Genomic DNA, 111,898 nt, shown 5'->3' with positions numbered 1-111,898 from the left:
GCGCGGTGCTCGACGCCTCACCGGAGGTCTGCGGCATCGCATGGTCGTGGCCGTGCCCCTGCGGCATCCACGTCATGTAGTCGCCGATCGCCTCCTCGGGCTGGCCCCAGAGCATGAGCCAGCCCTTCATCCGGCCCACCTGCTCCAGCTGGGTGCTGCCGATGTCGAACGCGAGCTGCACCACGGCCGGGTCCGCGCTGTGGTCGCGCGCCCAGTTGGCCATCGTCACGGCTTGCAGGTGATGCACCGACATGTCCTGCGCGAAGCCGACCTCCACCGAGCCCGCGGCGGGCGGCGGCGTTGGCTGCTCGTCGGTGGCCCTGGTGAGCACCATGCCGAGCGTGGCGCCCACCAGCAGCACCGCGAGCGCGGCGGCTCCGAAGATCACGTACCGGGACCAGGCGGGCCGCTGGTCGCTGACCTCCTCCTCGGTGCCCTCCTGGTCCGGTTCCGCGGGCTCGGCCGAGGCCATCGATCAGCCTCCGGACTGCCCGGGCTGCTGGCCGCCGCTGCCCATGTTCTCCTCGGCGGCGCCCTCCGAACCCTGGTAGTCCATCGGCTTGGCGTCGGGGCCGGGCTTGTTCGGGTTGAACGGCGGCGGGTTGTCCGGGTCGAACCGGCCGGGGCCGAGCGCGTCGCAGCTCGCGCCCACCTCGGGGTAGGTGTTGGGGTTGCGCTTCAGCGCGGCGATGAACTGGTCGATGCGCTCGTCCTCGACACTGTCGACCTTGAGCTGGTGGCCCCACGACTGCAGCGAGACCGCGGAGTCGAGGCCGGGGTAGGGCGACATCATCATGAACGGCTTGCCTTCGGCCCTCAGCTTCAGCGTCTCGAGGTCCTCGCCCTTGACCCGGTCCGGGTTGTAGGCGATCCAGACGGCGCCGTGCTCGAGTGAGTGCACCATGTTCTCGCTGCGGACGCCCTGCGGGTAGACGACGCCGTTGCACGCCGCCCAGAACCCGTCGTGGGGGCCGCCGAACGGCGGGGACTGGTCGTAGGCCACCCGCTCGGTGGGCAGCACGTGCGCGCCACCCTCGTAGCCCTTGGTGACGACGCCCTCGATGTCCTTGGAGGGGTCCGGGTTCTGCTGGGACGGCGTGAACGCCGCCGCGGACTCCTCGCGCTCGCGCTGCGCCCGGTTGTCGCTGGAGGCGACGTAGTAGTAGCCGAACACACCTGCCGCGAGCAGGACGATGGCGACGACCGCGATGATCGTGCCCCACGGGGTGTGCTTCTGCGCGACCACCGATCCGCGGGCCGCCTTGACGGCACTCTTCTTCGGGGTGCCCTTTTTCCTCGTGCCGCTGGCCATGGCTCCTGCGTCTCGTCCGGGTGACCCTGTCGACCGCCCAGTGTAGGGAGGTGGCTGTAAGCGGCGCGTAGTACCTCCAGTCGCCGTCGATGGTCACGACCCGGCCACATACACTCGCCTGGTGACTCCCGCCGCTCTTGCCGACCTCGTTCGCTCGTCCGCCGTCGCGGTGCTCTCGGCGCGTGGCCTCGACCACAGCGTCCTGCCCGAGAAGGTGACGGTCGAGCGACCCCGCAACCCGGAGCACGGAGACTACGCCACCAACGTGGCGCTGCAGGTGGCGAAGAAGGTGGGCCTCGCCCCGCGCGAGCTGGCGCAGGCCCTCGCGGACGAGATCGCGGGCGCCGAGGGGGTGGCGGGCACGGAGGTCGCCGGGCCCGGCTTCATCAACCTGCGGCTCGCCGCGGACGCCCAGGGCGAGGTGGTGCGGCAGGTGCTGCGCGCGGGCGAGGCCTACGGTCGCGGCGACTCGCTGACCGGCCGCAGGATCAACCTGGAGTTCGTCTCGGCGAACCCCACGGGCCCCATCCATCTCGGCGGCACCCGGTGGGCCGCGGTCGGCGACGCGCTGGGCAGGGTGCTGTCCTCCCAGGGCGCCGAGGTCACCCGCGAGTACTACATCAATGACGCCGGGGCGCAGATCGACCGCTTCGCCGAGTCGCTGATCGCCGCCGCCGAGGGCAAGCCGACGCCGGAGAACGGCTACGCGGGCGCCTATGTCAAGGACATCGCCGCCGAGGTGCTGCGCCGCGAGCCGAGCGCGCTGTCGCTGCCGGAACAGCAGCGGCACGCGACGTTCCGCGGCATCGGAGTCGAGCTGATGCTGGCCGAGATCAAGCAGAGCATGCACGAGTTCGGCACCGACTTCGACGTGTACTTCTCGGAGAAGTCGCTGCACGACTCGGGCGCCGTCACCGACGTCGTCACCTCGCTGAAGGAGTCGGGCAGCCTCTACCCCGCCGACGACGCGTGGTGGCTGCGCTCCACCGAGCACGGTGACGACAAGGACCGCGTCGTGGTCAAGAGCGACGGCGCCGCCGCCTACATCGCGGGCGACCTCGCCTACCTGCGCGACAAGATCAGCCGCGGCTTCGACCTGTGCATCTACATGCTGGGCGCCGACCACCACGGCTACATCGCCAGGCTCAAGGCCGCCGCGGCGGCGATGGGACACAGCCCGGACGTGGTCGAGGTGCTGATCGGCCAGATGGTGAACCTGGTCAGCGGCGGCAAGCCGGTGAAGATGAGCAAGCGGGCGGGCACCGTGGTGACGATCGAGGACCTCGTCGAGGCCGTCGGCGTCGACGCGGCCCGGTACGAGCTCTGCCGGTACTCGGTCGACTCGATCATCGACATCGATCTCGACCTGCTGCGCAAGCACACCAACGAGAACCCGGTGTACTACGTGCAGTACGCCCACGCCCGGCTCGCCTCGCTGCAGCGCAACGCGGCCGAGCTGGGCCTGCGGACGCAGGACGACGCGGATCTCGGCCTGCTCACGCACCCCCGCGAGGGGGACCTGATCCGCACGATCGGGGAGTTCCCGACCGTGCTGAGGAGGGCGGCCGAGCTGCGCGAACCGCACCGCGTCGCCCGTTACCTCGAGTCGCTCGCGTCGGCGTACCACAAGTTCTACGACGTGGCGCGAGTGCTTCCGCAGGGTGACGAGGAGGCGACCCCGCTCACCTACGCTCGCCTGGCGCTGTGCGAGGCCGCCCGCCAGGTGTTCGCCAACGGACTGTCCCTGCTCGGGGTCTCCGCCCCGGACCGGATGTAGGAAGTCTTCAACGATGTGCGCTCACCCCGCGGGGCCCCGGCACGCCGAGGTCTACCCGCACGCCGATCAGGCCGGTTTCCCTCCGTCCACGTCGGACGAACTCGACCGCCTCTACCCGAAGGTCTGGCCACGCAACACCTACCGCGCCCCGGACGGCGTCGTGCGCATCGCGGGCGTGGACGTCCGGGAGCTGGCCGAGACCTACGGCACGCCGCTGTTCGTGGTGGACGAGGCCGACTTCAAGTCGCGCTGCGCCGAGTACGCCGAGGCGTTCGACGATCCGGCGCTCGTGCACTACGCGTCGAAGGCGTTCCTGAGCACCGAGATCGCCCGCTGGGTCGCGGCGCAGGGGCTGAGCCTCGACGTGTGCAGCGGCGGCGAGCTGCTGATCGCCCAGCGCGCCGGCTTCCCCGCCGAGCGGATCACCTTCCACGGCAACAACAAGTCGCTGGAGGAGCTGGAGGCCGCCGTCGAGGCCGGTGTGGGCACGGTGGTGCTCGACTCGTTCTACGAGATCGCCCGGCTCGCCGACGTGGCCGCCCGGCACGGCGTGGTGCAGCAGGTGCTCGTGCGCGTCACCGTCGGTGTCGAGGCGCACACCCACGAGTTCATCGCCACCGCGCACGAGGACCAGAAGTTCGGCTTCTCCCTGGCCTCCGGCGACGCGGCCGAGGCCGTGCGCAGGGTGCTCAACTCCTCGTCGCTGCGCCTGGTGGGCCTGCACAGCCACATCGGCTCGCAGATCTTCGACGCCGACGGCTTCGAGGTCGCCGCCCGCAGGGTCATCGGGCTGATCGCCGAGCTGCACAAGGAGCACGGCTCCGAGCTGCTCGAGCAACTGTCCATCGTGGACCTCGGTGGCGGGTTCGGCATCGCCTACACCGACCGGGACAACCCGCCGCCGCCCGCGCAGATGGTCACGCAGATCCGCGACATCGTGCGCAAGGAATGCGAGTTCGCCGACCTTCCGGTGCCGCGGATCGCCGGGGAGCCGGGCAGGGCCATCGCGGGTCCCGGCACGGTCACCCTGTACGAGGTGGGCACCATCAAGGACGTCGCGCTCGGCGACGACGCCACCCGGCGCTACGTCAGCGTCGACGGCGGCATGAGCGACAACATCCGCACCGCTCTCTACGACGCGGCCTACGACGTGCGCCTGGTGTCGCGGGCCAGCGACGACGGCCAGCCCCGTCCGGTGAGCGCCGTGCTGTCCCGCGTGGTGGGAAAGCACTGTGAGTCCGGCGACATCGTCGTCCGGGACAGCTGGCTGCCCGACACCCTGGCACCCGGCGACCTGCTCGCGGTCGCGGCGACCGGCGCGTACTGCTACTCGATGGCCAGCAACTACAACCGGCAGCCGAAGCCCGCCGTGGTCGCCGTGCGCAACGGCAACCACCGGCTGCTGCTGCGCAGGGAGACGAACGAGGACATGCTGCGCTTGGAGGTGTCGTGAGCGACAATCCCAGCCCCGTGCGGGTCGCGCTGCTCGGCTGCGGCACGGTCGGCGGCGAGGCCACGCGCATGCTGCTCGGCGAGGCCGACGAGCTGGCGGCCCGGATCGGCGCCCCCGTCGAGCTGGCCGGCATCGCGGTGCGCCGCCCCGACAAGCACCCCGAGCTCCCGCAGCACCTGCTCACCGCCGACGCCGGATCGCTCGTCGAGTCCGATGTGGACGTGGTGGTGGAGCTGATCGGCGGCATCGAACCCGTGCGCGGCTGGCTGCTCACCGCACTGCGCAAGGGAAAGTCGGTCGTCACCGGCAACAAGGCGCTGCTCTCGGAGTACGCCGCCGAGCTGGCGGAGGCGGCCAACACCTCCGGTGCCGACCTCTACTACGAGGCCGCCGTGGCCGGTGCGATCCCGCTACTGCGCCCGTTGCGCGAGTCGCTGGCGGGCGACCGCATCACACGCGTGATGGGAATCGTCAACGGCACGACCAACTTCATTCTGTCCGCAATGGACTCCACGGGTGCCGGTTATGCGGAGACGCTCGACGAGGCCACGCGGCTCGGCTACGCGGAGGCCGACCCGACCGCCGACGTCGACGGCTACGACGCCGCGTCCAAGGCCGCCATCCTCGCGTCGCTGGCCTTTCACAGCAGGGTCACCGCCGCCGACGTGCACCGGGAGGGCATCGCGGGCATCAGTGCCTCCGACATCCAGGCCGCCAAGCTGCTCAACCGCACGGTGAAGCTGCTGGCGATCTGCGAGCGGGTGACCGCCGACGACGGCACCGAGTCGGTGTCGGCGCGCGTGCACCCGGTGATGATCCCGCGCAGCCACCAGCTCGCCGGGGTGCACGGGGCGTTCAACGCCGTCTACGTCGAGGCCGACGCGGCGGGCGAGCTGATGTTCTACGGCCAGGGCGCGGGCGGCGCGCCCACCGCGAGCGCGGTGCTCGGCGACCTGGTGGCGGCGGCCCGCAACCGCGTCGCGGGCGGGCGGGGGCCGCGCGAGTCGGCGCACGCCGCGCTGCCGGTGCGCCCGATGGGGCAGACGCCGACGCGCTACCACATCAGCCTCGACGTCGCCGACCGTCCCGGCGTGCTCGCGCAGGTGGCGCAGGTGTTCGCCGAGCACGGCGTGAGCATCGCGGCGGTCCGCCAGCGCGACCGGCACTCGACGGCGAGCCTCGTCATCGTGACCCACCTGGCCGCCGACGCCGCGCTGCAGTCCACCGTGGACGAGATCGGCAAGCTCGACGTCGTCCGCGAGGTCGTGAGCGTCATGCGCGTGGAGGGCGAGGACACGTGAGCGGCACCCAGCCGGGCTGGCCCGGCATCATCCACGCCTACTCGGCGCGCATTCCCATCCCGCCGGGCGCCGAGGTGGTGACCCTCGGCGAGGGCAACACGCCGTTGCTGCGGGCGCCGCACCTGTCCGAGCTCACCGGCAGCACCGTGTACCTCAAGGTCGAGGGCGCGAACCCGACCGGCTCCTTCAAGGACAGGGGGATGGCCGTCGCCATCACCCACGCGCTGGCCAGCGGGCTGCGGGCGGTGATCTGCGCGTCCACCGGCAACACGTCGGCCTCGGCGTCGGCCTACGCCGCCCGCGCGGGCCTGACCAGCGCCGTGCTGGTGCCGCAGGGCAAGATCGCGCTCGGCAAGATGGCCCAGGCCGTGCTGCACGGTGCCCGCATCCTCCAGGTCGACGGCAACTTCGACGACTGCCTCGAACTGGCGCGCAAGACCGCGGCCGACTACCCGGTGACGCTGGTCAACTCGGTCAACCCGGTGCGGCTCGTCGGCCAGCGCAGCGCCGCCTGGGAGATCTGCGACGTGCTGGGCGAGGCGCCTGACATCCACTGCCTTCCGGTGGGCAACGCGGGCAACATCACCGCCTACTGGGCGGGCTACACCGAGTACGCTGCCGACGGTGTGGTGAAGAACACTCCCCGCATGTTCGGCTTCCAGGCCGCGGGGGCCGCTCCGCTCGTGCACGGCGAGCCGGTGAAGACGCCGGAGACCATCGCGACCGCGATCCGCATCGGCAGCCCCGCGTCCTGGCAGACGGCGGTCGAGGCCCGCAACGCCAGTGGCGGCCTTTTCGACGCCGTCACCGACGAGCAGATCCTGCACGCCTACCGGCTGCTCGCCCGCAAGGAGGGCGTGTTCGTCGAGCCCGCCTCCGCCACCAGCGTGGCCGGGTTGCTGCTCACCGCCGCCGACGGGCGCATCCCGCAGGGCTCCACGGTCGTGTGCACCGTGACCGGACACGGGCTGAAGGACCCGGCCACGGCGCTGGAGGGCAACGTCGAGGTGGAGCCCCTCGCGGTGGACCCGAGGGCGGTGGCCGCGGCCCTGGAGCTGTCGTGACGAACACGCGGACGGCACCGGCATCGCGTGAGCGCGCCAAGAAGAGAGTGCTGTCATGAGGCTCCGGATCACCGTGCCCGCGTCCACGGCGAACCTCGGGCCCGGCTTCGACGCCTTCGGCATGGCGCTCGGTCTGCACGACGTGGTCGAGGCGCACCTCGTCGACACGGGGCTCAAGGTCGAGGTGGTCGACGCGGGCGCGGGCGACATGGCCGACGTGCCCACCGACGAGACCCACCTCGTGGTGCGCGCGCTGCGCCGCACCTGCGAGCACCTCGGGACGGAGCTGCCCGGGCTGCACCTGCGCTGTCACAACGCCATCCCGCACGCGCGGGGGCTCGGCTCCTCCGCTGCGGCCGTCGTCGCCGGGATCTCGGCGGGTTACGCCTTCGCGGGCAAGGCCGTCGACGACGCCGCTCTGCAACTGGCCGCCGGCTTCGAGGGACACGCCGACAACGCCGCGGCGAGCCTCTACGGCGGGTTCGTCATCGCCTGGCGGGCAGGCGAGCGGTTCCACGCGGAGCGGCTGCGCCCGCACGAGGCGATCCGGCCCGTCGTCGCGGTGCCGGAGGCGCGGTCGTCGACCGGCGAGACGCGTGGCCTGCTGCCCGCTCAGGTGCCGCACGCCGACGCCGCGTTCACGGCGGGCAGGGCCGCGCTCGCGGTGCACGCGCTCACCGCGCGTCCCGACCTGTTGCTCGCGGCCACCGACGACCGGCTGCACCAGGGTTACCGCGCGCCCGCCTACCCGGCGAGCCTGCGGCTGGTGCAGGCGCTGCGCGAGCACGGCGTGGCGGCGGCGATCTCCGGTGCGGGGCCCACGGTGCTGGCACTGACGACGACGGGAATACTTCCGGGGGACGTCGCTGTTGAAGGGTTCGACGTCTTCGAACTGCCCGTCGCCCACAGCGGCGTGCAGGTAGCGGCCGGGTAACGACTTCGCGTCGGGAGGACAGTGAGGCACGCCACGCAGGGGGTGGTTGTTGCACCGCGGTCCTGCTCGGTCTACCCTCGGGGGCGTTCGGTCACCGTGCATTTCCGCACCCGGTGATGGTCCCGGGAGCTTCTCCCGGTCGCATCTTCCGTTCATTCGAGGCGGGTTCCCGGTAGCCACGGTGGTCGACCCCATCCCGTGTCGGCGGCTCCGCCGCTGCGACTCGCATGTCTCAGCCGGATCGCCTACGGGAACCCAGAACGCCGTCTCGCAATTCGGACGCGGGCGGCGGTCCGCTGGTCCACCGTGGAGGCGTGGACCGGTCAGGAAGGACATGTGTGAGCAACACCGATCTTTTGAGCGGCGACGTGAACGCCCAGGCGGATTCGCCGGGCACAGGGGAGCAGGCGCCGCAGACCAACGGTGCGGGCTCGGCGCCGAAGCGGCGCCCGGGTGGCCTGTCCGGCATGGTCATCGCCGACCTGCGCGCACTGGCCACAGAGCTGGGTGTCTCGGACACCACGGGCATGCGCAAGGGCGACCTGATCGCCGCCATTCGTGAGCGGCAGGGCAAGAACAAGCGGGCCAAGGCGGCCGAGGACGGCAGCACGCTGCCCCTCGAGGGGCTGACCGACGCCAAGGCCGCGCAGAAGGCCCCCGCCGAGCAGGCGGACAAGCCCGAGAAGCCCGGCAGGGCCGAGAAGGCCGAGCAGACGCAGAAGGCCGCCGAGGCGAAGGCACCCGCCAAGCAGGACGGCGAGTCGCGCGGCGACCGTGCCGACCGTGCCGACGACGACCGCCAGTCCGAGGACGGCGGCGGTCGCGGCAGGCGCAGGCGTGGCTCCGGCCGGGCGGCGGGCAGCCCCGACGCCGGTTCCCAGCAGCGCGGTGACGACGAGGGTGGCCAGCGTGGCGACTCGTCCACCGAGCAGCGCGGGGACTCCGAGCAGCGCAAGCAGCAGAACGGCAACAACAGCCAGCGTGGCCAGCAGGGCGACCGCGGCCAGCAGGGCGGCGGCTCCGGCCAGGACGACGACGAGCGGGGAGGCCGCAGGGGCCGCCGGTTCCGCGACCGCCGCAGGCGTGGCGGCCGTGGCGAGGGCGGTGGCGGCGGCGCCGACACCGAGATCCGCGAGGACGACGTCCTGCTGCCGGTGGCCGGCATTCTCGACGTGCTGGACAACTACGCCTTCGTCCGCACCTCCGGCTACCTGCCGGGGCAGAACGACGTCTACGTGTCGCTGTCGCTGGTGCGCAAGCACGGCCTGCGCCGCGGTGACGCGATCACCGGCGTCGTGCGCCAGCCCCGGGAAGGCGAGCAGCAGCGGCAGAAGTTCAACCCGCTCGTGCGGGTCGACTCGGTCAACGGTCTCGAGCCCGAGGTCGCCAAGAAGCGGCCGGAGTTCCACAAGCTGACGCCGCTGTACCCGAACGAGCGGCTCCGCCTCGAGACCACCCCGAACAAGCTGACCACCCGCGTGATCGACCTGGTCATGCCGGTCGGCAAGGGACAGCGTGCCCTGATCGTCTCGCCGCCGAAGGCGGGCAAGACGACGATCATGCAGGACATCGCCAACGCGATCACCACGAACAACCCCGAGTGCCACCTGATGGTCGTGCTCGTGGACGAGCGGCCCGAAGAGGTCACCGACATGCAGCGGTCGGTGCAGGGCGAGGTCATCGCCTCGACCTTCGACCGCCCGCCGTCGGACCACACCTCGGTGGCCGAGCTGTCGATCGAGCGGGCCAAGCGGCTCGTCGAGATGGGGCACGACGTCGTGGTGCTGCTCGACTCGATCACCCGCCTCGGCCGCGCGTACAACCTCGCGGCACCGGCGTCCGGCCGGATTCTCTCCGGTGGCGTCGACTCGACGGCGCTGTTCCCGCCGAAGCGGTTCCTCGGCGCGGCGCGCAACATCGAGGACGGCGGCTCGCTGACCATCTTCGCCACGGCGATGGTGGAGACGGGCTCCACGGGCGACACGGTGATCTTCGAGGAGTTCAAGGGCACCGGCAACGCCGAGCTCAAGCTCGACCGCAAGATCGCCGAGCGGCGCGTCTTCCCCGCGGTGGACGTCAACCCGTCCGGTACCCGCAAGGAGGAGCTGCTGCTCTCGCCGGACGAGCTGGCCGTGACGCACAAGCTGCACCGCGTGCTGCACGCGCTCGACTCGCAGCAGGCGATCGACCTGCTGCTGGACCGGCTGCGGAAGACGAAGACCAACATCGAGTTCCTGATGCAGGTCTCCAAGACCGCACCGGGCAGTGACGACGACTGACGACCGACGGCGACGCGTGTCCCCGGTGGCCGGAATAGCCGGCCACCGGGGCACGTTGCAGGAGGAGCTGCCTCATCTGGCAGAATCGACCCGCTGACGTCCGGTACCGGTTCACCCCCGGCGTGGGGACCCGGCGCCACCTGAGAGAGGACACCATGAAGAGCGGTATTCACCCGGAGTACGTGGTCACCACCGTGACCTGCGGCTGCGGCAACACCTTCACCACCCGCAGCACCAAGAGCTCGGGCAACATGCACGTGGAGATGTGCTCCAACTGCCACCCGTTCTACACCGGCAAGCAGAAGATTCTGGACACCGGTGGCCGGGTCGCCCGCTTCGAGGCCCGCTACGGCAGGCGCCCGAAGAAGGCCGGCGACAAGTAGCTTCACCGACGGCGCCCGCATCTGCCTTCCGGCAGGGCGGGCGCCGTTTTCGTGTTCACCCGGCTGGAGTCGGAAGGCTGGAGAAAGGGAAGGCGCCGTGGAGTCGAGTTCGCTGCAGGGCCTGCGCGAGGAGTACGCGGAACTGGAGGAGCAGCTCGCCGATCCGGCCGTGCACGCCGACCAGGCGCGTGCCCGCAAGCTGGGCCGCCGGTACGCGGAGCTGGCCCCCGTGGTCAAGACGCTCACCGAGCTGGAGGGGGCCCGCTCGGACCTGGCCGCGGCGAGGGAGCTGGCCACCGAGGATCCCGGCTTCGCGGCCGAGGCCGACGAGATCGCCGCACGGCTGCCCGCGCTGGAGGCCAGGCTCACCGAGCTGCTGCTGCCGCGCGACCCCTACGACGGCTCCGACGTCGTCATGGAGATCAAGTCCGGTGAGGGCGGCGAGGAGTCCGCGCTGTTCGCGGGCGACCTGCTGCGCATGTACCTGCGCTACGCCGAGCGGCACGGCTGGAGGGCCGAGGTGCTCGACGCGACCGACTCCGACCTCGGCGGCTACAAGGACGTCACGGTCTCCATCAAGAGCAAGGCGGGCAGTGCTCCGGCGGACGGGGTGTGGGCGCGGCTGAAGTTCGAGGGCGGCGTGCACCGCGTGCAGCGCGTTCCGGCGACCGAGTCGCAGGGGCGCATCCACACCTCCGCGGCGGGCGTGCTGATCTACCCGGAGCCCGAGGAGGTCGAGGTGGAGCTCGACGCGGGCGACCTGCGCATCGACGTGTTCCGTTCGTCGGGCCCCGGCGGGCAGAGCGTCAACACCACCGACTCGGCCGTGCGGGTGACGCACCTGCCCACCGGGATCGTCGTGTCGTGCCAGAACGAGAAGTCGCAGATCCAGAACCGGGCGCGCGCGATCCAGGTGCTCCAGGCGCGGTTGCAGGCCATGGCCGAGGAGGAGGCGGCAGCCAAGGCCGCCGACGCCCGCCGCTCCCAGGTGCGCACCGTCGACCGCTCCGAGCGGGTGCGCACCTACAACTTCCCGGAGAACCGCATCTCCGACCACCGGGTCAACTACAAGGCCTACAACCTGGACCAGGTGCTCGATGGGGACCTCGACGGCGTGCTCGACGCGCTCACCAGCGCCGACCGCGAGGAGCGGCTCGCCAAGGCCCAGTCCTGACCCGCGCGTGTTGGCCGCCGGTGTCGCCGTGTTGGCCGCGTCCGCGACTCGCCGTGTGCCAGGCTTGAGGCCGTGAAGAGACAGCCCCTGCGCCTGGCGATCCTGGAGGCGACCCGCATCCTCGAACAGGCGGGCGTGGCATCGCCGCGCGCCGATGCGGAGCTGATCGCCGCGCACGTGCTGGGTGTGGAGCGCGGGCGCCTCCCGCTCGTGCCGCTGGTCGATCCTCCCGTCGTGGAGGCCATCGGGCAGCTGGTGACGCAGCGCGCCAAGCGGGTGCCGTTGCAGCACCTCACCGGGTGGGCCGCACTCGGCGACATCACCGTCGCCGTCGGGCCCGGTGTGTTCGTGCCCCGGCCCGAGACCGAGCTGCTGCTGGAGTGGGGCCTGAAGGTCCTCAAGGGCCGGGAGTATCCCGTGGTGGTGGACCTGTGCACCGGCTCAGGGGCGCTCGCACTGGCCGTGGCGCACGCCAGGCCCGACGCCGTGGTGTACGCGGTGGACAACGACTCGAACGCGCTGGCCTGGGCGCGGCACAACGCCGACACGCGCGCCGAGGCCGGGGACACCCCGATCCGGCTCTACTCCGGCGACGTCACCGATCACACCGTCTTCGCGGAGCTGGACGGGCTCGTCGACCTCGTGCTGTGCAACCCGCCGTACGTGCCCGAGGGCACCCCGGTGCCGCCAGAGGTGGCCGGCTACGACCCGCCCCAGGCGGTGTTCGCGCAGGGCGGCGGGCTCGACGTCATCCGGCACGTCGTGGCCGCCGCGGCCCGGTTGCTGCGGCCCGGCGGCGGGGTCGCCATCGAGCACGACGACAGCCATGGCCGCGCGGTGCCGCCGTTGCTGCAGGCTCGCCGGGTGCTCACCGACGTCGCCGACCACCCCGACCTTGCCGGCCGCCCCCGCTTCGTCACCGCCCGCCGCGCCTGAAGCTCCCCAATGCGGCATTGGTAGCACTCAACTTCCCCAATGCGGCATTGGTTGCGCTCAACGCTACGAATGCCACATTGGGGAGCTCGGGGGAGAGGCACCGTAGCCGAACCGGCGAGGGGAAGCAGGGCTAAGCTGTGCGCCCATGAGCGCGGTGTACGACTGCAGCAAACCGGATTCCAGGGCCGACGGGCTCAGGGCGGCGGCGTCGGCGGTGCGGTCGAGCAGGCTGGTCGTCCTGCCCACCGACACCGTGTACGGCATCGGCGGGGACGCGTTCGACGCGGGCGCCGTGCGGTCGCTGCTGGAGGCCAAGCGCCGCGGCCCGGACATGCCGGTGGGCGTGCTCGTCGGTTCGTGGTCCACCCTGGACGGCCTCGTGCTCGGCGTGCCGCAGCAGGCCCGCACCCTCATCGAGGCGTTCTGGCCCGGCGACCTGTCGATCGTGCTTCCGCACGCGCCGAGCCTCAACTGGGACCTCGGCAGCACGCGCGGCACCGTGATGTTGCGCATGCCGCTGCATCCGGTGGCGCTGGAACTGCTGCGCGAGGTCGGTCCGATGGCCGTGTCGAGCGCCAACGTCTCCGGGCAGCCGCCCGCCGCGACCGCGCAGGAGGCGCAGGAGCAGCTCGGCGAGTCGGTGGCGGTCTATCTCGACGGCGGCCCGAGCGGCGACCCGGTGCCCTCGACGATCGTCGACCTCACCGGCGAGCACCCGGTGCTGCTGCGCGAGGGCGCGGTCAGCGCGGCCGCGGTGTCGGAGGTGCTCGGGGCCGAGGTCGGCCCGCGACAGTGACGTGGCGCACTCGCGGTAGCGTTGCCCGCTGTGACCCCGCAGTGCCTCGCCTCCAGGGGATGACCCGTTCGTGACGCCTACCGCGACAGCCGGTCTCCCGATCCGTGAGTACATCCTCGTCGGCCTCGTCTCCGCGGCGCTGACGTTCCTGCTGACCGCTCTGGTGCGGCGGTTCGCGATCAGGGTCGGCGCCGTCGCCGTGCCCCGCAAGCGCGACGTGCACGTCATCCCGATCCCGCGCATGGGCGGGCTGGCGATGTACTTCGGCGTGGCGGGCGGCATGGCGATGGCGCACCAGCTGCCGGTGCTGCGCCGCGCGTTCGAGTACTCCTACGACCCGGTGGCCGTCCTCGTCGGCGGCGCCGTGATCGTGCTCATCGGTGCGCTGGACGACCGGTTCGAGATCGACGCGTGGACCAAGCTCGCCGGGCAGGTGATGTGCGCGGGCATCCTCGTCCTCTTCGGACTGCAGTGGGTGTCGTTCTGGGTGCCGTGGGGCGGCGACTCCGACGCGCTCGGCCAGGTGCTGATCTTCGACAGCAACCAGGGCGGGCTGCTGGTCGTGCTGCTCGTCGTGGTCATGGTCAACGCGATGAACTTCGTCGACGGGCTCGACGGGCTCGCCGCCGGCCTCGGGCTCATCGCCGCGGCCGCCACGGCGGCGTTCTCGCTGGGGCTGCTGTCCTCCTCGGGAGGGGACGTCGGCGCCTACCCGCCCGCGCTCATCGCCGCGACGCTCGCCGGCGCGTGCCTCGGCTTCCTGCCGCACAACTTCCAGCCCGCGAAGATCTTCATGGGCGACTCGGGCTCGATGATGATCGGGCTGATGCTCGCCGCCGCGAGCACGTCGGCCTCGGGCCGCATCCAGTACACCCTGTTCGACGCCACCGACGTCGTGGCGCTGCTGTCGCCGCTGTTCGTCGTGGCGGCCGTGCTCTTCCTGCCGTTGCTCGACCTCGTGATGGCCGTGGTGCGGCGCACGCGGCGTGGCGAGAGCCCGTTCGCCGCCGACAAGATGCACCTGCACCACCGGCTGCTGGAGATCGGGCACTCGCAGCGGCGCGCGGTGCTGCTGATCTATCTGTGGGCGGGGCTGCTGGCCTTCGGCGCCGTCGCGGTGACCCTGTTCGACACCGCCGCTGTGTTCTGGATCACGTGTGCCGGGCTGCTGGTCGCGGCGCTGGTGTCCATTGTCCCTAGACTGAGGTCGCGCAACCAGCAAGGAGCCTCATGAGCAGCAGTGACCCCGACAGCACCGGCGACACCGGCAGCGCCGGCACGGCCGCCGAGCCCCCGAACCCGCACGCCGAGCAGGTGCTCAAGCTCGCCCGTGCGATGTGGAGGACGGCGCTGGTGCCCTCGCTCGCCGTGGTGGTGATCGGCGCGGTCGCCGGCGCGCTGTGGGTGGGCTCGGCGGGCCTGTTCGGCGCGCTCGTCGGTGGCGCGGTGGCGTTCGCGTCGTCGCTGGCGACCCTGTTCATGATGCGCTGGTCGGCCGGTATGCACCCGATGGCCGTGATGGCCGTGGCGCTGGGCGGCTACGTCTTCAAGATGCTGGTGATCTTCGGCGTGATGACCCTGCTGCGTGGCGTCGACGCGCTGCACACCTACGCGCTCGCGCTGACGATGATGGGTGTGATCCTGGTCTGGGCGGGCGCCGAGATGGTCGCGTTCAAGCGGACCAAGATCCCGACGATCATCCCCAACTAGGTGATTCGTGCCCGGCTGTCGCGTTATGGAGTACGGGCGTACGGCAGCCCTCGGGCGGCTGGTATCGTCCGCGCCGTGGAGGCGGTTCGCCCGGCTCCCCGGCGTGATGCGTTCCCTGCACGGGCCGGGTGCCCGGTCGAGTCCTACAGGACGTGGTAGCCGCCTCCGAGTACTCGATCTGTATCAGGTACGTTAAGTCCTGATCGTGACGATTCCCCCGGCGGAGTGAACGCCGGCCGGGAGAACCGGAAGGAGCCCAGTTGGGCGCGCTGGTGCTAGCCGAAGGCGAGTTCGTCGCCCCCGGTGCGAAGGACTTCGACCTGGGTCCCATCTTCGGCGAAGGAACTTTCGTTACCAAGCCGATGGTGCTCGCCGTCCTTGCGGCGATCATCGTCGCCGCGTTCTTCGTGCTCGGCTCGCGCAACCTCAAGATGGTGCCGAGCAAGTTCCAGTTCGCCGTCGAGTCGGTCTACGACTTCGGGCGCAACAACATCGCGCGAGAGCAGATCGGATCGAAGGACTTCCGCCCGTTCGTCCCTCTCGTTCTCGCGTTGTTCAGCTTCATCCTCGTGAACAACCTGTTCGGGATCATCCCGATCCTGCAGTTCCCGACGATGTCGCACATCGGGTTCCCGCTCGCGCTGTCGGTGCTCGTGGTGTACCCGGTCTACCACTACGTCGGCTTCAAACGACACGGCTTCGTCGGGTACCTGAAGAACCAGACCGTGCCGTCGAGTGCGCCTGGATTCATCCTGCCGCTGCTGACGCCGATCGAGTTCCTGCAGAAGTTCCTGATTAACCCGATCACGCTGGCGCTGCGGGTCTTCGCCGCCATGTTCGCGGGCCACCTGCTGCTGCTGGTGTTCACGCTCGGCGGCGAGTACCTGCTCCTGGAGGCCAGCGCGGCGCTCAAGCCGGTGTCGATCGTCAGCTTCCTCTTCGCGATCGCCCTGACGTTCCTGGAGGCCCTCATCCAGGTGCTGCAGGCCTACATCTTCGCGCTGTTGTCAGCGAACTACATCGGCATGGCGCTCGCGTCCGACCACTGAGTAGCCACCGAGAAAGAGCCCCCGATCCGCGCCAGTTGCGGACCGAGTTGAAAGGGAAGTGCAAGTGAGCAACATCGTTCTCGCGCAGGCCGCGGAGGCCGCGACCAACATCAACCCGGGTCTTGCCGCGATCGGCTACGGTCTCGGCGCCGTCGGCCCCGGTATCGGTGTCGGTCTGATCTGGGCCGCCGTCATCAACGGCACCGCGCGCCAGCCGGAGGCGCAGGGCAAGCTGATGGGTATCGCCTGGACCACCTTCGCCCTGGTCGAGGTGCTCGCCCTGTTCGGCATCGTCATCTACTTCATCGCGTCCGGCGGCTGATCCTCACTGTCTGTCGCTCACGGCATTAGGGAGAAGCTGTGCTGAACACCGAGCTGGTTCTGGCGGCCGAAGGCGCGCCGAACCCGGTCGTGCCGCATATCTCCGAGATCATCCTCGGGCTGGTCGCGTTCCTGCTTCTGCTGTGGGCACTGCGCAAGTTCGCGGTGCCCCGCTTCGAGAAGCTCTACGAGGAGCGCACCGCGAAGATCGAGGGCGGCATCGCCAAGGCCGAGAAGGCCCAGGCCGAGGCCGAGCAGGCGCTGGAGCAGTACAAGGCGCAGCTCGCCGAGGCCAGGACCGAGGCCGCCAAGATCCGGGACGACGCGCGGCTCGAGGCCGAGCAGATCAAGGAAGAGCTGCGGGCCGACGCCCAGGAGGAGGCGCGGCGCATCGTCGCGCAGGGCGAGGCGCAGCTGCAGGCCCAGCGTGCCCAGATCGTCGCCGAGCTGCGGGCCGAGCTCGGCCGGAACTCGGTCGAGCTGGCCAGCCGGATCGTCGGCGAGGCGCTGGAGGACGAGGCCAGGCGCCGGGGCACGGTCGACCGGTTCCTCGCCGAGCTCGACGCCGGCGGCAACGGCGCGGCCGGATCCAGGAACTAGGAGTAGGCGTACATGACGCTGCATGCTGCGAGCCGCGAGGCTCTGGGCTTCGCCGAGAGCCGCCTCGACGAGGTCCTCGGCGACGCGGGGTCCGACCCGTCCGCCGTCGGGGAAGAGCTGCTCTCCGTGGTCGACCTGCTCGCCAGGGAGGTCGGGTTGCGACGGGCCGTCGCGGACGGCTCGTCGGACCCCGAGGCCCGCAAGCGGCTGGTCAGGAGCCTGCTGCAGGGCAAGGTGTCCGAGCCGGCGCTGCGTGTGCTCGATGCCGTCGTCGGCAACCGCTGGTCGAGCCCGCGTGAGCTCGTCGACGGCGTCGAGTCCCTCGGCAGGAACGCGCTGCTGACCGCGGCCGAGAACTCCGGCAAACTGGACACCGTCGAGGACGAGCTGTTCCGGATCGCACGTATCGTGGACAGGGAACCCGAGCTCGACCGTGCGCTGGCCGACCAGGTCACCTCTGCCGAGGCGAAGCGGAACCTCATGCGCACCCTGATCACCGACAGGGTCGACCCGGTGACGAAGGTGCTCGCCGAGCAGGTCGTCGGCAGGCCGCGTGGCCGCGGGGCCGCGCACAAGATCGACGAGCTGGTGAAGCTGGCCGCCGCGCGGCGCGAACGGTCGGTGGCCTACGTGACCAGCGCGACCGAGCTCACGGCCGAGCAGCGGGACCAGCTCGCGGAGCGGCTCCGGCGCATCTACGGGCGGCCGGTGGCGCTGCACGTGGAGCTGGACCGCAGCATCGGCGCCGGGCTCGTGGTGCGCGTCGGCGACGAGGTCATCGACGGCAGCGCTGCCGGGCGACTCGAGTCGCTCCGCAGGCAGCTGGCCGGCTGAGACAACACAAACTTTGGCAAGAACGAAGTGAGAGCGGGAACGACATGGCGGAGCTGACGATCTCCTCGGATGAGATCCGCAGTGCGATCGAGAACTACGTCTCGAGTTACTCCCCGGATGTGAGCCGGGAAGAGGTCGGCGTCGTCGTCGACACCGGTGACGGTGTCGCCCACGTCGAGGGCCTGCCGTCGACCATGGCCAACGAGCTGCTCGAATTCCCCGGCGGGGTGCTGGGCGTCGCGCAGAACCTGGAGCCGCGCCAGATCGGTGTCGTCATCCTGGGTGACTTCGACACGATCGAGGAGGGCCAGGAGGTCAAGCGCACCGGGCGGATCCTGTCGATCCCGGTCGGCGACAACTTCCTCGGCCGCGTCATCGACCCGCTCGGCCAGCCGATCGACGGCCTCGGCGACATCGAGTCGACCGAGCGCCGCGCGCTGGAGCTGCAGGCCGCGTCCGTGGTGGAGCGCCAGCCGGTGTCCGAGCCGCTGCAGACCGGCATCACCGCGATCGACGCGATGACGCCGATCGGCCGTGGCCAGCGGCAGCTGATCATCGGCGACCGCAAGACCGGCAAGACCGCCGTCTGCGTCGACACGATCATCAACCAGAAGGCCAACTGGGAGAGCGGCGACCCGTCGAAGCAGGTGCGCTGCATCTACGTCGCCGTCGGCCAGAAGGGCTCGACGATCGCGTCGGTGCGCAAGTCGCTCGAGGACGCCGGTGCGATGGACTACACCACCATCGTCGCGGCTCCCGCCTCCGACGCCGCGGGCTTCAAGTGGCTGGCGCCGTACTCCGGCTCCGCGCTCGGTCAGCACTGGATGTACCAGGGCAAGCACGTCCTGATCGTCTTCGACGACCTGACCAAGCAGGCCGAGGCCTACCGCGCGATCTCGCTGCTGCTGCGCCGCCCGCCGGGCCGCGAGGCGTTCCCCGGCGACGTCTTCTACTTGCACTCCCGCCTGCTGGAGCGCTGCGCGAAGCTCTCCGACGAGAAGGGCGGCGGCTCGCTGACCGGCCTGCCGATCATCGAGACCAAGGCCAACGACATCTCGGCCTACATCCCGACCAACGTCATCTCGATCACCGACGGCCAGTGCTTCTTCCAGTCGGACCTGTTCAACTCCGGCCAGCGCCCCGCGGTCGACGTGACCACCTCGGTGTCCCGCGTCGGTGGTGACGCGCAGATCAAGGCCATGAAGACGGTCTCGGGCTCGCTGCGTATCGACCTGTCGCAGTACGAGGAGCTGAAGGCGTTCGCCGCCTTCGCCTCCGACCTCGACGCCGCCTCGAAGGCCCAGCTGGACCGCGGTGCCCGCCTGTACGAGCTGCTCAAGCAGCCGCAGTACTCGCCGGTGCCGGTCGAGCAGCAGGTCGTCACGGTGTTCCTCGGCACCAACGGTCACTTCGACGACGTGCCGATCGAGGACACCGCGCGGTTCAACGCCGAGTTCCTGCAGAACCTGCGGCACAAGCACGAGGACGTCTTCGCCGAGATCCGCGAGAAGGGCAAGTGGACCGACGAGCTCGCCGAGCGCGTCGTCTCCGCGGTCACGGAGTTCAAGAAGGGCTTCACGACCTCCGAGGGCCACACCCTGGTGGAGGCGGAGGCCGAGGCCATGGACGCCGACAAGGTCGGGCAGGAGTCGGTGAAGGTGCACCGTCCGGCCCCGAAGAAGTAGCGAGCGAAGGCCATGGCTGCACAGCTTCGTGAGCTCCGGTCGAAGATCCGGGCAACCAAATCCATCGGCAAGATCACCAAGGCGATGGAGCTCATCGCCACGTCGCGCATCAGCAAGGCGCAGGCGCGCGTGGAGGCCTCCCGGCCGTACGCCTCGGAGATCACGAACGTGCTCTCCGCGCTGGCCGGGGCGGCAGCCAACCTCGACCACCCGCTGCTGGTGGAACGGGAGACCGTGCGGCGCGTCGCGGTGCTCGTCGTCACCAGTGACAAGGGCCTCGTCGGCGGCTACAACGCCAACGTGCTGCGTGCCACCGAGGAGCTCCTCTCGCTGTTGCGTGAGCAGGGCAAGGACCCGCAGCTCTACGTCATCGGCACGAAGGGCGTGAACTACTACCGCTTCCGTGGCCGCGAGGTCGCGGACAGCTGGACCGGTTTCTCGCAGCAGCCGCGGTACGAGAACGCGGCCGAGGTCGGCGACGCGCTGGTCACGGCGTTCCTGGCCGGGGCCGACGACGTGGGCGGCCAGCCCGGCCCCGACGGCATCCTGGGCGTCGACGAGCTGCACATCGTCTACACCGAGTTCCGCTCGATGCTCACGCAGACGCCGGTCGCCCGGCGGATGGCGCCGCTTGAGGTCGAGTACTCGGAGGAGACACCGGAGACGATCCCGCCCGCGTACGACTTCGAGCCCAGCGCCGAGACGCTGCTCGCGGCGCTGCTGCCGAAGTACATCAACACGAGGATCTTCGCGGCGTTGCTGGAGTCGGCGGCCTCCGAGCTGGCCGCGCAGCGCAACGCGATGAAGTCGGCCTCGGACAACGCGAGTGAGCTGGTGGAGACCTACACCCGGCTGGCGAACCAGGCCCGCCAGGCCCAGATCACCCAGGAGATCAGCGAAATCGTCGGTGGAGCTGATGCGCTCGCCGCTGTAGGAAGTGATGACTGAGCTATGACTAGCACTGAAGCTGCGATCAAGGGGCGCATCGTCTCCGTGACCGGCCCGGTCGTCGACGTGGAGTTCCCGCGCGGCCACATCCCGGCGCTGAACAACGCGCTCAAGGTCGAGATCGAGTTCGAGGAACTGCGCAAGACCGTGACGCTGGAGGTCGCCCAGCACCTCGGCGACAACATGGTGCGCACGATTTCCCTCCAGCCGCAGGACGGCCTCGTCCGTGGCGCCGAGGTGACCGACACCGGCGGCCCGATCTCGGTGCCGGTCGGCGACAAGGTCAAGGGCCACGTCTACAACGCGCTCGGCGAGTGCCTCGACCAGCCCGGCTACGGCGAGGACCTCGAGCACTGGGGCATCCACCGCAACCCGCCGGCGTTCGACCAGCTCGAGGGCAAGACCGAGATGCTGGAGACCGGCCTGAAGGTCATCGACCTGCTCACCCCGTACGTGCAGGGTGGCAAGATCGGCCTGTTCGGCGGTGCCGGTGTGGGCAAGACGGTGCTCATCAAGGAGATGATCACCCGTGTGGCCCGGAACTTCGGTGGTACCTCGGTGTTCGCCGGCGTCGGCGAGCGCACCCGTGAGGGCACCGACCTCTTCCTGGAGATGAGCGAGGACGGCGTCATCAACGACACCGCGCTCGTGTTCGGCCAGATGGACGAGCCGCCGGGCACCCGTATGCGGGTCGCCCTGTCCGCGCTGACCATGGCGGAGTACTTCCGCGATGTGCAGAACCAGGACGTGCTGCTGTTCATCGACAACATCTTCCGGTTCACCCAGGCCGGTTCCGAGGTGTCGACCCTGCTGGGCCGCATGCCGTCGGCCGTGGGTTACCAGCCGACGCTGGCCGACGAGATGGGTGTGCTGCAGGAGCGGATCACCTCGACCAAGGGCCGTTCGATCACCTCGATGCAGGCGATCTACGTGCCCGCGGACGACTACACCGACCCCGCCCCCGCGACGACGTTCGCGCACCTGGACGCCACCACCGAGCTGTCCCGGTCGGTGTTCCAGAAGGGCATCTTCCCGGCCGTGGACCCGCTGGCCTCCAGCTCCACGATCCTCGACCCGGCGATCGTCGGTGAGGACCACTACCGGGTCGCCTCCGAGGTCATCCGGATCCTGCAGAAGTACAAGGAGCTGCAGGACATCATCGCGATCCTCGGTATGGACGAGCTGTCGGAGGAGGACAAGCTGACGGTGCAGCGGGCCCGCCGCATCGAGCGCTTCCTCTCGCAGAACATGCTGGTCGCCGAGGTCTTCACCGGTCAGCCGGGCTCCACCGTGCCGATGGCCGAGACCGTGGAGGCCTTCGACAAGATCTCGCAGGGCGAGTTCGACCACTACCCGGAGCAGGCGTTCCTGGGCATCGGCGGGCTGGACGACCTCGAGAAGAAGTACAGGGAAATCACCGGCAAGTGATGCCCGCGTGAACGACGGGACTGGCGTCCACTATGGATCTGGTCCCGTCGTTCGCATAGTCACAGCCGGCAGCGGCGGCGTTCCTATTACACTGAGGGGAACGCCCGATCCGAAGGAGACCTACGTGGCTGAGATGTCCGTCGAGCTGGTGGCCGTCGAGCGTCGTCTGTGGTCGGGCAAGGCCACGTTCGTCGTCGCGCAGACCACCGAGGGTGAGATCGGCGTGATGCCCGGGCACGAACCGGTGCTCGGTCAGCTGGTTGAGGGCGGCATCGTGAAGGTCACCACTACGGACGGTGACACGCTGACCGCTGCGGTGCACGGCGGCTTCCTCTCGATCACGCACGACTCGGTGAGCGTGCTCGCCGAGTCGGCCGACCTCAGCGAGGAGATCGACGTCGACGCCGCCAGGCAGGCGCTCAGCGCCGAGGACGAGGCCGAGCGAGCGAGAGCCGCCGCGCGGCTCCGGGCGGCGGGCCAGTCGGTCTAGCGCGGACGACGAGCGGGAGCCGGCCATGGAGATCGCACTGCTGGTCCTAGCCCTCCTGCTCGTGCTGTTCGGCGTCGCCGTCTGGTACGCCCTGCGCTGGGTCCGGATGCGCCGTTTCGGTGGGGTGAGCGTGGCGCTGCGCTGGCAGCCGGACCGGGAACGCTCCGGCTGGCACCTCGGGATCGGCCGCTACCGCGGCGAGGAGTTCGTCTGGTACCGGGTGTGGAGCCTGCGCACGGGCCCGGATCGGGTGTTCCGCCGGGAGACCCTGCAGATCGCCGACCGGCGTGATCCCATCGGCACCGAGTCGTACGCCGTGCCGGCCGGCGCGACCGTGCTGCGCTGCGAGTCGCGAGACCAGGAGCCCATCGAGATCGCCATGGGCCCCGGCGCCCTCACCGGCTTCCTGTCGTGGCTCGAGTCCGCCCCGCCGGGCCGCCGTATCCCCCGCGCGAGCTGACCGCGAGTCCTGCACTCAGGCCTGCGAGTCCTGCACTCAGGCCCGCGAGTTCTGCACTCGGACCCGTCCTCGCTAGCCGCGGCCCCCGCCGGGCTGCCAGAGGACGTCGCCGTCCGGGTTGGCGAGCCTCGCCAGGATGAACAGCAGGTCCGACAGGCGGTTCAGGTATTTCACGGCCAGCTCGTTGGTGCGCTCGCCGTCCGCCTCGACCAGCGCCCAGCCGGAGCGTTCCGCCCTCCTGGCCACCGTGCGGGCCTGGTGCAGCAGCGCCGCACCCGCGGTGCCCCCGGGCAGGATGAACGACGTCAGCTTGCCCAGCCGCCCGTTGAACTCGTCACACCAGCCCTCCAGCCGCTCGATGTAGGGCTCGGTGATGCGCAGCGGCGGATACTCCGGGTCCGGCACGACGGGCGCGCACAGGTCGGCTCCGACGTCGAACAGGTCGTTCTGTACGGCGCGCAGGACATCGGCCAGCTCGTCGGTCAGCCCGCCGAGCGCGATCGCGACGCCCACGACGGAGTTGGTCTCGTCGACGTCGGCGTAGGCTCCCAGCCGAGGGTCTGTTTTGGGCACTCGCGAGCCGTCGCCGAGCGCGGTCGTTCCGGTGTCGCCGACTCTCGTGTAGACGCGGTTGATCCGAACGGGCATGCCCGCAGTCTACGGCGGTTTTCCTTGTCCGAACGGGCCTTATCGTTCGTGATCTCCCAGACGTTTCACCGTACCGGCGGGTTGTGACACGTTTCGGCCGAGCACGCCCCTGCCGTCGCCTCCGATGTCACGCCGGGCATTATGGGCGACCATGAGCGAGCACTTTGATGTGCATGGCGGTGCGCGCCTTGTCGGTGAGGTCGAGGTCGTCGGCGCCAAGAACAGCGTGCTCAAGCTGATGGCTGCGGCGCTGCTGGCCGAGGGCACCACGACCATCACGAACTGCCCGCAGATCCTGGACGTCCCGCTGATGGCCGACGTGCTGCGCAGCGTCGGCTGCGAGGTCGTCCTCGACGGTGACACCGCCCACATCACGACGCCGTCCGAGCTGTCGCATCGCGCGGACTCACCCGCGATGGGCAAGCTGCGTGCGTCGGTGTGCGTGCTCGGCCCGCTGGTCGGCAGGCTCAAGAAGGCCGTCGTCGCGCTGCCTGGCGGCGACGCGATCGGTTCGCGCCCGCTGGACATGCACCAGAACGGCCTGCGCAAGCTCGGCGCCACCAGCTCCATCGAGCACGGCTGCGTCGTCGCCGAGGCCGTCGGCCTGCACGGCGCGCAGATCTGGCTCGACTTCCCCAGCGTGGGCGCCACCGAGAACATCCTCATGGCCGCCGTGCTCGCCGAGGGCACCACCGTGATCGACAACGCCGCGCGCGAGCCGGAGATCGTCGACATCTGCACGATGCTCACCGAGATGGGCGCCAAGATCGAGGGCGCGGGCACCTCGACGCTGACCGTCGAGGGCGTCGACACGCTCCACCCCACCGAGCACCGGGTGATCGGCGACCGCATCGTGGGCGCCACCTGGGCCTTCGCCGCCGCGATGACGCGCGGCGACCTCACCGTCACCGGAGTGAACCCGCATCACCTGGAGCTGGTGCTGGAGAAGCTGCGGCTGGCGGGCGCGGACATCACGACGTTCGACGGCAAGGGCTTCCGCGTCGTGCAGCCGGAGCGGCCCCTCTCGGTCGACTTCGTCACCCTGCCCTACCCGGGTTTCGCCACCGACCTGCAACCGTTCGCGGTGGCCCTGTCGTCGGTGTCCGACGGCACGTCGATGATCACCGAGAACGTCTACGAGGCCCGGTTCCGCTTCATCGAGGAGATGGTGCGCCTCGGTGCCGACGCCCGCACCGACGGCCATCACGCCGTGGTGCGGGGTGTCGACAAGCTGTCCAGCGCGCCGGTGTGGGCCTCCGACATCAGGGCCGGGGCCGGGCTCGTGCTCGCCGGCCTGTGCGCCGACGGGGTCACCGAGGTCTGGGACGTGTTCCACATCGACCGTGGTTACCCGCACTTCGTGGAGAACCTGAACCGCCTCGGCGCCAGGATCGACCGGGTCGCCACCGAGCCCGACCGCTGCTGACCTGCCCGGACAGCGCCGGCGGTGCCGAGCCGGGTCTGCTTCAGCCCTCCGCGGCGAGTGCCACGCCGAAGCCGATGAGTGTCGTGCCGGTGGCGACGTCGAGCGAGCGGCGTACCCGCCTGCGTGTGAGCCAGCCGCGCACCCGGTTGACGAACACCAGCAGCACCAGCAGCCACACCGCGCCCAGCACGGCCACCGTGTAGGCCAGCAGGAGCGCGTCGAGGGTGGTGCCGTGCACCGGAGCCAGGAACTGCGGGAGCACCGACAGGTAGAGCGCCAGGACCTTGGGGTTGGTCACGTTCGAGAGGAAGCCCTCCCGCCAGCGCCGGAAGCCACTGGAGCGGGCGCCGGCCGCGTCGAGTGAGGCGTAGTCGCCGCGCCAGGCGGAGCGGATGGCCTGGACACCCAGGTAGCAGAGGTAGGCGACGCCGAGCCAGCGGATCGTCTGGAAGACCGGCTGCGACTGCACGATCACCGCGCCGAGGCCGAGCGCGACCGCGGTGCCCTGCAGGAAGTTGCCCACGGCGATGCCGCTGGCGGCCAGCAGGCCACCCCGGAAACCGCCCGCGAACGCGTTCTTGAGCGTCACCACCGTGTCCGGGCCGGGCGCGAGCACGACCAGCACCACGAGGATGAGGTAGCTGCCATACAGACTCCACGTCACGTGTCCTCACACTATCGGTGGGCCCCTGGCAACGCTCGCACTTTTGCGTCACAGTGTTCTCCACACCAAGTTACCGACGAGTACTCTGTGTAGGTCGTCCACGAGGAGGTGCACCGTGCCCTACCCCACGGATCGCGAGCGGGACCGGCCCTGGGTGATGCGCACCTACGCGGGGCACTCGTCGGCCGCCGCGTCGAACGAGCTGTACCGGCGCAACCTCGCGAAGGGGCAGACGGGCCTGTCGGTGGCCTTCGACCTGCCGACGCAGACCGGCTACGACGCCGACCACACGCTGTCCAGGGGCGAGGTCGGCAAGGTGGGCGTGCCGATCGCGCACATCGGCGACATGCGCAGGCTCTTCGACGGCATCCCGCTGGCCGAGGCCAACACGTCGATGACCATCAATGCGCCCGCGATGTGGCTGCTCGCCCTCTACGTGAGCGTCGCGGAGGAGCAGTCCGGCCCCGAGGTGCTCGGCAAGCTCACGGGCACCACGCAGAACGACGTCATCAAGGAGTACCTGTCCCGGGGCACCTACATCTTCCCTCCGGGGCCGAGCCTGCGCCTGACCACCGACGTCATCACGTGGACGGTGCGCAACGTCCCGAAGTGGAACCCGATCAACATCTGCAGCTACCACCTGCAGGAGGCGGGGGCCACGCCGACGCAGGAGGTCGCCTACGCGCTCAGCACCGCCATCGCCGTGCTCGACGCGGTGCGTGACTCCGGGCAGATCAGCGCCGACGAGATGGCCACCGTCGTGGGACGCATCTCCTTCTTCGTCAACGCGGGCGTGCGCTTCGTCGAGGAGATGTGCAAGATGCGCGCGTTCGCCGCGCTGTGGGACGAGCTGACGCGCGAACGCTACGGCGTCGCCGACCCCAAGGCACGCAGGCTGCGCTACGGCGTGCAGGTCAACTCCCTCGGGCTCACCGAGGCGCAGCCGGAGAACAACGTGCAGCGCATCGTGCTGGAGATGCTGGCCGTGTCGCTGTCGCGATCCGCCCGTGCGCGCGCGATCCAGCTGCCCGCATGGAACGAGGCGCTCGGCCTGCCGAGGCCGTGGGACCAGCAGTGGGCGCTGCGCATGCAGCAGGTGCTGGCGTTCGAGACCGACCTGCTGGAGTACGAGGACATCTTCGACGGCTCCCGTGTCGTCGAGTCCAAAGTGGAAGAGATCATGGCCGGCGCGCGCGCGGAGATCGCGCGGGTGCAGGACATGGGTGGTGCGGTGGCCGCGGTCGAGAGCGGTTACCTCAAGTCGCAACTGGTGTCCTCGCTCGTGGACTACCGCGGCAAGATCGAGTCCGGTGAACGCGTGCTGGTCGGGGTCAACCGGTTCGAGACCACGGAACCGAGCCCCCTGCAGGCCGAGGGCGCCAAGGCCATCGAGACGGCCGATCCCGTCGCCGAGAAGCAGGCCGTCGCGGCGCTGGAGCGCTGGCGCGAGAGCCGCGACAACGACGCCGTCGCCCGCACCCTGGATGCGCTGAAGGCCACGGCGCGGACCACGGAGAACCTGTTCGAGGCCACGCTCGCGTGCGCGCGGGCCGGCGTGACCACCGGCGAGTGGGCGGGTGCCCTGCGGGAGGTCTTCGGCGAGTACCGGGCGCCGACCGGCGTGTCGGCGGCCGGCTCGTCCGGTGAGGGCGCGGCCGAACTGGCCCGCGTGCGCGAGCGCGTCCAGGCGACCGCCGGTGAGCTCGGCGAGCGGCTGCGCATCCTGGTGGGCAAGCCGGGCCTCGACGGCCATTCCAACGGCGCCGAGCAGGTCGCCGTGCGGGCCCGCGACGCCGGGTTCGAGGTCATCTACCAGGGCATCCGGCTCACGCCCGACCAGATCGTCGCTGCGGCGGTGCAGGAGGGCGTGCACGTGGTGGGCCTTTCGGTGCTGTCCGGTTCGCACCTGGAGGTCGTGCCCGAGGTCGTCGACGGGCTGCGCGCCGCCGGTGCGGCCGACATCCCGGTGATCGTCGGCGGCATCATTCCCGCCGACGACGCCCGGCTGCTGCTCGAACGCGGCATCACCAGGGTGTTCACTCCCAAGGACTACGAGCTCACCGGCATCATGGACGAGATCGTGACGGTGATCCGCGAGCAGCACGGCCTCCCCGCGTCCTGACCCGGGCACCACACTTCACCCGGCCGGGTGGGTGGTCTCGGTCCGGTTACAGAGGTGCTCGAAGCAGGTACAACCTTTGACCAGGCCAGGGGGTGCGCCTACTTTCAGTGACTATGCCCCTGTGCGGGTGATGCCGAGGCGAGTTCGCTCGCGCGGGGATTGACAACGAGGTCAATCGAAGAGGGGTGCGGTCATGGCGCACGACCAATGGACGCGGCGAGACTTCTTCCGGCGCTCGGCGGCCTTCGGCGCGGTCGCCCTCGGCGGTCCTACACTGCTCTCCGCCTGCCAGAGCACCGGTGACGGGGGAGACGCCCTCCAGCAGGCGCGCGACTCGGGTTCCATCCGGATCGGCATCGCCAACGAGCAGCCCTACGGGTTCGCCGACTCCAGCGGCAACGTCACCGGCGAGGCACCTGAGGTGGCCAAGGCCGTGTTCAAGGCCCTCGGCGTCAACGAGGTCGAGAACCAGGTCGTCACGTTCAACCAGCTGATCCCCGCGCTGAACGCCCGCAAGTACGACATGGTGACGGCGGGCATGTTCATCACTCCCGAGCGCTGCGGCCAGGCGGCGTTCTCCATTCCGGACTACACGGCGCTCGCCGCGCTGCTCGTGCCGAGGGGCAACCCCCAGGGGGTGCGCAACTTCGAGGACCTCGCGGCCAAGAACGTCCAGGTCGCCGTGCTCTCCGGCGCGGTGGAGAAGGGCTACGCCACCGCGGCCGGCGTCGACGAGGGCAACATCCGGACACTGGACACCCAGGACAGCATGCTGCGCTCGGTGGCCGACGGCCGCGTCTACTGTGCCGCGCTGACCGACATCTCGCTGAAGTGGCTCGTGAAGCAGAACCCGAACGTCCCGGTGGAGGTGACCGAGAGCTTCCAGCCGGTCGAGAACGGCCAGCCGGTGATCTCGGCGGGCGGGTTCGTCTTCCGCAAGGACGACGACCCGCTGCGGGAGGCGTTCAACCAGGAGCTGCGCAGGCTGCACGAGAGCGGCGAGTGGCTGCGGATCGTCGAGCCGTTCGGGTTCGGCGAGGCCAACCTGCCGGGGCCGGACGTCACCACCGAGAAACTCTGCAGTGCCTGATCGCTGAGGCGGTGGCGCCGTGTTCGACCAGATCGGACTCATCTTCTCGACGCTGGTGCGGGGCCTGCCCGTCACGATCGCGGCCACTCTCGGCGGGATCGCCCTGACCGTGGTGCTGTCGTTCGTGGCGGGCCTGGCACTGCTCGCGCCCTCCCGGACCGTCCGGTTCCTCAGCCGCGTCTACGTCGAGGGCTTCCGCGGCACCTCCGAGATGGTCCAGCTGTTCTGGATCTACTTCGTGCTGCCGGTGCTGGTCGGTTTCGAGCTGGTGCCGCTGTTCGCCGGCATCCTCGTGCTCGGGCTGAACCACGGCGCCTACGGAGCCGAGATCGTGCGCGGGGCGGTGCAGTCGGTGCCGAAGGCCCAGTACGAGGGCGCGATCGCGCTGAGCCTGAGCCCCGCGCAGCGGATGCTGCGGGTGATCCTGCCGCAGGCCGTCGTGGAGATGCTGCCCTCGTTCAACAACCTGTTCATCCAACTGCTCAAGAGCACGGCGCTGCTGTACTTCATCTCGGCAGAGGAGCTCACCGAGCGGGGCCAGCTGCTGGCCCCGTCGCTGCCGATCGCCCAGCTCGTGCCGATCTACGTCATCGAGCTGCTGTTCTACCTGCTGCTGGCCGTCCTCATCACCGTCGGCATGCGCGCGCTGGAGCGGGTGGGCGCGCGCAGGCTCGGCCGCAGGGCGCCGCGGCGCAGGAGCACCCCACCGGTCACGGCGGGAGGTGTGTGATGAACTGGGACTGGGACTACGCGATCGACTCGCTGCCCCTGCTGTTCCAGGGCATCGTCGTCACCGTCGAGCTGACCGTGCTCGGCGCGCTGCTGGCCTACGCGCTGGGCCTGGTGCTGGCCCTCGTCAGGCAGGTCCGGGTTCCGGTGCTCAGCCAGCTGGTGTACCTGTTCGTCGAGTTCATCCGCAGCACACCGCTGCTGATCCAGGTCTTCGCCTTCTACTACCTGCTGCAGCCCGCGCTCGGCCTGCGGCTCTCGCCGTTCGTCACCGGCTTCGTCATGCTCGGCATCCACTACGCCACCTACACGTCCGAGGTGTACCGCGCGGGCATCGACGCGGTCCCGAAAGGACAGTGGGAGGCGGCCAGGGCGCTGAGCCTTCCGCGCGGCCGGGTGTGGACCGGGGTCATCCTCCCGCAGGCGGTGCCGCGGGTGCTGCCGTCGCTGGGCAACTACACGATCTCGATGTTCAAGGAGACCCCGCTGCTGCTCGCCATCGGTGTGCTCGACGTCCTCAACCGCGCGCAGGAGGCCGCGTCGGAGACCTTCCGCTACGTCGAGCCGGTGACGCTGGCGGGCGTCTTCTTCCTGCTCGTGAGCTACCCCGCCTCGATCCTCGTGAGAAAGCTGGAACGCCGTGCCGGAACTGTGTAGGCGGGGTTTGCGCGCGCTGGTTTCGTTCGGGTAACGGACAGCACTGGCACGGCCGTCCCGCTTTGACCTGAGCGGGTGAGCCGCCTACGTTCGGTAGCCTGCGGGAGATCGTCCCTCGATTCGTCCGACACTGGAGTACCGTCTTGGATTCTCACCAGCCGCTCTCCGACGCGCAGGCGGGCACCGCCACCGCCGACCGCGAGATGATCCGTTTCGACAAGGTGGTCAAGCGGTTCGGCGACAACGTCGTGCTGAACGAGCTCGACTTCACCGTGAGCCCGGGCGAGTTCGTCACCCTGATCGGTCCCAGTGGTTCCGGCAAGACGACGATCCTGCGCCTGCTGATGACGCTGGAGAAGGTCGACGGCGGGACCATCCAGGTCGACGGCGAGTACCTCAGCCACATGGAGCGCGGCGGCAAGCTCGTCCCCGCCGACGAGAAGCACCTGCGCAAGGTTCGCAGGCACATCGGCATGGTGTTCCAGCAGTTCAACCTCTTCCCGAACATGAAGGTGCTGCAGAACATCACCGAGGCGCCCATGCGCGTGCTCGGCAAGTCGCGGGCCGAGGCCGAGGAGCGCGGGCGCGAGCTGCTGGAGATGGTCGGGCTTTCCGAGAAGGTCGACGCCCACCCCTCGCAGCTGTCCGGTGGCCAGCAGCAGCGCGTGGCGATCGCGCGGGCGCTGGCCATGGAGCCCGACGTCCTGCTGCTCGACGAGGTCACCTCGGCGCTCGACCCGGAGCTGGTCGCGGGCGTGCTGGCCGTGCTCAAGGACATCGCCACCAGCACCGAGATCACGTTCCTCTGCGTCACCCACGAGATGCAGTTCGCGAAGGACGTGTCCGACCGGGTGATCATGTTCGACCACGGCCAGGTGGTCGAGGAGGCCGTGCCGGAGAAGCTGTTCACCTCGCCCGAGCACGAGCGCACCAGGGAGTTCCTGCATGCGGTGATCGACCGCGAGGTCTGAGTTCGCGGGGGTTTCCCGGTGCCTGGGGCTCGGCTACCGTCGGGTCATGGGTGAGTACGAGCACCTGCTGAGCAAGCGGGACGGCGACACGGTCACCATCACGATGAACCGGGCGAGCCGCCGGAACTCGCTGTCCGAGGAGCACCTGCGGGAGCTGGTGGCGGCCTTCGAGGAGGCAGCCGCCACCGACGCCACCGGAATCGTGCTCGCGGGCGCGGGCCCGGTGTTCTCGGCGGGGCACGACTTCGGCGACGTCGCGGCACGCGACCTCGTGAGCGCGCGCGACCTGCTGCGGCTGTGCACCGAGCTGATGAACACGATTCACGCGGCGCCGCAGGTGGTCGTCGCCAGGGTGCACGGGCTCGCGACCGCCGCGGGCTGCCAGCTGGTCGCCTCGTGCGATCTCGCCGTGGCCGCCGAGTCGGCCGGGTTCGCCCTGCCCGGCGGGAAGGGCGGTTGGTTCTGCCACACGCCGGCCGTGCCCGTGGCCCGGTCCATCGGGCGCAAGCGGCTCATGGAGCTGGCGCTGACCGGGGACACCATCGACGCGGCGACCGCGCTCGACTGGGGACTGGTCAACCGCGTGGTGCCGGACGACGAGCTCGACGACGCGGTCGCGGAGCTGCTGGCCAGGGCCACCCGGGGCAGCCGTGCGTCCAAGGCCCTCGGCAAGCAGACGCTGTACGCCCAGCTCGACCGCCCCGAGCAGGATGCCTACGCGATCGCCCTGGAGGTGATGGCCTCGGCCTCCCAGCTGCCGGGTGCGCGCGAGGGCATGGCGGCGTTTCTGGAGAAGCGCAAGCCGGTCTGGCCCGACTGAGGCACCTCCTGCCCGTTCAGCCGGCCTGGCCGCGCTCCCAGAGCAGCAACTGGGCGTAGGCGGCGATGGACTGAGCGTCAGTGATCTCGCCGGTGGCCACCATTTTCTCGAACCGGGCGCGTTCGAACCAGCCGGTGCGCATGTCCTGCTCCTCGTGTTCCCGGTCCGGGGAGCCTTCCGTGAGGTCCGTGGCGAGGAAGATGCGCCCGCGCTGGCTGGACATGCCGGGCGCGACGTCGAGCAGTCCGATCTCGACCAGCCTGCCCGCGGAAAGGCCGGTCTCCTCGCGCAGCTCGCGGGCGGCCAGGTCGAGCGGATCCGCCTCGGCCCGCTCGGGGGCCGTGCCCTGGGGAAACTCCCACCTGCGCAGCCCGAGCGGGTAGCGGTACTGCTCCACCAGGTGCAGCCGGCCGTCCGCCAAAGGGATGACAAGCGCGTAGTCCGGCTTGTCCACCACTCCGTAGACGCCCGCCGAGCCGTCGGTGCGCCTGATCCGGTCTTCCCGCACCGTCATCCAGCTGTTCGAGTACACCTGCCGAGTGCCCACCGTCTCCATAGGGCGATTGTGCCCTGGCGGGTGTACAGGTACACACGGGGCGTGTTCGGCGTCGTCATTCGGTAACGAAAAGCCGCAACACAACCCCTGATTGGGTATGGTCTCGAAGATCTACTGTCCGTCTGAACGGAGTGTTCTGTGTCCGAGCAGAAGAGGAACCGCCTTACCCGTCGAGCGATGCTGCGTTATTCGGCAGCCGGGCTGGCTGCCGTCGGAGGTGGCTCATTTCTCGGAGCGTGTCAGACGACCGATCCGAACACGGGCCAGCCGGAGGGCGGTGGCGGCGGCCTGCAGCAGCGGGCCGATTCGGGACAGCCGATCCGGCTCGCGATCGCCAACGAGCCGCCGTACACCAAGCTCGAGGCCGACGGGACGCTGACGGGTGCCGCGCCCGACATCGCCAAGGCCGTGCTGAAGCGGATGGGCATCGAGAACGTCGAGCCCGCGCAGGCGGGTTACGACTCGATGATCCCCGGCCTGCAGGCCAACAGGTGGGACATCGTGACCGCAGGCCTGTTCATGAACAAGGACCGTTGCGCCCAGGTGCAGTACACGACGCCGGACCTGGTGTCCACCGAGTCCTACGCGGTGCCGCCGGGCAACCCGCAGGGGCTGCGCACAGTGGACGACCTCAAGAACAAGGACCTCACTGTCGCCGTGCTGGCCGGCGGATACGAGGGCAGGACGGCGAAGGCACTCGGTGTGCCCGAGGACAAGCTCCCGACCTACCAGCAGGCTCCCGACGCGCTGCAGGCCATGCAGGACGGTCGTGTCTACGGCATCCTGCTGCCGACCCTGACCCTGGAGTCGCTCAAGGAGCAGCAGGGCGCCAACTTCGAGATCACGCCGCCCATCGAGCAGTTCCCGCTCACCGGCTCCGGGCACGCGTTCCGCAAGAGCGACAAGACCTTCTTCGAGAAGTACAACACGGAGATGAAGGCCTTCAAGGAGACGAAGGAGTTCGAGCAGATCATGAGCAAGTGGGGCTTCGACGCCGAAGCCTCGCGCAAGGCCACGACCGAAGAGCTCTGCAAGACCGAGAGCTGATCTGACGAAACGGGTCGTGGGTGTCGATTCGCGACACTCACGACCCGTTTCGGCATCGGTCACTCAGTAGGCGGCGAGCCTGCCCTCCAGCCTGCGCAGCAGCAGCGCCGTCGGATAGCTGGCCGCGAGGAACACCAGGCCGGCCATGGTGAACGGTTCGAGGTAACGGAAGGTGTCCCCGCCGATGTCTCGCGCGGTGTGCAGCAGCTCCGGCACCGTGATGAACGCCAGGAACGGCGTCTCCTTGAACATCGCGATCGCGTAGTTGCCGAGCGCGGGCAGCACGTTGCGGACCGCCTGCGGCAGCACCACCCGCTGCCACGTGGTTCGCGGCGGCAGTTGCAACGCGACACTGGCCTCCCACTGTCCCTTCGGGACCGCGTCGATGCCCGACCGGTACACGTCGGCCATGTAGCAGGCGTAGTGCACGCCGAGGCCGAGCACGCCGACGAACATCGGCGACAGCGTGAGCCCCATCCCGGGCAGCGCGTAGAACAGGAAGAACAGCTGAATCAGCAGTGGTGTGCTGCGGACGAACTCGATGAAGGCCGTCGTCGCCTGCGCCAGCACCGGGATCCGCACGAACCTGATCATCGCGAAGACCAGGCCGAGCACGGCGGCGACCGCGGTGCCCAGAACGGTGGCCACCAGGGTGTACTTCAGGAAGTGCTCCAGCAGATCCGGCAGGATCTCGACCGCGAAGCTCCAGCTCCAGTTCACGGAGTCACCTCCTGCGGCACGGGCTTACGGGTGCGGAACATGCTGCGCACACCTTCGTGCTGGCCGAGCCGCTTCTTGGCCGCGGCCTCGGCCAGGTTCATCAGGAAGGTCACGGCGTAGGCGATCACGAAGTAGACCACCATCAGCAGCAGGTACATCGCGGTCGAGTTGCCGCCCGCGAACCGGAAGGCCTCGCCCATCTGCATGACGTCGATGATCGTGATCGCGAACAGCAGCGGCGTGCTCTTGAACAGCTGGATGAACAGGTTGTTCATCGCGGGGATCATCAGCGGGATCGCCTGCGGCCAGACGACACGGGTCATCCGTTGCCACGACGACAGATTCAGCGCGGTCGCCGCTTCCCACTGCGGCCTGGGTACCGCGTTGATCGCACCACGCACGACCTCCGCACCGTAGGCGCCGTAGTTCAGGCCGAACGCCAGCACGCCCGCGAAGATGGCGTTCAGCTGGAAACCGACCATGGGCAGTGCGAAGTAGAACCAGAGCAGCTGGATGGGCAGCGAGGTGCCGCGGAAGAACTCGATGACGACCCGCGCGACGCCGCGCACGGGCATCCGGCGCGAGCGGGCCATCAGGCCCAGGATCACGGCAAGCACGACCATGAGGATCGTGGCGAGCACCGTGACCAGCATGGTGTTGCCGAGTCCTCGTAGGAGGTTCGGAATCCAGTCGATCAGGCCAGGGGGTCCGTCCATAGCGCTCATCCCCTCCAGACTCGTGGTGAACGGGGTTGTCCGCGGCGTTGGCTGAACACGCTCGGCTCCCTCTCGTCGACGGTCGGCCGGTCACCACTCGCCGCGACGTGCGGTGATCGGCTTCGGATTCGCACCGACACTAACGGGCTACGATCATCGGCGCTGGGCACCCGTGCCGATGAGAAGGGAATGTTACGTGCGGACCCTCCGCCCCGACGGGCCTCGCGTGCCCTAATCTCTGCCGGGTGCGTCTCGTCATCGCCCGCTGCCAGGTCAACTACGCCGGCAGGCTCACCGCTCACCTTCCGATGGCCACCCGGCTGCTGCTCGTCAAGTCGGACGGGTCCGTGTCCGTCCACTCCGACGACCGCGCCTACAAGCCGCTGAACTGGATGAGCCCGCCGTGCTGGCTGATCGAGGACGGCAACCTCTGGATCGTGGAGAACAAGGCGGGCGAGAAGCTGGTCATCACCATCGACAACGTGGTCGACGAGATCGAGCACGACCTCGGCGCCGAGCCCGGCCTCGTCAAGGACGGCGTGGAGGCCCACCTGCAGGAACTGCTGGCCGAGCACATCACGACGCTCGGCGACGGCTACTCGCTCGTGCGCAGGGAGTACCCCACCGCGATCGGCCCGGTGGACATCCTCGCGCGCGACTCCGAGGGCATCGCGGTGGCCGTCGAGATCAAACGCCGCGGCGAGATCGACGGGGTCGAACAGCTCACCCGGTATCTGGAGTTGTTGAATCGTGATCCGCTGCTGGCGCCGGTGCAGGGCGTCTTCGCGGCGCAGCAGATAAAGCCCCAGGCCAGGACGCTGGCGGAGGACCGCGGCATCCGCTGCGTCACCCTCGACTACGACGCCCTGCGGGGTATCGAGCCGGACGAGTTCCGCCTGTTCTGACCGGTTCGGGCCGCCCGCGGCCCGTCTGCCAGTCACCAACACACCGGGAATCCCGGTGCGCCATTCACGCGAGGGAAATCGTGCGGTAATGTGCGCGCGCAGGTTGAACCCTGGTGTTTGTTGTTGACTGCTGTTGAATCCGGAGGTGGGTCGGTGGACGTCCTAGCCCAGGCGGACCTACGGCTCGATGCGAACGCGATCGACTACGTGTTGCTCGCGTTCTACTTCGCCCTGGTTCTCGGGATCGGGTATCTGGCGCGCAGGCAGGTGTCGAGCAGTCTCGACTTCTTCCTGTCCGGGCGCTCGCTGCCCGCGTGGGTCACCGGACTCGCGTTCATCGCCGCGAACCTCGGCGCCATCGAGGTCATGGGCATGTCGGCCAACGGTGCCCAGTACGGCATGCCGACCGCCCACTACTTCTGGATCGGCGCGGTGCCCGCGATGCTGTTCCTCGGCATCGTGATGATGCCGTTCTACTACGGCTCGAAGGTGCGCAGCGTTCCCGAGTTCATGCTGCGCCGCTTCGGCAAACCCGCCCATCTGGTCAACGGCATCAGCTTCGCGCTGGCCCAGATCCTCATCGCGGGCGCGAACCTCTTCCTGCTCGCCAGCGTGGTCAACCTGCTGCTCGGCTGGCCGATCTGGGTGTCGGTGATCCTCGCCGCGGTGATCGTGCTCTCCTACACCGCGCTCGGCGGCCTCTCGGCCGCGATCTACAACGAGGTGCTGCAGTTCTTCGTCATCGTCGCCGCGCTGCTGCCGCTGACGATCGTCGGCCTCTACAAGGTCGGTGGCTGGGAGGGCCTCGTCGAGCGCGTGTCGGGCGGACCCGGTGGTGCCGAGCAGCTCGACTCCTGGCCAGGCAACCAGCTGACCGGCTTCGGCAGCAACTTCCTGTCCGTGCTCGGTCTGGTCTTCGGTCTCGGCTTCGTGCTGTCGTTCGGGTACTGGACCACGAACTTCGTCGAGGTGCAGCGCGCGATGGCGTCGAAGAGCATGTCGGCGGCGCGGCGCACCCCGATCATCGGCGCCTTCCCGAAGATGCTGATGCCCTTCATCGTCATCATTCCCGGCATGATCGCCGGTGTCACCGTCACCGAGCTGGCCGGCGAGAACAAGGCCGCGCTGCTGCAGGGGGAGCGCGCGCCGAGCGGGGCCACGTTCAACGACGCGCTGCTGCTGCTCATGCGCGACCTGCTGCCCAACGGCATGCTCGGCATCGCCATCGCCGGTCTGCTCGCCTCGTTCATGGCCGGTATGGCGGCGAACCTGAGCTCGTTCAACACCGTGTTCACCTACGACATCTGGCAGGCCTACATCAAGAAGGGCCGCCCGGACGACTACTACCTGCGCACCGGCCGCGTGGTCACCGCGGCGGCCACCATCCTCGCGATCGGCACGGCGTTCATCGCCTCCACCTACGCGAACCTGATGGACTACCTGCAGCAGCTGTTCTCGTTCTTCAACGCGCCGCTGTTCGCGACGTTCATCCTCGGTATGTTCTGGAAGCGGATGACGCCGACCGCGGGCTGGGTCGGCCTGGTCACCGGTACCGGCGCGGCAGTCGCGGTGTTCCTGCTCGCCGAGACCGGCGTCTGGGACCTGCCAGGGCAGGGCGCGTCGTTCGTGGGCGCCGGTGCGGCGTTCGTCGTCGACATCGTGGTGAGCGTCGCCGTCACCTACGCCAGCAGGCCGAAGCCCGCCGCGCAGCTGGTCGGGCTGGTCTACTCGCTCACTCCGAAGGAGACACTGCGGCACTCGACCACCGGCGAGGACGCGGGCTGGTACCGCAACCCGGGCCTGCTCGCCGGGATCGTCCTGGCCATCACCATCGTGCTGAACATCATCTTCTAAGGGAGCGTGAGACACGTGGCTGACGAATCCCGTACGCACCGCGCCGGAGTGTTCGACGTCCGGCTCGTCATCGCCCTGCTCATGGGCGTGTACGGCCTGGTGATCACCATCATGGGCCTCGGCTTCACCACGGACGAGGAGATCGCCCAGTCTGCGGGCGTCAACATCAATCTCTGGGCGGGCGTCGGCATGCTCGTGTTCGCGGCGCTGTTCGTGGTGTGGACAAGGCTGCGGCCCATCCGCGTGCCGGAGGAGCCGCAGGGCGAGGAGTAGAACACCGGATCGTGCCGCGCCCGGCTCGCCGGGCCGATACCGTGCTGTCCGTGATCAGTCGAGTTCCGCGCGGGCCTGCGCTGCTGGTGTGCGCCGTCCTGCTCGGCCTTGCGGCGGGGTGCTCCGGCGAGGACCTCGCCAAGGCCAACTACCAGCGCACGACCGTGTCGGCCGAACCGGGCACCGCCTCGGGTGACGTGCCCACCGGCCCGATCGACGACCCCGCGGTCGGGCTGGCCGCGTTGCGCACCGTCGACCCGTGCGCGGTGCTGAGCCAGGACACCCTCGCTGGTCTCGGCACCCGCACGGGCGAGCCCTACCAGAGCGAGTGGGGCCAGTGCCGGGTCGACGTGCAGGACGCCGGGGGCAAGGTGATCGGACTGGGGCTGGACCTCGGCGAGGCGTTCGTCATCGACGACCGCGCGTCGGGCGCCGTCGAGGGCCTTCCGCTGATCGAGGAGCAGGCCGACGACACGACGTGCCTGCTCACGGCGGTGACGTCGCGCGATCCCGGGCTCGGCATCGGGCTGCAGGTGAACTACGAGGGCGGCGGCAACCCGTGCGGACCCGGCTACACCGCGTTGCAACGGGTGCTGCAGCTGCTGCACGACAACCCGCCGCAGTACGAGCAGCCGCCCGGCTCGCTGCTCGCCGTCGATCCCTGTGGCACCGCGGGGCGGCGGGCGCTCGACGACGTCCTCGGCGCGGGAGCGGCCGGGCAGCCGCAGGGCCTGCACCAGTGCCAGTACTCGGTCGACGGGCGCGGGCCCACCGTCACCGTGCGGTTCCGGTCCGGTTACCCGCCGACGCCGGACGACGGCGCGCCCGCCGACCTCGGTCGGGGAGTCACGGCCATCCAGGAGCAGAGCACGGTCGACGGCCCCGTCTGCGAGGCGGGCTGGCAGCACCTCGCCACCGGCGAGGAGGGTGCGAGCGAGCTGGTGGCCGTCGAGTTCTACGGCAACGAGGGCGACGGCACCAAGCAGCAGGCCTGCGAGCGCGCCGTGACCGTGGCCAGGAGCGTGGTGCCGAACCTGCCGCGGCCGTAGGCCCTGGTTCCGGGTCCGCATTCCAGCGCGCCACTTGGCGAGAACCCCGTCCCGGAAGTTAGGTTGGTCAACGTCAGCACACGGCCGTCGCTGGAGGTACGCGTGAAGAAGATCATCAATGATCCGGCGACGGTGGTCGCCGACTCGCTGCGGGGACTCGCGGCGGCCCATTCGGACCTGTTGCGGGTGGAGTACGACCCGGCGCACGTGGTGCGCGCCGACGCCCCGGTGCGCGGCTCGGTCTCCGTCATCTCGGGCGGCGGATCCGGCCACGAGCCGCTGCACGGCGGCTTCGTCGGCCCCGGCATGCTGCACGCCGCGGTACCGGGCGCGGTGTTCACCTCGCCGACGCCGGACGCGGTGCAGGCCGCCATCTCGGCCACGACGAGCGAGGCGGGCGCGCTGCTCATCGTGAAGAACTACACGGGCGACGTGCTCAACTTCGAGACGGCGGCGGAGCTCGCCTCCGCCGACGGCCTCGACGTGCGCAGCGTGGTCATCGACGACGACGTGGCGGTGGCCGACTCGACGTTCACCGCAGGCAGGCGCGGCGTCGGCGGCACGGTGCTGCTGGAGAAGATCGCCGGTGCGGCGGCCGAGCGCGGCGACCGGCTCGACGACGTGGAGGCCGTGGCCCGCAAGGTCATCGGGCAGGTGCGCTCGATCGGTGTCGCGCTGACCGCGCCCACCGTGCCACACGTCGGCGAGCCGAGCTTCGAGCTGGCCGACGACGAGATCGAGTTCGGCATCGGCATCCACGGCGAGCCGGGGCGGGAGCGGATCAAGGCCGAGCCCGCCGAGGCGCTCGTCGAGCGGATGATCGAGGCCGTTGTGGACGATCTGCCCTTCGCCAGCGGGGACAACGTGCTGCTGTTCACCAACTCGATGGGCGGCACGCCGCTGATCGAGCTGTACCTGGCGCACGGCATCGCGGAGCGGCTGCTGGAGCGCCAGGGCATCACGGTGACCCGCAGGCTCGTCGGGCCGTACATCACGAGCCTGGAGATGCAGGGGATCAGCGTGACGTTGCTGCGGCTCGACGACGAGCTCACCGATCTGTGGGACTCGCCGGTGAACACGCCCGCGCTGCGGTGGGGTGCCTGATGGGCTGCGGTGCCGCCGAGATGGCGGCCCTGCTGCGGGCCGGCGCCGCCACGATCGAGCGCCACCGGGTCGAGCTGATCGACCTGGACCGGCCGATCGGGGACGCCGACCACGGCGAGAACATGAACCGGGGCTTCGCCGCCGTGGTGTCCACGTTGGACACCGCGGTGCCGGAGACACCCGGCGGCGTGCTGAAGATCGCCGCGACCACGCTGATCTCCAAGGTCGGAGGCGCCGCGGGCCCGCTGTACGGCACGGCTTTCCTGCGGGCGGCCACCACGCTCGGTGACGCGGCCGAGCTGGACCCGCCCGCGGTGCTGGCCGCGTTGCGTGCCGCCAGGGACGGGGTGGTCGCCAGGGGCAAGGCGGAGGTCGGCGACGCCACGATGATCGACGCACTGAGCCCCGCCGTCGACGCCGCCGAGATGGCGGAGGCCAACGGCATCGCCGCGATGCTGGCCGCGGCCGCCGATGCCGCGGACAAGGGCGCCGAGTCGACGACCCCGCTGGTGGCGCGCAAAGGCAGGGCCTCCTACCTGGGCGAGCGCAGCGTCGGGCATCTCGACCCCGGCGCCCGGTCGACGGCACTGTTGCTGCGGGCGTTCGCGGAGGCGGTCGGATGAGGGTCGGCCTCGTCGTCGTCTCGCACAGCGCCAAGCTCGCCGAGGGCGTGGCCGAGCTGGCCGCGCAGATGGCACCGGACGTGGGTGTGCACGCGGCGGGCGGGCTGCCCGACGGCGGCATCGGCACCGACTTCGACGCGGTGCTGGCCGCCACGCAGGCGGCCGACACCGGGGCGGGTGTCGTGCTGCTCTACGACCTGGGCAGCGCGCAGATGACCGCGGAGCTGGCCGTGGAGTCGCTGACCGATCCGGGTTCGGCCGTGGTGGTCGACGCGCCGCTGGTCGAGGGCGCCGTGGCCGCGGCGGTCGCCGCGCAGGGCGGCAGCGACCGGGCGGCCGTCGCGCAGGCGGCGGCCTCGGCCGGCGCCGGGGACGGGGCCCGGCAGGAGGAGCCCGCCGCCGAGCAGCGGCAGGCCGACCGGATCGAGCTGACGCTGGCCAACGAGGTGGGCCTGCATGCGCGGCCCGCGGCGCTGCTCGTGCGCAGTATCGCGGGACTGGACGCCGACGTGCGCATCCGGCGCGGCGACGACGAGGCGGACGCGCACAGCGTGCTGGCCCTGATGTCGCTGAGCGCCCGCAAGGGCGACCGGCTCGAGATCACCGCCACCGGGTCGCAGGCCGGCGAGGCGCTGCGCCGGATCGAGGATCTCGCGGAGCGCAACTTCGACGAGTGACAAGGCGAGGAGGAGACGTTCCAGCGGTCCGGGTTCGTTCGAGCGCTCCCGGCCGGCCCTCCGGTGTGGCACCATCAGGGGTCACTACTGGCCGGTAACCAATGGAGGTCGCCGTGGCACGTGAGTTCTCGACCGTGGGAGTCGTCGGTCTCGGCACCATGGGTTCCGGCATCGCGGAGGTACTGGCGCGCAGCGGCGTGTCCGTCGTGGCCGTGGAGCTGGACGAGGTGGCCTCCGCGCGCGGCCGCGCCCACCTGGAGCATTCCACCGACCGGGCGCTGGCCAGGGGCAAGCTCGACGAGCCGGGCCGGCGACAGCTGCTCGAACGCATCCACCACACCACGGCCCTTGCCGACCTCTCTGGCGCCGACCTGGTGATCGAGGCGATCCCGGAAAGCCTTGACCTCAAGGCCGAGGTGTTCGCCCAGCTGGACAAGATCACCGGTCCGGACACCGTCCTGGCGTCCAACACCTCGTCGCTGTCGGTCACCGAGATCGGCGTGCACACCTCCCGCCCCGGCAAGGTCGTCGGGATGCACTTCTTCAACCCGGCGCCCGTGCTCAAGCTCATCGAGGTCGTGCGCACGGTGGTCACCGAGCCGGACGTGGTCGACGACGTCGTGGCTTTCGTGCGGCGGCTCGGCAAGACGCCGGTCGTGATCGGCGACCGCGCCGGGTTCATCGCCAACGCGCTGCTGTTCGGCTACCTCAACCACGCCGTGGAGATGTACGAGCAGCGCTACGCCTCCCGCGAGGACCTCGACGCGGCCATGCGGCTCGGCTGCGGGTACCCGATGGGCCCGCTCGCCCTGCTGGACCTGATCGGGCTCGACACCGCCTACGAGATCCTCGACACGATGTACCACCAGTCGCGCAACCGGCTGCACGCCCCGGCGCCGCTGCTCAAGCAGATGATCACGGCGGGCCTGCTGGGCCGCAAGACCGGGCGCGGCTTCTACACCTACGACGCGCCGGACTCGCCCACGGTGGTGGCGGACGCGGCCACGCCCGCATCGTCCACGATGGACGGCGCGCGCCCGGTGGGCACCGTCGGCGTGATCGGCACCGGCACGATGGCCACCGGCATCGCCGAGGTGTTCGCCAGGAAGGGCTACGCCGTGGTGCTGCGGGCCCGCACGGCCGACAGGGCGAAGGCGGCGCTGGAGCGGGTCCGCGGCTCGCTCGGCAGGTCCGTCGCCAAGGGCCGGATGTCCGAACAGGACGCCGATGCGGCGCTGGACCGGATCACGCCCGCGGTGGAGTTCGCGGGCCTCGCGGAGGCGGACCTGGTGATCGAGGCCGTCGCCGAGGACCTGGCGGTCAAGCAGGAGGTCTTCCGCGCGCTCGACGCGGTGCTTCGGCCGGGTGCGGTGCTGGCCACCACCACGTCGTCGTTGCCGGTAATCGAGTGCGCCGCCGCCACGTCGCGGCAGGCCGACGTCGTCGGGATGCACTTCTTCAACCCGGCGCCGGTGATGAAGCTCGTGGAGGTGGTGAGCACGATCGCGACGGCGCCCGAGGCCGCGGCCACCGTGCACGCCGTCTGCGAGGCGGTCGGCAAGCATCCCGTGCACTGCGGCGACCGCGCCGGGTTCATCGTCAACGCGCTGCTGTTTCCCTACCTCAACGACGCGGTCAAGATGCTGGAGGCGCACTACGCCGTCGCCGACGACATCGACACCGCCATGAAGGTCGGCTGCGGGCTGCCGATGGGGCCCTTCGAGTTGCTCGACGTGGTGGGGCTCGACGTGTCGCTGGCGATCCAGCGGACGCTCTTCAACGAGTTCCGCGAGGCGGGATTCGCCCCCGCACCGCTGCTGGAGCACCTGGTGACCGCCGGCCGGCTCGGCCGCAAGACCGGCAAGGGCTTCCGCGACTACACGTAGCGGACGGGGGAGCGCTCAGCCGCAGCCGCACGCTCCGCCGCAGCAGCCGCCGCCTCCACCCGCGGGGGCAGGGACGCTCGCCGAGCCGGTGAGGGCGACGGTGGTGAGCAGCTTGACGGTGTCGGCGTGGCCCTCGGGACAGGTCGCGGGCGCACCCGAGTCGCTCATCGGCCGGTTGAGCTCGAACGTCTGGGTGCATTCCCGGCAGCGGTATGCGTAGGTCGGCATGAACACGATTATCGCCGTGGCGGCGCGGAGTGGGAAGCTTGCCCGATGGACCTTCCGGTGATCGCGGACGATGTGCCCCACCTGAGCAGGGTTGTGCCGTCGATGCTGCACGCGCTGGGCGCGGAGGGCTTCGCGGCCGACCTCGACCTGCCGCGGGTCTCCCGCGCGTGCGTGCTGCTCGTGGACGGTCTCGGCTGGGAGCTGCTCGGCGAGTACGCCGCCGACGCACCCACGCTGAGCGCGCTGTGGCGCACCCCGCTGAGAGCCGGCTACCCCGCGACCACCGCGGCCGGACTGGCCGCGCTCGGCACCGGCCTCGCCTCGGGCGAGCACGGCATGGCCGGCTACACGTTCGAGGTGCCGGGCACGGGGGTGCTCAACGCGCTGCGCTGGTGCAGCCATCCCGACGGTGCCGACCTCAGCGAGTCGCTGGCCGCCGAGGACGTGCAGCCGCTGCCGACCACGTTCGCCGGTGCGGCCGAGGCCGGGCTGACGACCAGTGTGGTGTCGTCGGCGAAGTTCGCGGGCACCTCGCTCACCCGCGCCGTGCTGCGCGGCGGCACGTTCGTCGGCGTGCACGCGCTGGGCGATCTCGTCTCGGCCACGCACACGGCGCTCGAGCAGCCCGGCAGCTTCTGCTACGCCTATCACTCCGAACTGGACCTGCTCGGTCACCTCTACGGGCCCGGCTCGGCGGCATGGCGCATGCAGCTGCGGCAGGTGGACCGGCTGGTCGAGTCCATTGTCGACGGCCTGCCCGAGGACTCACTGCTCGCGGTGGTCGCCGACCACGGCATGGTCGCCGTCGACGACACGGTGGCCGATGTGGACACCACCCCGGCACTGCGGGAGGGCGTCCGCGCGCTCGGCGGCGAGGTGCGGGCCCGGCACGTCTACACCGAGGACGGCGCGACCGCCGACGTGCTCGCCGCCTGGCACGAGACGCTGGGCCCGCGAGCCTGGGTGGCCGAGCGGGACCACGCCATCGAACTGGGCTGGTTCGGCGAGCGGGTGTCCGACCGGGTGCGGCCGCGCCTCGGCGACGTGGTGGTGGCCGCGCGGGCGCATTCCGGTGTGGTGCGCAGCGAGGCCGAGCCCATGGAGTCGAGGCTCGTCGGCCAGCACGGCTCGTTCACCCCGGCCGAGCAGCTGGTGCCGCTCGCGCTGGCCTACGGCTGAGCCGTGCCGTCGGAGTCCCACCAGGCGCCTGCTTCGCCGGTTGGCCGGTTACCGTGGGGTCATGCCGCGCCGCAACCGCCATCGCCGCGACTCGCCACGGTTCGCCGCGTCGACCGGGTGGGCGCGGGCGGAGTCCGGCGACGACGGCGACTGGCTCGTCCGCACGGTGCCCGGCGCGCAGGCCACCAAGGTGTACCGCTGTCCCGGCTGCGACCACGAGATCCAGCCCGGCGTCCCGCACCTCGTCGCGTGGCCCGCCGACGACACCGGCTCCGTCGCCGACCGCAGGCACTGGCATCGCGCCTGCTGGCAGGCCAGGCTTCACCGGCGCCCGACCCGCCGCCGGTAGTAGACCGCGGGCGCGCCCTGGTAGTCGGCCTCCTTGTCGACGGCGAAGCCCAGCTTCTCCGCCACCCGCCGGGCGGGGGCGTTGCCGACGTTGGTGATGACCACCACCGGCAGGCCGGGCAGCGTCCGCTCGGCCCAGTCGACCACCGTGCCTGCCATCTCGGCCGCGTAGCCCTTGCCCCAGGCCGAGGGCCGAAACCGGTAGAAGAGGTTGAGCACCCGCTCGCCGTCCAGTTCGCGTTCCTGGACCCCGCCGATCCCGATCACCGCACCCGTCGCCTGCTCCACCACCGTGAGGTAGCCGAACCCGTGGTCGGCCCAGTGCCGCAGCCACGCCTCGAACAACTGCCGCACCTCCTCGGGCCCTGCGAGGTAGGAGTCGTGCAGGTGCGTCCGCGGATCGGTCTGGATCTCGAGCACGGCGGGCAGGTCGTCGGCGCGCAGCGGGCGCAGCAGTAGCCGGTCGGTGCGCAGGTCCTCCAGCAGAGCGGTCACGGCCTGAACCTAGCCGCCCGTCAGGGGAGAATGCGGGCATGGCTGAACTTCCGCTGGTACTGCTGCACGCCTACCCCGTCGACGCGCGCATGTGGAACGGCGTGCGCGAGCCGCTCGCCGCGCGGACCCGGCTCATCACGCCGGACCAGCGCGGCCTCGGCCGGAGCCCGCTGCCGGAGACCGGCAGGGAGCCCAGCCTGGACGACGCGGCACGTGACGTGCTGGCGCTGCTGGACAAGCTGGAACTCGACCGGGTCATCCTCGGCGGCTGCTCCATGGGCGGCTACGTGACGCTCGCCGTGCTGCGCGCGGCCCCGGAGCGGGTCGGCGGGCTCGTGTTGATCGACACGAAGGCCACGGCCGACACCGAGGAGGCCAGGGGCAGGCGGCTCGCCGTCGCCGAGCGCGCCGAGTCCGAGGGCATCACCGGCTGGCTCGCCGACACCATGCTGCCCACCCTGTTGTCCGAGGCCACCCGGTCCGGCAAGCCCGAGGTGGTGGAGACGGCACGGCAGCTGATCGAGTCGCAGAGCCCGGAGGGCGTCGCCTGGGCCCAGCGGGCCATGGCCGCCCGCCCGGACTCCCGGGACGCGCTGCGCGGCGCCGACGTGCCCACCCTCGTCCTCGTGGGGGAGCAGGACCCGGTCACGCCGCCCGACGCGGCACGCGAACTGGCCGACACGGCCCCGGACGCCAAGCTCGTGGTGCTTCCCGGCGCGGGGCACCTCACCCCGCTGGAGGACCCACAGGGCGTGACGGCGGCCCTGCTCGACTGGCTCCCGTAGCAAGCTCCCCAATGCGGCATTGGTAGCGCTCAACGCAACCAATGCCGCATTGGTGGCGCTCAACGCCACGAATGTGGCATTGGGGAGCTTGGAAGGTGACGGACGTAACGCCGGTGTGGGGGCGGTAGGGCGCTGAGCTGCGGCGATGCGGCTCCCCGGTCGGTGGCTGGGCGGGTGCTCGCCTGGGGCCAGGGGCGCGCGGGCCGGCTGCGGTTGCCCGGCGGCAGGCGGCAGGCGGGCCAGGGACGGCGGAGGTTTCGGCGAGGGCGACGGCAGTGCACGCAAGGGCGCTGACCTGCGGATTCGCCGGGATCGGCCGTCCGAGGGGGAGCGGCCGGCCGGTGGTGCCGCCCGCGGCGGCGGTCCGGGAGCGCGAGCGTGGGGACACGCCTCGCCCGTGACGCGGGCGTGATCTTCCACAGCCGGTGCGCAGGCCCCGAACGGGCTGCGGCTACGATCCCCCTAGCCAACGTGGGTCCCCCGCCCGTGGCGACAGCAAGCAACACGGGGTTTCGAGTGCAGGAGGCAGGAGTGACGGCCGTAGCCCCCCAGCCGATCGCGACGCGTCCCTACCCGGCGCACGAGACGGCGAAGGGTTCGTACCTGCTGCGGTTGTTCCGCACGACGGACCACAAGCAGATCGGGATCATGTACCTGGTCACGTCGTTCGTCTTCTTCATGGTCGGCGGCGCGATGGCGATGCTGATCCGCACGGAGCTGGCCCGTCCAGGGCAGCAGTTCCTGTCGCAGGAGCAGTACAACCAGCTGTTCACCATGCACGGCACGATCATGCTGCTGCTGTACGCGACGCCGATCCTGTTCGGGTTCGCCAACTTCATCCTGCCGCTGCAGATCGGCTCGCCCGACGTGGCGTTCCCGCGGCTCAACGCGTTCTCGTACTGGCTGTACCTGTTCGGCGGGCTGATCGTGATCTCCGGCTTCCTCACGCCGGGTGGTGCGGCCGACTTCGGCTGGTTCGCCTACACGCCGCTCTCGGACGCGATCCACTCCCCGGGCGCGGGCGCCGACCTGTGGATCTCTGGCCTCGTGGTCTCCGGTCTCGGCACCATTCTCGGCGCGGTCAACATGATCACCACCGTGGTCTGCCTGCGCGCGCCCGGCATGACGATGTACCGGATGCCGATCTTCACCTGGAACATCCTCATCACGAGCGTGCTCGTGCTGCTGGCCTTCCCGATCCTCACCGCGGCGCTGCTGGGTCTCATGGCCGACCGGCACCTCGGCGCCCACGTGTTCGACCCCGCCAACGGCGGCGTGATCCTGTGGCAGCACCTGTTCTGGTTCTTCGGCCACCCCGAGGTCTACATCGTCGCGCTGCCGTTCTTCGGCATCGTGTCGGAGATCTTCCCGGTGTTCAGCCGCAAGCCGATCTTCGGCTACAAGGGACTGGTCTGGGCGACGCTGGCCATCGCCGCGCTGTCGGTGGCCGTGTGGGCGCACCACATGTACGCCACCGGCGCCGTGCTGCTGCCGTTCTTCGCGTTCATGACCTTCCTCATCGCGGTGCCCACCGGCGTGAAGTTCTTCAACTGGATCGGCACGATGTGGAAGGGGCAGCTGAGCTTCGAGACGCCGATGCTGTTCTCCATCGGCTTCATCGTCACCTTCCTCTTCGGCGGTCTCACCGGCATCCTGCTGGCCGCGCCCGCCATCGACTTCCACGTGTCGGACAGTTACTTCGTGGTGGCGCACTTCCACTACGTGCTCTACGGCACCATCGTCTTCGCCACGTTCGCCGGGATCTACTTCTGGTTCCCCAAGATCACCGGCCGGATGATGGACGAGCCGCTGGGCAAGCTGCACTTCTGGACGACCTTCCTCGGCTTCCACGCCACCTTCCTGGTGCAGCACTGGCTCGGCGCGGAGGGCATGCCCCGCCGCTACGCCGACTACCTCATCAGCGACGGCTTCACCACGCTCAACACGGTGTCCACGATCGGTGCCTACGTGCTCGGCGCCTCGACGCTGCCGTTCATCTGGAACGTTTTCAAGAGCTACCGCTACGGCGAGGTCGTGACCGTGGACGACCCGTGGGGCTACGGCAACTCCCTGGAGTGGGCCACCACCTGCCCGCCGCCGCGGCACAACTTCACCGAACTGCCCCGCATCCGGTCGGAGCGGCCCGCGTTCGAGCTGCACTACCCGCACATGATTGAGCGGCTGCGCGGCGAGGGACACATCACCTTCACCGGCAAGGCGCTGGCGCACCCCGACGCGAAGCCCGCCCCGTCCGAGGTACTGACCGAGGCGGCCATCCCCGGCAGGCACGACAAGGACAACGCGAGCGAGCAGTGAGCCGCGGCTCTGCCGCCCGCGCACAGGAGACACAGTGAGCGACACACCGGCGACTCCAGTCCTGATCACCACCACGGGGCCGGACAAGCCCGGTGTGTCCTCTGTGCTCTTCGCCGCACTCACGCGCCACGGCGTGGAGGTCCTCGACGTCGAGCAGGTCGTGATCCGGGGACGGCTGGTCCTCGGGGTGCTCGTCGGTGTCGACAGCGACCCCGAAGCGCTGCAGGAGGCCGTCGAGCAGGCGATGGCGACGGTGTCGATGCACGTGGAGGTGCGCATCGGCTCGGCCATCGGCGCCGAGCCGTTCGCGCCGGCCAAACGTGGCTCGACACACGTGATGGTGCTGCTCGGCCGCCCGGTGACGGCGCGCGCGTTCAGCGAGGTCGCCAGCAGGCTCGCCGCCGTCGGCGCCAACATCGACACGATCCGCAGCATCGCCGACTACCCGGTGACCGGCCTGGAGATCTACGTCTCCGCCGCCGACGACACCGAGGAGGCCGACGGGCAGCTGCGTTCGATGCTGGCCGACGTCGGCTCGCGGGGCGGCCTGGACGTCTCGATCGAGCGGTCGGGCCTGTCGCGCAAGGCCAAGCGGCTCGTGGTGTTCGACGTGGACTCGACCCTCATCCAGGGTGAGGTCATCGAGATGCTCGCCGCTTACGTCGGCGTCGAGCCGCAGGTCCGCGAGATCACCGAGGCCGCCATGCGCGGCGAGCTGAACTTCACCGAGTCGCTCGAACGGCGCGTCGCGCTGCTGGAGGGCCTGCCGGAGTCGGTGCTCGACGAGGTCGCCGACGCCATCGAGCTGACGCCGGGTGCGCGCACCACCATCCGCACCCTGAAGCGGCTCGGCTTCCGGTGCGGCGTCGTGTCGGGCGGGTTCACCCGCATCATCGAGCGGCTGGTCAAGGATCTCGGGCTCGACTTCGCCGCCGCCAACGAGCTGGAGATCGTGGACGGCAGGCTCACCGGCCGGGTGCTCGGCGAGATCGTCGACCGGCCCGGCAAGGCGACCGCGCTGCGCCGCTTCGCCGCCGACTACGGCATTCCGATCGGCCAGTGCGTCGCCGTCGGCGACGGCGCCAACGACATCGACATGCTCTCGGCCGCGGGGATGGGCATCGCGTTCAACGCCAAGCCCGCCCTGCGCGAGGTGGCCGACGCGGCACTGTCCTACCCGTACCTGGATGCGGTGCTGTTCATGCTCGGCGTCACCCGCGCCGAGGTGGAGGCGGCCGACGCCGCCGACGGCCTTCCGCTCGTCCGGCCGTGAGCGCTCCGGTGCTGGCGCCGCTCGCCGCGCGCTACGCCACGTGGCTCGGCCTGCCCGCCGAGCAGACCTCGGTACCGGAGGCCGACCCCGGCCAGGTGCGGGCGATGCCGGTGGTGCTGCGCATGGAGCGCGGCGAGCCGCCGGCGCGCACGGCGTTGCTGGAAGCCGCCGCGACCGCGGCGCTGGCGGTGTGCCTCGACGAACGCGCCCAGGAGGGCGGCGACTGGCACGACGCCGTCTCGGCCTGGGTGGCCGGGCACATCCGCAAGGTCGCGCGCAGGGCGCGGGGTGCCCACTGGCGGGCCGTGCAGGATCTGCCCGGGGTCACGATCGACGTGGCCGGCGCCGAGGCACGGGCGCTGCTGCCCGGCAGGGTCGCCGAGCTGCCCAAGGAGGTGGCGCGGCTGCAGATCTCCGGCAGCGACCTGCCCGCCGACGAACCCGGCCCCGCGCAGGAGGGACTGCCGCTGCTGCTGCTCAACCCCGACGTCACGATGACGGTCGGCAAGGCCGCCGCGCAGGTGGGGCACGGCACGATGCTGCTGGCGGCACTGCTGGACACCGAGGAGCTGGCGGCGTGGCAGCGGCTCGGCTACCGCTGCGCCGTGCGCACCGCGACCCCGCGGCAGTGGGCGGCGCTGTATCCCGCGGATCCGGCGCAGGCCTGGCGGGAACGGCGCGTGGTCGCGGTTCGCGACGCCGGGTTCACCGAGATCGCCCCGGGCACGGTCACCGTCCTCGCCCAGTGGCCTTGTGCCGGGCCCGGCCGCTGAGCGAGCGGCTCAGGACGGGGAGCTGCCCGCCTTCCAGACGACGTAGGCCTCGTCGGCGTCGGTGGTCATCGCCTCGACGAACTTCTCGTGGTCGAAGCCGGGCAGGGTCTGCAGCCGCTCGATCAGCGCGTTGGCGGCCGGGTCGCCGCTGGGCACCGCCGTGCCGGTTCCGTCGGCCGCGGCGAGCATCAGGAACACGTCCTCCCGGAACGGGCCCTCGGGGATCACTCTCACCACCACGGCGGACAGTTCCGCCCAGGTGACCGATTCCTCGGTGCCGTCGGCCAGTTGCCGACGGACACCGACGTCGTCGACGCTGACCGAACGAGATCGCGCGCTCGATGAGTCGGGGGACAAACGACCTCTCCCTTGGTGTCGGGTTCCGTTCACCGTAGCCCCTTGCCGCGCACCGGCCTCAGGCCGGGGCGGCGGCGTCGAGTCTGCGCAAGGCCTCTCGCGCTACGGTGCGGTCGAAGGTGGGCCACAGGGGCGGCAGCGATGCCCGCAGGAAGCCGCCGTAGCGTGCGGTGGCCAGCCGGGAGTCCAGCACCGCCACCACACCGCGATCGCTGACCGACCGGTGCAGCCGCCCCGCGCCCTGCGCCAGCAACAGCGCGGCGTGCGTGGCCGCGACGGTGAGAAAACCGTTGCCGCCACGGGCTTCCACCGCCCGCTGCCGGGCCGACGACACCGGATCGTCCGGCCGCGGGAACGGCAACCGGTCGACCACCACGAGCTGCAGCGACGGCCCCGGCACGTCCACCCCCTGCCACAGGGACAACGTGCCGAACAGGCACGTGCGCGTGTCGTCGGCGAACTTGCCCACCAGCAGGGAGGTGGAGTCCTCGCCCTGGCACAGGATCGGGTGGGACACGCGCTCCCGCAGCTCCTCGGTGGCCTGCTTGGCCGCGCGCATGGACGAGAACAACCCGAGTGTGCGACCCCCGGCCGCGTCGATGAGCTCCGCCAGCTCGTCCAGCATGGCCTCGCCGAGCCCGTCCCTGCCGGGCGGGGGCAGGTGCTTGGCGACGTAGAGGATGCCGTGACGGGCGTAGTCGAACGGCGAGCCGACGTCGAGCCCGCTCCACCGTGGCCCTTCGTCGGAATCCGACGGCGGCGGCTTCTCGGTGGCCGTGCCCTCCGCCTTGACCGTCGGCTTCGGAGCAGGCGGCAGACCCCACTGCCTGGCCAGCGTGTCGAAGGTGCCGCCGAGCGCCAGCGTCGCCGACGTGAGCACCGTGGTGCTGCGGGCGAACACGCGCTCCCGCAGCAGGCCGCCGACACCCAGCGGGGCGACGTGCAGGGCGGGCGGCCTCGGGTTCGCCGAGTACTTGTCGCCGGAGAGCCACACCACGTCCGGCCGGTTCGCCTGGTCGGAGTCGAAGGCGTCGAGCAGCCGCACCGCCGTGTCGTGCACCTCCTCCAGCGCCGAGCGCGCGAGCTTGCGGGCCGTGGCCTCCTCGACGTCCTCCTTGCGTTCGGAGCCGAGCGCGGTCAGGCACGCGTGTGCGGCGTCGCGGACCACGGTGACCGACCCGGCCAGCGGCTGCGGCAGCGCGTCGATGCGGCCGGGGGCCATGTCGTCGAGCACCAGCGCGAGCCCGTCGCCCGCCTCCAGCAGCCGGTCGGCGATGCCGGCGTCGATGAGCTTGCCGCTGCGCCGCGTCGCCGCCGAGATCATCGCCGGGGTCAGCTCGGCCGTCGCCGCCGACGTCACCCGGTCGACCAGCTCGTGCGCCTCGTCGATCACCACCACGTCGTGCTCGGGCAGCACCTGGTACTCCTGCAGCGCGTCGATGGCGAGCAGCGCGTGGTTGGTGACCACGACATCGGCCCTGCCCGCCTCGCCACGGGCCTGCTCGGCGAAGCAGTCCGTCCCGATCGGGCAGCGCGCGACACCCAGGCATTCCCTGGCCGTCACCGAGACCTGCCGCCACGCCTGCTCGGACACCCCGGGCACGAGCTCGTCGCGGTCGCCGGTCTCGGTGTCGGAGGCCCACTCGTGCAGCCGCTTGACCTCCCTGCCGATGCGGGAGACGGCGAAGGCGTCGAACAACCCGGTGTTCTCGGGTTCCTCCGGCGCGCCGGTGTCGAGGCGGTGCAGGCACAGGTAGTTGCGCCTGCCCTTGAGGATCGCGAAGGTGGGCTCCCGGCCCAGCGGCTTCTTCAGCGCCTTGGCCAGCCGGGGCAGGTCGCGGTCGACGAGCTGACGCTGCAGCGCGATCGTGGCCGTCGACACGACGACGGTGGCCTCGCGCTCCACCGCATGGCGGATGGCGGGCACCAGGTAGGCCAGCGACTTGCCGGTGCCGGTGCCCGCCTGCACGGCCAGGTGCTCGCCCGTGCGGATGGCCTTGCCGACGGCCTCCGCCATGCGCACCTGGCCCTCGCGCTCGGTGCCGCCCACGGCCTCGACGGCATGCGTGAGCAGCTCGCGGACGCCGGGCAGGGCAGAAGAGTCGGCGGAGTCGGCCACGGACCGAGACGTTACCCGCCCCCACCGTCAGGATCGGCCGCGGTCGGCCCCATCCGGTCGTCTGGTGATCACGAAAGCTCCATCCATGCCTCACCGGCCGGTCAGGAACCGGACATAACGTCAGCCCGATGAGACGCATCCGGTCCCGGTCGCTGGCCTGCCTGCTGGCGGCGACCGCCCTCACCGCCACCGGCCCCGCCCTGCCCCAGCTCGCCGCCGCCGACCCGGGCGACGTCGTCGTCGCCGAGTCGTTCGACGGCACGACGCTGCCGGAGGGCTTCTCGCCCGTCGCGGGCCAGTGGGAGGTCAGCGGCGGCAGGCTCGTGAACACGCAGCCCGGCAGTCTTTCCCGCATCACGTTCGGCACCCACCTGCGGGACTTTCGCGCCGAGGCAACGGTTAGGTTCGAGACCGTGAACAACGCGAGCCGGTGGGCGGGCATCATGCTCGACATCGACCCGTCCGGCGCCGTGCCGTGGAGCCAGGCCATCATGCGGTCGCAGTCCAGTGCGAGCAACGGCATCGAGTTCGCCACCCGCACCCGGGCCAACACCTGGAACGTCACCGACACCGCCTCCGCCCCGTACGACGCGGGCACGGGCCGCGACGTGCGGATGAGCGTCGAGGTGCACGGCACGAAGGCCACGTGGAGCTTCGACGGGCAGACCGTGCTGGCCACCACGCAGCTGCCTCGCAGCGCCGACGGCGTGCTCGGCTTCATCGCCGACGGCGCCAGGATCAGCGTCGACGACGTGCGGGTCACCGAGCTGGAGCCCCTGCCGGTGACCCAGCCGGACGGCGCGCTGCCGCTCACCGTGGCCCACCGCGGCTACTCGTCGGCCGCACCCGAGAACACGCTAGCGGCCGTCGAGGCGGGCATCCGCGCCCGCTCCGAGTACGTCGAGATCGACGCGCACACCACCGCCGACGGCGTTGCCGTGGTCATGCACGACTCCACCGTCGACCGCACCACCGACGGCACCGGGGCGGTGTCCTCGCTCACCGCCGACTACGTCACCGGGCTCGATGCGGGCTCGTGGTTCTCGCCCGCCTTCGCCGGCCAGCGCGTGCCGACGCTGGGCCAGGTGCTCGACCTCGTCAAGGACAGCGGCTCGACGCTGCTGCTGGAGGTCAAGGGCCCCGAGACGCGGGCCGAGACCCAGGGCATCGTCGAGGAGGTGCTGACGCGCGGCATGACCGAGCAGGTGCTGCTGCAGAGCTTCGACGAGCAGGTGCTGCGCGACGCCCGCGACCTGGCGCCGCGGCTTCCGCTCGGCCTGCTGCGCTCGTCGCTGGACGCCGACCCGCTCGCCACCGCCCGAGACTTCGGCGTCGTGGCCTACAACCCGTCGGTCACCGCGCTGCTGACCCGGCCCGGCACGGTGGGCACGCTCAACGACGCCGGCATCGCCGTGATGCCCTACACCATCGACGACGCCGCCCGCTGGGAGCAGCTGAGCGAGCTGGGCGTCGACGCGGTCATCACCAACCGCGCCGGTGAGCACTACGGCTGGCGGCAGCGCGCCGAGCAGGATCCGGCGGCGGCGCCGACCGTGGCCATCACCGCCCCCGCCGACGGCGCGACCGTGCGCCGCCACACCCCGGTGACCGTGGCCGTGCAGGCCGCCGAGGCCGACACGGTGACGCTGACCCTCGACGGCGCGCCCATCGAGGCGGGCACGCCGATCGACCCGCGCACGCTGGCGGCGGGCAGGCACACGCTCACGGCCGTGGCCGAGGGCCCCGGTGGGGTCGCCGAGGCCGGCTCGGCCTTCGACGTGGTCGTGGACCCGACCGGGGTGCGCGTGCTGGTGGCCGAGGCCGCGGTTCCGGCCCAGCACACCGCCACGATCCTGCGGCATCTCGACGCGGGCCGCTGGACGCTCGTCGCGCACGCCGTCCGCGCGGCGCCGTTCACGCCCGAGCAGGAGCGCCTGCTGCTCGGCGACATCCGCATCCTCGCCGGAGCCTGAGCCGGTACCTGCCTGACCCACACGTGCGGGTGACATCCGCTCGTGCGGGTCAGGCAGGCCCGCGCCGCCGCCGATGTCGATGAGGCGAGTTTGTCCGCGACGACGGCACGGGAGCGGTGATGTCGAAGATCAGCAAGACGGTGGCGGTGGCGATGCTCGCGGCGGGGGCGGTGGTGCTGCCCGCGTCGGCACAGGCCGCGCAGGCGCCCACCTCGACGGCGTCGGCGTCGCTGGGCGAGGCCGACATCGTCGTCGGCGGCACACCGGCGCAGGCGGCACCGATCGCGCCGTGCGACGTCGTCGCCGGGCCGCCCGCCAACAGCTCCGGCGGCACCCGGGTCGGCTCCACCACGGAGTACGGCAGGGGCGAGACCTCGTGCACGAGGTCGGGGGACGGCACGTCCAGCGCCAAGGTCGCGGGCCAGCGGTTCGAGACGAAGGTCCTGCGCCAGTTCGGCGGCCCCACCATCCGCGTGCGCACCTACAGTGCCGAATGCCGCACCACGGCCAAGGGCAGCAGCGGCTACGTCGAACTGGGTGGCGTGTCGGGCTTCACCGTGCCCGCCGACATCAAGCCCAACCACACGCTGACCATCCCCGGCGCGAAGCCGGGGGACCCGCCGATGGCGCGGATCGTGCTCAACGAGCTCGTCGTGCCGTCGCTGCCGGACGGCAGCCTCACCACGCACACGCTGCGCATCGTGCTCTTCCCCGAGGGCGGGCCCGGCAGCGGTGACATCGTGCTGGGCACCGCTAGCTGCGATCCCTTCGGGGGCTGAGCTGCTTGAGCTCGTCGCGGTCGGGCAGTGCCTCCCACTCGCCCGGCACCGTCAGGGCGAACGCCCGGCAGGCGGCGGCGGTGCGCACGCGGCGCTCCGGCGGCGCCCCGGCGAGGAAGTCGGCGAGAAACCCGGCGATGAACGCGTCGTCGGCGCCGTCGGAGTCCACCGCGCGCACCGGGTAGGTCGGCACGTCGTAGCGCACGCCGCCCAGTTCGGCGATCGCGCCGCGCGGCCCCAGCTTCACCACCACCTGCTCGGGGCCCAGCGCGGCCAGGTTCTCGGCCAGTTCCCCCGCAGGGCCGGTGAATCCGAGCAGCCGCGCCTCGTCGTCACCCGCGAACACGATGTCGGCCCTGGTGATCAGCTCGCGCAGCACGTCGCGGGCGTCCTCCGGCGGCCACAGCGCCTGCTGGTAGGCGACGTCGAACGACACGGGCACGCCCTCGTCGCGGGCCACGTCCACGGCGGCGAACACGGCCTTCGCCGCCGTGTCGGACAGCGCAGGCGTGATCCCGGTCAGGTGCAGCACACCCGCGTCGGCGATGCGGTCCTCCGGCAGGTCCTCCGGGCAGAGCCTGCTGCCCGCGCTGCCGTGCCGGTAGTAGGCCGAGCGCGTCGAGTCGGTGGTGCGGAAGTCCTTGAGCACCAGGCCCGTGGAGGCCTCCTGGTCGGTCATCGCCGCCGAGGTGTCCACGCCCTCGTCGCGCAGCCGCGACAGCACCAGGGCGCCGGGCTCGTCGGCGCCGACCCGGCCAGCCCACGCGGCGGCCACGCCGAGCCGGGCCACGCCGATGGCGACCCCGGCCTCCGGCCCCGCGATGCTCACCTCCACCGACGTCGCGTGCCGCAGCTTGCCCGAGACCGTGCTGAACGCCGCGAGGCCCTCACCGAAGGTCAGCAGACCCGCTTCGCTCACGAAGCGACCCGCGGGGCGCCGCTGACCTCGACCCCGGCACCGGCCAGCTCGGCGAGTGCCGCGTCCACAGTGGACTTCGAGACGCCCGCGGTGAGGTCTGCCAGCACGCGCACCGAGAGCCCGGACCTCGCGGCGTCGAGCGCCGTGGCCCGCACGCAGTGGTCGGTGGCGATGCCGACGACGTCCACGCCGGTCACGTTGCGCGAGCGCAGCCAGCCGGCGAGCGTATCGCCGTCGTCGGTCTGCCCCTCGAAGCCGGAGTAGCCGTCGCTGTACTGGCCTTTGGAGAACACGGCCGTGATCGGCGTGATGTCCAGTTGCGGGTGGAACCCGGCGCCCGCCGTGCCCGCGACGCAGTGCGGGGGCCACGACCGCACGAAGTCGGGGTTGTCGCTGAAATGCGCGCCAGGGTCGATGTGGTAGTCGCGCGTGGCCACGACGTGCGCGTAGCCGTCCCGCCTGGCGTGCCGCGAGATCGCCTCGGCGACCGCGGCGCCGCCCGCGACGGCGAGGGCGCCGCCCTCGCAGAAGTCGTTCTGCACATCCACCACGATCAGCGCGGTAGTCATGGTTCCTCCTGGCTGCAACGGTTCCTAGAAGAACGTCGTGGGAATCGCCGGATCGCCACCGGAGAGCTTGAGACCCTCCCACGGCAGGCTCACCAGCGCCCTGCGCAGTCGTTGCCTTCCGTCTTCGAGGGTGGGCAGTTGCGGCACCTGTTGTCCAGCGCGCATCAGCGGGATGTGCAGCTCCCGGTCGTGCTCGCCGCGCTCCGGCGGCTTCGCCGTCGGGTAGACGACCTCCTCCAGCGCCGTGCCGGTGGGCTTGTGCCGCCGCAGCGCGGACTTGCGGCCGCCTCGCGACGCCTTGTGCTCGCTGCGCTTGGCGACGGGCCTGCCGTCCACTTCCACCAGCTTGTACACCATGCCAGCGGTGGGCGCCCCGGAACCGGTGACCACCGACGTGCCGACCCCGTAGGCGTCCACCGGCTCGGCGCGCAACGCGGCGATGGCGTGCTCGTCGAGGTCACCGGACACGACGATGCGCGTGTCCGTGGCGCCGAGGGCGTCGAGCTGCTCGCGGGCCTTGCGGGCGAGCACGCCGACGTCACCGGAGTCGATGCGGATGGCGCCCAGTTCCGGTCCCGCGACGCGCACGGCCGTGTCGATGCCCGCCGTGATGTCGTAGGTGTCCACCAGCAGGGTGGTGTCCGCGCCCATCTTCTGCACCTGCGCGCGAAACGCCGCCTCCTCGGTGTCGTGCAGCAGCATGAACGCGTGCGCCACCGTGCCGCGCGTCGGGATGTCGTAGCGCCGGCCCGCCTCCAGGTTCGACGTGGTGGCGAACCCGGCGAGGTAGGCGGCGCGCGCGGCGGAGACGGCGGCCATCTCGTGGGTGCGCCTGCCGCCCATCTCGATGATCGGCCTTCCGTGGGCGGCGCTGGACATCCTGGCCGCGGCGGAGGCGACGGCGCTGTCGTGGTTCAGGATGGACAGCACGACGGTCTCCAGCACCACCGCCTCGGCGAACGTGCCGCGCACGGTGAGGATCGGCGAGCCGGGGAAGTACAGCTCGCCCTCCGGGTAGCCGTCGACGTCGCCGGAGAACCGGTAGGCGGCCAGCCAGTCGAGCGTGTCGTCGTCGACGACGGCGGTGGCCTTGAGCTGGCTCAGTTCGGCGTCGGTGAACCGGAAGTCGGAGATCGCGTCGAGGACCCGGCCGGTGCCTGCGACCACGCCGTAGCGGCGTCCCGCGGGAAGCCTGCGTGCGAACACCTCGAACACGCACTCCCGCCTGCCCGTGCCGTCGGCAAGGGCGCTGCCCAGCATCGTCAGCTCGTAGTGGTCGGTGAGCAGCGCGGTGCTGCCCGCCGGGTTCGCGGCCTCGTCCGTGGGTGCCATGGCTGGAGCCTATTGCGGCGCGTGATGCGGCGATCCGGCCGGTGGCGGGAGCAGGCCGTCACGGTCACCCACATGGCGAGACCTGGTGCCGCACCACCCGTGGCGAACGTGACACCATGGAGTCATGAGCACGCCCGTCGAGGCCGAACAGACCCTCGGTGCCGATCAGGGCGCCGGGGACAAGCCGTGGCAGACCATTGTCTGGAACGACCCGGTGAACCTCATGTCCTACGTGACGTACGTGTTCCAGAAGCTCTTCGGGTACAGCAGAGACCATGCGACCAAACTGATGCTCGACGTCCACCACAAGGGCAAGGCCGCCGTCACCTCCGGCACCAAGGAGAAGGTGGAGGGCGACGTCGCGAAGCTCCACGCGGCCGGCCTGTGGGCCACGATGGAACAGTCGTGAAGAGCTGGCGCCGCAAGGGCGGCAGGGTGCTCGGCGGGTTCGAGCAGCAGGAGGCCGCTGTCCTGCGAGGACTCGTGAGCCAGGTGGAGGACATGCTGCGGGCCCGTTCGGAGGAGAGCCCGCAGGACGAGCTGGAGGAGCTGACCGGGATCCGCACGGGCCCGAGCGAGGGGCCCGACGATCCCGTGCTGTCGCGGCTGCTGCCCGACTTCCATCGCCTTGATCCCGACCATCCCACCACCGAGGACCTGGACTCGGCCGCGGCGCTGCGTTCGCTGCACGAGCCCGAGGTCCTGGAGGCCAAGGTCGGCGTCGCGGCGGTGGTGCTGCAGACGTTGCCGCCCGAGGGCGGCGACATCAAGCTCAGCTACGAGCAGGCCGACGCCTGGCTCGCGGCGCTCAACGACGTGCGGCTCGCGCTCGGCACCGCGCTCGACGTGCAGGAGGACATGCCCGACGAGCTGCCGGAAGAGGACCCGAGGGCCCCGCATCTCGGCGTCTACCACTGGCTGACCTGGGTGCAGGAGAGCCTCGTGCAGGCGCTCACCGAATGAGCGGACTCACCGACGTGCCGGGCGTGCTCGTCGGGCACCATCAGCGGCTCTCCGGCGGCTGGGCGACCGGCACGACCGTCGTGCTCGTGCCGGACGAGGCCGTGGCCGCCGTCGACCAGCGAGGCGGCGCGCCCGGCACGCGCGAGACGAACCTGCTGGAGCCGGAGAATCTCGTCCAGCGGGTCAACGCCATCTGCCTCTCCGGCGGCAGCGCCTACGGGCTGGCCGCCGCCGACGGCGTCATGCGCTGGCTCGGCGAGCGCGGCCTCGGCTTCCCCGTGGGGCGCGAGCCGCACCAGGTCGTGCCGATCGTGCCCGGCGCCGTGGTGTTCGACCTGCCGCGCGGCGACTGGGGCAACCGGCCGGACGCCTCCTTCGGGTACGCGGCCTGCGAGGCGGCCTCGCCGGGCACGGTGGCCGAGGGCACGGTCGGCGCGGGTGCCGGTGCGCAGGTCGGCTCGCTCAAGGGCGGTGTCGGCACGGCGAGCGAGGAGGTCGAGGGCTTCGTCCTCGGCGCGCTCGCGGTGGTCAACGCCTCCGGTGAGGCGGTGCGGCTGGAGACGGGCGAGCCCTTCGCCGCCGACCACGAGGTCGACGGTGAGTTCGGAGTCGCGCGCTGGCCGGGCAGGCGCGCGGATCTCCCGGTGGCGGGAACGGGCCTGAACACCACGATCGGGGTGGTGGCGGTGAACGCCGCGCTGTCGAAGGCGGAGTGCAGGCGGCTCGCCGTCGCCGGCCAGGACGGGGTGGCGCGGGCCGTGCGTCCCGCGCACACGATGTTCGACGGCGACACCGTCTTCGCGCTGGCCACCGGCGACCGCGAACTTCCGCTGTCGGAGGGCCGGATCGGCGAGGCGAGCCGGATGGCGACGCTGGACGCACTGTGCTCGGCGGCGGCGCGGGTGTTCACGAGGGCGATGGTGCGAGGGCTGCTGGCGGCGACCTCGGTGCCCGGCCTGCGCGCCTACCGGGACGTGTGGCCCGAGGCGTTCACCACGTCGTCGTACGACGGTTGATCCCTGGTGCGCGGGTGCTGTACCCGCGGCCGGGCACCCGAACCCGGCCGGGTGAGGGCAGTGGGGTGTCTCACGGTGTGAACACCGCTTGTCCAGCCCGTAAGATGTTCACCGTGCTTCGGATCCGCCGTGACCTCGTCGACGCGATCGTCGCCCATGCCCGCCGGGACCACCCGGACGAGGCGTGCGGCGTCATCGCCGGTCCCGATGACGGGAGTGACCGCCCCGAGCGGTTCGTCCCGATGGTCAACGCGGCCCGCTCGCCGACGTTCTACGAGTTCGACTCCGGCGACCTGCTCAAGCTGTACCGCGAGATGGACGCCAACGACGAGACACCCGTCGTGATCTACCACTCGCACACCGCGACCGAGGCCTACCCCTCGCGGACCGACATCAAGCTCGCCCAGGAACCCTTCGCGCACTACGTCCTGGTCTCCACCAGGGACCCCGAGCAGCACGAGTTTCGTTCGTACCGCATCGTGGACGGCGTGGTGACCGAGGAGCCGGTCGAGGTCGTCGAGTCGTACATGTTCGCCAACACCGGAAGCGACGACGTCCCCGACGCCTGAGTCACACCCGGCTCACGCGGGGAATAGTGCCGCGGGCCCAGACGTCTGTCCTGTCAGAACCACTTGCGGAGGTAAACCCATGGCCGTGACCGTCTCCATCCCGACGATCCTGCGTACGCACACCGGCGGCGAGAAGTCCGTCGAGGCGTCCGGCAAGACGGTGGCGGAGGTGATCGACGACATCGAGTCCCGCCACAGCGGCCTCAAGGCTCGCCTGGTCAAGGACGAGAAGCTGCACCGTTTCGTCAACGTCTACGTCAACGACGAGGACGTGCGGTTCGCGGGCGGGCTCGACGCCGAGGTCTCCGACGGCGACACGGTCACCATCCTGCCTGCCGTCGCGGGTGGCGCACGCTAGCCATGGCTCGCTACGAGTCCCTGCTCGACGCGCTCGGCGGCACGCCGCTGGTCGGGCTGCCCCGGCTGTCGCCGTCGGAGGACGTGCGGCTCTGGGCCAAGCTCGAGGACCGCAACCCGACGGGCTCGATCAAGGACCGGCCCGCGCTGGCCATGATCGAGGCCGCCGAGCGTGACGGCAGGCTGCGCCGGGGCTCCACCATCCTGGAGCCGACCTCCGGCAACACCGGCATCTCGCTCGCGATGGCCGCCAAGCTCAAGGGCTACGGCCTGGTGTGCGTGATGCCGGAGAACACCTCGGCCGAGCGCAAGCAACTGTTGCAGGCCTACGGCGCGCGCATCGTCTACTCGCCCGCCGCGGGCGGCTCGAACGAGGCGGTGCGCCGGGCCAAGGAGCTGGCCAAGACCAACCCGGACTGGGTGATGCTCTACCAGTACGGCAACCCGGCCAACGCCGACTCCCACTACTACGGCACCGGGCCGGAACTGTTGAAGGACCTGCCGACGCTCACCCACTTCGTCGGCGGGCTCGGCACCACCGGCACGCTCGTCGGCGTCGGCCGCTACCTGCACGAGCACAAGCCGGACGTGCAGATCATCGCGGCCGAGCCACGCTACGGCGAGCTGGTGTACGGCCTGCGCAACCTGGACGAGGGCTTCGTGCCCGAGCTGTACGACCCCGACGTGCTCAGCGGCCGTTACTCGGTGGGCGCCTACGACGCGCTGCGCCGCACCCGCGAACTGCTGGAGCACGAGGGCATCTTCGCGGGCATCTCCACCGGCGCGGTGCTGCACGCGGCGCTCGGGGTCGCCGAGAAGGCGATGGCCAGGGGCTCGTCCGCCGACATCGCGTTCGTCGTCGCGGACGCGGGCTGGAAGTACCTGTCCACCGGTGCCTACAGCGGCTCCCTCGACGAGGCCGCCGAACGGCTCGACGGCCAGCTCTGGGCCTGACACCTGCCCCGCGCCGTGAGCAGGGGCGGAATTTCAGGGTTCTCACCGAGGTGAGCCTGCCGGTCGCGGACGTAGCCTGAGAACGTGAGCACGCAGCCCCAGCCCGTGCCGGCGGGCGGCCGGCAGGCCACTCCGGCCAAACGCATCCTGCCACCGCGGCCGATCGCGGCGGGTGTCGTCGCACTGGCCTTCACGGTGCTGCTCTACCTGGTGGAGCTACTCGACGTCATCCTGCCCGCGCAGCTGGATCTCGGCGGCATCCACGCGCGCACGCTGTCCGGGCTGGACGGCATCGCGTGGGCGCCGGTTCTGCACGACGGCTGGTCGCACCTGTTCGCCAACACCGTGCCGGTGCTGGTGTTCGCCTTCCTCGCCATGGCGGGCGGCATCGGGCAGTGGGTGGCGGTGACGGCCACCATCTGGCTCGTCGGCGGGCTCGGCGTGTGGCTCACCGCCCCGCCGCAGGTCGTCACGGTCGGCGCGTCGGGACTCGCCTTCGGCTGGCTGGCCTTCCTGCTGGTGCGGGGCATCTTCAGCCGAAGTTTCGGGCAGCTCGTCGTGGCCGCCGTGCTGCTGTTCGTCTGGGGCGGGATGCTGTGGGGCGTGCTGCCGGGCAACCCGGGCATCTCGTGGCAGGGACACCTGTTCGGTGCGCTCGGTGGCGTGCTCGCGGCCTGGATCGTCGCCAGGTCGGACCGCGCGCGGGCGCGCAAGGCGAGCGGTCCCCCGCCCGGTAATCTCGGGGCGTGACTCGCAGCGTTCCGGCCGACGCCCCGATCGGGATCTTCGACTCCGGCGTCGGCGGGCTGACGGTCGCCCGCGCCATCGTCGACCAGCTTCCCGGCGAGGAACTGCACTACGTCGGCGACACCCGCAACGCCCCCTACGGCCCGCTGCCCATCGCCCGCGTGCGCGAACTGGCGCTCGACGCGCTGGACCGGCTGGTGGCCGACGGGGTCAAGGCGCTCGTCATCGCCTGCAACACCGCGTCGTCGGCATGCCTGCGCGACGCACGCGAGCGCTACGACATCCCGGTGGTGGAGGTGGTGCTGCCCGCGGTGCGCAGGGCCGCCGCCGCGACGCACACGGGACGCATCGGCCTGATCGGCACGGAGGGCACGGTCCGCTCCCGCGCCTACGACGACGCGTTCGCTGCCGCCGCCGACATCCGGCTCACCTCGGTGGCCTGCCCCCGGTTCGTCGACTTCGTCGAGCGTGGCGTCACCTCGGGGCGGCAGGTGCTCGGCCTCGCCCAGGGCTACCTGGAGCCGCTGGCCCGCAGCGACGTGGACACGCTGATCCTCGGCTGCACGCACTACCCGCTGCTCACCGGCGTGCTCCAGATCGTGATGGGGCCGGAGGTGACCCTGGTGTCCAGCGCGGAGGAGTGCGCGAAGGAGGTCGTGCGCGTGCTCACCGAGCGCGACCTGCTCGCCGGGCGGCGGGAGCAGCCCGCGCACCGGTTCGTCAGCACCGGCTCCCCGGAGCGCTTCGCGCGGCTCGCGCAGCGGTTCCTGGGTTTCGCACCCGGAGTGCCGGCGCACACGTAGCCCGGGCGAATCCGGGGCGCTCATGGCAGGGTGGCGACCGTGCGACTGACGATCCTCGGTTGTTCCGGCAGCATTCCCGGACCGGGCGCGGCGGCGTCCGGTTACCTTGTCGAAGCCGACGGCTTCCTGCTCGGCATCGACCTCGGCAACGGTACGTTCGCGCAGCTGCAGGCCCTGTGCGACCCGTTCCGGCTCGGCGCGCTCGTGCTGTCCCACCTGCATCCCGACCACTGTGCCGACTTCAGCGCGCTCACCGTGCTGCGCCGCTACCACCCGGACCCGCCTTACGACCCGCGACAGCGGCGGCTCGGCGTGTACGCGCCCGAGGAGGCGGCCGCGCGGCTCGCCAACGCCTACGCACCGCACGAGGCCGAGCGGCTGGCCACCGACCTCACCGACGTCTACGACTTCCACCCGCTGTCGGCAAGGCCGGTGCGCGTCGGCCCGTTCGACATCGGCGCCGTGCCCGTCGACCACCCGACCGAGGCCTTCGGCGTGCGCGTGAGCAACAGTGGCCGCACACTCGCCTACACCGGCGACACGGGGCCGTGCGCGGCGCTGGACGAGCTGGCCGGGGGAGCGGACGTGCTGCTGGCGGAGGCGTCGTGGACCGACGCGCCGGACCGCCCCGGAGGCGTGCACCTATCCGGCAGGCAGGCCGGAGAGCTGGCCGCCCGCGCGGGCGTCGGCAGGCTGCTGCTCACCCACGTCGCGCCGTGGTCCGACCCGGCGAAGATCCTCGCCGAGGCCAGGGCCGCCTTCTCCGGCCCCGTGGACCTCGTCGAGCAGGGGGCCGGCTACGACGTGTGAGGCGCCGCGTCCCAGGCGCAGCACCAGCCACGCCAGCAGACCGATCGGGATGATGAGCCAGCACGAGAGCAGCCGGTAGGCCAGCACCGCCGCGGCCGCGGGAGACTCGGCGGCCCCCGCCGACACGAACCCGGTGAGCAGGGCGACCTCGATGACGCCGATCCCGCCGGGCGTGAGCGGAATCTGGCGGGCGAGTTGCACACCGACATAGATCGTGGCGAGCTCGACAGCGCCGAGACCGATGTCGAAGGCCGCGGCGGCGGCGAGCAGGCACAGCATGTCGGTGAGCCAGTTGCCCGTCGCGGCGGCCAGCGCGGGCAGCCAGTGCCGGGCCGGCACCGCGCGCGACGTGGCGACGGCCTCGGTGAGGGGCCGCAGCGCGAAGCCCAGCCACGGCATCCGGGCCGGTCCGCGGGGGCCACGCCGGGCGTTCGAGACGCGCGCCGGGTGGTGGGCCGCGGCCAGTGCGTAGGCGACCCAGCCGACGGCGGCCGCGACGGCGAGCACCCCGAGGCCCGTCAGCGCGGGGTGGGTGTCCCAGGACCGGGCCAGGCTCAGCGCCCCACCGGTGAGCAGGCCGCTGAGATAGAGCAGGACCAGCCCGGCGGCGGAGAGCAGCCCGGAGAGCACCATGACGGCGGTGGCGGCGGCGCGGTCGGCGCCACCGGCCCGGAACTCGCGGAAGGCGTAGGCCGCCGAGACGGCCGAGCCCGCGGGCAGGCTGATGGAGAGGGCGGAGCGGCTGTAGGACAGGGCGAGCACGCGGCGCCGGGTCATGGTGACGCCGAACGCGACCAGCAGCCTGCGCTGCTGGCGGGCGAAGAGCGCCAGGGAGACGAACTCGGCCGCCGCGGCGGCGAGCAGCCAGCCGGTGTCGGCGTTGCGGAGCGCGTCGAGCACCTGGCCTGCGGCGGGAACGCGGTCCCGCAGCGTCCACGCCATGACCGCCAGCACGGCCAGCGCACCCAGCAGCTGGGCCAGCCGGCGGCGCGGCCGGGTGCTGGCGGTCATGACGCCACCCCCTTTTTCAACCTGAGATGAATTATGCTCCGCCCGGCCAGAATGTCAACAGACGTTGAAATAGGTCACCTCGGGAGCCCGCGTGGCCGTTCACTAGGCTCTGGCCCGTGGTGCGAAAAGACGGCAGGAACGACGACCAGCTCCGCGAGGTGCGCATCACCCGCGGTTTCCAGCAGTGGCCAGCGGGTTCCGTGCTCATCGAGTTCGGCGACACGAGGGTGCTCTGCGCCGCCAGCGTCACCGAGGGGGTGCCCCGCTGGCGGGCCGGATCCGGGCTCGGCTGGGTGACCGCCGAGTACGCGATGCTGCCCTCGGCCACGCACACGCGCGGCGACCGCGAGTCGATCAAGGGCCGCGTCGGAGGGCGCACGCACGAGATCAGCAGGCTCATCGGCCGCTCGCTGCGCTCCTGCATCGACCTGGCCGCGCTCGGCGAGAACACGATCATGATCGACTGTGACGTCATCCAGGCCGACGGCGGCACGCGCACGGCCGCGATCACCGGCGCCTACGTGGCACTCGCCGATGCCATCACCTGGCTCGGCGCGGCGGGCAAGCTGGCCGACCCGAAACCGCTGTCGGCGGCGGTGTCGGCGGTCAGCGTCGGCGTGGTGGACGGCCGCGTGCGCCTCGACCTGCCCTACGCGGAGGACTCCCGCGCCGAGGTCGACATGAACGTGGTCGCCACCGACGTTGGCACCCTCATCGAGGTGCAGGGCACGGGCGAGGGCGCCACCTTCACCCGGTCCACCCTGGACAAGATGCTCGACCTGGCGCTCGCGGGCTGCGCCGAGCTGGCCCGCAAGCAGGCCGAGGCCCTCGCCCAGCCCTATCCCGGTGAGCTGCCCGAGCCCGCACCCGACAAGAAGTCGAAGGGCGCCAGGTGACCACGCGCGTCCTGCTCGCCACCCGCAACGCCAAGAAGCTCGAGGAGCTGCGGCGGATCGTGCTCAAGCGCGGGCTCGGCTCGATCGAGGTGCTCGGGCTGTCCGATGTGGAGGAGTTCCCGGAGGCTCCGGAGACCGGGGCGACGTTCGAGGAGAACGCGCTCGCCAAGGCACATGACGCGGCCAGGGCCACCGGGCTGCCCGCCGTCGCCGACGACTCGGGGCTGGCGGTGGCCGCCCTGAACGGCATGCCGGGCGTGCTGTCGGCGCGCTGGGCCGGTGCCCACGGCGACGACACGGCCAACCTGCATCTCCTGCTCGGGCAATTGAAGGACGTGCCCGACGAGCGGCGCGGCGCGGCCTTCGTGTGCGCGGCGGCACTCGTGGTGCCCGGTGTCCGCGAGATCGTGGTGCGCGGCGAATGGCGGGGCACGCTCGTCCGCGAGCCGAGAGGGACCAACGGCTTCGGTTATGATCCGATCTTCGTGCCCGAGGGAGAGACCCGGACCTCGGCCGAGCTGGCGCCATCCGAAAAGGACTCCGTGTCGCACAGGGGCCGCGCCCTGCGTGCGCTGCTGCCGCACCTGCGTGAGCTGGCGGAGGCTCAGTCCACGTAGCGGACCGTGACGCCGGGACCGAGCCGGTCGAGGCCGGGGTAGCGGTCGCCGCGGGAGATGCGCAGGTCCAGGTGCAGGTCAGCGAGCGGGCTGAGGTCCGGATCGCCCGCGACGCGGGACAGGAACAGCTTGCGCAGCCTCGGCAGCCGGGCGAGCGGGCGCAGGTCGGTGATCCGGCTGTGGCGCAGCAGCAGATCCTCGACCGGCCACTCCGCGAGCAGCGAGAGGTCGGGGTCGGAGAAGAAGCCCAGGTTCGCGTCCGCCACGTTCGGGAACGTGCTCAGCGCCGCCGTCAGGCCCTGCTCGTCCGCAGGGTGCTGGAGGGAGACGCGGGTGACGTCCGGCAGCGAGGTGGTGTTCGCGAGCGCCCGCCCGCTGTAGTCGTAGAGCGCGATCCGGCCCAGGTCGGGCAGGTCGGCGAGCGCGTTCAGCTCGGGTAGCTGCGCGGTCCTTTCGAGGGTCACGAACCGCAGTGTTCGCAGGGCCCGGAGAAAGCCGACATCGCGCCACGGCGACAGCGGCCGCAGGCGCAGGGTCTGCAGCCCGCCCAGCTCCCGCAGTGCGTCGAGGCCGGTGAACCGTTCGGCCCCGTTGAGCCCGACGTGCGACAGCGTGGCGTGGCGTGCCAGCGGCGCGACGTCGACCTGCGTCGCGGCGCACGACGCGTCGAGGAAGACCAGGTGCGGCGTGCCGTCGAGAGTCCGGAGATCCTCGATCTGCTCGTCGTAGAGGAGCAGCGCCGACCGTTGGAGGTGCCTCAGCCGCGAGGTGTGGCGCGCGCAACGCCGGGACCGGACGTAGACCGTTCCACTGATCAGCGGTGCATCGGCGAGCACCGCGTCGGCGTAGCGTTCCGGGTCGAAGTACTGCCACCCCTCGATCACCTCGGCCTGCACCTCCGTGCGCCGGTCGCGGGCATAGCGGGCCAGCAACGGCAGCGCCTCGGCCGCACCGGTGAGCGCGGCGGTGCGCGCGCACGCGGCGGCTCGCGCCTGCGACAGGTCGCGCACGTCCTCGGGCAGGTAGCGCAGGATGCGGTGGCCCACCCCGGCGAGTGAGGCCGTCTCGCGCAGGCTTCTCGGCGGCACGAGATGCCGGGCGATCACCGCGTCGATCCGGGCATGGACCTCCGGGTCGAGGTCGCGCACGGTCTCCAGGCACGCCGCCGCCACGAGCCGGAGCCTGCGTGCGTGCCTGCGTTCCTCGTCGGCCCGGTCGAGCAGGCCCGTCAGCAGCTCACCGGCCTGCCGTGCCGTCGCGTGCCCGCACGCCATGACGACCGTGTCCCACCACGTGTCGAGGTGAGCGTGGGCCACCAGCGTGCCGACGTGGTGCTGCTGAACGGCTTCGTCGGCGGCCAGGTACTCCTGGAAGGTGCGGTGCACGAAGTCGACCCTGCCCGGCACCGGCTCCCTCAGCACGCCGCTGCGTTCCAGCAGGTGGTCGAGCACGGTGTCCGGCTCGGCGTCCACGGTGGGCATCGCGGGCAGCTTGCGCTCCACGTGGCCGAGGGCGTCGTCCCTGGTGAGCTCGATCCGGTTGGCGAGCGTGAGCCGCCAGGCGAGGTCGCGCAGCAGGACCCGTTTCTCGGGGTCGGCGAGTGGTCCTGTGATGCCCCGTTCGGCGTCGCGCAGGTGCAGCAACATGGTGAGCGCCCTGGCGTAGAGGTCCATCCGGTTGCGCGGCAGTTCGGAATGGTGGGCGAGGTTCAGCGCGCTGAGCAGCGCGCACAACAGCGGGCTCGCCGCGAGTTCGCGCAGGTGCGGCCGTTCCAGCTGGCCGCGCAGCCGCCGCTCGGCGGCGTCCGTGCCGGTGGCACCGCCCGCGGCCGCCGCCTCGTGCCAGCGCGCCACGAACGCCAGCACCCCGCTCGGACTCAGGGGTTCCAGCGTGGCGGTGGTGAACCGCTCCTCGGCGAGCCAGCCGTGATCGGCCGCCGCGGTGCGGGCGGTGACCACCACCCGCGTCTCCGGGAACGCGGTGACCAGCTCCCGCAGCCAGGCCTTGACGTCTCTGCGGCGTGCGGCGGGCACCTCGTCGACACCGTCCACGAGCACCAGCGCCCGGCCGCTCGTGAGGACCCGGTGCGCCCAGCCGCGCGGCATCGCTCCGGCGAGTGGCTTCGCCGCGTGTGCCACGAAGTCCTCGGGGCCGGGCAGTGGTCCCTCGGCGAGGCCGCGCAGCCGGATGGGGAAGGGAACACTTCCGTTCCATCCGGCCAGCGCCCCGGAGAAACCGCGGCGAGCGGCGGTGACGGCCAGCCAGTTCAGCAGGGTCGTCTTGCCCGAGCCGGCATCGCCGCGCAGCAGGATCCGGTCGGCGCCGCCCAGCGCGCTCTCCACGGGCACGCCCTCGGCCCGGCCCTGCTCGGCCAGCTGCTCGAACCATTCGTCCTGGCGGGGCCGGGAGCCGGTCCCCGCCCCGGTGGAGACGCTCAGGCTCAGGTAGGTGACCGTCAGCGCGAGCCGCGGTTGCTCGTCGGCCGGCAGGCCCACCAGCTTCAGCCGGTCCAGTGTCGCCGCCAGCAGCCGCAGGTACTCGGCGCGGAACTCGGCGTCGTGATCGGTGCCTTCGGGGGCGTAGAGACTCGTCGTGGGCACGCGGGACAGCAGCTCGTCCAGCTGCTCGGTCTGACGGCTGAGCCTGCCGAGCGCCTCGGCCAGCGCCCGCGGCGCGAAGGACGGCAGGTGTCGCACCACCTGCACGAGGTGGCGGCAAGCCAGGTCGAGTGCCAGCTCGAACAGGGGCCAGGACGCTTCGGCCAGGGCAGCGGAGGCGGGGCGCAGGGGGAACTGCTCGCGCAGCCGCCGGGCGAGCACCTCCGGGTCGGCGTCGGCGGCGAGCAGGGCCTCGTCCGACAGGTCGGCATCGGCGAGCGTGTCGACGACGGCCAGCACCGCGGCGGTCGCCTCGTTGTCCGGCAACGCCGCGAACCGCTCGGCGATCACGGGCTCCAGTTGCTCGGTGACCTGGTGGCCGATGCGCTCCACCAGGTTGTCGAGTTTCCGCCGCTGCAGCGGGCTGCCCAGCTCCGCCTCGGCGAGCTCGCCGAGGGTCGCCGAGCGGTTGAACCGGTCGCGTCGCCGCTGCAACCACGACCGCGCCGCGTGCGAGGCCACCGCCCCGCCCAGCCTCAGCGCGGCGGCCTCCACCCCAGTGATCGATGCCTCCCGGTGTCAGGCGACGTCGAGGTCCTTGAGCAGCTTCGCCACGTGCCCGGTGGCGCGGACGTTGTACATCGCCTTGGCGATCCTGCCGTCCGGATCGACGACGAACGTCGAGCGGATGACACCCTGCACGATGCGGCCGTAGTTCTTCTTCTCGCCGAAGGCACCCCAGGCGGTGAGCACGGACTTGTCCGGGTCGGCGAGCAGCGGGAAGGTCAGCTGCTCCTGCTCGGCGAACGTGGCCAGCTTCTCCGGCTTGTCGGGCGAGATGCCGAGCACCTGGTAGCCGGCGTCGTTCAGCTCGGCGAGGTTGTCCCTGAAGTCACAGGCCTGCTTGGTGCAGCCCGGTGTGCCCGCGGCCGGGTAGAAGTACACGACGACCGAGCGGCCTCGGAAGTCGGAAAGGGACACCTTGTTGCCCTCGCTGTCGGCGAGGGTGAAGTCGGGTGCGGGGTCTCCGGGCGCAAGCCGCTGCTGTTCGCTCATGGCCGCCAAGCCTAGACGAGGACGGTGACACCCCGTGGGTCGTCATGCCGGAGCGCGGCGGGCCCGCCGGACCGTGCGGCGCAGTCCCGCGAGGTGTGGAGACAGCCCGCTCGCGTCTACACGGAGCCGCTGTAGACGGCGCTCGTCGGTGCCGTGTTGTCCGGCCGGACGATGAGCCGAAGCGGGGTGCCGTCCGCGGGCACCGCGAACGCGAAGGTCAGCCGCGCCATCCCGCCAGGCGGCACGTCGCGGTCGGCGTCGACGATGCCGTTGTAGCCCTGGGTCGCGTCGACGACCTGGGTGGCCTGCCGCTCGTCGATCGTCGCGCGGACGGAGAAGCTGGAGAGCCGGTACGGCTGCTGGGTCTCGTTGTAGATGGCGATGCCGAACGCGGCCGCGCGCTCGGCCCTGGGGTAGGCGGCGTCGCTGGGCTGGAACGTCTTCGGCGTGGAGACCGCCACGACGAGGCCGGAAGGGAACCGGTGATCCGAGCCGAACCTCACGACGGCCGTTGCCGTGGCCGCGGGCCTGGCGGAGGTCGCAACCCCGGACCTGGCGGACTCCTCCGGCGTCGTGGACGCGGGTGCCTCACCCGCGGCCGTCGGGCCACACGCCGTGAGCGCCAGGAGCGCACACGCGGCCAGGACGGCCTTCGGCTTTCGCACCGCCACCGCTCCTCACTAGTCCGATCGCAGTGGGTAATTGCTCCATTCGAGGGCGGCACAGCTCCGCCTCGATCCACTCTGGCGACGCTCGTCGTACGCTGCCACCGTCGCGGCGGTGTTGAGTCGGACCTGGTGTACGGCCGTGTCCTGCCCGTGATCGTTGGCGTACCGCGAGTGACAGCCGTCACGGCGGTGTCTCCGCGGGGCGGCGGGTGTCAGACCGCGTAGGCGAACAGCAGGATGAAGACCGCCAGCGAGGCCAGCCAGGCGAGAATCAGCCAGCCCCAGTCCCGCCACGGGTCGACGACGCGGTTGTCCTCACCGGGCACGTAGACGCCACGCATCTCGAACCAGTCGGCCCAGGCACCGGGCCAGCGGAGGGGATTGCGTCCCGCCATACCCGCTTCCTCCCGCCTGTGCTTGCGTGCAGTGGGGTCCACGCTACTCCCTGTATTACCAGGCCCCCAGGAGAGTCAAGTCGTCATATCAATCGGACATTCATTGTTCACGCGGTGCGCATGTGGATCTAGTCTCTCAAGTCTCATTTCTCGGCAACGACGGGAGGCGGAAGGAATGCGAGCGTCAATTCTTTGGCGGTCCGCGATCTTCCTGAGCGCTACGGCACTGGTGGTCACGGCATGCGGTGGGGGCGACGACGGTGGCGGCGGGGGTGACGGCGGCGGTGACGGAGACGGCGTGCTCAACCTGGGCTACGTGCTGCCGGAGACCGGCCAGCTTGCCTTCCTGGGGCCACCGCAGATCCAGTCTGCGAAGTTCGCCATCAAGACCATCAACGACGCGGGCGGTGTCCTGGGGCAGCAGATCCCCGACATCGTCGGCTCCGACGAGGGTGGTCAGGAGGCACAGGCCATCCAGGCGGCCGACCGGGTGCTCTCCGCGGGCGTGGACGCCATCATCGGCGCCGCGGCCTCCGGCATGTCGCTGGCCTTCATCGACAGTGTGACCGGTGCGGGTGTCGTGCAGTGCTCCGGCTCGAACACGGCCCCGACGTTCACCGACTACGACGACGGCGGGTTCTACTTCCGGACGGCACCGAGCGACGCCCTGCAGGGGCCGGTGCTCGCCAAGGTCGTCAGGGAGGACAACCACAACCGCGTCGCCATCGTCGCGCGTGCCGACGACTACGGCCGTGGGCTCATGGAGGCGACGAAGAAGGCGCTCGAGGCCGACGGCGCGACCGTGGTCCTCGACCAGACCTACGACCCCGAGGCGACCAACTTCGACCAGGTCGCCCAGCAGGTCAAGAACTCGAGGCCGGATGCGGCCGTCGTGATCGCCTTCGAAGAGGGCACCCAGATCATGCAGTCCATGATCGAGGCCGGTGCCGGCCCGCAGCAGATCGGCGTCTACGGCGCCGACGGCCTGCGCAGTGAGGAACTGGCGTCACTCGTGTCGCCGAACAACCCGGCCGTGATCGCGGGGATGAAGGGCACCGCGCCCGCGTCGGCCGACAACCCCGACTACGTCAAGCGGCTCAAGGAGTTCGCGCCGGACCTGCAGGAACTGCAGTTCGCGCCGCAGGTCTACGACTGCGTGGTCTCCATCGCGCTGGCCGCGGAGAAGGCCAAGTCGGACGACCCGGCGACGTTCGCCCCGGAGATCAACGGCATCACCAAGGACGGCGAGAAGTGCACGTCGTTCGCCGACTGCAAGAAGCTGCTCGACCAGGGCACCGACATCGACTACGACGGCGTGAGCGGTCCGCTCGACTTCGTCGAGGCCGGTGAGCCGGGCCAGGCCACGATCGAGGTCTACGGCTACAACCAGCAGGGCAAGCTGGAGACCCTGCGCACCGAGCAGAGCACGGGCGCGCCGTAACGGCGGCACCCACACCGACAGCGGAGGGGCGCCCGGCGCCCCTCCGCTGTTCCGCTCCGAAGGCGCGCACGCTCAGCGGGCGCGGGCCAGGGTGCCCAGGTACAGCTCGATGACCTTCTCGTCGTGCAGCAGGTCCCTGCCCGTGCCCGTGTAGGCGTTCTTGCCCTGGTCGAGCACGTAGCCGCGGTCGCAGATCTGCAGGCAGCGGCGGGCGTTCTGCTCCACCATCAGAATCGCGACGCCGGTGCCGTTGATCTGCTTGACCCGCTCGAACACCTGGTCCTGGTAGATCGGCGACAGCCCTGCGGAGGGCTCGTCCAGCAGCAGCACCTCGGGCTGCATCATCAGGGCCCTGCCCATGGCGAGCATCTGCCGCTCACCGCCGGACATCGAGCTCGCCTTCTGGCTCCTGCGCTGGGCCAGCAGCGGGAACAGCTCCTCGACCGCCGTGACGCGTTCGGCGAACGCCTTGGGGCGCAGGTAGGTCCCCATCCGCAGGTTCTCCTCCACCGTGAGCGTGGGGAAGACGTTCTGCCGCTGCGGGACGTAGCCGATGCCTCTCGAGACGAGGTCGTGTGCGGGGCGGTTGGTGACGTCCTCGCCGCGCAGCCGCACCGAACCGCTGCGTACGTGCAGCAACCCGAAGACCGCCTTGACGAGGGTGGACTTGCCCGCGCCGTTGGGGCCGATCACACCCACCAGCTCGCCGGGGCCGAGCACGAGTCCGGCACCACAAAGGATGTCCACTCCGGACACATAGCCCGCGAAGATGTCGTCGGCGACGAGGATCGGCTCCCCGGGCTCATTCGGCTGGTTCATCGTCGCCCCTCGCTTCGGGATCGTCGTGCTGCTTGCCGAGGTAGGCGTCGATCACGGCGGGGTTCTTCGCGACGGACGACGGTGGCCCCTCGGCCACGATCCGGCCCTCCGCCAGGCACACCACCCAGTCGCTGATGCCCATCACGACGTCCATGTCGTGCTCGACGAAGCAGACCGTCATGCCCTCGTCGCGCAGGTCCGTGATGTGCCCGAGCAGTGACTGGGTCAGCGCCGGGTTGACCCCGGCCATCGGCTCGTCGAGCATGATCATCGTCGGGCGCACCATCAGTGCGCGGGCCATCTCCAGGAGCTTGCGCTGACCGCCGGAGAGCGTGCCCGCGTATTCGTCGCGCATGTGCGCGAGCCGGAACCGCTCCAGCAGTTCGTCGGCCCTGCCGGTGATCTCCTTCTCCTGCCTGCGCCACAGCGGCGGCAGCAGTGCGGGCAGGACCTGCTCGCCGCGCTGGCCGGTGGCCGCCAGCTTCATGTTGTCGAGGACCGTCATCTTCGACAGCGTCTTGGTGAGCTGGAAGGTCCGCACGAGACCTCGGCGCGCCATGCGATGCGCCGCGCGCCCGGTGGCGGGCCTGCCGTCGAACGTCCAGGTGCCGGAGTCGGCCTTGTCGAACCCGCTGAGCACGTTGAACAGGGTGCTCTTGCCTGCCCCGTTGGGTCCGATCAGCGAGGTGATGGTGCCGCGCTGGATCTCCAGATGCTCCACGTGCACGGCGGTGAGCCCGCCGAACGACCGGCTCACGCCGTCCACCACGAGCAGCGGATCCGGTTTGGCCGCGCCGGGCTCGGCGGCAACCGCCGAGAGGTCAACGGACATCGAGCATCATCTCCCTCCGGCTGCCCAGTATCCCTTGCGGCCGGAAGATCATGAGCAGCATCAGTCCGAGGCCCACGAGCGCGAGGCGCACCGCGCCCACCTCGGGGGCGCTGATGACGTCCTGCGGGATGACCCCGGCTCCGATGGCCTGGCGCAGTGCGCTGTCGAAGAACGTCAGGATCATCCAGAACAGGATCGCGCCGACGATGGGTCCCAGCACGCGTCCCGCGCCGCCCAGCACGAGCAGCGTGTAGAGGAAGAAGGTCACCACCGGGTCGTAGCTGTCCGGGTTCACCGACTGGGTGTCGATCGCGAGTATCATGCCGCCGACGGAGCCGATGGCGCCGCCGAGCACGAGGCTCTGCATCTTGTAGGAGTACACGCTCTTGCCGAGGCTGCGGGCCGCGTCCTCGTCCTCGCGGATGGAACGCAGCACCCGGCCCCACGGGCTGTGCACCAGGAGTGCGACGAGCACGGTGATGAGCAGTACCAGGCCCCAGGCGATGAGCAGCGCCCACAGGTCCTGGGAGCTGTACTTGATGAGCCAGAAGCCGTACCGGTCGCGGGGCACCGGATTGATGTCGTAGAACTCGTCGGCGAACTGCTGCAGGCCGAAGACGCCGCCGGTCACCGGCTCCGCCCAGCTGGACCGGTAGAACAGGCGCAGGATCTCACCGGCCGCGATCGTGGATATCGCCAGGTACTCGGCACGCAGCCGCAGCGTCGGCAGGCCGAGCAACAGGGCCAGTACCACCGAGCAGGCCAGGCCGATCAGCACGCCCACCCACAGCGACAGCCCGAACGTCGACACCGAGACGGCCACGCCGTAGGCGCCGACGAGCATGAACGCGACCTGCCCGAAGTTCAGCAGGCCCGTGTAACCGAAGTGGATGTTGAGCCCGATGGCGGCGAGCGCGTAGGCGGCGGCCACCGGACCGATGCCGGAACGCACCGCGTCGGAGAGGATGACTTCCCAGTCCATTGTCTATACCCGCCTAGCCCACGCGTTCCCGCTGGCCGAGAATGCCTTGTGGACGGATCAGCAGAACCACGATGAGCGCCAGCAGCGCCCAGGCGTTCTGCAGGTCGATGGGGAACCACAGCGTCGACACCTGCGCGACGATGCCGATGACGAAACTGCCGACCATCGCGCCGTAGGCCGAGCCGAGCCCGCCGAGGATGATGCCGGCGAACATCAGCAGCAACAGCCGGAATCCCATGTCCCAGGTGATGATTTCGGTCAGGCCGAAGAAGACGCCGCCCAGCGCGGCGAGCCCGCCGCCGAGCACCCACACCACGAGCACGACCCGGTTGACGTCGATGCCGGAGGCCTCCGCGAGGTCGCGGTTGGCCGACACCGCCCTGATCGCCGTGCCGATGCGGGTCTTCTGCAGCATGAAGGCCACGCCCAGCAGCACCAGCACCGACAGCACGACGATCGTCAGGTCCCGCGGCGTGATGCCCACCGGGCCGAGGTCGATCGCCTGCTGGATGTCGTACTCGCGATAGGACTGCGGCCGCGTGCCGTAGAAGACGAGCACGACGTGGCGCAACAGCAGCGAGAACCCGATCGTGATGATGAACAGGTTGATCATGCCCGTGCCGCGCTTGCGCAACGGCCGCCAGATGCCTCGCTCGATCAGCCCGCCGAGCAGCGCGCCCGCGGCGATCGCGACCAGCGCCGCGGGGATCAGGTGCCAGCCGGGGCCGGACGCGGCGACGTTGAGGAAGAACGCGACCACGGCGCCGATGGTGACCAGCTCACCGTGAGCGAAGTTGATCAGGTGGGTGGTGCCGAAGACGAGCGAGAGGCCGACCGCGGTGATCGCGATGATCGAGCCGAACTGGATGCCGTCCACGAGCACCTGGAGCGCGCGGTCGAGAAACGTCGGGCCGCGTGGCACCTCGTTACTCTGTGCCATGGCACTGGCCGGTGCCAGTGCCATGAGCAGCAGAGCGAACACTGGCACCAGCATTCGGGAAACACGCACAGTCACCTCGCGCGCCGGGTCGATCTTTAGTCGGTCAGTGTAAGCACACGTCTGGCTGAGCCCTATCGATGTGCGTGATTGTTACCAGAACCGCCACCACAATGGTGTTGTCGAACTGCGCGTCATAGCCATTTGGTCCGTTCGTCTGCCTACGTAGCCCGTTCGGCCGACGACGAAGGAGTGGGGAGGCGCATCGATCATGAACGAGGACACCCGGGCCATGCTGGCGGCGCTGGCGGCGCTGCGCAACGACCTCGACGAGGGCATCGAGGCGTTGCGGAGGGGCGAGCTGACGGTGCCGAGGCAGCACGAGCTCGCGGCGTCGCTGATCGAGGTGGGCGAGCAGCTCGACGACCACGCCGACCACCAGGCCGCGACGAGCAACGGGCACGCCGACGGTTACGGCTTCGGCGAGCAGGACGGCATCGCGTCCCCGCACGACGACGAGGAGGCCTGAGCCCGGACCTGTGCCGGGCCTGCGGTGTCGCCGTCCACAGCGGACAACGCACCGCCTGCGCGTGCGGGGCGTCGCACGCACAGGCGGTGCTGCCGGTGAGGGGGTAAGGACGGGGATCCGGCGAGGGGATCCTTCACCGGAGAGTGCCCGGACCGCTACCCGTGCCGCCGGTGGCAGCGGTCGTCGCGGGCGGCCTCGGCCAGTGCCGAGCGCAGCGCGTGGTAGGCGGGCTTGCGCGTGAAGTCGTCCCACATGACGGTGGCCGCGCCCTGGCCGGAGAAGAACACCGGCACCCACGAGTACTTGTCGGTGAAGCCCCAGATGGTGAACGAGTCGCAGCCGGTGACGTTCAGGCAGGCGGTGAGCGCCTGCCGGTAGTAGCGGGCCTGCTCGGCGAGCTGCGCCCGCGTGGGAACTCCGCTCTCCGGCAGGTTCATCCGCACGTCGAGTTCGGTGATGGCCGTGGCGAGGCCGAGCTCGGCGAACCGGCGCAGGTTGTCCTCCAGGCCCGAGGGGAAGGGGTACTCGGTGCTCAGGTGCGCCTGCGCGGAGAAGCCGTGCACCGGCACGCCCTGGGCCAGCAGGTCCTGCACCAGCGCGTAGTAGGCGTCGCTCTTGGCGCCGATGTCCTCGACGTTGTAGTCGTTGAGGAACAGCTCGGCCGACGGGTCGGCCTCGTGTGCCCAGCGGAACGCGTCGGCGATGATGCCCGGCCCGAGTTCCCGCAGCCAGATGTTGTCCCGCGTGCGCAGCGCGCCCGTGTCGTCGAAGACCTCGTTGGCGACGTCCCACTGCTGCACGCGGCCGGCGTAGCGGCCGACGACGGTGGTGATGTGCTCACGCAGGATCTCCCGCAGCTCGGCAGGCGAGAAGCCGCCCTCCTCGAGCCAGGCCGGGTTCTGGCTGTGCCACAGCAGCGTGTGCCCGCGGACGGCCTGACGGTTGCGCTCGGCGAAAGCCACGATCCTGTCGGCCATGGCGAAGTCGTACCGGTCGCGTTCCGGGTGGATGTACTCCCACTTCATCTGGTTCTCGGGCGAGACCGAGCTGAACTCCCTGGCCAGCTGCTTGCGGTAGGGGCGGTCGGAGGTGAACGGGTCGGGGTAGGGCTGTTCCAGGTGGTGGCCGCCGCCTGCGACCGCCGAGCCGATGACGAAGCCCTCGGGGGCGGCCGCGCGCAGCGTGCCGGGCTTGCCGTGGTGGGCGTGCGTGGCGGGGGCGGCGGAGTGCTGTTGGGGCGGTGCCGCGGCGGCCGCCTGCGCGGCCAGCGGGACGGACAGTGCGGCGGCGAGGAGTGGGGCGGTGGCAAGACGGACGAGGCGGACCGGCTTCATCGGGGTCTCCCAGTTCTGTCCGAAACTTTTCCGGAAAATTCCGGAATGCAGTGCCGAGCGACATTAGGCTGTCGCCGGGCGAGGGTCAAGCCCGGTGCCTGCGTGCGCGCTTCGTACGCTGAGCAGGAACGAAGGAGGAGCTGTGGCCGACACCCCGCCTCGGGCCGTGACCATCTCGGCCATCGCCGCCGAAGCAGGGGTGTCCGCGCCGACGGTGTCGCGGGTGCTCAACGGGCGGGCCGACGTCGCTCCCGCGACCCGTGAGCGGATCGAGACCCTGCTGCGCAGCCACGGCTACCGGCGCAGGGGCGGCGGCCAGCCCGGCGGCCGGATCGGCCTGCTCGACCTGGTGTTCAACGACCTGGACAGCCCGTGGGCCGTGGAGATCATCCGCGGTGTCGAGGACGCCGCCCATGCGGAGGGCACCGGCACGGTCGTGTCGGCCATCCACCGCAGGGCCAGCTCCACCCGGCAGTGGCTGGACAATCTCCGCTCGCGCGCCAGCGACGGCGCCATCCTCGTCACCACCGACCTCGACAGCGCGCTGCACTCCGAGCTGGAAGAGCTGCACGTGCCCGCCGTGGTGGTGGACCCGGCGGGGGTACCCGACCTGGCCGTGCCCACGATCGGCTCCACCAACTGGGCGGGCGGGCTCAGCGCCACCGAGCACCTGACCGGGCTCGGGCACCGGCGCATCGGCTTCGTGGCGGGACGCCCCGAGCTGTGGTGCAGCAGAGCACGCCTCGACGGCTACCGCGCCGGGCTCGAGACCGCGGGGCTCACGGTCTCCGACGAGCTGGTGGTGCAGGGAGTATTCGACTACGAGTCCGGCTTCCGCGCTGGGCGGCGGCTGGCCGCGCTTGCCGAGCGGCCCACGGCGGTCTTCGCCGCCAGCGACCAGATGGCACTCGGCGTCTACGAGGCGCTGCGCAGGGAGGGCCTGCGCGTTCCCGCCGACGTCAGCGTGGTGGGCTTCGACGACCTGCCCGAGGCCCGCTGGTCGTCGCCGCCGCTCACCACCGTCCGCCAGCCGATGGCCGACATGGGCAGGCTCGCCGTGCGTACCGTGCTGCGGCTGGTCCGGGGCGAGCAGATCGAAAGCCCGCGGGTGGAGCTGGCGACCGAGCTGGTCGTCCGGGACAGCACCGCGCCACCCGCGCAGCATTGAGGCGATGCCGATGATCTCCGGACGAGACCCGGAAGTTCCGGCACCGGTTTCGCGGGCGCCCCACACGGGAATAACGGCACGGATCCGTCACGAGACCGGTGGTGGGTGAGGAGCGCGGTCGTGGCCAACAGGCAGTTCCGGGTACTGGAGTCGTCGCGCGCCGACGCGGCCTTCCGGATGACGTCGGCGCCCTACCTGCTGCTCGATTCCGAGTTGCGCATCCGGGCCGTGAACCCGGCGTACGAGCGGGCGACCCTCCGCACGGAGGACGAGCTGCGGGGCGAGTACCTGTTCGACGCCTTCCCGGACAACCCGGCCGACCCCGGCTCCGACGGCGTCGACAAGCTCGGCGCCTCGTTGCAGCACGTGCTGGGCCGTGCCCAGCGTCACTACATGGGCATCCAGCGCTACGACGTGCCCGTTCCCGGCGGCACGGCGTTCGTCAAGAAGGTGTGGACGCCGGTCAACTCGCCGATCGTCGAGGACGGCACGGTGCTCGGCGTGCTGCACCACGTCGAGGACGTCACCGAACTGGACGGCCTGCTCGAGCACCCCGACGGCGGGGACGCGGGGGAGGCGGGCAACTGGTGGGAGACGCATCCGGGTCGGCTGCGTGCGGTGCTGGACGCGCTGAGGAGGCTGCGCCACGCGCATCGCGCCGTGCTGGAGGAGAACACCCACCTGCACGAGGCCATGCGCCATCGCGGGGTGATCGAGCAGGCGAAGGGCATCCTCATGGCTCAGCGCGGGTACTCGGCCGACGATGCCTTCGCCGTTCTCGTGGACCTCTCGCAGCACACCAACATCAAGGTGCACGACATTGCCCAGGCCCTGATCGACCAGGTCGTGGACTGAAGCGACCGCGGTGCCGCGGTGGCGTCAGGCCAGGAAGCCGGGCGGCCGGTTCGATCCACTGAGGACCACGGCGACCCGCTCGCCGGGCGCGGGCCGGTAGGCCCCGGAGAGCAGCGCGGCCACCCCGACCGCGGCGGCGGGCTCGACGGCCACCCTGGCGGCCTGCCACAGCACCCGCTGGGCCGTCAGGATGGCGTCGTCCTCCACGAGCACTGATTCGTCCACAAAGGACTGAGCGACCCGGAAGGCGAGCTCGCCGATGCGGCGCGGAGCGAGCGCGTCGGCGGCCACGCTGTCCGCGGGCGCGTCGGCCGGTGTGCCCTGGACTCGGGCGGTGTGCAGCGTGGGCGCGCCGGTGGGCTCGACGGCCACCACCCGCGCCGAGCCGGCGAAGTAGGCGGCGATGCCGCCGATCAGCCCGCCGCCGCCGACGGGCACGAGCACGGTGTCCGGCCCCGGGACCTGCTCGGCCAGCTCGACGCCGACGCCGCCCTGGCCGAGCAGCGTCTCGCGCTGGTCGAAGGCGTGCACGGACAGCGCCCCGGACTCGGCGACCCAGGAGTCGGCGGCGGCCAGCGCGTCGGCGTAGCGATCGCCGCCCACCACCAGTTCCGCGCCGAGCTCACGGATCCGGTCCATCTTGGCGGGCGCGGAGATGGTGGGCACGTAGATCCTGGCACGCACACCCAGCCGGTGAGCGGCGTAGGCGACGGCCACGCCGTGGTTGCCGCCCGACGCCGCGACGACCCCGGCCTCGGGCGGCTCGCGCAACAACAGGTTCGCGAACGCGCCGCGGACCTTGAACGAGCCGGACCGCTGCAGGTACTCCAGTTTGAGCGCGAGCCGCCACGGCCCCGTGCCCGCGTCGCCGGTGAGGTCGTGCGGGTCCAGCTCCAGCACCGGGGTCCGCCGGACGTACGGCGCCAGCACGTCGTAGGTGCGCCGGATGTCCTCCGGCGTCGCGACGGCCGTGTCCTGCTCCTGCTCACCAATCACTGCCCAGCAGCTCCTTCGCCTCGGCGATGCGTTCTTCGTCGCGCCGGTAGAACACCCACTGTTTGATCTTCGTGCTGCGCAGCAGGCCCGCCCTGCTGAGCACCTTCAGGTGCTCGCCGCAGGTCGGTGCGCTGACGCCCAGTTTCTCGGCGATGAGCTGCGAACACACGCCGTCGCGCACCAGATCGCCGTCGCGCTGCGGCGGAAAGTGGGCCACCGGGTCGCGCAGCCACTCCAGCACGCGCAGCCGCTTCTCGTTGGCGAGCGCTCTGAGCAGGTCCGCGTCCAGCACTACGCCATTATGCTAACTAGCTAATTGCCTGTCTACCGTGAACCACGGCTCCGGCGCGGGGTGCCGCGGCGCACCTTGAGGGCCTCGGTCACGAGCGGTACCTGCCAGAAGAGCTGCCCGATACCGGCGATCTTGGCGGGCAGCGGTGTGGTGTCGCTGCGGCACCAGTCGAGCGCAAGCTGGACCTTCGCGGGCATCACCGCGACGAAGAACGCGCTCGCCAGGCCCGCCGCGGCCCTGCGGGTCGGCGGAGCCGCCAGCCCCGCTCCGAGGGCCAGTGCGGCGAGTCCGGACACGTAGGTGTAGGTCCTGGCCTGCCCGGGAAGCGCCTGCGGGATGATGCCGTCGAAGAACCTGGGCGCGAGGAAGTGCATGCTGCCGCCCGCGAGCAGCATCGCCGCCAGTCGCGTCGCGGCCGCCTGGTGGGGGAGGGTCCCCGGTGCGGTTCCCGTGGTGTCCATCGCGCTGCATCCGTTCGTGGTCGTCGTGACACAGGTGTGCTGAGGCCTGTATATCACGACGAGCGTATATTTGGACAGTGATATATAAGGCTCAGTCGCCGGGTGTGCGTGCTGCCTCGATCACCTCGTCGAGGACCTCGCGCGACCTCGTCAGCTCCGTGATCATCCGGTCGATGCGCTCGCGCTCGGCGACCAGGTCGGTGACCAGTTGCGGCGTGGCGACCTCGGAGGGGCCACCGTCGGCGTCGCGCATGCACGGCAGCAGGCGGGCGATCGTCCTGCTGTGCAGTCCCGCGGCGAACAGTTCCTGGATGCGGATGACCCGGTCGACCGCGTGTTCCGGATAGTCGCGATGGCCGCCCGCCGTGCGGTCGGCCGCGAGCAGCCTCTGTTGCTCGTAGTACCGCAGCGATCGCTCGCTCACGCCCGTCCGCCGTGCGAGCTCTCCGATTCGCATGTCCGCCTCACCTGCCCGCTCCGGACTTGAACTTGACATCAATGTCAGGTTCTACCGTGGCGGCATGACCGAGACAACCGGCAACCCACTCTTCGACTACAGTCCGATCATCGAGCGCCCCGCCCTCAGCTGGCCGGGCGGCGCTCGCGTCGCCGTCTACATCGGACTCAACATCGAGCATTTCCACCTCGGCCGCCCGTCCACGAGCATCTGGCCCGGCACGGCCGACCTCGTGCCCGACCCGCTCAACCACGGCTGGCGCGACTACGGGGTGCGGGTGGGCATCTGGCGCACGATCGACAGTCTCGACCGGCACGGCATGAGGGCGAGCGCGCTGCTGAACTCGGAGGCGGCCGACCACTATCCGCAGATCATCACGGCGGGCGTCGAGCGCGACTGGGCCTGGCTCGCGCACGGGCAGACCAACTCCATCCTGCACACCGGCCTGGAGCGCGAGCAGGAGCGGCACGTTCTCGCCGGGATCGTCGACAAGATCGCCGCCGCCACCGGTCGCGGACCTCAGGGCTGGATGGGGCCCGGCCTCACCGAGACCGCCAACACGCCGGCCCTGCTCGCCGAGCTCGGCCTGAGCTACGTGCTGGACTGGACCAACGACGACCAGCCGTACCGGCTGAACGTGCCCGGCATGCTCAGCGTGCCGTACACGGTGGAACTCAACGACCTGCTGCTGTTCAGCAGGGGGATCACCGGACCCGAGTTCGTCCGGATCGTGCGCGACCAGCACGAGCAGCTGCGCGCCGATGCCCGGACCGGCGGCCGGGTGCTGGCGCTCGCGCTGCATCCGTTCGTGATCGGCCAGGCGTTCCGGGCCAGATACCTCGACGAGGCGCTGGCATACCTCGCCGCGCAGCCGGATGTCTGGCTGACCACCAGCGACGAGATCGCCGAACACTACCGGCACACCGTCGTGGACGCCGGGCAGCGCGTGTGACGCCGTGCGTCAGTCCCCGGCGGGCCGGTGGTGCGCGACCAGCCGGGTGAGCAGCCGGGTGAGGGTCTGCCGGTCCTGGGCGGTCAGCGGGGAGAGCAGGTCGTCCTGCACCCCGTCGAGCACGCGGTCCATGCGCCGCAGCTGCCGCGTGCCGGCGTCGTTGAGGGTCACGATGTTGCGCCTGCGGTCGTCCGGGTCCGGCGTGCGCTCGACGTAGCCCTCGGCGGCCAGGTCGTTGATGGCCGCCACGACGTCGCTGCGGTCCATGCCGCACCGGCGGCCCAGCTCGGCCTGGCTCGCCGGGCCGAACTCCTGCAGCGCGGCGAGGATCCGGTAGTGGTAGCCCCGCGCGCCCGTCTCGGCGAAGCCGTCGAAGGCCAGCCTGCGGGCGTGCACGGCGAGCTGCGTCAGCAGCCAGCTCGGCTTGGTGACCAGGCGTTCGGGGATCTCGTCCACGAGTGCCCACGGTAACAGTGTTGGCCCAACCAACGGCACAAGATATTCCTTGACACGAATATTCTTTGTGGTGAATGCTTTGGGTCATGGATCGGATCGCGGCAGCACTCGGGGACGGCGCGCGCTGGCGCATCGTGGAGCTGCTCGCCGGCCGTCCCCGGTCCGTCGGCGAGCTGGCCGAGCTGACCGGGCTGCGTCAGCCGCAGACCACCAAGCACCTGCAGACTCTCGCGCGGGCGGGGCTCGTCACCGTCTTCCCGCTCGGGCAGCGCCGCGTCTACGCCCTGGACGTGGCGGTCCTGGCCGGGTTCGCGGGCCGGGTGCGGGAGCTGGCCGAGACCGCCGAGAAGCACGCGGGCGAGCGAGACGTCATCGAGCGGTACCGCGCGGCGATCGAGGCCGAGACCGCGGTCGCGGACCGGCCGCGGTGGGCGGACGGGCGCCGTTTCTCGTTCGAGCGCGTGCTGCCCGCGGCCCCGGACACCGTCTGGCGGCACTGGGTCGATCCGGGCCTGCTGGCGTCCTGGTGGGCGCCACCGCCGATGACGGTCACCGAGTGCGTTCTCGAACCGCGGGCGGGCGGGCGTGCCGTGCTCGAGTACCGCGACGCCGAGGGGCGGTACCGCTCGGAAGGGCGGGTGCACGCCGCGAAGGAGCCCGAGCGCCTCGTCTTCGACCTGTCGGTGCTGGACGCGGCGGGGGCCGTCACGTTCAGCAGCCACTACGACCTCGGCCTCAGCGCCGCCGGAAGCGGCACCCGGTTGCGGCTCGGCCTGCGCATCGCCGCCACGACCGTCGAGGCCGTGCCCTACATCGCCGGGATCGAGACCGGCTGGGGCCAGGTGCTCGACAACCTCGCCGACGTCGTCGGCCGAGCCCAGCGCACCACCATGAGACCGACCAAGGGAAAGGACAACCCATCATGACCGAATCCACCGGCCGCAGAGTCTCCGCGAACATGAGCCTCACCCTCGACGGGCGCTACCACGGCCCCGGCGGCCCCGGCGATCTGGGCGCGATCGTGCCGTACGCGACCACCGACGTCGCGCGGGACCACCTCACCCGCATCTGGCAGGGCGCGACGACGGCGCTGCTCGGCCGTCGCAACGCCGAGGGGTTCCTCGGGTTCTGGCCGTCGGTCGCCGACGACGAGAACGCCGACCCGCGGGACCGCGGGTACGCGCGGTGGCTGGTCGACGCGGAGAAGGTGGTCCTGTCGACCACGCTGACCGAGGCGCCGTGGAAACGCGCCCGGGTGGTGAACGCGCCCACCGCCGACGTCGTCACCGACCTCAAAGCTCACGGAGCGGGCGACATCCTCGTCAACAACAGCGCGAGCGTCATCAAGGCCCTGCTCTCGGCGGACCTGCTCGACCGGATGTATCTCATGCTCTGCCCCGAGATCGCCGGAGGCGGGCCCCGCCTGTTCGACGACGGGCTGCCTGCGTCGAAGTGGACGCTGACCCACCAGGAGACCGGCAAGCTCGGCGAGATGGCGATGGTCTACGACCGCGCACGCTGACGTCCTGGCGCCGCGGCGGGCCGCCCCGGTGGGGTCAGGCGTCGGCGAAGGCGGCCGGAGCCGGGGCCGGGATGACGCCGAGTTGAATGCGCGCTCCGAGTTCGTCCCGGACGCCCCAGTGCTCGGCGAGCCGGGGGCCCTCCGTGCGGTAGATGTGCGCGGTGGTCATCCGGTAGGGCTTGCCCGCGGTGCCGGGGCCGTGGACCGCCTCCACGCCGACCCCCGCCGCGGTGGCGCGCAGGACAACCCGGTCGTCGGTGCTGAAGACGTCCTCGACCGTGTAGCGGATCCGCAGGACCCGATGCACGAAGGACAGGATCTGGCGATACCCGGCAGGGCCGGGCGGGAGCGGGAACGGCGAGCCATGGTCGACGAAGTCCGCGGTGACCAGGTCGTCCAGACCCGCCAGCTCACCGGTGTTGATGGCGTCGAACACGGCAAGCGCCGCCGCCTGTGCGGGATTGTCCACGGCTATGCTCCCTCCGGAGATTCGCTGGAAGATGATTCCAGTAGAATGAGAATCTAGTGAATGAGGAGGCCGATGGCAAGGCAGTACCGAGCGCCTCAGCGCGCCGCCCAGGCGCGGGCCACCCGGTCGCGCATCGTCGGCACGGCCCGCGACCTCCTTCTCGGCGACGGCGGGTACGCGGGCATGACCATCACCGGGCTCGCCAGGGCGGCGGGGGTCAGTCCGCAGACCGTCTACAACGCGGTCGGCGGCAAGGCCGAGGTCGTCAAGGCCGTCTACGACGTCCTGCTGGCCGGGGACGAGGGCAGCACGCCGATGAGCGAGCGGCCCGAGTTCCGGCGGGTGACCGACGCCGAGAGTGTGGCCGCCTACGCCTCCGCCTACGCGGCCTGGGTGCGGGGCATCTACGACCGGGTGGGGCCTCTGCTCGGCGTCCTGCTCGCCCACGGTCCCGGCGGCGACCCCGACCTGGCCGGGTTCGTGGCGACGATCGACCGCGAACGCCGGCGCGGCAACACCAACAGCCTGCGGGGTCTCGCCGAACGGGAGCAGTTGCCGCGGGGCCGCGAGTTCGAGGAGCTGGTGGACGTGATCTGGACGCTCACCGCGCCCGAGGTGCACGCCCGGCTCGTCCAGCGCCGGGGGTGGGCACCGGCCGCCTACGAGCGCTGGCTGGCCAGGCAGCTGTCGGCGGCGTTGTCCGGGGCTTAGTCGCCCACCTCGATGCCTTCGGCCAGCGCGCTCGCCCGCGCGAGGCGGTGATCGGTGGTGAGGACTCGCACCCGGAGCCGGGCGGCCAGTTCGATGTACAGCGCGTCTGCCAGGCGGAGGTCGGCGCGGCGCGCCCACGCGCCCTGCGCCAGCTCGGCGACAGGGTGGCGGGTCACGGGAATGGCCGTCAGCGCCGCAAGGGCGGCCTCGACGTCGGCTGCGGTCAGGTTTCCCGCGCGCTGCAGCCGTCCCAGCGCGGACAGGACCTCGGCGTCCAGGTGTGCCGGCGCGTGCAGCACGGTATTGGCAAGCCGCTTCCTCGCCGGCGCCGCGTAGTCGGTGCCCGCGAACAGGTCGACGAGCACCGACGCATCGACGACCACGAGGTCGGCAGGCGACTCAGTCATCGGCGCCGGCCAGCTCCTCACGGGCGCCGTCCAGTGCCTCGAGAACCGCGCGATGAGACGGCGTGCCGCGGGGTGTGGGCAGCGCGTCCAGCCACGAGTTCGTGGCCCGGCGCTGCAACTCGTCGGCGATCGCGGCCTGGGCGAGCGCCGAGACGTTCAGGTCCGCGGCCTTCGCCCTGGCGGCCAGCTCGTCGGGCACGTACACGTTCAGTCTGGCCATACACACAATATACACACAGGCGTGGTGCTGGTGCCGAACGTGCGATCCAGAAGGTGGGCCCGGTGGGACTCGAACCCACACTGGCACGGACCTAAACCGTGTGCCTCTGCCAATTGGGCTACGGGCCCTGCGAGTCGCAGCTTAGCCGCAGGCTGCTCGCGGGCCGTCGGCGTGGCCTGCCGGAGCGGGGTGTGGCCGGTGATCTAACGTGGCAGCCTGCGGCAAGCATGCTCAGCGAGGGAGGACACGTGGCTCGCGATCCGGACACCATCGAGCGGGACATCGAGAAGGCCAGGGAGGCGCTCGCCTCCACCCTGGACGAGCTCGGCACGAAGGCCAGCCCCAAGCGGCTCGCCGACACGGCGAAGACGAGCCTGGCCGCCAAGCTCTCCGAGCCGAAGGTGAAGTTCCCGCTGATCGGCGTCGGAGCGCTGATCGGCGTGCTGCTGGTGCGCAAGCTCCTGCGCTGAGAGGGCGTCGCCGCTGCCGGCGGACGACGTCGTCAGCCGGCAGCACGCGAGCGCCGCGTGCCGTAGGCCGCGGCGGCCGCGTAGGTGTCCTTGGCGGAATCGGCTGCCTGCTCGCCGGTGCTCTGCTGGGGAGCTGCCGCCTCCGGGCTCTTGCTCAGCTCCTTGCGCGGCACGGTCCGCTTGGCCTTCTTCTTCGCCGAGGTGCCCTCGTCGGTGCGCTGGGCAGGCGGCTCCGGCGTCTCGGCCCGCGCGCCGGAGCCGGCCTTCGCGGTGGCCGCCTCGTCGGCGGACGCGGCGTCGTCGGGCTGCTCCGGCTTGTCGTCGTCGCGCTTCTTGTCCTCGGCGGGCGTGTCGGCCTTCGCGGTGTCCTCGGCCTTCTCCTCGGCCTCGGCGGCCTGCTCGGGCTCGCCCGCCTCGGCCTCCGGCTCGGACCTGGCCAGCCGCGCGGTCATGTAGGCACTCGTGAACTCCAGCGCGCTGCCGTTGAGCAGGTGGACCACGGTGGTGCTGGTGCCCTCGCCCGCGAGCTTCTCCACGAGCTGGTCGGCACGGTCACGTGCGGCGATGATGCCCGGCGCCTTCCCCTGCAGTTCCTTGCCCAGGCCGGCGACCTTGACAGTCCAGTCGTCGTCTTCCTGCACGTACGTCGCGGTGATCGCTTGCGCCACCAGTCTCACCCCTCTCTCGACAGCATGCTCCACAGTGCGAGACTGCGTGGCCGCCGCCTTATGACGCCAGTTCGCGAATAACCCGTTCGTGTAGATCTCGTTCGGCGTCTCGTTGAGATTCTGTAACGGGCGGATCGATCCGGCAATACGACAAAGCGTCAGGAACTACTGAGCGTGAGAACACTCTCAGTGTGTCGTCACGAGCTGTCATCGCCCGATGTCGGCACGGTGATCATCGGTTCGCCAGCCGCTCCAGTCCGCCCCACAGCAGGTCCATCGCGTACTCGGTGACCTGTTCCGGGGTGAGGTTCTCGTGGGCCTCACACCAGATGGCCAGGCGCTCGCAGCCGCCGACCACGAACTCCGCCGACGCCTGCGTGCGGACCGGGTCCGAGCTGTCGAGGTAGCCGCCCATCAGGGTGGCGATCAGGTCGGTCTGCTGCTGCCTTGTCGCCTCGATCTCCTCGGCGGCGGACGTGCCGATCAGGGCCATCTCGTGCCGCAGCAGCGACCACGCCTGCCTGCGCTCCCGGATGTAGACGAAGAAGGCGTGCAGGCCGCGCCGCATGGCTTCCTCGGCGGTCGGCGCGCCCGCCACCGCCTCCTCGGTCACGGTCCGCAGCGCCGCCCTCGCCTCGCGGATGCAGGCGAGCAGCAGCCCTTCCTTGGAGTTGAAGTACTCGTAGAGCATCGGCTTGGACACGCCGACCCGTTCCGCGATCTCGTCCATGGACGCCGCGGCGTACCCCCGCTCGGCGAAGACCGCCTCGGCGACGTCGATCATCTGCCGTTCCCGCTGGGCGCGGGGCATGCGCTTGCGGCGGGCGGGGGCCTTCGCGGTGGTGCTCACGAACCGAACTCTACCGGAAGTAACCTACTCCTGGTAAGGTGGACTTCGGGTAACAGGAACTGCGGCTTGGAGGCAGTATGGGCAACCGCACCGAAGCGGAGGTCGTGATCGTCGGCACCGGGTTCTCGGGTCTCGGCATGGCGATCCAGCTTCGCCAGGAGGGCCGCGAGGACTTCGTCATCCTGGAGAAGGCCCATGACGTGGGTGGCACCTGGCGTGACAACACCTACCCCGGGTGCGCGTGCGACATCCAGTCGCACATGTACTCCTTCTCGTTCGAGCAGAACCCGAACTGGTCGCGCTCCTTCTCGCCGCAGCCGGAGATCTTCGAGTACATGCGGGGTGTCGCGCGCAAGTACGACCTCTACCCGTATGTGCGGTTCGGGCAGGAGATGACGGGCGCCCGCTGGGACTCCGACGAGGGCCGCTGGTACGTCTCCACCGCGGGCGGCGACGAGTTCGTCTGCCGCTACCTGGTGGCCGGTGTCGGTGCGCTGCACCTGCCGCAGGTGCCCGAGCTGCCCGGCATGGAGCGCTTCCAGGGCAAGTCCTTCCATTCCGCGGAGTGGGACCACGACTACGACCTGCGCGGCAAGCGGGTCGCCGTCGTCGGCACCGGAGCCAGCGCCATCCAGTTCGTCCCGCAGATCGCCAAGGACGTCGCCGAGCTGACCATCTTCCAGCGCACGCCGCCGTGGATCATGCCGAAGCCGGACCACCCGATGCCGGAGTGGGCCAAACGCCTGTTCGCCCGCGTGCCCGGCGCGCAGCGCGCCTACCGTGACCTGCTCTACTGGCTGCTGGAGGCGCGCGCCGTCGGCTTCAACGGCAACCCGAGGCTGATGAAGCTCGCGCAGAAGCTCGCCAAGCGCAACATCGACAAGCACATCGACGACCCGCGGCTGCGTGCCAAGCTCACGCCCGACTACGTCCTCGGCTGCAAGCGCGTGCTGATCTCCAACGACTACTACCCGGCGCTGAACAGGGACAACGTCTCCGTCGTCACCGACGGCGTCGCCGAGGTGCGCGAGCACGGCATCGTCGACGAGGCGGGGGTCGAGCGCGAGGTCGACGCGATCATCTTCGGCACCGGCTTCCACGTCACCGACGCCTTCGACGACCTCGACATCATCGGGGTCGGCGGGAGGAACCTGGGCAAGCTGTGGGCCACCGAGGGCATGCAGACGCATCTCGGCATCACGGTCACCGGGTTTCCGAACCTGTTCTTCCTGCTCGGACCCAACACCGGCCTCGGCCACAACTCCGTGGTGTTCATGATCGAGCAGCAGATCCGCTACATCGCCGAGGCCATCCGCCTCACCGAGTCACGCGGCGCGAAGGCCATCGAGGTGCGCGAGCCGGTGCAGGAGCAGTTCAACACCGAGATCCAGCGCAAGCTGGCGAACGGCATCTGGACGCAGGGCGGGTGCAAGAGCTGGTACCTCGACGCGCAGGGCGTGAACCGCACCATCTGGCCGGGCTTCACGTGGCGGTACTGGCTGCGTACCCGCAAGCTGCGTGCCGACGACTTCGAACTCATCAGGTAGCCGCCGCTTTGGTGCCAGGTGGGGGACGGGGCGAGCAGGTGGTGCGGTGGGTCAGAAGGTGGGGCCCAGGCTGGAGAGTTTGCGCAGGCGGGCAAGCAGGTCCTGGGTGTCCAGGTTGCACAGCTCCGCCATCCGCTCCAGCGCCGAGAAGTCGAGCTGGACCTCCTCACCGGTGGACTGCGCCAGCCTGCCCTGCGCCCACCGGCGCAGCGGCCCCAGCTCCGGCTGGTCGTCGGCCACCACGCGCGCCAGGTTGAGCCGCACCCGTCCCGGCTCGTCGGAGAACACTCTCCGGTGCACCCGCTCCAGCAGGTTCTGTGGCCGTTCGTCCATCGCCAGGCACAGCTCCACCAGCCGCACCACCGAGCACTGCCGGGTGCCCAGCTCGTAGGTGGCCAGCGTCTGCAGCGAGATCTCACTCTGCAGCCGCTCGTTCAGCTGCTTGCGCGTCCACCCTCGCTTCTTGCGGAGCTTGCGTAGTTCCTCGCCAAGTACCCGCTGGTACGCGTCCGCGTCGATCAGCACTCCAGGTCCCCTGCCCGCACCACGTGAGTTGCCGTGCGCCCACTCGGCCGGCACAGCGCATGCGTTCTTCACGCGAGAGAAAGGCATGGAGGCCGCTCGGCTTACGCGGCTCGCGGACAAAATTCGGTAAAGGCCTCCGAACTACTCCGATCGGAGTAGCAAAAGCCCCCGAAAGGGCTCACCCGCGCTAGTTGACGCAGGTGACCCCGTTGGCAGTGATGGCAGGGTCCTCCGGCTCGCCGGACGGCTGCTGCTGCTTGGCGACCGGCACGGTCCGCGGCTGCATGGCGGGCTCGGCGGCGCCGCCGGAAGCCACCTGGTCGGCGGAGTAGTCCGGGCCCAGCAGCACCTGCACGTGCCCGGCAGGCACGTCCGGCGACTCCTCGACCTCGACCTCGCCGCCCAGGTCACCTGCCACCTTCTCGCCTGCCGCGCGCTGGCCCTCGGGCACCTGGACCTCCGTCGTGGAGCGCGGCGAGGCGTTGCCGACCTCGCCCTGCACGTAGCCCTTGCCGACGAGGGACTCCGACACCGACCCGGCGAGGCCGGTGATGTTCGACCCGTTGAGCACGTCCACCGTGATCTCGCTCGCCGGGGGCGCGGGGGCCTGCGGCTTGGCGTCCTTCGGCTTGCCGCCGAGCCCCTGGATGAACTCCCGCACCTCGTCCGGATCGACCTGGACCGCCTGGCCGTCCTCGGGCGTCTCGTACTCGGTGTCGACCACCGGGATCGTGCGGAACTGGATCTGCCCCCCGGTGAGCCCGCGCAGCTGCTGGGCGAAGCCGAGCACGTCCCAGCCCTGGTTGACGACGACGGACTTCTTGATGGCGTCCATCAGGTCGTTGAGCTTCGCCGGGTCGGCGAGCGTGCCCGCCGAGAGCACCTTGCGGGCGAGGCCGGCCATGAACACCTGCTGGCGCACCACGCGGTCGAGGTCGCCGCGCAGCAGGCCGTGTCGCTGCCGGACGAACGCGAGCGCCTTGAACCCGGAGATCGTCTGCGGTCCCGCCTCGAAGTTCGCGCCCGAGTACGGGTCGCTCACGGGCTCCTTCAGGCACACGTCGACGCCGCCGATGGCCTTGGTGATGTCGTAGAAGCCGAGCAGGTTGATCGAGGCGTAGTTGTCGATCGTGAAGCCCGTGAGGTCCTCGACCGTGGCGATGAGCGTCTTGGCGCCCTCCTGGTTGCTGCGCACCTCCAGTTCCCTCGGGTCGGTGACCCCCTCCTCCTGGAGCTTCGCGCGGGCGGCGAACTTGGCGCGCGCGTAGGCAGAGTTGATCTTGTGCTCGCCGAACCCGGGGATCGAGACGTAGGAGTCGCGCGGCAGCGAGATCGCCACCGCCTTGCTGCCGTCGTTGGGGATGTGCACGAAGATCAGCGTGTCGGTGTTCAGCTCACCGTCGGCGACACCGGCGCGCAGCTTGGCCAGCATCTCCTCGGACAGCGGATTGCCCTGCGCGTCGGTGCGGCTGTCCATCCCGACCAGCAGAATGTTGCGCGCGCCGTCGGCGGGCAGGTCTCCGCCGCCCCCATCGCCGATCACGTCGGCCATCGTCATCCCGTTCACCAGCCCCTGCATCGCGGCCCACCCGTAGCCGGTGACGGTCATCACGAGCGCGGACACCACCGCGAGCACGATCTTCGGGCCGCGCAACCCCGTCCTGCGCTTGGGGGGAGGCGGCGGCGCGGTCCGAGGCCGACCCGCGGGCGGCCGGGAGCCGGGCGGGGCAGAACCCGACGGCCTGCCCGCGCCGGGAGCACGGGACCCCGGCGGCACCTGTCGCGGCCCGGCCTTGCGCGGCGGCGCAGGCCTGCCGGCAGGCGGAGGTCCCGGCCTGCCGCCCGGCGGGGGCGCCTGCCGGCCACCACCCGCAGGGTCCTGCCACGGCCTCGCGGGACCACGGCCTCGCGGGGTGTTCCGCGGCGGGTAATCCACGCCAACGGCTCCTTTCGCCGACAGTTCGGGTCGTTTGGTGGACGCGTGAGCGCGGGTACGGGTTGTCGTAGCGTGTCACACCACCGCACCCTGTGGTCGGTACCACCCGGGTGTGGGCGCCGCCGTTCACCTGGCGTAGCCGCTGGTCGCGCGAGCGAGCCACACCGTAGCCAACACCGCCGCGAGAGCCAGCCCGGCTGTGACCGCGTGCACAACGACGCCCAGCGCGTCGGCCGCGGGCCCGCCTGCGGCCGCCAGCAGGGGTGGCACGCAGGCCAGCGTCGCGAGCAGCCACGTCCGCGGCGAGCCCGCCGCACCGGTGCGCACGGCATGCAGCAGTGCCATGCCCAGCAGCAGGTGCACGAGGCTCTGGATGGGGCCGAGCAGCACGCCGCGCAGCATGGGATCGGCCGCGCCGCCGAAGGTGGTCAGCGCGAAGCCGAACACACCCACCGTGGCGAAGCTGATCCCTGCGGCCGTGGCCGCGTGTGCGAGCAGCCGTTCGAACCCACCGGTCGTGCCGGACACGGCCGGTGGCGCCGGTGGATGGTGCCCGAGATGGCGCTCGAACCACCAGAACACCAGCACCGCGGGCCCGGCGAGCATGGCCACCGCCAGCAGCGGGCGGGGGCGCAGCAGGAACACGCCGTCCGTGGCGAGCAGGCCGGGCAGGTACACGACCGCCACCACGAGCAGCATGGCCGCGAGGAACACGAGGTAGAGCGTCATCGGAGCACGGGAGGCGAAGGCAGCCGCTCTCCGCACCGGCTCGGCCGTGGCCAGCCGCGACAGTGGCTGCCTCACCAGCGCCAGCACGGCCAGCTGAACGACCCCGAGCAGCAGTACCGGCAGCGTCGGCCCCGCGAGCGCGGGCGGCCCCTCCGGCGCGCCGAGCAGCGTCAGCGGAACGAGACCCACCGCCGCACCCGCGCCGAGCGCCGCCGCGCCGAGCGCCGCGACGCCCACTGGCAGCCACCGCCGCCCGCCGAACCGGCCGAGGCCGGCGAAGGCCAGCTGCTGGGCCAGCAATGCCAGCGGGAGGGCGGAGAGGTAGCCGACCAGCGGGACATCGAGGATGCGGCCGGCCAGGTCGGTGACCAGCACGAGCGCGAGCAGGCCGAGCACGCCGGCCACGGGTGTCCTGCGGTGCACGCGGACCAGCGCCGGGGTCGCCACGATCGTCAGCACGTAGACGCCGAGCAGCCACAGCGGGTGCAGGGCGATGCGCACGACGGTCGCCGTCGTGGCGCCGGGGATGCCGAGCACCTCGAGTGCCGTCGGCACCGCGAACGCCACCACCGCGAACACCAGCGTCAGCCGCAGCAGCCAGCTCGTCCGGTGGGCCAGGTACTCCCGGTAGCCGCCGCCCGCGCGCCGGATCGCCGCCCAGCCCGCCGCGTTGGCCTGCCCGCCCGCGAAGAAGAACAGAAACGACAGCTGCGCCAGCCAGGTGAACGGCCACAGCCACTGCTCGCCCGCGCCTGCCCAGCGCGCGAGCGCCACCGTGGCCTCGCCGAGCATGAGCACCCCGATGCTGCCGATTCCGAGCAGGGTCCAGCCACGCCCGCGCGCGGGCCGCGGGGCGTTCCGCCGGGCGGGCCGGGGCCGTTGCCGCCGGGTGAGCAGCCAGCCCCGCAGCCGGAACGACACCAGCAACCCGATCATCGCCAGCCCGGCGAGCATCGGCACGATCGGCTCGCCGACGGGTGGGCCCCAGCGCTGGTGCCACGAGTTGACGACGAGTCCCGCCGAGTACAGCGACGCCACCGCCCGGCAGGTGGTCTCCGAGTCCATCGGGTTGGTCCGGCACATCCCGTGCATGTCGGCCGAGAGCCGGTCGTCGAGCGCCTCGCGCACCTCGGGGCCGAGCGGGTGGCCCTTCCGGTCGGCGTAGCGGAGCAGGTCGTAGCCGAGGTCGTGCGACTGGCAGGCGGGCCCGAAGCCCCAGCGCGTGTCGTCGTCGCCCCACGGCGTCGAGCAGCCGCCGCCGACGTGCACGGCGCGCACCGTGCCATCCGGCGCCGGGGTTTCGCCTGCCACCACGCCGGTCACCCGGGTGAAGTCGGCGGGCAGCAGCGCGAGCGCGTCCGGGGAGGGCCCCGGAGCCAGCAGGGCGTCGATGGCCTGCTTCGCGGCCGCGACGTCGCCCCGGGGCGGGCCGTGGTCCGGCGGGGCGGCCGTGCGGGAGGCGACGAAGCCGAAGGCGGTCACCACCAGTACCAGGAGAGCGATCCACGCCGAGGTCCCGAAGACCCGGCGTCCGGGTCTGGACCCCGCGGCGGGCTCCTCGGTGGTGGCGGTCATGGTGTCCAGGGTGTCAAGGCGCGCGTGCCGGTCGCATCCGGGTAGAACCCGGAGAGCGCGGGTGTGGTCAGTGGCGGTCGTTCCGGGCGAAGCGCACCTGGTTCCTGCCGTTCTCCTTCGCCTCGTACACGGCGGCGTCGGCGGCCTGCATGAGCCCGTCGAGCGTGCTCGCGTCGACCGGGTAGACCGCGACGCCGATCGAGGTCGTGCGGTCGGTGATCTCGGTGCGCTCGCCCCGCTTGTCGGTGGTCTCGATGCGCAGCGCGGAGATCGTCCTGCGCACACGCTCGGCGGCGACCTCGGCGGCGGCCGTGTCGGCGTCGGGCAGCAGCACCAAGAACTCCTCGCCGCCGAACCGGCCCACGATGTCGGCGGGACGGGTGACCTCGCCGAGGGCCTTCGCCACGGCGATCAGCACGTCGTCGCCTGCCGGATGGCCGAACGTGTCGTTGATCCACTTGAAGTGGTCGAGATCGATCATGAGCATCGACAGCGTGCCGTCGGCACGGCTCACCCTGGACAGCGCGCGCTCGGCCGATTCGGACCAGCCGCGCATGTTGAGCAGGCCGGTCTTGGAGTCGGTCACGACGTCGTCCTGCAACTGGTCGAGCTCGGCGAGCCGGTTGAACACCACCGTCACGACGGCCATGATCGCCACCGTGGGCGGCATGGTGACGAGCAGGACCGCCGTCATGGCGCCGAGCCCGGTGGTAATCGCCTCCAGCAGGTTGTCGGCCTTGCTGCCGAGCACCGTGCGTGGCGTCGGGTTCGGGGAGGTGAGCGTCAGGATGCCGCCGACGTAGAGCACCTGAACGCCTTCGTAGACGGCGGCGGTCACGAGCACGAGCGCGAACTCGCGCAGGGAGCCGAGTCCCGTCAGGGTGTGCCAGTCGCTCGGTCCAAGCGCGACATAGGTCAGGTGCGCAAGCGCGGCGGCGAGACTGTGCGAGATGGCGGAGAAGACGAAGTTGTGCGCGGGCCTGCGCGCGGTGAACCACCGCTGGATGCGGGTGAGCACGACGAGCGCCACGACGAGCGTGGCGGGAAGCACCAGCACGGCGGGGAAGACCCACACCGCGATGAGGTCGATGAGGACGGTCCTCGTCCGGTTGCGCCTGCGCTCCTCCTGGCGCCGGGTGAGTTGGATATGGACCGTCGCGCCCGCGGCGAGGATGGCGAATCGCACCCAGTCGGTGCCCGTCGGTGCCGGCGAGTTCGCGAATGCGAAACCGAAGCCGCCGAGCGCGACGAGTTCCATCGCGAGCAGGAAGGCGACGAAGCGCTTCGGCCGCCGCCACAGCGCCCAGTTGCGGGGATGGCGCGCGTGCCAGCGGGACGCCGTCACCGGCTCGGCTTCCGTGTCGGGGCCGGGCTCCGCGGGCACCCCTCCGCCGGGCGAGGCAGGCCCGCCCGTGCCGCCTCCGGGCGTCCTGCCAGCGGCAGGAGGCGCCGGCGGTGGCCGACCGTGGGGCGTGCGCGGCACTCGCCAACCCTCCCGAGGGTGTCCGGTTTCGTCGATCAGCTACGCGTGTGGAGTTCGCGCGAGAAGGGTCCGCTCTTCGTAGGAGGTATCATCTCACCGCGCCAGATCGGTCGTGTAGGCGAGGACGCCGGGCCGGTGTGACGGGCACAGTGCCGGGCCGCCCGCGCGTCGGCCTGAAAGCGATCGGAGGTGTTTTCCTCTTGTCTGGCTGTGACTTCTGATCTAGAACAAACAAGTGTTGGTGGTTTCCGTTCCCCGCCGGAGGTGCTCATGTCCGACCGTGATTTCTGAGCCGGCCGCTGTCCGCCGAATTCGCCGATCGCCGTGGAGGAGGTTTCCCGTGTCGGACCGTGACTTCTGAGCAACCGAAGTACAACTCCTGCTGTCCCCGCGTGCCGTGTGGAGGTGTCCCCAGTGGCCGACCGTGATTTCTGAGCACCCGTAGTCATAACGAATACAGACGGTCATATTTGTTTGTGGTTACGGGGAGGTGCCGACGTTGTCGGACCGCGACTTCTGATTGACTCGACATTTCTCTTCTTTCGTCAGGCCAGCCCGGTGGTGGCCGTATTCGGCGTACCGTGGACGCGCGCCCACGACAGCGCGACCGGCACGGTGAGCAGGACGCCGACGACACCGGCGAGCGCGATCGCGATGGTCGCGGAACCCACGAGGTCCGCGACGATGCCGCCGATCGCCACACCGATGCCCTGCGCGACACGCAGGCCGGTCCGGTAGAGCCCGCCCGCTCCGCCCCGGAGTTCGTTCGGGACCCACGTGATGAACGTGGCACCGACGGTGATGATGTAGGCACCCGCCGCCCCGGCGAGCGCCAGCAGCACGAGCGCGGCCGGCAGGCTCGGCTCGACGGCGAACGCGATGAGGAAGGCCGCCGCCGCGGTGGCGAGCACCCCCATGACGCGCCTGCGGTTCTCGGCGGACACGTAGTGTGACAGCACGAACGTGCCGATGATGAAGCCGACCGGGTCCGCGGCCAGCAGCCAGCCGACAGCCTGGTCCGGCGCTCCGATCTCGTGCGCGAGCGGCGCGGCGAGGCCCTCGGGGATGACCGCGAGCCCGACCAGCCACGAGAACGCGAGCAGCACCCGCAGCCTGCGCTGCGACCACACCCACTGCGCGGCGCCGAACCAGCGGTCGCCGGGGCCGCCCGCGGCGGGGCGCCGGCGCACGCACAGCCGTACGACGAGCGCGGCGACGAGGAACGTGAGCGCGTCGACGGCCAGCGCCCACGACGGGCCCACCAGCGTCACGAGCAGCCCGCCGCCGCCAAGGCCCACGAGCATCGCGATGTTGGTGGTGATGCCCCGCAGGTCCTGGCTGCGCAGGTAGACGTCGTCGTCGGTGAAGACCTCCCTGGTCAGCGCGTTCTGCGCGGCGTTGACCGGCGCGCCGACCAGGCGTACCAGCACCACGAGCGTGCACAGCAGCGCCAGATGGGTGCCCGGGATGGCCATCGCGCCGACGAGCACGGCCTGGATGACGGCGGCCGTCGCGAGCACGGTGCGGCGCGGGTAGCGGTCGGCGATCTGCGCCAGCCCGAGCCCGCCCGCGAGCGCCGGCAGGAACGTCAGCGCGTAGACCAGCGCGGCCCACAGCGCCGAGCCGGTCCGGCCGAACACCATGATCGCCAGCGCCACCGTGGTGAGGTGATCGCCGAGCACCGACTGTGCCTCGGCCAGCCACAGCGCCCGGAACTCACGGTTGCGGATCGCCGTGCCCATCCGCGGCGCCGTCCTCGTACTCACCTCGTTGTCACCCTGTGTTGGCTCGGTTACCGCACGCTACATCGTCGACAACGTTCAGTATGCCCTCGGCTACGCGGAGGCGAACAGGGAACGTTGCCCGGATCGGACGAACAGCGGTGCTTCTTGCGCCATCCGTCCGACGTCCAAGGTACGGGGGCCACGGAGCGTCGCGAACGATCACCGGCGCCGCGAGCAGCGCCCTCACCGCACGCCGGGCAGTTTCCCAGGACCGATCACTGCTCACTCGTTCGGCGCAGTGAAACCACCGTTCGGCGCGCTCGCCGGGCCAGGGCCGCGTGCGTGACCAACACTGATCTCAGGCCAGCTGAACGCGGGCGGAGGCGAGCGCGAATCGGTGCTGGCGGTGGGAGACGACGTGATGGACAGACTGCTCAACGGCAAGGCAGTGGTGGTGACCGGCGCGGGGAGGGGGCTCGGCGAGGCGTTCGCGGTGCATGCGGCGCAGGCCGGTGCCGCGGTCGTGGTGAACGACCTCGACGCCGACCTCGCCGAGCGGACGGCGGCCAACATCCGCGAACACGGCGGCCGCGCCGTGGCCAGCGGCCACAGCGTCGCCGACCCGGAGCAGGCGCAGGCCATGGTGGAGCTGTGCGTCGCCGAGTTCGGCGCCATCGACGGCCTCGTCAGCAACGCCGGGGTGAACTACGAGGCGCTGCCCTGGCAGGAGGAGCCGGACCAGATCCGGGAGCTGGTGGAGACCAACGTGCTCGGCGTGATCTACACCGGCATGGCCGCGGCGAAGGCCATGATGGCGCAGGGCCGCGGCGGGTCGATCGTCAACATCTCCTCGGGTGCCTCGCTCGGCCAGCGCAAGCTCGCGACGTACGCGGCGAGCAAGGGCGCCGTCGCCTCGCTGACGTACTCGTGGGCGCTGGACATGGAGGACGTCGGGATCCGCGTCAACGCCGTGTGCCCGCTGGCCCACACGCGGATGGTGTGGAAGTCGGAGCGCTCGCTGCGCAACTGCCCGCCCGACCGCACGCCGTCACGCATCGCCCCCGTGGTGCTGTTCCTGCTCGGTGACGGCTCGCACGGCATCACCGGCCAGCTCATCCGGTGCAACGGGCCGCAGCTGCACATCGTGGGCCAGCCCTACCTCAAGGCGCCCATCCTGGAGCGCGCGGTGTGGGACTCCGACAGCGTGCAGCGGGCGTTCGACGAGGTGTTCAGCGCGCATCTGGAGCCCTACGGCCTGGAGAAGCGCGTGCCCCCACGCCTGCGGAAGTGGACGGAAGGAGCCTCAACGCCACTGCGGAGCGCTTGACGCTCCCCCGGAGGCGCCACGGCCGGGCAACCTCCGGGGGACCGCTCGTCACGCGTCGGCGTACAGGGCGTTGATGTCCGGCGCGTAGCGCTCGCTGATGATCCGGCGCTTGAGCTTCAGCGTCGGCGTCAGCTCGCCGCTCTCCGGCGTCCACGCCTTGGTGAGCAGGTGGTAGCGCTTGACCTGCTCCACCCTGGCGAGCCGGTCGTTGGCCGACTCGACGGCCCGCTCGATCTCGGCGCGGATCTCGGGGTGGCCCGCCAGCGTGGCGATGTCGGCCGCCTCGATGCCCTTCGAGGCCGCCCACGCCGGCGCGATCTCGTCGTCGAGCACGATCAGTGCCGTGACGTAGGGCCGGTTGTCACCGATCGCGACGGCCTGCCCGATCAGCGGGTGCTCCTTGAGCAGGCCCTCGATCCTGGTTGGCGCGATGTTCTTGCCGCCTGCCGTGATGATGAGCTCCTTCTTGCGGTCGGTGATCGTGACGAAGCCGTCCTCGTCGATCGTGCCGATGTCGCCGGTGGCGAACCAGCCGTCGGAGTCGGTCGCCGGTTCGATCGAGCCGTCCTCGGACAGGTAGCCGAGGAACACGATCGGTCCGCGCACGAACAGCTCGCCGTCCTCTCCGGTGCGGACCTCGACGTCGGCGATGGGCCTGCCGACGGTGCCCGCCTTGAACGACGACGCCGAGTTGGCGGTGACCGCGCCCGTCGTCTCCGACAGGCCCCACACCTCCAGGATCTCGACGCCGAGGCCCGCGATGAAGTAGAGCACCTCCAGTGGCAGCGCGGCCGCGCCGCTGGAGGCGAGGAGCAGCCTGTCCAGGCCGAGCATCTGCCGCACGGGGGCGAGCACGGTGCGGTCGGTCTCGGCGATGCGCTCGGCCAGCTCGGGCGGCACCTCCTTGCCCTCGCTGCGCAGCTTGTAGCCCTGCTGGAGCAGCTCGTTCGCGCCGATCAGCGCGTTGCGCCGCTCCTCGGGCACGCCCGCGAGCATGTTCTTCAGGCCGGCGACCATCTTCTCCCAGACCCTCGGCACGCCGAAGAAGACGTCGGGGCGGACCTTGCCGAGTGCGGCGACGATGCCCTTGGGGTCCGCGAGGGTGTGCACGTGCCCGGCGTAGACGATCGGCAGGTAGATCGAGAGCTCGCGCTCGGCGATGTGGGCCAGCGGGAGGTAGGCGATGTTGCTGGCGTGCATGGGTGTGCCGTGCCGGGCGCGGACGGCCACGGCCTCGTGGATGGCGTTGCGGTGGGACAGCACGACGCCCTTGGGCATGCCGGTGGTGCCCGAGGTGTAGATCATCGACAGCGGGTCGTCCGGCTTGATCTCGTCGGTGACCCGCTCGAACACCTCCGGCTCCGTGGCGTGCAGCGCCTCGCCGCGCTCCCGCAGGCCGGCGAAGCTGAGGAAACGGTCGTCGCCGTCGGGTATCGCGGAGGCGTCCAGCACCACGATGTGCTCGAGGTTGGGCAGCTCGTCGAGCACGGGCAGCCAGCGCTGCAGCTCCGCGCCGCCCGCCAGCACCGCGACGGGCGCGGCGCTGTGGTTGACGACGTAGGAGATCTGCTCCGAGCTCAGCGTCGAGTACGCGGTGCAGGGGATGGCCGCGAGGTTGGCGGCGGCGAGGTCGGCGATGAAGTGTTCGGGCCTACTCGGCGCCATGATGATCATCCGCTGCCCCGCGCGGAGCCCGAGGTCGGCAAGGCCGCGCGAGACGGCGGCGACCTGGGCCCGCAACTGCGACCACGTCAGGGTCGGCGCGCTCTCGTCGTCGGCGGACGACAGCGCGGGCAGGTCGCCGTAGTCCGTGGCGTTGCGCCGGAGCAGCAGCGGGATGGTCAGGCCTTCGGTCTCACGGGCGACGGATTCCTGGGTGCTCAACAATGACCTCCTCGGTAACCCTGTTGCCGACACTCTATGTGGTCGGCGTCACGGTGAGGACCCCTCTCGGTGGCGAGAGGACCCGCGGACCTCGTGTCGGACGGCCGCGCCGGGGGTATGCGAGGGTCATGAGCAAGGACAGCACTGCCCCGGGCCGGACGGTGGCCAGGCTGCTGGAGGTCGCGGGCACCACGTACGCGCGCGAGGCGGGCATCAAGCTGGCGGACAAGCCGGCCCCGCTGTACCAGCTGCTCGTTCTGTCGGTGCTGCTGTCCACCCGCATCAAGGCGGACATCGCGGTCGCGGCGGCGAAGGAACTGTTCACGGCGGGCTGCACGTCGCCGAAGCGGATGCTCGAGGCGTCCTGGCAGGACCGGGTGGACGCTCTCGGCCGGGGCCACTACGTGCGCTACGACGAGAGCACCGCGACGGCGCTCGGCGACGGGGCGCGGCTGCTGCTGGACACCTACTCCGGAGACCTGCGCAAGCTGCGCGACCGGGCGGCCGGCGATGTTGGCGAACTGCGCAACTTGCTGTGCGAGGTGCCGAGGCTCGGCCCCGTCGGCGCGGACATCTTCTGCCGGGAGGCGCAGGACGTGTGGCCGGAGCTGCGGCCGTACCTCGACCGCAAGACCGTCAGCGGCGCCGACCGCATCGGACTGCCCAGGGACGGCGCCGAGCTGGCGAAGCTCGTCGCCGACAGGGACCTGGCGCGCTTCTCGGCCGCCCTGGTGCGCGTGAGCCTCGACAAGAAGACCGCCGACCAGGTCACCACCGCGTAGCCAAAACGCCGCCGCCCCCGCCTCGCCGCGCGAGTCCTGCGCTCCGGAAGCTCCCCAATGCGGCATTCGCTCCACTGGATGGAGCGAATGCCGCATTCGCTCCGTTGAGTGGAACAAATGTGGCATTGGGGAGCTTCTTGGCTACCTGTGTTGTTGCGTAGTTTGGGCAGTTGTATCGTGAGAGATGCTTGATTTGAGCAGGTTTGTGGCGCATGATGGGCGCCTTCCCGCTCAACTGGCCTAGGAGGATCACCGTGGATCTCCAACTGCTGGCTGCGCTCGTACTCGGGATCGGCGCCATCGTGCTGATCGTGCTGCGCACCCGGCTGGACGCGTTCGTCGCGCTGCTCATCGCGGCGCTGCTCACAGGGTTCGTCGCCGGAGCGCCGGTGACCGAGATCCTGGGCTCGATCACCGACGGCTTCGGCTCCACCATGGGCGCCATCGGCATCGTCATCGGGCTCGGTGTCGGGGTCGGCAAGATCCTGGAGGTCTCCGGTGCCGCCGACGCACTCGCCAGGGCGTTCGTCCGCGCGCTCGGCAAGGGCCGCGAGCCGTGGGCGATGGCGGGCACCGGCGCGCTCGTGTCCATCCCCGTCTTCTGCGACTCCGGCTACGTGATCATGAACCCGCTGGCGCGCTCGATCGCGCGGCGCCAACGCGCCGGGTACGTCACCCTGGCGCTGGCGCTCGGCTGCGGCATGACGCTGACCCACCACCTCGTGCCGCCGACGCCGGGCCCGCTGGGCGTCGCCGGCATCCTCGGCGCCGACGTCGGCGGCATGATCCTCGCCGGCCTCGTCTTCACCCTGGTCCTGCTGCCGATCATGGTGCTCTACGCCCGCTGGGTCGGCCCCCGGCTGGAGGAACACGTGCTGCCCGAGGTGCGTGCCGAGGTCTACGGCTCCACCGCGTCCCGCAGCACCGTGACGGCCACCGGCGGAGGTGGCTCCGCGCCCGCAGGCGGTGACACCGGCGACGCGCGGGAGACCGGCGGCGAGGAGCCGAAGCGGCGGATCTCGGCCGGGCTGGCGATGCTGCCGCTGCTGGTGCCGCTGCTGCTGATCGTCGCCAACACCGTCGCCACCGCCCTCGACCGCAATGCCAAGGGCCTGCTCAGCGCCGAGGAGTACGAGCCGGAGGGGCTCGTCGCCGTCCTGGCCTTCGTCGGCAGCCCGGTCGTGGCGCTGCTGATCGGCCTCGTGCTCGCCGTCTACGTGCTGCTGCCCCGGGTGACCACCCGCAACCAGGTGGCCGGATGGCTGTCGCAGGCGGCGTCGTCGGCCGGGCTCATCATCCTCATCACCGGCGCCGGTGGCGCGTTCGGCCAGGTGCTGCGCGACACGGGCGTCGGCGACGCGCTCGCCGAGACCATCGCGTCGTGGAGCCTGCCCGGCGTGCTGGTGCCGTTCCTCATCGCCACGCTCGTGCGGCTGGCCCAGGGCTCCGGCACCGTCGCCATGATCACCGCCGCCTCGGTGACCGCGCCCCTCGTCGCCGGGCTGGGCGTCTCGCCGCTGGCCGCCGCCATCGCCTGCTGCGCTGGTTCGATGGTGTTCTCCTACTTCAACGACTCGTATTTGCCATCGTGGCACGTCTGTATATGCTGGTCACATGACGTTGCGCGTTTTGGGCGGCATCCGCCTATCCCGGCTGACCGACGAGTCCACCTCTCCCGCCCGACAGCGGGAAGTGATCGAGACGTGGACCGGGATGCACCAGGGCGAGCTAGTCCACGTGGCCGAGGACCTGGACGTGTCCGGCGCGGTGTCGCCGTGGGAGCGCCCCGAGCTAGGCCCGTGGCTGACCGACCCGGAGCGGGTGGCGCGGTGGGACGTGCTGGTCGTGTGGAAGCTCGACCGGCTGTCCCGATCGGCACTCGACACGCTGAAGATTCTCCGATGGGTGCAAGACCACGACAAGCGCGTGGTGGCTGTCGACGACTCTCTCGACAGTAGCTCGCAGATGGGTCGGGCGTGGATGCAGATGTCCGCCGTATTCGCGGAGCTGGACCTCAACACGATGAAGGAGCGCATCACAGCGACCCGGACCCACCTCCGGAAGATGGGGCGATGGGTAGGCGGGCAGGTGCCGTACGGGTACCGGCCCGTGAAGGACGAGGACGGCTACCACCTCGAGCACGATCCGGAGACGGCGCCCGTCGTGCGGGAGATCGTGGAGCGCGTGCTCCTCGGACACTCCGTGAACGGCATCGCACGCGACTTGACGGACCGCAAGGTACCGCCACCCCGGGCAGGGGAGAAGCGGACGCGCTGGCGGGAGGAGACGGGCGCGTGGAGCGCCCCCGCGATCACAGCCATTCTCCGCTCCCCCGCGCTGCGTGGCTGGGTGCGCTACAAGGGTAAGCCCGTGCTCGGCCCGGACGGGCTCCCGCGGTCTATGGGGCCGGAGCTGGTGACGGCCGGTGAGTGGGAGTTGGTCCAGGAGGCCCTCGAAGCCCGCTCGAAGCAGCGGAGGGCGCCCCGCGACGCGGGACACGCGCCCCTGTTCGGCGTGGTGCATTGCGCGTGTGGCTCGCACATGGTGAGCGGCCGTAGCCGAGGGGGCGAGCGCCGGTACGTCTGCCTACGCGCTCGCCGGACGCCCGGCGTCGAGCCGTGCCCGGTGGGCGGCACGATCATGGGGCCGCCGGTCGAGGAGTTCGCCGAGGAGCAGTTTCTCGCGATGTTCGGCGGCCTGCGCGTGGTCGAGTACCGCAAGATCCCCGGTCAGGACTTCTCGGCGGAGATCCGCGAACTGGAGGCGTCCCTCCAGCGGCTCGACGAGGCATACCAGGCAGGCGCCTACGAGGGCGACGTGGCGACGTACGCGACCATGCGCAAGGGAGTGCGCGCGAAGCTCGAGGACCTGCGCGCGCAGCCGACGACGGAGGCCCGGACGGAGGAAGTCGACCACGGGGTGACGTACGGGCTCATGTGGGAGTTGGCGACCGACGCCGAGGAGCGGCGAAAGCTCATGCTTGATTGCCACTTCCGCGTGTGGGTCGGGCCGCGCGTGCGTCAAGGACGGGTGAGCCGGGATGAGGTCCGCGCCCGTCTCTCCGCGGGTATCGCCGAGGAGGCGCTCCTCGAGCCCGAGGACTTCTCAGAGTGATCCGGGCCACACGGGAAGGGAAAATGACGGGTGGTGTGGCTACACCCGGGTCCTTATCTAAGTAGAGGGAGATAGCGGCCTCCGCGCGGACGTTGTGGCGCGCAGCCATAGACAGCGGCCACCCCGTGCGGCGTCGCCCTCCCCGCGATCTTGATCCCCCGGCAGTCCGCGGAGGGCGCCGGGGGATTTTCTACCCCGGCCGGGTTGAGTGCCGCGCTCCTCTCTCGCGTGCGCTCCCCGGCCGGTCCCTTCTCGCCGACCCCACGGAGGCCCTCGTGTTCTTGGAGCTGCGCCTGTTCGGTCGGCCCGTTCTCTCGTTCGAGCTGACGCACGACCCCGCCCCGGCCGACGAGGACGAGGATTCCGCCCGCTGGCTGGTGCACGAGGTGGGCGACCACATTCACGTCGCCCCGATCGACGACCTGGTGGGGCACGAGGTAGACGGCCCTCACGCCGAGTGCCCGTGCGGGCCCGAGGTGGAGCACCAGGACACCGACGGGGCCGGGGATAGGTGGCTGGTCACGCACCACTCCCTAGACGGCCGAGAGCAGGCCGAGGACTCGTGAGCCCGCGCCGCCGTGCGCTGAAGGTGTGTAGCACGTCGGGGTGTCCCGAGCTGGTCGAGTCGGGTAGGTGCGCAGGGTGTGAGACCCGGGCGGACCGGGTTCGCGGTACCGCGAGGCAACGTGGCTACGGCACTCGGTGGGAACGCAAGCGGGACGACTACCTCGCACGGCATCCGTTCTGTGAACGGGCGGCCTGCTTCCGTCAGGCCACCGACGTGAACCACCTCGACGGGCTAGGGCCAGGCGGACCGGATGGGTACGCGGACCACAACCTCGAGGCGCTTTGCCACTCGCACCACTCGCAGCACACCGCACGTGAGCAGCCCGGCGGATGGAACGCCCGGTGACCCGTCACTCAGCGTGACAGGGGGTGGGGGTACCCCTCTATCCACCTTGGACGGAGGGGACCGCCGGGGAGGGCTCTCCGAGGTCTGTCAGGTTCAAAGGGTCCGGGTTAGGTGACCCTAATCGAGCGCTGACCTGCGCAAACATCGAATTCTACTGTGGACAGACGCCGCAGTTACGCAACGTAGCCGCCGCGCCAGTCCAGCCCGTCGCGCCGCGCAACGCGGGGAGGGGGACCGAGCCATGCCACGAGGAGGCGCACGTGCCGTGTCCGGCCCCGCGCCGGACCCCAACGCGCTGAGGCGCGACCGCCCGTCCGATCAAGCCGGGTGGGTGACGCTGCCGCGCGAGGGTAGCGACGCGCCAGCGCCGACGTGGCCGCTCGAGGACCCCACCGACCGTGAGCACGACCTATGGGACGACATGTGGACCCGGCCGCAGGCTGTCATGTGGGCTGCCCTCTCGCAGGAATACGAGGTCGCGCTGTTCGTCCGGATGCTCGCGCTAGCCGAGCAGCCCGGCGGCTCCGTGGAGCGACAGAAGGTCGTCCGCCAGTACCTCGACTCCCTCGGCCTGAGCGTTCAGGGGATGCTCCGCAACCGTTGGCGCATCGCCGACGCCGCGCCCGCGTCGACTGACGAGGGCCCCGCCCCGTCCCGCGCGTCGACCGGGCGCCGCCCGTCCGCCCGGGAACGTATGCGGGTGGTGAACGGTGGCGCCTGACGAGGAGTTCCGGGTCACCTTCCCGACGCTGTTCGTAGCCCTCGACTGGGTAGAGGCGCACTGCGTGATCCCGGACGGCTTCCGCAAGGGCGAGCCCTTCGACCTCCTGGACTGGCAATTCTGGTGTCTCGCCAACGCGTACCGGCTCAAGCCTGACGTGGTGTGGAACCCGAAGGACCCCGTACTCGCCCCCGCCTTCTACTACCGCCGTTCGCAGATCGTCCTACCGCAGAAGGCCGGGAAGGGCCCGTACTCCGCGGCGCGAATCTGCCTTGAGGGCCTCGGCCCCGCGCTGTTCGCGGGCTGGGCGCGCGGCGGCGAGGTCTACGACTGCCGGGAATACGGCTGCGGGTGCGGGTTCGTCTACGTCTACGAACCCGGCGAAGCCATGGGGATGCCCTGGCCGACGCCGCTAATCCAGGTGACCGCGTTCTCGGAGGAGCAGGCGGGCAACGTCTACGACGCGTTCGTCTCCATGGTCAAGAACGGGCCCCTTCAGGACCTCATCCCGTCGACGCCCGGCGAGGAGTTCACCCGGCTTCCCGGCGGGGGTCGCGTCGACAAGGTTACGTCCAACGCACAGTCCCGACTCGGGCAGCGGGTGACCTACGTACCGCAAGACGAAACCGGCATCTGGACCACCACAAACAAGATGACGAAGGTTGCCACCACGCAGCGCCGAGGCCTGGCCGGTATGGGTGGCCGCGCGGAGGAGACGACGAACGCGTGGGACCCGTCGGAGCAGTCGGTGGCGCAGATGACCGCCGAGAGCCGGGCGAAGGACGTCTTTCGGTTCCACCCACAGGCCCCCGCGACGCTCTCCTACACGAACAAGGCGGAGCGGCGGCGGATTCACCGTTACGTGTACCGCTACTCGCTACGCGAGAACGGCGGGCATATCGACCTCGACTCGATCGAGGCGGAGGCCGCCGAGCTGCTCGAGAAGTCGCCCGCGGAAGCCGAACGCTTCTTCGGTAACCGCATCGTCTCGGGTTCCGGGTCGTGGGTAGAGCGCGCGAAGTGGGAGAAGCGTAAGGCGCCGACGCCCCGCGAGATCCGGCGCGGGTCCCTTGTGGTCCTCGGCTTCGACGGGTCGGACGTCGACGACTGGACAGCGATACGGGCGGAGACTGCCGACGGATACCAGTTCACGCCAACGTACGGCCCCGACAACTTGCCGACAATCTGGAACCCCGCCGACCACGGCGGCCAGGTCCCACGACTCGAGGTCGACGCGGCCGTAGACGAGCTGTTCGCTAAGTACGAGGTCGTTCGCATGTACTGCGATCCGCCGTACTGGGAGTCCGAAGTGGACGCATGGGCGGAGCGGCACGGCGAGAAGCGCGTGATTCGCTGGCACACCAGACGACCGGTCCAAATGTTCGAAGCCGCTGAGCGGCTCCGGACGGACATCGTCAAGGCGGACTCCGGATTCACTCACGACGGGTGCGAGCTGACCGCGCAGCACGTGGCCAACGCCCGGTGCTCCGCGCGCCCGCAGGGCCGCTACGTCCTGGTGAAGGCGACGGACCCGCAGAAGATCGACGCTTGCGTGACGTCGGTAATCACGCACGAGGCGGCGGGCGACGTGACGGCCGCGAAGGGCTGGAGGTCCGCCCGGTCCAACTACGTGTATCTGCCGTCCACCACACGGAGGAGATGAACCAATGCCCGACTCCGTCGAGGATGCGGCGCGGGTTGTCGAGCGTCTCTCGACGGAGCTTCAGACTCGGCGCCCCGGCCTGGAAAGGCGTATCGGCTATCTGCGAGGCGACCTCGGCCGGATGCCGTTCGCCTCGGACGAGTTCCGCGAATACTTCGAAAAGCAGTTCGCGGGTTTCTCGGACAACTGGTGCCTGCCCGTAGCGGAGGCGACCGCCGAGCGTATGAAGCCGCTCGGAATTCGGCTGAACCCTCGGTCCGCAAGGGCCGACGACGCGCTGTACCGCGCGTGGACGGACGCCGAGTGCGACCGCGGGTTCGCCGAAACCGCGCTAGTGTTCCCGTCCGCGTCCCGCTCCTTCGCCCTCGTGCACCCGAACCCCGCCGAGCCGTCGCTCCCGCGCGTGACGTGGGAGCACCCGGAACAGGCCATCGTGGATTACAGCCCTCTAGGCGAAGCCCGGTACGGGATGGTGGCCTGGACGGACGGCGAGTACGACTACGCCACGTTGTACGACGGAGGAGTAGGCCTCTGGCGCTTCTACCGCGAGTCGACCGACGACCCCGCGCTGCGGGAGCGGTGGCGCGCGACAGACCTTCTCGGCTGGCAACCGCGTGGCGAGGAGCCGTACGCACGGAACCCGCTCGGCCGTATGCCGCTCGTGGAGTTCCGGAACCGTCACATGCTGACGTCGGACCCCGTGTCGGACATTCAGCTCGTCATGTCCATGCAGGACACCGTAAACGTCGTGTGGGCATACTTGCTGAACGCGTTGGACTACGCATCTCTGCCGCAGCGGGTGGCCCTCGGTGCCGAGCCGCCCCGCGTACCCATCCTCGACGAGAACGGCGTGGAGGTCGGCTCACGGCCGGTCGAGCTGGACAAGCTGATCCGCGAACGGATCATGTTTCTATCCGGCGAGAACGTGAGCATCGGCGAGTGGAAGCCCGCCGCGCTCGAGGTTTTCTCGAGCGTTATCGAGCACGCAGTGGAGCACATCGCCGCGCAGACCAGGACCCCGCCGCACTACCTGATAGCCAAGATCGTCAACTCTAGCGCCGACGCGCTGACGGTCTCGGAGGCCGGGCTGGTGTCCAAGGTGGGCGAACGGATCATGTTCGCCGAGCCGTCGCTCCGCGAGGTGTACCGCCTCATGGCACTGGCCATGGGCGACAAGCGCAAGGCCGACCGCGTCCGATTCGGGTCCGTGGTGTGGAAGGACATTCAGTACCGCTCGGAGGCGCAGCGCGCGGACGCGCTCCAGAAGAAGAAGGCTCTCGGCTACCCGCTGGAGTACCTGCTTGAGCTGGACGGGGTGCCGCCGCACGACATCCCGCGCGTTCTGGCCATGCGTCGCCGAGAGCTGGAAATGGACCCGACCGCGAAGATAGCGGCGGAGCTGGCCGCGACCGGCTCGCCCGTCGGCGACGAGGGGGCCGAGGATGGCGACGGCGAGTGACGTCGCCGGGGCCCATTACGCGCAGCGCGCCAGGCTGGCGGAGGCTACGGCCGCCGCGGGCCTGGCCCTATGGGCTGGGCTGGACGATGACGACCTGATCGGCTCGTGGGCGGCCCGGCTGGCTCGCCTGCTCCGGATAGTCCGGGGCGCGCAGCTCGCCGCCGCGCGAACGGCTACCGAGTACGTGGTCTCGGCGCTCGACGCGCAGGACACGGGACGGGACCCGTTGGGCGTGGTCCGGCCGGAGGCCTTCACCTTGTCCGCATCGGACGGTCGACCCCTCGAGTCGCTGCTTCAGCGGCCCGTCTACGCC

Annotated in this window: 113 protein-coding genes, 1 tRNA gene and 2 pseudogenes (2 of these 116 running past the window's edge); 75 read left to right on the top strand and 41 right to left on the bottom strand. The window is 70.8% G+C overall.

Features of this window, described 5'->3' with window-relative positions; translation table 11 throughout:
* Together BAY60_RS27265 and BAY60_RS27260 are read right to left on the bottom strand one after the other, a co-directional pair.
* Positions 1–472 carry the 5' portion of a DUF305 domain-containing protein gene (locus BAY60_RS27265; RefSeq protein WP_112284195.1) on the bottom strand. The gene continues 260 nt to the left of window position 1, outside the view, so the window shows 472 of its 732 coding nt (coding positions 1–472); its start codon is at positions 470–472; its stop codon lies off the left edge, out of view.
* A gap of 3 nt (positions 473–475) precedes the next feature.
* Entirely contained in the window at positions 476–1,312 is an 837-nt protein-coding gene (locus tag BAY60_RS27260) for a thioredoxin-like domain-containing protein (protein ID WP_112284193.1), read from the bottom strand.
* Positions 1,313–1,433: 121 nt separating this feature from the next.
* On the opposite strand from BAY60_RS27260, the gene argS reads away from it, so the two are divergent.
* The 21 genes from argS to BAY60_RS27155 all read left to right on the top strand — a co-directional run bounded on the left by argS (position 1,434) and on the right by BAY60_RS27155 (position 22,934).
* Entirely contained in the window at positions 1,434–3,089 is a 1,656-nt protein-coding gene (gene argS, locus BAY60_RS27255) for an arginine--tRNA ligase (RefSeq protein WP_112284191.1), read from the top strand.
* Between the two features lie 13 nt (positions 3,090–3,102).
* Positions 3,103–4,542 (top strand): diaminopimelate decarboxylase, encoded by a 1,440-nt coding sequence (lysA, locus tag BAY60_RS27250; RefSeq protein WP_112284190.1) that lies wholly within the window; start codon positions 3,103–3,105, stop codon positions 4,540–4,542.
* On the top strand, positions 4,539–5,843 hold the full coding sequence (locus BAY60_RS27245; RefSeq protein WP_112284188.1) for a homoserine dehydrogenase: 1,305 nt from the start codon (positions 4,539–4,541) through the stop codon (positions 5,841–5,843). The genes lysA and BAY60_RS27245 overlap by 4 nt, the downstream gene beginning before the upstream one ends.
* Positions 5,840–6,907 carry a threonine synthase gene (gene thrC, locus BAY60_RS27240; protein ID WP_112284186.1) on the top strand — a complete coding sequence of 356 codons (1,068 nt, stop codon included), beginning with the start codon at positions 5,840–5,842 and terminating at the stop codon, positions 6,905–6,907. Before BAY60_RS27245 ends, thrC begins: the two co-directional genes overlap by 4 nt.
* 55 nt (positions 6,908–6,962) lie before the next feature.
* Positions 6,963–7,841 (top strand): homoserine kinase, encoded by an 879-nt coding sequence (gene thrB, locus BAY60_RS27235; RefSeq protein WP_112284185.1) that lies wholly within the window; start codon positions 6,963–6,965, stop codon positions 7,839–7,841.
* A 338-nt stretch (positions 7,842–8,179) separates the two neighbouring features.
* Entirely contained in the window at positions 8,180–10,120 is a 1,941-nt protein-coding gene (rho, locus tag BAY60_RS27230) for a transcription termination factor Rho (protein ID WP_112284182.1), read from the top strand.
* A gap of 155 nt (positions 10,121–10,275) precedes the next feature.
* The gene (rpmE, locus tag BAY60_RS27225; RefSeq protein ID WP_112284180.1) at positions 10,276–10,503 is read left to right on the top strand and encodes a 50S ribosomal protein L31; all 228 of its coding nucleotides are present in this window, start codon (positions 10,276–10,278) and stop codon (positions 10,501–10,503) included.
* Positions 10,504–10,600: 97 nt separating this feature from the next.
* Entirely contained in the window at positions 10,601–11,677 is a 1,077-nt protein-coding gene (gene prfA / locus BAY60_RS27220) for a peptide chain release factor 1 (RefSeq protein WP_112284178.1), read from the top strand.
* A 72-nt stretch (positions 11,678–11,749) separates the two neighbouring features.
* The gene (prmC, locus tag BAY60_RS27215) at positions 11,750–12,613 is read left to right on the top strand and encodes a peptide chain release factor N(5)-glutamine methyltransferase (RefSeq protein ID WP_112284177.1); all 864 of its coding nucleotides are present in this window, start codon (positions 11,750–11,752) and stop codon (positions 12,611–12,613) included.
* Between the two features lie 145 nt (positions 12,614–12,758).
* On the top strand, positions 12,759–13,409 hold the full coding sequence (locus BAY60_RS27210) for an L-threonylcarbamoyladenylate synthase (RefSeq protein WP_112284175.1): 651 nt from the start codon (positions 12,759–12,761) through the stop codon (positions 13,407–13,409).
* 70 nt (positions 13,410–13,479) lie between these two features.
* Positions 13,480–14,643, top strand: coding sequence for a glycosyltransferase family 4 protein (locus BAY60_RS27205; protein WP_112284173.1), 1,164 nt, complete (start codon positions 13,480–13,482; stop codon positions 14,641–14,643).
* The gene (locus BAY60_RS27200) at positions 14,640–15,119 is read left to right on the top strand and encodes a Cg1360 family ATP-synthase-associated protein (protein WP_425466487.1); all 480 of its coding nucleotides are present in this window, start codon (positions 14,640–14,642) and stop codon (positions 15,117–15,119) included. Before BAY60_RS27205 ends, BAY60_RS27200 begins: the two co-directional genes overlap by 4 nt.
* Before the next feature lie 260 nt (positions 15,120–15,379).
* Positions 15,380–16,168 (top strand): F0F1 ATP synthase subunit A, encoded by a 789-nt coding sequence (gene atpB, locus BAY60_RS27195; RefSeq protein WP_170160570.1) that lies wholly within the window; start codon positions 15,380–15,382, stop codon positions 16,166–16,168.
* 64 nt (positions 16,169–16,232) lie between these two features.
* On the top strand, positions 16,233–16,490 hold the full coding sequence (locus tag BAY60_RS27190) for an ATP synthase subunit c family protein (RefSeq protein WP_112284171.1): 258 nt from the start codon (positions 16,233–16,235) through the stop codon (positions 16,488–16,490).
* Between the two features lie 38 nt (positions 16,491–16,528).
* The gene (locus BAY60_RS27185) at positions 16,529–17,089 is read left to right on the top strand and encodes a F0F1 ATP synthase subunit B (protein WP_112284169.1); all 561 of its coding nucleotides are present in this window, start codon (positions 16,529–16,531) and stop codon (positions 17,087–17,089) included.
* Positions 17,090–17,101: 12 nt separating this feature from the next.
* Entirely contained in the window at positions 17,102–17,923 is an 822-nt protein-coding gene (locus BAY60_RS27180; protein WP_112284168.1) for a F0F1 ATP synthase subunit delta, read from the top strand.
* A 44-nt stretch (positions 17,924–17,967) separates the two neighbouring features.
* Positions 17,968–19,608: a F0F1 ATP synthase subunit alpha gene (atpA, locus tag BAY60_RS27175; RefSeq protein WP_112284166.1), complete on the top strand. Its 1,641-nt coding sequence runs from the start codon at positions 17,968–17,970 to the stop codon at positions 19,606–19,608.
* A gap of 12 nt (positions 19,609–19,620) precedes the next feature.
* Complete coding sequence (locus BAY60_RS27170) at positions 19,621–20,556, top strand: F0F1 ATP synthase subunit gamma (protein WP_112284165.1); 936 nt, start codon at positions 19,621–19,623, stop codon at positions 20,554–20,556.
* A gap of 3 nt (positions 20,557–20,559) precedes the next feature.
* Positions 20,560–21,984, top strand: coding sequence for a F0F1 ATP synthase subunit beta (gene atpD / locus BAY60_RS27165; protein ID WP_112284163.1), 1,425 nt, complete (start codon positions 20,560–20,562; stop codon positions 21,982–21,984).
* 124 nt (positions 21,985–22,108) lie between these two features.
* Positions 22,109–22,474, top strand: coding sequence for a F0F1 ATP synthase subunit epsilon (locus tag BAY60_RS27160; RefSeq protein WP_112284161.1), 366 nt, complete (start codon positions 22,109–22,111; stop codon positions 22,472–22,474).
* 25 nt (positions 22,475–22,499) lie between these two features.
* Positions 22,500–22,934: a DUF2550 domain-containing protein gene (locus BAY60_RS27155; RefSeq protein ID WP_112284159.1), complete on the top strand. Its 435-nt coding sequence runs from the start codon at positions 22,500–22,502 to the stop codon at positions 22,932–22,934.
* A gap of 72 nt (positions 22,935–23,006) precedes the next feature.
* Here the strand turns inward: BAY60_RS27155 and BAY60_RS27150 are convergent, their stop codons facing one another.
* Entirely contained in the window at positions 23,007–23,582 is a 576-nt protein-coding gene (locus BAY60_RS27150) for a cob(I)yrinic acid a,c-diamide adenosyltransferase (protein WP_112284158.1), read from the bottom strand.
* Between the two features lie 151 nt (positions 23,583–23,733).
* Between BAY60_RS27150 and murA the strand changes: the two genes are divergently transcribed.
* Positions 23,734–25,008, top strand: a complete 1,275-nt coding sequence (gene murA, locus BAY60_RS27145; protein ID WP_112284156.1) for a UDP-N-acetylglucosamine 1-carboxyvinyltransferase — start codon at positions 23,734–23,736, stop codon at positions 25,006–25,008.
* Positions 25,009–25,048: 40 nt separating this feature from the next.
* Here murA and BAY60_RS27140 read toward each other — a convergent pair whose 3' ends face one another.
* Positions 25,049–25,672 carry a LysE family translocator gene (locus tag BAY60_RS27140; protein WP_112284154.1) on the bottom strand — a complete coding sequence of 208 codons (624 nt, stop codon included), beginning with the start codon at positions 25,670–25,672 and terminating at the stop codon, positions 25,049–25,051.
* 115 nt (positions 25,673–25,787) lie between these two features.
* On the opposite strand from BAY60_RS27140, the gene BAY60_RS27135 reads away from it, so the two are divergent.
* The 6 genes from BAY60_RS27135 (at position 25,788) to BAY60_RS27110 (ending at position 32,061) form a co-directional block, all read left to right on the top strand.
* Complete coding sequence (locus BAY60_RS27135; protein ID WP_112284152.1) at positions 25,788–27,794, top strand: protein meaA; 2,007 nt, start codon at positions 25,788–25,790, stop codon at positions 27,792–27,794.
* 193 nt (positions 27,795–27,987) lie between these two features.
* Positions 27,988–28,884, top strand: coding sequence for an ectoine/hydroxyectoine ABC transporter substrate-binding protein EhuB (gene ehuB / locus BAY60_RS27130; RefSeq protein ID WP_112284151.1), 897 nt, complete (start codon positions 27,988–27,990; stop codon positions 28,882–28,884).
* 19 nt (positions 28,885–28,903) lie between these two features.
* A complete protein-coding gene (gene ehuC, locus BAY60_RS27125) occupies positions 28,904–29,614 on the top strand; it encodes an ectoine/hydroxyectoine ABC transporter permease subunit EhuC (RefSeq protein ID WP_112284149.1) in 711 nt (236 codons plus the stop codon).
* Positions 29,614–30,270: an ectoine/hydroxyectoine ABC transporter permease subunit EhuD gene (gene ehuD / locus BAY60_RS27120; protein WP_112284147.1), complete on the top strand. Its 657-nt coding sequence runs from the start codon at positions 29,614–29,616 to the stop codon at positions 30,268–30,270. Before ehuC ends, ehuD (BAY60_RS27120) begins: the two co-directional genes overlap by 1 nt.
* Before the next feature lie 203 nt (positions 30,271–30,473).
* On the top strand, positions 30,474–31,241 hold the full coding sequence (ehuA, locus tag BAY60_RS27115; protein ID WP_112284645.1) for an ectoine/hydroxyectoine ABC transporter ATP-binding protein EhuA: 768 nt from the start codon (positions 30,474–30,476) through the stop codon (positions 31,239–31,241).
* Positions 31,242–31,287: 46 nt separating this feature from the next.
* Positions 31,288–32,061 carry an enoyl-CoA hydratase-related protein gene (locus BAY60_RS27110; RefSeq protein WP_112284145.1) on the top strand — a complete coding sequence of 258 codons (774 nt, stop codon included), beginning with the start codon at positions 31,288–31,290 and terminating at the stop codon, positions 32,059–32,061.
* 16 nt (positions 32,062–32,077) lie between these two features.
* On the opposite strand, the gene BAY60_RS27105 is transcribed toward BAY60_RS27110, so the two are convergent.
* Complete coding sequence (locus BAY60_RS27105) at positions 32,078–32,617, bottom strand: NUDIX domain-containing protein (protein ID WP_112284143.1); 540 nt, start codon at positions 32,615–32,617, stop codon at positions 32,078–32,080.
* A 177-nt stretch (positions 32,618–32,794) separates the two neighbouring features.
* On the opposite strand from BAY60_RS27105, the gene ehuB (BAY60_RS27100) reads away from it, so the two are divergent.
* Positions 32,795–33,664: an ectoine/hydroxyectoine ABC transporter substrate-binding protein EhuB gene (ehuB, locus tag BAY60_RS27100; protein WP_112284142.1), complete on the top strand. Its 870-nt coding sequence runs from the start codon at positions 32,795–32,797 to the stop codon at positions 33,662–33,664.
* A gap of 63 nt (positions 33,665–33,727) precedes the next feature.
* Here ehuB (BAY60_RS27100) and ehuD (BAY60_RS27095) read toward each other — a convergent pair whose 3' ends face one another.
* Positions 33,728–34,384, bottom strand: coding sequence for an ectoine/hydroxyectoine ABC transporter permease subunit EhuD (gene ehuD / locus BAY60_RS27095; protein WP_112284140.1), 657 nt, complete (start codon positions 34,382–34,384; stop codon positions 33,728–33,730).
* A complete protein-coding gene (locus BAY60_RS27090; RefSeq protein WP_245992831.1) occupies positions 34,381–35,109 on the bottom strand; it encodes an amino acid ABC transporter permease in 729 nt (242 codons plus the stop codon). Before BAY60_RS27090 ends, ehuD (BAY60_RS27095) begins: the two co-directional genes overlap by 4 nt.
* A 236-nt stretch (positions 35,110–35,345) precedes the next feature.
* Between BAY60_RS27090 and nucS the strand changes: the two genes are divergently transcribed.
* The 8 genes from nucS (at position 35,346) to BAY60_RS27050 (ending at position 43,471) form a co-directional block, all read left to right on the top strand.
* Positions 35,346–36,005, top strand: coding sequence for an endonuclease NucS (gene nucS, locus BAY60_RS27085; protein WP_112284137.1), 660 nt, complete (start codon positions 35,346–35,348; stop codon positions 36,003–36,005).
* Positions 36,006–36,158: 153 nt separating this feature from the next.
* Positions 36,159–37,859: a sodium:solute symporter family protein gene (locus tag BAY60_RS27080; protein ID WP_112284135.1), complete on the top strand. Its 1,701-nt coding sequence runs from the start codon at positions 36,159–36,161 to the stop codon at positions 37,857–37,859.
* Between the two features lie 15 nt (positions 37,860–37,874).
* Positions 37,875–38,132, top strand: coding sequence for a hypothetical protein (locus BAY60_RS27075; protein WP_112284134.1), 258 nt, complete (start codon positions 37,875–37,877; stop codon positions 38,130–38,132).
* Between the two features lie 50 nt (positions 38,133–38,182).
* Positions 38,183–39,181 carry a DUF3558 domain-containing protein gene (locus tag BAY60_RS27070; RefSeq protein ID WP_146771086.1) on the top strand — a complete coding sequence of 333 codons (999 nt, stop codon included), beginning with the start codon at positions 38,183–38,185 and terminating at the stop codon, positions 39,179–39,181.
* 102 nt (positions 39,182–39,283) lie between these two features.
* On the top strand, positions 39,284–40,285 hold the full coding sequence (gene dhaK, locus BAY60_RS27065; protein WP_112284643.1) for a dihydroxyacetone kinase subunit DhaK: 1,002 nt from the start codon (positions 39,284–39,286) through the stop codon (positions 40,283–40,285).
* Positions 40,285–40,908 (top strand): dihydroxyacetone kinase subunit DhaL, encoded by a 624-nt coding sequence (gene dhaL / locus BAY60_RS27060; RefSeq protein ID WP_112284644.1) that lies wholly within the window; start codon positions 40,285–40,287, stop codon positions 40,906–40,908. The genes dhaK and dhaL overlap by 1 nt, the downstream gene beginning before the upstream one ends.
* Positions 40,905–41,585 carry a dihydroxyacetone kinase phosphoryl donor subunit DhaM gene (dhaM, locus tag BAY60_RS27055; protein ID WP_112284131.1) on the top strand — a complete coding sequence of 227 codons (681 nt, stop codon included), beginning with the start codon at positions 40,905–40,907 and terminating at the stop codon, positions 41,583–41,585. Before dhaL ends, dhaM begins: the two co-directional genes overlap by 4 nt.
* Before the next feature lie 113 nt (positions 41,586–41,698).
* A complete protein-coding gene (locus BAY60_RS27050; RefSeq protein WP_112284642.1) occupies positions 41,699–43,471 on the top strand; it encodes a 3-hydroxyacyl-CoA dehydrogenase family protein in 1,773 nt (590 codons plus the stop codon).
* A gap of 15 nt (positions 43,472–43,486) precedes the next feature.
* Here BAY60_RS27050 and BAY60_RS27045 read toward each other — a convergent pair whose 3' ends face one another.
* A complete protein-coding gene (locus BAY60_RS27045) occupies positions 43,487–43,699 on the bottom strand; it encodes an FmdB family zinc ribbon protein (protein WP_112284641.1) in 213 nt (70 codons plus the stop codon).
* A 45-nt stretch (positions 43,700–43,744) separates the two neighbouring features.
* Here BAY60_RS27045 and BAY60_RS27040 point away from each other — a divergent pair, with 45 nt between their 5' ends.
* Positions 43,745–44,878: an alkaline phosphatase family protein gene (locus BAY60_RS27040; protein ID WP_112284129.1), complete on the top strand. Its 1,134-nt coding sequence runs from the start codon at positions 43,745–43,747 to the stop codon at positions 44,876–44,878.
* 61 nt (positions 44,879–44,939) lie between these two features.
* Positions 44,940–45,227, top strand: a complete 288-nt coding sequence (locus tag BAY60_RS27035; protein WP_112284127.1) for a hypothetical protein — start codon at positions 44,940–44,942, stop codon at positions 45,225–45,227.
* Here BAY60_RS27035 and BAY60_RS27030 read toward each other — a convergent pair.
* Positions 45,200–45,721, bottom strand: coding sequence for a GNAT family N-acetyltransferase (locus BAY60_RS27030; RefSeq protein WP_245992830.1), 522 nt, complete (start codon positions 45,719–45,721; stop codon positions 45,200–45,202). The genes BAY60_RS27035 and BAY60_RS27030 overlap by 28 nt on opposite strands.
* A 38-nt stretch (positions 45,722–45,759) precedes the next feature.
* Here BAY60_RS27030 and BAY60_RS27025 point away from each other — a divergent pair, with 38 nt between their 5' ends.
* The 4 genes from BAY60_RS27025 to BAY60_RS27010 all read left to right on the top strand — a co-directional run bounded on the left by BAY60_RS27025 (position 45,760) and on the right by BAY60_RS27010 (position 50,868).
* Complete coding sequence (locus BAY60_RS27025; RefSeq protein WP_112284126.1) at positions 45,760–46,506, top strand: alpha/beta fold hydrolase; 747 nt, start codon at positions 45,760–45,762, stop codon at positions 46,504–46,506.
* Positions 46,507–47,037: 531 nt separating this feature from the next.
* A complete protein-coding gene (gene ctaD / locus BAY60_RS27020) occupies positions 47,038–48,822 on the top strand; it encodes an aa3-type cytochrome oxidase subunit I (protein ID WP_112284124.1) in 1,785 nt (594 codons plus the stop codon).
* 34 nt (positions 48,823–48,856) lie between these two features.
* A complete protein-coding gene (serB, locus tag BAY60_RS27015; RefSeq protein WP_112284122.1) occupies positions 48,857–50,095 on the top strand; it encodes a phosphoserine phosphatase SerB in 1,239 nt (412 codons plus the stop codon).
* Positions 50,092–50,868 (top strand): peptidyl-tRNA hydrolase, encoded by a 777-nt coding sequence (locus BAY60_RS27010; protein ID WP_170160569.1) that lies wholly within the window; start codon positions 50,092–50,094, stop codon positions 50,866–50,868. Before serB ends, BAY60_RS27010 begins: the two co-directional genes overlap by 4 nt.
* A 9-nt stretch (positions 50,869–50,877) precedes the next feature.
* On the opposite strand, the gene BAY60_RS27005 is transcribed toward BAY60_RS27010, so the two are convergent.
* Together BAY60_RS27005 and BAY60_RS27000 are read right to left on the bottom strand one after the other, a co-directional pair.
* A complete protein-coding gene (locus BAY60_RS27005; protein WP_112284119.1) occupies positions 50,878–51,225 on the bottom strand; it encodes a hypothetical protein in 348 nt (115 codons plus the stop codon).
* Between the two features lie 58 nt (positions 51,226–51,283).
* Positions 51,284–53,344 carry an ATP-dependent DNA helicase gene (locus tag BAY60_RS27000; RefSeq protein ID WP_245992829.1) on the bottom strand — a complete coding sequence of 687 codons (2,061 nt, stop codon included), beginning with the start codon at positions 53,342–53,344 and terminating at the stop codon, positions 51,284–51,286.
* Positions 53,345–53,472: 128 nt separating this feature from the next.
* Between BAY60_RS27000 and BAY60_RS26995 the strand changes: the two genes are divergently transcribed.
* Together BAY60_RS26995 and BAY60_RS26990 are read left to right on the top strand one after the other, a co-directional pair.
* A complete protein-coding gene (locus BAY60_RS26995) occupies positions 53,473–55,317 on the top strand; it encodes a glycerophosphodiester phosphodiesterase family protein (protein ID WP_112284117.1) in 1,845 nt (614 codons plus the stop codon).
* Positions 55,318–55,436: 119 nt separating this feature from the next.
* Positions 55,437–56,096 carry a choice-of-anchor P family protein gene (locus BAY60_RS26990; protein WP_245992828.1) on the top strand — a complete coding sequence of 220 codons (660 nt, stop codon included), beginning with the start codon at positions 55,437–55,439 and terminating at the stop codon, positions 56,094–56,096.
* On the opposite strand, the gene BAY60_RS26985 is transcribed toward BAY60_RS26990, so the two are convergent.
* Genes BAY60_RS26985 through BAY60_RS26975 form a run of 3 tightly spaced genes read right to left on the bottom strand, consistent with a single transcriptional unit; the run spans position 56,071 to position 58,916 of the window.
* Positions 56,071–57,015 carry a sugar kinase gene (locus BAY60_RS26985; RefSeq protein ID WP_112284115.1) on the bottom strand — a complete coding sequence of 315 codons (945 nt, stop codon included), beginning with the start codon at positions 57,013–57,015 and terminating at the stop codon, positions 56,071–56,073. The genes BAY60_RS26990 and BAY60_RS26985 overlap by 26 nt on opposite strands.
* Positions 57,012–57,584 (bottom strand): isochorismatase family protein, encoded by a 573-nt coding sequence (locus BAY60_RS26980; RefSeq protein ID WP_112284114.1) that lies wholly within the window; start codon positions 57,582–57,584, stop codon positions 57,012–57,014. The genes BAY60_RS26985 and BAY60_RS26980 overlap by 4 nt, the downstream gene beginning before the upstream one ends.
* A 24-nt stretch (positions 57,585–57,608) precedes the next feature.
* Positions 57,609–58,916 carry a nicotinate phosphoribosyltransferase gene (locus tag BAY60_RS26975; protein ID WP_112284112.1) on the bottom strand — a complete coding sequence of 436 codons (1,308 nt, stop codon included), beginning with the start codon at positions 58,914–58,916 and terminating at the stop codon, positions 57,609–57,611.
* Between the two features lie 124 nt (positions 58,917–59,040).
* Here BAY60_RS26975 and clpS point away from each other — a divergent pair, with 124 nt between their 5' ends.
* The 9 genes from clpS (at position 59,041) to BAY60_RS26930 (ending at position 65,135) form a co-directional block, all read left to right on the top strand.
* A complete protein-coding gene (gene clpS, locus BAY60_RS26970) occupies positions 59,041–59,325 on the top strand; it encodes an ATP-dependent Clp protease adapter ClpS (RefSeq protein ID WP_112284110.1) in 285 nt (94 codons plus the stop codon).
* Positions 59,322–59,879 (top strand): DUF2017 domain-containing protein, encoded by a 558-nt coding sequence (locus BAY60_RS26965; protein WP_112284108.1) that lies wholly within the window; start codon positions 59,322–59,324, stop codon positions 59,877–59,879. The genes clpS and BAY60_RS26965 overlap by 4 nt, the downstream gene beginning before the upstream one ends.
* On the top strand, positions 59,876–60,895 hold the full coding sequence (locus tag BAY60_RS26960; protein ID WP_112284106.1) for a P1 family peptidase: 1,020 nt from the start codon (positions 59,876–59,878) through the stop codon (positions 60,893–60,895). The genes BAY60_RS26965 and BAY60_RS26960 overlap by 4 nt, the downstream gene beginning before the upstream one ends.
* Positions 60,896–60,999: 104 nt before the next feature.
* Complete coding sequence (locus BAY60_RS26955; RefSeq protein ID WP_112284104.1) at positions 61,000–61,464, top strand: M67 family metallopeptidase; 465 nt, start codon at positions 61,000–61,002, stop codon at positions 61,462–61,464.
* Between the two features lie 79 nt (positions 61,465–61,543).
* The gene (locus BAY60_RS26950) at positions 61,544–61,822 is read left to right on the top strand and encodes a MoaD/ThiS family protein (RefSeq protein ID WP_112284102.1); all 279 of its coding nucleotides are present in this window, start codon (positions 61,544–61,546) and stop codon (positions 61,820–61,822) included.
* 2 nt (positions 61,823–61,824) lie between these two features.
* Entirely contained in the window at positions 61,825–62,775 is a 951-nt protein-coding gene (locus BAY60_RS26945; protein ID WP_112284100.1) for a PLP-dependent cysteine synthase family protein, read from the top strand.
* A gap of 84 nt (positions 62,776–62,859) precedes the next feature.
* Positions 62,860–63,525, top strand: a complete 666-nt coding sequence (locus tag BAY60_RS26940; protein ID WP_425466486.1) for a rhomboid family intramembrane serine protease — start codon at positions 62,860–62,862, stop codon at positions 63,523–63,525.
* A complete protein-coding gene (murI, locus tag BAY60_RS26935; protein WP_112284098.1) occupies positions 63,522–64,325 on the top strand; it encodes a glutamate racemase in 804 nt (267 codons plus the stop codon). The genes BAY60_RS26940 and murI overlap by 4 nt, the downstream gene beginning before the upstream one ends.
* 39 nt (positions 64,326–64,364) lie before the next feature.
* Positions 64,365–65,135 (top strand): MBL fold metallo-hydrolase, encoded by a 771-nt coding sequence (locus BAY60_RS26930; RefSeq protein WP_112284636.1) that lies wholly within the window; start codon positions 64,365–64,367, stop codon positions 65,133–65,135.
* A gap of 33 nt (positions 65,136–65,168) precedes the next feature.
* Here BAY60_RS26930 and BAY60_RS38100 read toward each other — a convergent pair.
* Positions 65,169–66,146 (bottom strand): annotated as a pseudogene (locus tag BAY60_RS38100) (lysylphosphatidylglycerol synthase transmembrane domain-containing protein); the annotation flags it as partial.
* A gap of 116 nt (positions 66,147–66,262) precedes the next feature.
* On the opposite strand from BAY60_RS38100, the gene rph reads away from it, so the two are divergent.
* Positions 66,263–67,042, top strand: coding sequence for a ribonuclease PH (gene rph / locus BAY60_RS26920; protein WP_112284095.1), 780 nt, complete (start codon positions 66,263–66,265; stop codon positions 67,040–67,042).
* Complete coding sequence (gene rdgB, locus BAY60_RS26915; protein WP_112284093.1) at positions 67,039–67,659, top strand: RdgB/HAM1 family non-canonical purine NTP pyrophosphatase; 621 nt, start codon at positions 67,039–67,041, stop codon at positions 67,657–67,659. The genes rph and rdgB overlap by 4 nt, the downstream gene beginning before the upstream one ends.
* Here rdgB and BAY60_RS26910 read toward each other — a convergent pair.
* From BAY60_RS26910 to BAY60_RS26895, 4 genes are all read right to left on the bottom strand, one after another.
* A complete protein-coding gene (locus BAY60_RS26910; RefSeq protein WP_245992827.1) occupies positions 67,647–70,811 on the bottom strand; it encodes an NACHT domain-containing protein in 3,165 nt (1,054 codons plus the stop codon). The genes rdgB and BAY60_RS26910 overlap by 13 nt on opposite strands.
* 24 nt (positions 70,812–70,835) lie before the next feature.
* On the bottom strand, positions 70,836–71,312 hold the full coding sequence (bcp, locus tag BAY60_RS26905) for a thioredoxin-dependent thiol peroxidase (protein WP_112284089.1): 477 nt from the start codon (positions 71,310–71,312) through the stop codon (positions 70,836–70,838).
* Between the two features lie 116 nt (positions 71,313–71,428).
* On the bottom strand, positions 71,429–71,977 hold the full coding sequence (locus BAY60_RS26900) for a hypothetical protein (protein WP_112284635.1): 549 nt from the start codon (positions 71,975–71,977) through the stop codon (positions 71,429–71,431).
* Between the two features lie 215 nt (positions 71,978–72,192).
* Positions 72,193–72,375, bottom strand: a complete 183-nt coding sequence (locus BAY60_RS26895) for a hypothetical protein (protein ID WP_112284088.1) — start codon at positions 72,373–72,375, stop codon at positions 72,193–72,195.
* A gap of 175 nt (positions 72,376–72,550) precedes the next feature.
* On the opposite strand from BAY60_RS26895, the gene BAY60_RS26890 reads away from it, so the two are divergent.
* Positions 72,551–73,816, top strand: coding sequence for an ABC transporter substrate-binding protein (locus BAY60_RS26890; RefSeq protein WP_112284086.1), 1,266 nt, complete (start codon positions 72,551–72,553; stop codon positions 73,814–73,816).
* 72 nt (positions 73,817–73,888) lie between these two features.
* On the opposite strand, the gene BAY60_RS26885 is transcribed toward BAY60_RS26890, so the two are convergent.
* Genes BAY60_RS26885 through BAY60_RS26870 form a run of 4 tightly spaced genes read right to left on the bottom strand, consistent with a single transcriptional unit; the run spans position 73,889 to position 77,443 of the window.
* Positions 73,889–74,635, bottom strand: coding sequence for an ABC transporter ATP-binding protein (locus tag BAY60_RS26885; RefSeq protein ID WP_112284084.1), 747 nt, complete (start codon positions 74,633–74,635; stop codon positions 73,889–73,891).
* Positions 74,619–75,467, bottom strand: a complete 849-nt coding sequence (locus BAY60_RS26880) for an ABC transporter ATP-binding protein (RefSeq protein WP_112284083.1) — start codon at positions 75,465–75,467, stop codon at positions 74,619–74,621. The genes BAY60_RS26885 and BAY60_RS26880 overlap by 17 nt, the downstream gene beginning before the upstream one ends.
* Positions 75,457–76,449: a branched-chain amino acid ABC transporter permease gene (locus tag BAY60_RS26875; protein ID WP_112284081.1), complete on the bottom strand. Its 993-nt coding sequence runs from the start codon at positions 76,447–76,449 to the stop codon at positions 75,457–75,459. Before BAY60_RS26875 ends, BAY60_RS26880 begins: the two co-directional genes overlap by 11 nt.
* Before the next feature lie 13 nt (positions 76,450–76,462).
* The gene (locus tag BAY60_RS26870; RefSeq protein ID WP_245992826.1) at positions 76,463–77,443 is read right to left on the bottom strand and encodes a branched-chain amino acid ABC transporter permease; all 981 of its coding nucleotides are present in this window, start codon (positions 77,441–77,443) and stop codon (positions 76,463–76,465) included.
* Positions 77,444–77,657: 214 nt separating this feature from the next.
* Between BAY60_RS26870 and BAY60_RS26865 the strand changes: the two genes are divergently transcribed.
* Positions 77,658–77,915: a hypothetical protein gene (locus tag BAY60_RS26865; RefSeq protein ID WP_112284078.1), complete on the top strand. Its 258-nt coding sequence runs from the start codon at positions 77,658–77,660 to the stop codon at positions 77,913–77,915.
* Positions 77,916–78,070: 155 nt separating this feature from the next.
* Here BAY60_RS26865 and BAY60_RS26860 read toward each other — a convergent pair whose 3' ends face one another.
* Entirely contained in the window at positions 78,071–79,249 is a 1,179-nt protein-coding gene (locus BAY60_RS26860; RefSeq protein ID WP_112284077.1) for an endo-1,4-beta-xylanase, read from the bottom strand.
* Between the two features lie 142 nt (positions 79,250–79,391).
* Between BAY60_RS26860 and BAY60_RS26855 the strand changes: the two genes are divergently transcribed.
* Both BAY60_RS26855 and BAY60_RS26850 read left to right on the top strand, forming a co-directional pair.
* Positions 79,392–80,417 (top strand): LacI family DNA-binding transcriptional regulator, encoded by a 1,026-nt coding sequence (locus tag BAY60_RS26855; protein ID WP_112284075.1) that lies wholly within the window; start codon positions 79,392–79,394, stop codon positions 80,415–80,417.
* A 120-nt stretch (positions 80,418–80,537) separates the two neighbouring features.
* Complete coding sequence (locus BAY60_RS26850) at positions 80,538–81,272, top strand: ANTAR domain-containing protein (RefSeq protein WP_112284074.1); 735 nt, start codon at positions 80,538–80,540, stop codon at positions 81,270–81,272.
* 24 nt (positions 81,273–81,296) lie between these two features.
* Here BAY60_RS26850 and BAY60_RS26845 read toward each other — a convergent pair whose 3' ends face one another.
* From BAY60_RS26845 to BAY60_RS26830, 4 genes are all read right to left on the bottom strand, one after another.
* Positions 81,297–82,268, bottom strand: a complete 972-nt coding sequence (locus tag BAY60_RS26845) for a threonine/serine dehydratase (protein WP_112284072.1) — start codon at positions 82,266–82,268, stop codon at positions 81,297–81,299.
* Complete coding sequence (locus BAY60_RS26840) at positions 82,258–82,560, bottom strand: ArsR/SmtB family transcription factor (protein WP_170160568.1); 303 nt, start codon at positions 82,558–82,560, stop codon at positions 82,258–82,260. Before BAY60_RS26840 ends, BAY60_RS26845 begins: the two co-directional genes overlap by 11 nt.
* A gap of 32 nt (positions 82,561–82,592) precedes the next feature.
* Positions 82,593–83,021 (bottom strand): DoxX family protein, encoded by a 429-nt coding sequence (locus BAY60_RS26835; RefSeq protein WP_112284070.1) that lies wholly within the window; start codon positions 83,019–83,021, stop codon positions 82,593–82,595.
* A 91-nt stretch (positions 83,022–83,112) separates the two neighbouring features.
* Complete coding sequence (locus BAY60_RS26830) at positions 83,113–83,478, bottom strand: MerR family transcriptional regulator (RefSeq protein ID WP_112284068.1); 366 nt, start codon at positions 83,476–83,478, stop codon at positions 83,113–83,115.
* A gap of 64 nt (positions 83,479–83,542) precedes the next feature.
* On the opposite strand from BAY60_RS26830, the gene BAY60_RS26825 reads away from it, so the two are divergent.
* Entirely contained in the window at positions 83,543–84,430 is an 888-nt protein-coding gene (locus BAY60_RS26825; protein WP_112284067.1) for a polysaccharide deacetylase family protein, read from the top strand.
* A 9-nt stretch (positions 84,431–84,439) separates the two neighbouring features.
* On the opposite strand, the gene BAY60_RS26820 is transcribed toward BAY60_RS26825, so the two are convergent.
* Positions 84,440–84,886: a MarR family winged helix-turn-helix transcriptional regulator gene (locus BAY60_RS26820; RefSeq protein WP_112284065.1), complete on the bottom strand. Its 447-nt coding sequence runs from the start codon at positions 84,884–84,886 to the stop codon at positions 84,440–84,442.
* An 86-nt stretch (positions 84,887–84,972) separates the two neighbouring features.
* Between BAY60_RS26820 and BAY60_RS26815 the strand changes: the two genes are divergently transcribed.
* Together BAY60_RS26815 and BAY60_RS26810 are read left to right on the top strand one after the other, a co-directional pair.
* Positions 84,973–85,812 (top strand): metalloregulator ArsR/SmtB family transcription factor, encoded by an 840-nt coding sequence (locus BAY60_RS26815; protein WP_112284063.1) that lies wholly within the window; start codon positions 84,973–84,975, stop codon positions 85,810–85,812.
* Entirely contained in the window at positions 85,809–86,408 is a 600-nt protein-coding gene (locus tag BAY60_RS26810; RefSeq protein ID WP_112284061.1) for a dihydrofolate reductase family protein, read from the top strand. The genes BAY60_RS26815 and BAY60_RS26810 overlap by 4 nt, the downstream gene beginning before the upstream one ends.
* Before the next feature lie 34 nt (positions 86,409–86,442).
* On the opposite strand, the gene BAY60_RS26805 is transcribed toward BAY60_RS26810, so the two are convergent.
* A complete protein-coding gene (locus tag BAY60_RS26805; RefSeq protein ID WP_112284059.1) occupies positions 86,443–86,877 on the bottom strand; it encodes an ester cyclase in 435 nt (144 codons plus the stop codon).
* 72 nt (positions 86,878–86,949) lie between these two features.
* On the opposite strand from BAY60_RS26805, the gene BAY60_RS26800 reads away from it, so the two are divergent.
* Positions 86,950–87,588, top strand: coding sequence for a TetR/AcrR family transcriptional regulator (locus BAY60_RS26800; RefSeq protein ID WP_112284058.1), 639 nt, complete (start codon positions 86,950–86,952; stop codon positions 87,586–87,588).
* On the opposite strand, the gene BAY60_RS26795 is transcribed toward BAY60_RS26800, so the two are convergent.
* The 3 genes from BAY60_RS26795 to BAY60_RS26785 all read right to left on the bottom strand — a co-directional run bounded on the left by BAY60_RS26795 (position 87,585) and on the right by BAY60_RS26785 (position 88,343).
* Complete coding sequence (locus BAY60_RS26795; RefSeq protein ID WP_112284056.1) at positions 87,585–87,995, bottom strand: type II toxin-antitoxin system VapC family toxin; 411 nt, start codon at positions 87,993–87,995, stop codon at positions 87,585–87,587. The two genes, BAY60_RS26800 and BAY60_RS26795, sit on opposite strands and share 4 nt — an antisense overlap.
* Positions 87,988–88,215, bottom strand: a complete 228-nt coding sequence (locus BAY60_RS26790) for a type II toxin-antitoxin system CcdA family antitoxin (protein ID WP_112284055.1) — start codon at positions 88,213–88,215, stop codon at positions 87,988–87,990. Before BAY60_RS26790 ends, BAY60_RS26795 begins: the two co-directional genes overlap by 8 nt.
* A gap of 54 nt (positions 88,216–88,269) precedes the next feature.
* Positions 88,270–88,343, bottom strand: a tRNA-Leu gene (locus BAY60_RS26785).
* A gap of 120 nt (positions 88,344–88,463) precedes the next feature.
* On the opposite strand from BAY60_RS26785, the gene BAY60_RS26780 reads away from it, so the two are divergent.
* A complete protein-coding gene (locus tag BAY60_RS26780) occupies positions 88,464–88,685 on the top strand; it encodes a DUF3618 domain-containing protein (protein ID WP_112284633.1) in 222 nt (73 codons plus the stop codon).
* A gap of 32 nt (positions 88,686–88,717) precedes the next feature.
* Here the strand turns inward: BAY60_RS26780 and BAY60_RS38095 are convergent, their stop codons facing one another.
* Positions 88,718–89,353 carry a hypothetical protein gene (locus tag BAY60_RS38095; RefSeq protein WP_245992825.1) on the bottom strand — a complete coding sequence of 212 codons (636 nt, stop codon included), beginning with the start codon at positions 89,351–89,353 and terminating at the stop codon, positions 88,718–88,720.
* A gap of 232 nt (positions 89,354–89,585) precedes the next feature.
* Positions 89,586–90,203: a TetR/AcrR family transcriptional regulator gene (locus tag BAY60_RS26765; protein WP_112284053.1), complete on the bottom strand. Its 618-nt coding sequence runs from the start codon at positions 90,201–90,203 to the stop codon at positions 89,586–89,588.
* Between the two features lie 77 nt (positions 90,204–90,280).
* Between BAY60_RS26765 and BAY60_RS26760 the strand changes: the two genes are divergently transcribed.
* Positions 90,281–91,750, top strand: coding sequence for a flavin-containing monooxygenase (locus tag BAY60_RS26760; protein ID WP_112284051.1), 1,470 nt, complete (start codon positions 90,281–90,283; stop codon positions 91,748–91,750).
* Between the two features lie 51 nt (positions 91,751–91,801).
* Here BAY60_RS26760 and BAY60_RS26755 read toward each other — a convergent pair whose 3' ends face one another.
* The 5 genes from BAY60_RS26755 to BAY60_RS26735 form a co-directional block, all read right to left on the bottom strand.
* On the bottom strand, positions 91,802–92,275 hold the full coding sequence (locus BAY60_RS26755) for a helix-turn-helix transcriptional regulator (RefSeq protein WP_112284049.1): 474 nt from the start codon (positions 92,273–92,275) through the stop codon (positions 91,802–91,804).
* Positions 92,276–92,462: 187 nt separating this feature from the next.
* Complete coding sequence (locus BAY60_RS26750; protein WP_112284047.1) at positions 92,463–94,211, bottom strand: LCP family protein; 1,749 nt, start codon at positions 94,209–94,211, stop codon at positions 92,463–92,465.
* A gap of 126 nt (positions 94,212–94,337) precedes the next feature.
* The gene (locus BAY60_RS26745; protein WP_112284045.1) at positions 94,338–96,515 is read right to left on the bottom strand and encodes a phospholipase A2; all 2,178 of its coding nucleotides are present in this window, start codon (positions 96,513–96,515) and stop codon (positions 94,338–94,340) included.
* Positions 96,516–96,582: 67 nt separating this feature from the next.
* A complete protein-coding gene (locus tag BAY60_RS26740) occupies positions 96,583–97,773 on the bottom strand; it encodes a GGDEF domain-containing protein (RefSeq protein ID WP_112284632.1) in 1,191 nt (396 codons plus the stop codon).
* A 770-nt stretch (positions 97,774–98,543) separates the two neighbouring features.
* On the bottom strand, positions 98,544–99,740 hold the full coding sequence (locus tag BAY60_RS26735; protein ID WP_112284044.1) for an MFS transporter: 1,197 nt from the start codon (positions 99,738–99,740) through the stop codon (positions 98,544–98,546).
* 403 nt (positions 99,741–100,143) lie between these two features.
* Here BAY60_RS26735 and BAY60_RS26730 point away from each other — a divergent pair, with 403 nt between their 5' ends.
* Positions 100,144–101,049: an SDR family NAD(P)-dependent oxidoreductase gene (locus BAY60_RS26730; protein WP_112284631.1), complete on the top strand. Its 906-nt coding sequence runs from the start codon at positions 100,144–100,146 to the stop codon at positions 101,047–101,049.
* A gap of 48 nt (positions 101,050–101,097) precedes the next feature.
* On the opposite strand, the gene BAY60_RS26725 is transcribed toward BAY60_RS26730, so the two are convergent.
* The gene (locus tag BAY60_RS26725; protein WP_112284042.1) at positions 101,098–102,933 is read right to left on the bottom strand and encodes an AMP-dependent synthetase/ligase; all 1,836 of its coding nucleotides are present in this window, start codon (positions 102,931–102,933) and stop codon (positions 101,098–101,100) included.
* Positions 102,934–103,061: 128 nt separating this feature from the next.
* On the opposite strand from BAY60_RS26725, the gene BAY60_RS26720 reads away from it, so the two are divergent.
* The 8 genes and pseudogenes from BAY60_RS26720 to BAY60_RS26685 all read left to right on the top strand — a co-directional run.
* Positions 103,062–103,715 (top strand): endonuclease, encoded by a 654-nt coding sequence (locus tag BAY60_RS26720; RefSeq protein WP_112284041.1) that lies wholly within the window; start codon positions 103,062–103,064, stop codon positions 103,713–103,715.
* Between the two features lie 212 nt (positions 103,716–103,927).
* A pseudogene (locus BAY60_RS38090) lies at positions 103,928–105,280 on the top strand (GntP family permease); the annotation flags it as partial.
* Between the two features lie 49 nt (positions 105,281–105,329).
* On the top strand, positions 105,330–106,829 hold the full coding sequence (locus BAY60_RS26710; protein ID WP_112284039.1) for a recombinase family protein: 1,500 nt from the start codon (positions 105,330–105,332) through the stop codon (positions 106,827–106,829).
* Positions 106,830–107,104: 275 nt separating this feature from the next.
* Positions 107,105–107,395, top strand: a complete 291-nt coding sequence (locus tag BAY60_RS37630; RefSeq protein ID WP_211330477.1) for a hypothetical protein — start codon at positions 107,105–107,107, stop codon at positions 107,393–107,395.
* Between the two features lie 588 nt (positions 107,396–107,983).
* Positions 107,984–108,463, top strand: a complete 480-nt coding sequence (locus BAY60_RS26700) for a hypothetical protein (protein ID WP_211330476.1) — start codon at positions 107,984–107,986, stop codon at positions 108,461–108,463.
* Entirely contained in the window at positions 108,453–110,126 is a 1,674-nt protein-coding gene (locus tag BAY60_RS26695; RefSeq protein ID WP_112284037.1) for a hypothetical protein, read from the top strand. Before BAY60_RS26700 ends, BAY60_RS26695 begins: the two co-directional genes overlap by 11 nt.
* Positions 110,127–110,130: 4 nt before the next feature.
* Positions 110,131–111,585, top strand: a complete 1,455-nt coding sequence (locus BAY60_RS26690) for a phage portal protein (protein ID WP_112284035.1) — start codon at positions 110,131–110,133, stop codon at positions 111,583–111,585.
* Positions 111,569–111,898 carry the start of a VG15 protein gene (locus BAY60_RS26685; protein WP_112284033.1) on the top strand. 600 nt of this gene lie beyond the right edge of the window, so only the first 330 of its 930 coding nucleotides appear in the window; the start codon lies at positions 111,569–111,571; its stop codon lies beyond the right edge, outside the window. The genes BAY60_RS26690 and BAY60_RS26685 overlap by 17 nt, the downstream gene beginning before the upstream one ends.

Source organism: Prauserella muralis (assembly GCF_003202285.1).
Taxonomy (GTDB): Bacteria; Actinomycetota; Actinomycetes; order Mycobacteriales; family Pseudonocardiaceae; genus Prauserella_B; species Prauserella_B muralis.
Note: the sequence above shows the minus strand (reverse complement) of the source record. Positions and strands in the feature narration are given on the sequence as shown.

Excerpts from the sequence above, each read along its gene's own strand:
- BAY60_RS27260 (WP_112284193.1), bottom strand. The coding sequence starts at position 1,312 with ATGGCCAGCGGCACGAGGAAAAAGGGCACCCCGAAGAAGAGTGCCGTC.
- lysA (WP_112284190.1), top strand. The coding sequence starts at position 3,103 with ATGTGCGCTCACCCCGCGGGGCCCCGGCACGCCGAGGTCTACCCGCAC.
- thrB (WP_112284185.1), top strand. The coding sequence starts at position 6,963 with ATGAGGCTCCGGATCACCGTGCCCGCGTCCACGGCGAACCTCGGGCCC.
- rpmE (WP_112284180.1), top strand. The coding sequence starts at position 10,276 with ATGAAGAGCGGTATTCACCCGGAGTACGTGGTCACCACCGTGACCTGC.
- BAY60_RS27210 (WP_112284175.1), top strand. The coding sequence starts at position 12,759 with ATGAGCGCGGTGTACGACTGCAGCAAACCGGATTCCAGGGCCGACGGG.
- BAY60_RS27200 (WP_425466487.1), top strand. The coding sequence starts at position 14,640 with ATGAGCAGCAGTGACCCCGACAGCACCGGCGACACCGGCAGCGCCGGC.
- BAY60_RS27180 (WP_112284168.1), top strand. The coding sequence starts at position 17,102 with ATGACGCTGCATGCTGCGAGCCGCGAGGCTCTGGGCTTCGCCGAGAGC.
- atpA (WP_112284166.1), top strand. The coding sequence starts at position 17,968 with ATGGCGGAGCTGACGATCTCCTCGGATGAGATCCGCAGTGCGATCGAG.
- BAY60_RS27170 (WP_112284165.1), top strand. The coding sequence starts at position 19,621 with ATGGCTGCACAGCTTCGTGAGCTCCGGTCGAAGATCCGGGCAACCAAA.
- atpD (WP_112284163.1), top strand. The coding sequence starts at position 20,560 with ATGACTAGCACTGAAGCTGCGATCAAGGGGCGCATCGTCTCCGTGACC.
- BAY60_RS27155 (WP_112284159.1), top strand. The coding sequence starts at position 22,500 with ATGGAGATCGCACTGCTGGTCCTAGCCCTCCTGCTCGTGCTGTTCGGC.
- BAY60_RS27150 (WP_112284158.1), bottom strand. The coding sequence starts at position 23,582 with ATGCCCGTTCGGATCAACCGCGTCTACACGAGAGTCGGCGACACCGGA.
- murA (WP_112284156.1), top strand. The coding sequence starts at position 23,734 with ATGAGCGAGCACTTTGATGTGCATGGCGGTGCGCGCCTTGTCGGTGAG.
- ehuB (WP_112284151.1), top strand. The coding sequence starts at position 27,988 with ATGGCGCACGACCAATGGACGCGGCGAGACTTCTTCCGGCGCTCGGCG.
- ehuD (WP_112284147.1), top strand. The coding sequence starts at position 29,614 with ATGAACTGGGACTGGGACTACGCGATCGACTCGCTGCCCCTGCTGTTC.
- ehuA (WP_112284645.1), top strand. The coding sequence starts at position 30,474 with ATGATCCGTTTCGACAAGGTGGTCAAGCGGTTCGGCGACAACGTCGTG.
- BAY60_RS27110 (WP_112284145.1), top strand. The coding sequence starts at position 31,288 with ATGGGTGAGTACGAGCACCTGCTGAGCAAGCGGGACGGCGACACGGTC.
- BAY60_RS27105 (WP_112284143.1), bottom strand. The coding sequence starts at position 32,617 with ATGGAGACGGTGGGCACTCGGCAGGTGTACTCGAACAGCTGGATGACG.
- ehuB (WP_112284142.1), top strand. The coding sequence starts at position 32,795 with ATGCTGCGTTATTCGGCAGCCGGGCTGGCTGCCGTCGGAGGTGGCTCA.
- BAY60_RS27090 (WP_245992831.1), bottom strand. The coding sequence starts at position 35,109 with ATGAGCGCTATGGACGGACCCCCTGGCCTGATCGACTGGATTCCGAAC.
- dhaL (WP_112284644.1), top strand. The coding sequence starts at position 40,285 with ATGGGCTGCGGTGCCGCCGAGATGGCGGCCCTGCTGCGGGCCGGCGCC.
- dhaM (WP_112284131.1), top strand. The coding sequence starts at position 40,905 with ATGAGGGTCGGCCTCGTCGTCGTCTCGCACAGCGCCAAGCTCGCCGAG.
- BAY60_RS27045 (WP_112284641.1), bottom strand. The coding sequence starts at position 43,699 with ATGCCGACCTACGCATACCGCTGCCGGGAATGCACCCAGACGTTCGAG.
- BAY60_RS27040 (WP_112284129.1), top strand. The coding sequence starts at position 43,745 with ATGGACCTTCCGGTGATCGCGGACGATGTGCCCCACCTGAGCAGGGTT.
- BAY60_RS27035 (WP_112284127.1), top strand. The coding sequence starts at position 44,940 with ATGCCGCGCCGCAACCGCCATCGCCGCGACTCGCCACGGTTCGCCGCG.
- BAY60_RS27025 (WP_112284126.1), top strand. The coding sequence starts at position 45,760 with ATGGCTGAACTTCCGCTGGTACTGCTGCACGCCTACCCCGTCGACGCG.
- BAY60_RS26995 (WP_112284117.1), top strand. The coding sequence starts at position 53,473 with ATGAGACGCATCCGGTCCCGGTCGCTGGCCTGCCTGCTGGCGGCGACC.
- BAY60_RS26990 (WP_245992828.1), top strand. The coding sequence starts at position 55,437 with ATGTCGAAGATCAGCAAGACGGTGGCGGTGGCGATGCTCGCGGCGGGG.
- BAY60_RS26980 (WP_112284114.1), bottom strand. The coding sequence starts at position 57,584 with ATGACTACCGCGCTGATCGTGGTGGATGTGCAGAACGACTTCTGCGAG.
- BAY60_RS26975 (WP_112284112.1), bottom strand. The coding sequence starts at position 58,916 with ATGGCACCCACGGACGAGGCCGCGAACCCGGCGGGCAGCACCGCGCTG.
- clpS (WP_112284110.1), top strand. The coding sequence starts at position 59,041 with ATGAGCACGCCCGTCGAGGCCGAACAGACCCTCGGTGCCGATCAGGGC.
- BAY60_RS26960 (WP_112284106.1), top strand. The coding sequence starts at position 59,876 with ATGAGCGGACTCACCGACGTGCCGGGCGTGCTCGTCGGGCACCATCAG.
- BAY60_RS26955 (WP_112284104.1), top strand. The coding sequence starts at position 61,000 with ATGTTCACCGTGCTTCGGATCCGCCGTGACCTCGTCGACGCGATCGTC.
- BAY60_RS26950 (WP_112284102.1), top strand. The coding sequence starts at position 61,544 with ATGGCCGTGACCGTCTCCATCCCGACGATCCTGCGTACGCACACCGGC.
- BAY60_RS26945 (WP_112284100.1), top strand. The coding sequence starts at position 61,825 with ATGGCTCGCTACGAGTCCCTGCTCGACGCGCTCGGCGGCACGCCGCTG.
- bcp (WP_112284089.1), bottom strand. The coding sequence starts at position 71,312 with ATGAGCGAACAGCAGCGGCTTGCGCCCGGAGACCCCGCACCCGACTTC.
- BAY60_RS26895 (WP_112284088.1), bottom strand. The coding sequence starts at position 72,375 with ATGGCGGGACGCAATCCCCTCCGCTGGCCCGGTGCCTGGGCCGACTGG.
- BAY60_RS26890 (WP_112284086.1), top strand. The coding sequence starts at position 72,551 with ATGCGAGCGTCAATTCTTTGGCGGTCCGCGATCTTCCTGAGCGCTACG.
- BAY60_RS26885 (WP_112284084.1), bottom strand. The coding sequence starts at position 74,635 with ATGAACCAGCCGAATGAGCCCGGGGAGCCGATCCTCGTCGCCGACGAC.
- BAY60_RS26880 (WP_112284083.1), bottom strand. The coding sequence starts at position 75,467 with ATGTCCGTTGACCTCTCGGCGGTTGCCGCCGAGCCCGGCGCGGCCAAA.
- BAY60_RS26875 (WP_112284081.1), bottom strand. The coding sequence starts at position 76,449 with ATGGACTGGGAAGTCATCCTCTCCGACGCGGTGCGTTCCGGCATCGGT.
- BAY60_RS26870 (WP_245992826.1), bottom strand. The coding sequence starts at position 77,443 with ATGCTGGTGCCAGTGTTCGCTCTGCTGCTCATGGCACTGGCACCGGCC.
- BAY60_RS26865 (WP_112284078.1), top strand. The coding sequence starts at position 77,658 with ATGAACGAGGACACCCGGGCCATGCTGGCGGCGCTGGCGGCGCTGCGC.
- BAY60_RS26860 (WP_112284077.1), bottom strand. The coding sequence starts at position 79,249 with ATGAAGCCGGTCCGCCTCGTCCGTCTTGCCACCGCCCCACTCCTCGCC.
- BAY60_RS26835 (WP_112284070.1), bottom strand. The coding sequence starts at position 83,021 with ATGGACACCACGGGAACCGCACCGGGGACCCTCCCCCACCAGGCGGCC.
- BAY60_RS26830 (WP_112284068.1), bottom strand. The coding sequence starts at position 83,478 with ATGCGAATCGGAGAGCTCGCACGGCGGACGGGCGTGAGCGAGCGATCG.
- BAY60_RS26825 (WP_112284067.1), top strand. The coding sequence starts at position 83,543 with ATGACCGAGACAACCGGCAACCCACTCTTCGACTACAGTCCGATCATC.
- BAY60_RS26815 (WP_112284063.1), top strand. The coding sequence starts at position 84,973 with ATGGATCGGATCGCGGCAGCACTCGGGGACGGCGCGCGCTGGCGCATC.
- BAY60_RS26810 (WP_112284061.1), top strand. The coding sequence starts at position 85,809 with ATGACCGAATCCACCGGCCGCAGAGTCTCCGCGAACATGAGCCTCACC.
- BAY60_RS26800 (WP_112284058.1), top strand. The coding sequence starts at position 86,950 with ATGGCAAGGCAGTACCGAGCGCCTCAGCGCGCCGCCCAGGCGCGGGCC.
- BAY60_RS26795 (WP_112284056.1), bottom strand. The coding sequence starts at position 87,995 with ATGACTGAGTCGCCTGCCGACCTCGTGGTCGTCGATGCGTCGGTGCTC.
- BAY60_RS26790 (WP_112284055.1), bottom strand. The coding sequence starts at position 88,215 with ATGGCCAGACTGAACGTGTACGTGCCCGACGAGCTGGCCGCCAGGGCG.
- BAY60_RS26760 (WP_112284051.1), top strand. The coding sequence starts at position 90,281 with ATGGGCAACCGCACCGAAGCGGAGGTCGTGATCGTCGGCACCGGGTTC.
- BAY60_RS26745 (WP_112284045.1), bottom strand. The coding sequence starts at position 96,515 with ATGACCGCCACCACCGAGGAGCCCGCCGCGGGGTCCAGACCCGGACGC.
- BAY60_RS26740 (WP_112284632.1), bottom strand. The coding sequence starts at position 97,773 with ATGGAACTCGTCGCGCTCGGCGGCTTCGGTTTCGCATTCGCGAACTCG.
- BAY60_RS26735 (WP_112284044.1), bottom strand. The coding sequence starts at position 99,740 with ATGGGCACGGCGATCCGCAACCGTGAGTTCCGGGCGCTGTGGCTGGCC.
- BAY60_RS26730 (WP_112284631.1), top strand. The coding sequence starts at position 100,144 with ATGGACAGACTGCTCAACGGCAAGGCAGTGGTGGTGACCGGCGCGGGG.
- BAY60_RS26720 (WP_112284041.1), top strand. The coding sequence starts at position 103,062 with ATGAGCAAGGACAGCACTGCCCCGGGCCGGACGGTGGCCAGGCTGCTG.
- BAY60_RS26710 (WP_112284039.1), top strand. The coding sequence starts at position 105,330 with ATGACGTTGCGCGTTTTGGGCGGCATCCGCCTATCCCGGCTGACCGAC.
- BAY60_RS26700 (WP_211330476.1), top strand. The coding sequence starts at position 107,984 with ATGCCACGAGGAGGCGCACGTGCCGTGTCCGGCCCCGCGCCGGACCCC.
- BAY60_RS26690 (WP_112284035.1), top strand. The coding sequence starts at position 110,131 with ATGCCCGACTCCGTCGAGGATGCGGCGCGGGTTGTCGAGCGTCTCTCG.